This is a genomic window from Streptomyces sp. NPDC042346 (assembly GCF_055581845.1).
Genome location: NZ_JBVJEH010000001.1, coordinates 608,865 through 722,708 on the forward strand (window position 1 = coordinate 608,865; position 113,844 = coordinate 722,708).

A 113,844-nucleotide genomic window follows, 5' to 3' on the forward strand; every position below is an offset into this window, starting at 1 on the left:
CGACCGGGTCGAGGGCCTGATCGGGCGGACGGAGAGCACCTACGAACGGGTCAAGGCCGCCGAGTGCGTGGCGCCGCTGCTCCTGGCGGCCGGTGCGTACGAGCGGGCCGAGCAGATGGTCCGGGCCATGCACGTCGACTTCCGGGACGGCACCGTGCCGGTGCTCGTCGAGGGACTGTGCCGTGCGGGCGAGTGGACGGCCGCGCTCCGTGTCGCGCGCGACGTGGCGGGCGAGGGGACCGGGGGCGAGACGCTGGTCGCCCGCATGACCGTCACGGTGTGCCGGTCCCTCCTTGCGGCGGGGCGCGTGGACGAGGCCGTGAAGGTCGTGACGGAAGGGCCGGGGCACTCCGGCCTCCGTGCGGCGCTCCTCCTGCAGGGCGCGCTCGTCCTGCGGGGCGCCGGCCACGAGGAGCGTGGCGCCGCCCTGCGGGAGGCGGCGCTGCGTGCCGTCGACGCGCTGCACCCGGAGGGCCTCGACGCGCGCGTGGTGGCGGGGGCGCTCGCGGAGGCGGGGGAGTACGAGCGGCTCAGGAGGCTGGGCCTGCGCGTCCACGGTGTGCCCGGCGACGAGCTGTTCGCGGATCTGCTCGCGCGGGCGCACGCCTGGGGCCCGGCCCTGGCCGTACTCGACCGGCTGCCCCCGGAGCCTCAGGGCCGGATCGTGCGGCAGGTGCTCGCCGAGGAGCTCACCGCCGCCGGGCGCACGGCGGAGGCGGAGCCACTGGTGGCGACGCTGCCCGTCGGGACCGCGGAGCCCTACTGGGAGGCCCTGGCCCTGGCGAGGGTCGAGAACGGCGACCCCGAGGGCGCGCTCGCCCTCCTGGACCGGCTGGGCGGGAGCGGCCGGGACCGGGTCCTCGGCGCGTACGCCCGGCGCCTCGTGCGCGAGGGCCGGTCCGACCAGGCCCTGGCCATGACCCGTACGGGCGGACCCCGGGACGCCCCGGTGTCGGTGGCGGTCGCGGACGAGCTGCTGGCGCGTGGGGACAGGGGGACGGCGGTCGGGCTGCTCACCGCCGCCGAGAGGTTCTACCGCGAGCCGGCCCGGGAGGAACTCGTCCGCAGGATCGCGGCGGTCGCCGACGGGCTCGCCCAGGTGCCGGGCCTGCGGGAGACGGCACGCGGGTTCCTGACGGAGGCGGTGCTGCGGGGCGGCCTCGGCGATCCCTCCCGGCTGGTCGACGCGCTGGTGGCGGTCGGCGAGACGGACCGCGCGGAGGCCGTCGCGCTCGCACAGTCGGGCTTCCTCCGCGCCCGCGCGCTGATCGGCGTGGTGCGGCGGCGGGCCGCCGACGGCGCCTACGGCGCCGTGGCCCGCCTCGCGGAAGGCTCCGACGAACTCTTCGACGTGGCGTACCTCGTAGGGCTGCGGGCCCTGGCGGAGGCGGGCGCGGCGGAGGCCGCCCTCTCGCTCGCGCTCACCGCGCCGCGGCGGGCGCTGGAGACCGTGGCGTACGCGCTGGTCGCGGAGGCCCTGGCGCGAGCCGGCCGCACGAGGGAGGCGATGGAGCAGTACAGGGCCTGCGTCCGGACGCCGGTGGAGGCGGACGCCGCGCCGGACGTCGTGCGGGCGCAGCTCGCTCTCGGGCGCCGGGAGGAGGCCGTCGCCCTGGCACGGGCGCTCGTCCCCGTGGTCGGCGGACCGCGGGAGGCCGACGCGGTGGCCCGGGCCATGGTGCTGCTCGGCCGGCACGACGAGGCGATCGCGCTTCTCCACTCCCTGGATCCGGCGGAGGTGCCCGAAGCACTGCTCGGGCTGGTGCGGGATCTGGTGGCGGCGGGGGAGTACGGGCGCGCCCGGGGCGTGCTCGGCGGGCTGCACGGCCTCGGGCGGCGCTGCGCCGAGGCCCTGGGCGTCCTCGCCGTCGCCGATCCGGAGCCCGCCCGGGCCCGGGAGTCCACGGCGGTCGCCCTGCACCTGGGGCTCTGGTACGAGGTGCTGCCGGCCGTCCTGCACTGCGAGCCCGGCGCGGTGCCCCTGGTTCTGGAAGAGGCCGACCGCCTACGCCGAGCGCTGGAGGTCTGACGCCCTGACCTCCTCCGCGAACGGCTCCCCCCTCCCGTACCGTGCCACCTCCTCGATCGCCTGGTCCGCCATGCGGTGGAGTTCGTTGCCGAGGGAGCCGGCGACGTGGGGGGTGAGCAGGACGTTCGGGAGGGTGTAGAGCGGGGAGTCCGGGGGCGGGAGTTCCGGGTCCGTCACGTCGAGGATCGCGTGGAGGCGGCCGGCGAGGAGGTGGGGGAGGAGGGCCGTCTCGTCGATCAGGGAGCCGCGGGCCGTGTTGATCAGGGTGGTGCCGTCGGGCATCGCCGCGAGCTGGGCCGGGCCGATCATCCGGTACGTGGACGGGAGTTGGGGTGCGTGGACCGAGACGACCGTGCTGCGGGCGCACAGGTCGTCGAGGCCGGTGAGCTCCACGCCGGGCGGCGGGGTCGTCACGTACGGGTCGTACAGGAGGATCTCGAAGTCGAAGGGGCGGAGGAGTTCGACGACCCGGCGGCCGATGCGGGACGCGCCGACGATGCCGATCGTGCGGCGGTGGTTCCCCCAGGCCGCGGATTCGGTGAGCCAGGCCTGGTCGGTGCGGAGTTCGGCGTAGCGCTGGGCGGAGCGGAGGACCTGCTTTCCGGCGAAGAGGATCGCGGCGAGGGTGTACTCGGCGACGGGCAGTGCGTTGGCCGCGGCGGCCGTGGTGACGCGGAGGCCGCGCTCCCAGCAGGCGTCGGTGATGTGGTGCTTGACGGAGCCGGCGGCGTGGACGACGGCCCGCAGGCGGGGCGCGCGGTCGAGGATCTCCGCGGTGAGGGGCGTCGCGCCCCAGCCGGTGAGGAGGAGTTCGGCCTCGGCGAGGGCGGCGGCGGTCCGCGCGTCCGGGGCGGTGAGGTCGTGGGCGACGAGGTGCGGGTCGGTGCGGGTGAGGGCCGCGAGGCGCTGCCGGTGGGCGTCGCTGAGCAGGCGTTCCGCGGTGTCCGGGCCCATCGCGAGGAGGAGGGAGGGACGGTTGTCAGTGGCGGGGTGCATCGTGGGACGTGTGCTCCTCACTTGACGCTGCCGGCCGTCAGACCGGCCTTCCAGTGGCGCTGGAGGGAGACGAAGGCGACGACGAGGGGGACGACGGCGAGCAGGGATCCGGTGACGACGAGGGGGTAGAAGTCGGGTTCCGCGTGGGCGTTGCTGTTCCACGCGTACAGGCCGAGGCTCAGGGGGTAGAGCTTCTGGTCGGAGAGCATCACCAGGGGGAGGAAGAAGTTGTTCCAGATGGCGGTGAACTGGAAGAGGAAGACGGTCACGAAGCCGGGCATGACCATGCGCAGGCCGATGGACCAGAAGACGCGCAGCTCGCCGGCCCCGTCGATACGGGCCGCCTCCAGGGCCTCGTCGGGTATGTAGCCCGCGCAGAAGACCCGGGAGAGGTAGACGCCGAAGGGGTTGACGAGGACGGGGATCAGGACGGCCCAGTAGGTGTTGACGATGCCGACCTCGCTGGCGAGGAGGTACATCGGCAGGGCGAGCGCGGTGGTGGGGACCAGCACGCCCAGGAGGACGAGGCCGAAGAGCTTCTCCTTGCCCCGGAAGTCGTAGACGTGGAAGGCGTATCCGGCGGCGACGCTGACGAGCGAGCAGGCGAGGGCGCCGAATCCGGCATAGAGGAGGCTGTTCAGGTACCAGTGGAAGTAGATGCCGTCGTTGTACTCGGCGAGCCGGGAGAGGTTGCCGCCGAGGTCGAAGCCCTCGAAGGAGAAGGCGTCTCCGGCGAGGAGCCCTCCGGCGTCCTTGGTGGCCGCGGTGAGCAGCCAGATCAGGGGGAAGAGCATGTAGACGACGGCGAGGACGAGGGCGCCGTTGACGGCGGCCTTGGAGAGCCAGACGGTGCCGGTGCGGGGCTTGCTCATGCCCTCTTCCCCTTCCGGCCCGTCAGACGCGTCACCGCGAAGGAGAGCAGCGCGGCCGTCAGGGCCAGGAGGACCGAGGCCGCCGCCGCGAGCCCGTAGTCGTTGCGGTCGAAGGCCGCGGTGTAGGCGTACATGTTCGGCGTCCAGGTGGAGGTGACGGCGGAGCCGGTGCCCTTGTTGAGGATCAGCGGCTCGGTGAAGAGCTGGAGGGAGCCGATGATCGTGAAGAGGCCGACCATCGCGAGCGAGGCCTTGACCAGCGGGACCTTGATGGAGAAGGCGATGCGCCAGGCGCCCGCCCCGTCGACGGTGGCCGCTTCGAGGACGGAGCGGTCGATGGCCTGGAGGGCCGCGTAGAAGATGACCATGTTGTAGCCGAGCCACTCCCACAGGGCGATGTTGACGACGGAGGGCAGCGCGCCTTCGGGGGAGAAGAAGTCGAAGCCGATGCCTCCCGCCTCCATCGCCTTCACGACCGGGCTGAGCTGGGGTGTGTAGAGGTAGACCCAGATCAGGGCGGCGATGATGCCGGGGACGGCGTGCGGCAGGAAGAGCGCGAGCTGGAAGAAGCGGCGGGCGCGGGCGAGGGCCGAGTCGAGGAGGAGGGCGAGACCGAGGGCTCCGACGAGCAGCAGCGGAATGTAGAGGAGGCAGTATCCGAGCAGGACTTCGAAGCCCTCGCGGAAGGCCCGGTCACCCAGCGCCGCCGTGTAGTTGTCGAGGCCGCTGAAGACGGTCTCGGTGCCGCCGAAGCCCAGTCCGGACTGCTTCTCGGTGAAGAGGCTGAGCCAGACCGCGTAGCCGATCGGCACCACCATCACCGCGGTGAACAGCAGGAAGAACGGGGTCAGCAGGATCGTGGCGGCGCGGGTGCGGGCCTTCATCCGGTCAGCCCTCGACCTTCAGGCCGCGCTTGGTGAGTTCGGCGACGGTGGCGTCGTGGCCGGCCTTGACGGCCTCCGTGATGGTCGGGCCGCCCTGGGTGATCGTGCCGAAGTGGTCCTTGATCGTGGTGTTGGTGGTGCCGGTGGTCGGGCCCCAGGCCCAGCTGGGGTTGATGGACGCGCCGGAGGCCTCGAAGAGGGTGTAGATGTCCTGGCCGCCGTAGTAGCTCGCGTCGAAGGCCTTCTTGGCGACCGGGCGCAGGCTCGCGGCGGCGGGGAAGGCGGAGGAGGTGCCGGAGGCGATGCGGGCCTTCACGCCCTCCTCTGTGGTGGACATCCACTCGGCGAAGGCGACGGCCGCCGCCTTCTGCTTGCTGTCCTTGGTCACGGCGAAGGAGGTGCCGCCGAGCATGCCGCTCGCGGGCTTGCCGTCCCAGCTGGGCATGGGCGCCACGGCCCACTTGCCGCTCTGCTCGGGCAGCGTGCCCTTGAGGACGCCCGCGCCCCAGGAGGCGCCGAGGTAGCCGATGGTGGTGCCGTTCTTGAGGGAGCCGGTCCACTCGGGGCTGAACGAGGCGTTCTTGTGGACGAGCCCGGCGTCGAGGAGGCCCTGCCAGTAGCCGGCGACCTTGGTGGTGGCCGGGTCGGTGGTGTTCACCTTCCAGGTGTCGTTCTCGGCCTTGAACCACTGGGCGCCGGCCTGCCAGGCCATCGCCTCGAAGGTGGTCGGGTCGTCGGGGAAGAACGTGGCGATGCGGGCCTTGGCGTCGGCCTTCTTGACCTGCTCGGCGGCCTTCCTGAACTCGTCCCAGGTGGTGGGGACCTGGACCTTGTACTTCGCGAAGAGGTCCTTGCGGTAGAAGAAGGCCTGCGGCGCGGCGTCGAAGGGGACGGCCCAGGACTTGCCGCCGAGGGTGGTGAGTTCGACGGTCTGCGGGAGCAGCTTGGCGCGGTCGGCCTCGGTGAACTCGCCGCCGATGTCCTGGAGGGCGCCGGAGCTCACGAACTCGGGGAGCGAGGAGTACTCGATGGAGACGAGGTCGGGGGCGTTGCCCGCCTTCACGGCGTTGGAGATCTTGGCGTAGCCGCCGGCGGTGCCGGAGGGGATCTCCTCGAAGGTCACCTTGATGTCGGTGTGGGAGGCGTTGAAGGCGTCCACGACGTCCTTGGAGCCCTTGGCCCAGCCCCAGAAGGTGAGGGTCACGGGCTCGTTCGGCTTGTTCGCGGTGTCGTCACCGCCGCCGCCGCAGGCCGTGAGAACGGCGAGGGCGGTGGCGGTGCCGGCTATGACGCGGGACGTTCTGCTCCAAGTACGGGTCACGGCACGGCTCCTGGGGGCGGGGCGGCTGGGAGGTTGTGGCCGTGATCCTGTGACCGTTCATGACCGAAGTCAAGAGCGAAAGATTGATTGATCGAAAAAAGATCAGATCGATCGGCTGCCGCTCGTCCCGCACGAGTCCCGCACCCGCAGGCGCGGCAGCAGGCTCAGATGGCGTCGCGCCGCCTCCTCGCCGGACTCCGACTCCCCCTCGGTGAGCCGCTCCACCAGCAGCTCGGCGGCGTACCGCCCCACCTGCCGCTTGGGCGGGGCGACCGCCGTCAGCGGGGTGTCGGCGAGGGCCGCGACCTCGTCGTCGTACGCGATCAGGGCCAGGTCCTGCGGCACCCGCACGCCCAGCTCGGCCAGGCGCTGCACGATCTCGATCGCGTCCACGTCGTTGTGGACGAGCGCCGCGCCCGCCAGGCCCGAGCGGACCGCCTCGTACAGCGCCCGCACGGCCCGCTCGAAGCCCTCCGGGTCCGCCTCTGCGGGCACGGACTCGATGACCGGCCGGGGTTCCTTCAGGCCGAGCGTCCCCAGCGCCTCGGTGTACCCGGCGCGCACCGCGAGCGCGGTCGGGGAGTCCCCGCGGGCCACCAGCAGCGGCGTCGAGTGGCCGAGTCCGAGCAGGTGGCGCAGGGCGAGGAGGACGCCGTGGCCGTGGTCGGAGACGACCCGGTCCAGGCCGTCGAGCGGGCTGCCCGGCTCGGCCCTGCGCTCCAGGAGCACGGCCGGTACGGGCAGTTCGGCCAGCCAGTCCCCGTACGCGAGCCGGTCCTCGGGCCCGCGCCAGCCGGGCGCGACGAGGACGCCCTCGGCGCCCGCCGCGAGCAGGCCCTCGGTGCGGGCGCGGTCCTCCTCCGGCCGGTAGTCCGAGACGCGCAGCACCAGCCGGGCGCCGGCGCGCGCCGCCGCCTCGTGCGCACCCCGGATGACCTCGGCGAAGTAGTACGTGGCGGAGGGGGCGAGCAGGCCGAGGACCAGGCCCTCGCCGGGCCGCCCCGCACCCGGGGCGCCCTGCCCCCGGGGCCAGGACACCTGGCCGTGCACCCGGTCGAGCAGGCCCTGCCCGGCCAGCGCCTCGACGTCCCGGCGGGCGGTGACGGGGGAGACCCCGAGCCGCTCGGCCAGTTCGGCGACGCGGGCGGTGCCGCGCTCGCGGACCAGGGCCAGCAGTCGGTCGTGTCGTTCGGCGGCACTCTCGCGCACGGTGCGGTTCCCCCTCGCGGTGGTGGTGGTCCCTGGACCAGGTCTCTCGACTCTAGTCCAGGAATGATCGAACGACGGGAGTTTCGATCATTCGCTCCGATTCTCTTGACGTTCGATCGAAGCGTGTTCAGGATTCCGGGCGACGCAGCCGTCACAGGGAGCCCTCAGGGAGCATCATGCCCACGCCGCCCGAGAACCGTGAGCTCAGTCCGTACACCGGCTGGACCCGTGCCCACTGGGAGGCCACGGCCGACCGCCTCCTCCTGGCCGTACGCCCGTACGCCTCGCCCCGCGGCGGCCTCATCGACCTCCCCGGACCCCGCCCCAGCTGGTCCGGCGCCCGCTCCGACGGCCTGGAGGGCTGGGCCCGCACCTTCCTCCTCGCGGCCCTCCGCGTCGCGGGCGCCGGGGGCGAGGACCCCCACGGCCACCTCGACCGGTACGCCGAAGGCCTCACCGCAGGGACGGCGCATCCCGGCACCGGCGCCGGCGACCCCGGCGCCGGCGACCCCGGCGCCGGCGACCCCGGCACCGGCGACCCCGACTCCTGGCCCCTCACCACCGACACCCGCCAGGCGGTCGTCGAATCCGCCTCGATCGCCCTCGGCCTCCGCCTCACCCGCCCCTGGCTCTGGGACCGCCTCGACGACCGCACCCGCCAGCGCGTCGTCGACTGGCTCCGCCCCGCCCTCCGGCCCTCCCCCGTCGACAACAACTGGTGGCTCTTCGGCCTCACCGTCGCCGGCTTCCTCCAGGACGCCGGCATCGAGACCGACCGGGCCGCCGCCACGATCGACCGCTCCCTCGCCCGCGTCGAGGACTGGTACCTCGGCGACGGCTGGTACAGCGACGGCGACAACCGCGCCTTCGACCACTACAACGCCTGGGCCCTGCACTTCTACCCCGTCCTCCACGCCCACCTCGCCGGCGACCGGACCCTCCTCGACCGGTACGGCCCCCGCCTCCGCCGCCACCTCGACGACTACGTCCACCTCTTCGACGCGAGCGGCGCCCCCCTCCCGTACGGGCGCTCCCTGATCTACCGGTTCGCCGCGGCCGCCGCCCCCTGGCTCGGCACCCTCACCGGCCACACCCCGCTCACGCCCGGCGCGACCCGCCGCCTCGCCTCCGGCTCCCTGCGGTACTTCCTCGACCGCGGCGCCACCGACGAGCGCGGGCTGCTCACGCTCGGCTGGCACGGCCCGTACCCGCCCCTCGTCCAGGAGTACTCGGGCCCCGGCTCCCCCTACTGGGCCTCCAAGGGTTTCCTCGGCCTCCTCCTGCCCGCCGGACACCCGGCCTGGACCGACCCCGAGGAAGCCCTGCCCGCCGAACGGGCCGACACCGTCCGCCCCTTCGCCCCGGCCGGGCTGCTCGTCCAGACGACCGCCGCCGACGGGCTCGTACGCCTCCACAACCACGGCAGCAACCACGTCCACAGTGCCGGAGCGGACGAGGACGACCCCGGCTACGCCCGCCACGCCTACTCCACCCGCACCGGCCCCACCACCGGATCCGCCCCCGCCGACAACCACTTCGCCCTGATCGTCGGGGGAGAGGCCACCCGGCGCGGCACCGCCTTCCCGGCCGGCACCGGCCACGGCTGGGCGGCCTCCGCCCATCACCCGCTGCCCGGCGTCCGGGTCGTCTCCGCGACCCTCGCCCACGGCCGCGCCGAGGTCCGCGCCCACCTCGTGCTCGGCGCCCCGGAAGGGACTCCCGTACGGCAGACGGGCTGGTCCACCACCCCCGAAGGGCCGCACGCCCAGCTCCACCCGGTCCACGGCTACCCGGACGGCACGGCGGCCACCGAACTCCCCACCGGGGAAACCCTCCAGGGTCCCGGGACCCGCACGCTCGCCCTCCACGGCACGACGGACGGCCCGGCCGCCCTCTTCGTCGCCCTCGCCTCCCTCACCGCCGAACCCGCCCCGGCCCCCGTGGCCGACCTCGCAGACGTCCAGGTCACCGGCCCCCGCACGCTCACCGTGACCTGGCAGCACGGCACCACCACCCGACTGGACCTCGACGCCCTCGTTCCGGAGGATCTGTGACCCAGCGCCGTACCCTCGCCCTCGCCGCCGCCCTCGTACTCCCCCTGCTCGCGAACGTCCCCGCCCAGGCCGCCGCCCCACCCGGCCACCGCCACCACGTCGACTGCTCGGCGCAGGGCACGGGCGACGGCAGCGTCCAGCACCCCTGGACCACCCTCGCCGAGGCCAACGCCCACCCCTACGGGCCCGGCGACCGGCTCCTCTTCAAGCGCGGCACCACCTGCGTCGGCACCCTCCAGCCCCAGGGCTCCGGCTCCGCCGCGCACCCCTTCACCATCGCCGACTACGGAGACGCGACCGGCCGCGCGGTCATCGACGGCGCCGGCGCCCACGACGCCGTACTCCTCGCCAACACCCGGTACCTGCGCCTGACCCGACTGGAGATCACCAACGCCGCCGCCCCCGGAACCGAGCGCAACGGCGTCCGACTCCGCCTGGCCGACTACGGCGCCGCGCAGGGCATCACGCTCGACCACCTGTCGATCCACGACGTCCGCGGCGGCGACTTCAAGACCCTCACCGGCTCCAGCGCGATCCACGTCGCCGTCGAGGGAACGACCGTCCCCAGCTGGTACGACGGCCTCGACATCCACCACAACGACATCCGCGACGTCGACCGCGAGGGCATCTACTTCAAGTCGCGGTTCTCCAAGCGCGACCTGGTCGGCAACCAGCAGGACCCCCACGCCTACCCCGGCGCCTGGACCCCGAGCCTCGGCGTCCGGATCCACCACAACACCCTGACCTCGCTCGCCGGCGACGGCATCAAGCTCGACACCACCAGCGGCGCCCGGATCGACCACAACAGGATCGACGGCTTCCAGCTCCGCTCCCAGGCCGCCAACGCGGGCATCTGGACCTTCAACACCGACGACACCCTCATCGAGTACAACGAGGTCTCGGGCGGCGGCAACACCAAGGACGGCATGTCCTTCGACGCCGACGGAGCCTCGAAGGGCACCGTCTTCCAGTACAACCACAGCCACGACAACGCCGGTGGCTTCCTGCTGATCTGCCCCTACAGCGGAGCCAAGACCCTCGACACGGTGGTCCGTTACAACATCAGCGTCGACGACGGCGCCCGGCTCGTCCAGAACTGCTGGGGTCCCATCCTCAACACCCGTATCTACAACAACACGTTCGTCAACAGGACCACCGTGCCCGCCTACCTCGTCCAGGACGACGCCGGCAGCCCCGCCACCACCCAGCACGAGCTGTCGATCCGCAACAACGTCTTCGTCAACGAGGGCGCGAGCGGCGGCTACGCCTTCAAGAACCCCACCCCCGGGCTCTCCTTCTCCCACAACCTCTTCCACGGCATCGCCATGACCCGCCCCAACCCCGGCGGCATCGACGCCGACCCCCTGCTCCGCCCCGACCTGCGGCTCGGTGCCGGTTCCCCGGCCCTGGCCGCCGGCACGCTGATCGCGGACAACGGCGGCAGGGACTGGTTCGGGAACGCCGTGTCGGCGACGACGGTTCCGAACATCGGGGCGTACGAGGGACCGGGCGTGAACTAGCTCCGGTACGGCACTACCAGCTCCGGTACGGCACTACTTCGGCCCGTACTTGCGGCCCGCCTTGGAGGAGACCCCGCCGAGCAGGCCGCGCGGCGCCAGCTTCACCACACCCATCAGGGCCTTGTAGCGGGGGTCGGGGATCGACAGCGTCTTCCCCCGCTCCAGGTCCGCCAGCGCCGCCGTCACCAGCTTGTCAGCGTCGAGCCACATCCAGCCCGGGATGTTCTCCGTCCCCATCCCGGCCCGCTCGTGGAACTCGGTCCGTACGAAGCCGGGGCAGAGCGCCATCAGCCGCACCCCGCTGCCCGCGAGGTCCCGCGCCGCGCCCTGGGTGAACTGCACGACCCAGGCCTTCGACGCCCCGTACGTCCCGCGGGGCACGAAGGCCGCCACCGAGGCGACGTTCACCACCGCGCCCCGGCGGCGCCCCTTCATCGAGGCGGCCGCCGCCGAGGTCAGCCGCAGCACCGCCTCGCAGTGCACCGTGAGCATCTTCAACTCGTCGGCCATGGAGACTTCCAGGAAGCGGCCCTTGTTGCCGAAGCCCGCGTTGTTCACGAGCATGTCGACCGGCTGCTTCGGGTCCGAGAGCCGCGCCTCGACGGCGGCGATGCCCTTCTCCTCGGCCAGGTCCGCCGAGAGGACCTCGGCCTCCACGCCGTGCCGGTCGTGCAGTTCGGTGGCCTGCTCCCGGAGCCGCTTCACGTCCCGGGCCACCAGCACGACGTCGTGACCGTCCGCCGCCAGTCTCCGTGCGAAGGCGGCCCCGATGCCCGCGGTGGCGCCCGTAATCAGTGCAGTCGTCATACCGGCACGTTAGTGCCCCGCCCGGCGGCTACGCCCCGCCGTCCGCGCGCCCGTACTTCTCCGCGTACTGACGCGCGAGCGCGAGCAGCCCCGACTCCATCCACTCCGCGGCGGCCAAGGTGCCGGGCAGCAGCGTGCGTTCGGTGGTCGCCGCGCGGTGCAGCAGCGCGACGGTGACGTCGTGGTCCGGCCGGTGCACGACCGTGATCGGGTCGCCTGCCCGCACCTCGCCCGGCGAGATCACCCGCAGCAGCGCGCCGGGTCCGGCCGTCGACTGCGTGAACCGCTTGACCCAGCCCTTCTCCTCCACGAAGCCCGCGAACGTCCGGCACGGGATGCGGCCGCCGGTCACTTCGAGGACGACGTCCTCGCCGATCCGCCACCGCTCCCCGATCAGGGCCCCGTTCACGTCGAGGCCGCGGGTCGTGAGGTTCTCGCCGAAGGAGCCGTTGGCCAGCGCGCGGCCGAGCTCCCGCTCCCACGCGTCCATGTCCTCACGGGCGAAGGCGTACGCGGCCCGGTCGTCGCCGCCGTGGAACCGCAGGTCGCAGACCGCGTCCCCGGCGACCCCGCTCCCTCCGACGCCGGGCGCCCCGGGCGCCTCGATCCGTACGGGCCCGTCGACGGGCCGCTTGTCGATGCCCGTCATCCCCGACGCGGAGTCGGTGTACTCCGCCGCCCTGGCCCGGCCCGCATTCACGCTCAACAAGGTCATGCGGGCACTTTACGGGGATATCCCTCAAAGGATCGCCTGGATATTCGCCGCTTCACCCAAGATTCCCTTATGCTTGAACGCATGATCGAGGCCCGCCACCTCCGCGTCCTGCGCGCCGTCGCCGCCACCGGCTCCTTCTCGGCCGCCGCGCGCGAACTCGGCTGCACCCAGCCCGCCGTCAGCCAGCAGATGAAGGCGCTCGAAAGCTCCGCCGGCACCCCGCTGCTGATCCGTACGGGCCGCGAGATGCGCCTCACCCAGGCCGGCGAGGTCCTCGTCCGGCACGCCTCCGGCATCCTCGCGGGGCTCACGGCCGCCGAGGAGGAGGTCGCCGCCATCGCCGGGCTCCGGGCGGGCCGCGTCCGCCTGGTCTCGTTCCCCAGCGGCAGCTCCACCCTCGTCCCCACCGCGCTCGCCGCCCTGCGCGCCAAGCACCCCGGCACCCGGGTCTCCCTCGTCGAGGCGGAACCGCCGCGCTCGATCGACATGCTCCGGGAGGGCGACTGCGACGTGGCCCTCGCCTTCCGGTACGGGGCGGGGCGGGCCGAGTGGGACGACCTCGTCGTCCGCCCGCTGCTCGCGGACCGTCTGGTGGGCCTGGTGCCCGAGGGGCACCGGCTCGCCGGGGCCGGGTCGGTCGGCATCGAGGAGCTCGCGGAGGAGTCCTGGATCGCGGGCTGCCCGCGCTGCCGCCGTCAGCTCGTGGACGTCTGCGAGGAGGCGGGCTTCACCCCGCGCATCGACTTCGCCACCGACGACTACCCGGCCGTGGTGGGCCTGGTCGGCGCGGGTCTCGGCGTCGCCGTCCTGCCCGAGCTGGCCATCGAGTCCGTACGGCCCAAGGGGGCGCGGACCGTGACCGTGGAGCCCGCCGTGGAGCGGGAGATCGTGGCGCTGACCCTGCCGGACCTTGCCCAGGTCCCGGCCGTCGCGGCCACGCTCGACGAACTGACCCGCGCCGCCACGCGCGCGTAGGCGACACCGCCCCGCGCGCGTGGGCGCGACTCGCTCGTGCTCGGTTCAGGCGTCTTCGGTCGTTCAGGAGTTGAGGAAACGTTCCTTCACATGCGCTCCACGATCGGGCGGCCGGCGGCCGCCGCTGTTGTCGTCATGGACGTCACGGATGAAACGGACGTCACGGTAGTGACAGGTGCGGCCGTCGGCGCCGCCGTGATCAGGCGGTTCCGGGCGCGTCCCATGAGCTCTTCGCGTTCGTCCTCGGTGAGGCCGCCCCATACGCCGTAGGGCTCCCGCACGGCGAGTGCGTGTGCCGCGCACTCCGCGCGTACCGGGCACCGCATGCAGACCTCTTTCGCCGAGTTCTCGCGCGCACTCCGTGCCGCGCCGCGCTCTCCCTCGGGGTGGAAGAACAGGGAGCTGTCCACCCCGCGGCAGGCCGCGAGGAGTTGCCAGTCCCACAGATCGGCGTTGGGTCCGGGAAGGCGGGAGAAATCTGCCATTGCGCTAGTCCCCTTGAAACCGTGTCGAACGGATAGGTGGGCGGGTGGATGGCTGATCGGCCGGGGCTCCTCGGGCCCCGACGTGTCGGGGAGGTACAACTACTGTCGAAGTAGATGTAAATATGACTCATTGCGAATCTAGCCACAGACACTGCGAAAAGGGAAGAAAACCCGCTAAATGGGGCATAGCTTTCGATGATGGGCAGAAGGGCCGCGTCGCTCTCCTCCGCTTACGACTCCTCACGTAGAGTGCCGAAGGCTGCCGTCCGACCCGTAACTCTTTCGAGTGACCGTCGTTGAGTGTGCGGAGGCGGTTGAAAGAACAAGCGATCGGGCAGGTGTCCGAGAGCGTCAATCGCACAGGTGACGATACGTACCAGCCCTGGAGGCTCAAGGTGACGCGCAACAGCTGCGAGAGCCACGGAGGTCAGTCATGACATCCGTCCTCGTCTGCGATGACTCCCCGCTTGCCCGAGAGGCGCTCCGGCGCGCGGTCGCGACCGTGCCCGGCGTCGAGCGCGTGACCACCGCGGCCAACGGCGAGGAAGTCCTCCGCCGCTGGGGCGCGGACCGCTCGGACCTGATTCTGATGGACGTACGCATGCCCGGTCTGGGCGGCGTGGAGACCGTCCGCAGGCTGCTCTCCGCGGATCCCGGCGCCCGGATCATCATGCTCACGGTCGCCGAGGACCTCGACGGCGTCGCGCTCGCGGTCGCCGCGGGTGCCCGTGGCTATCTGCACAAGGACGCCTCGCGCGCCGAACTGCGGGCCACCGTCACCCAGGCGCTCGCCGACCCGACCTGGCGGCTCGCCCCGCGCCGGCTCCGTTCGGCCGAGATGGGCGCCGCGCCCACGCTCACCGCGCGCGAGATCCAGGTCCTCGAAGGAATGAGCCACGGCCGGTCCAACGCGGAGATCGGGCGCGAGCTCTTCCTCTCCGAGGACACCGTCAAGACGCACGCCCGGCGCCTCTTCAAGAAGCTCGGCGCCTCGGACCGGGCGCACGCCGTCGCACTGGGTTTCCGCTGGGGCCTGGTGCGCTGAATCGCAGGTCACCGGCCAGATCCCCGTCCGCATCCGCGCCCGCCGCGGGGTGGACGGGGTGGGCTTGTGTCACTTCCCCGCGCGATGCCGCATCCTTGAGATGTGGAGTTCCTCGGGGACGAGTCGGTCGAGCGGGAGGGGAGGGCGCGGGAGATGAGTTCCGGCGCACCTGCTCATAACGCTTCGGTGCACAACTACGGACGCGGTGCCGCGAACGCAGAAGCGTCGAGGCACCATGGAGCGATGCGCGACGACGAGACCGTGGGTTCCCCCATGCCTGCCGGGCAGGGGGAGATCGGCGCGCTCGTACGCCGCGCGGTCGAAGGCGACGCACAGGCCACGCACGACCTTCTGGCGCGTGTGCATCCGCTCGCCCTGCGGTACTGCCGCACCCGGCTGAGCCGGCTGCCCGGCGACGCCCGCCACTTCGTGGAGGACCTCGCACAGGAGGTCTGCGTCGCCGTCCTCATGGCCCTGCCGCGCTACAAGGACACGGGCAGGCCCTTCGAGGCCTTCGTCTTCGCCATCGCCGGACACAAGGTCGCCGACCTCCAGCGGGCCGCCATGCGGCACCCGGGGTCCACGGCCGTGCCCTCCGACGAGATGCCGGAGCGGCCCGACGACTCCCTCGGTCCCGAGGAGCGCGCGCTGCTCAGCGACGACGCCGAGTGGGCCAAGAAGCTGCTCGCCAACCTTCCGGAGAACCAGCGCGAGCTGCTCGTGCTGCGGGTCGCCGTCGGGCTGACCGCCGAGGAGACCGGGCAGATGCTCGGCATGTCCCCGGGGGCCGTCCGGGTCGCGCAGCACCGGGCGCTCAGCCGGCTCCGCGCGCTGGCCGAACAGTGAGTCTGGCCGAACAGTAAGTGTTGCCGGGGCCTGTCAGCCCTTTCGTACACGTACAAACGTCCAAAGCTTCCGGCTGATCTTGATCGTGGAATGAGACACGGCTTCGGCCCGTTAGCATGGACATCCGCACCGATCAAGGCCATTTGGGGAAGGTGTCATGACTGCATACGTCGACGGAGTGCCCGAGAAATTCGCGACACTCGGGCTGACCTACGACGACGTGCTGCTGCTGCCGGGCGCGTCCGAGGTCCTCCCGAACGCGGTCGACACCTCGTCCCGCATCTCCCGCAACGTGCGCGTGAACATTCCGCTGCTGTCGGCGGCGATGGACAAGGTCACCGAGTCCCGCATGGCCATCGCCATGGCGCGACAGGGCGGCGTCGGCGTGCTGCACCGCAACCTGTCGATCGAGGACCAGGTCAACCAGGTCGACCTCGTGAAGCGCTCCGAGTCCGGCATGGTGACCGACCCGATCACCGTGCACCCGGACGCGACGCTGGCCGAGGCCGACGCGCTGTGCGCCAAGTTCCGCATCAGCGGCGTCCCGGTGACCGACCCGGCGGGCAAGCTGCTCGGCATCGTCACCAACCGCGACATGGCCTTCGAGTCGGACCGCAGCCGCCAGGTGCGCGAGGTCATGACCCCGATGCCGCTCGTCACCGGCAAGGTCGGCATCTCCGGCGTCGACGCCATGGAGCTGCTGCGCCGCCACAAGATCGAGAAGCTGCCGCTCGTCGACGAGTCCGGCATCCTCAAGGGCCTCATCACGGTCAAGGACTTCGTCAAGGCCGAGAAGTACCCGCACGCCGCCAAGGACGCCGAGGGCCGGCTGCTCGTCGGCGCGGCCGTCGGCGCCAGCCCCGAGGCGCTGGAGCGCGCGCAGGGCCTGGCCGCGGCGGGCGTCGACTTCCTGATCGTCGACACGTCCCACGGCCACAACAGCAACGCCCTGAACTGGATGGCGAAGATCAAGTCCAGCGTCGGCGTCGACGTCATCGGTGGCAACATCGCGACGCGTGACGGTGCGCAGGCCCTGATCGACGCCGGTGTCGACGGCGTCAAGGTCGGTGTGGGCCCCGGCTCCATCTGCACCACGCGTGTCGTCGCCGGCATCGGCGTCCCGCAGGTCACCGCCATCTACGAGGCGGCGCTCGCCGCCCGCGCGGCCGGCATCCCGGTCATCGGCGACGGCGGTCTGCAGTACTCCGGCGACATCGGCAAGGCGCTCGCCGCCGGTGCCGACACGGTCATGCTGGGCAGCCTGCTCGCCGGGTGCGAGGAGTCCCCGGGCGAGCTGCAGTTCATCAACGGCAAGCAGTTCAAGTCGTACCGCGGCATGGGCTCGCTCGGCGCGATGCAGTCCCGCGGCCAGGGCCGGTCGTACTCGAAGGACCGCTACTTCCAGGCCGAGGTGGCCTCGGACGACAAGCTCGTCCCCGAGGGCATCGAGGGCCAGGTGCCCTACCGCGGCCCCCTGGCCAACGTCCTGCACCAGCTCGTCGGCGGTCTGCGCCAGACGATGGGCTATGTGGGCGCGGCCACCATCGAGGAGATGGAGTCCAAGGGCCGCTTCGTCCGGATCACGTCCGCGGGCCTCAAGGAGAGCCACCCGCACGACATCCAGATGACGGTCGAGGCGCCGAACTACAGCAGGAAGTAACACAGCGCGACGCGTGGGGGCGGTTCCGGCATGTGGCCGGAGCCGCCCCCCACGCTTGTGTCGGGGATACTGGTAGGCGCAGACGTAGAGGGAAAGGCCACACATCGTGACTGAGATCGAGATCGGGCGCGGCAAGCGCGGCCGCAGGGCGTACGCGTTCGACGACATCGCCGTCGTCCCGAGCCGGCGCACCCGGGACCCGAAGGAGGTCTCGATCGCCTGGCAGATCGACGCCTACCGTTTCGAGCTGCCGTTCCTGGCCGCTCCCATGGACTCGGTCGTGTCGCCGCAGACCGCCATCCGCATCGGCGAGCTGGGCGGCCTCGGCGTCCTGAACCTCGAAGGGCTCTGGACCCGGTACGAGGACCCGCAGCCGCTGCTCGACGAGATCGCGGAGCTGGACGAGGCCACCGCGACCCGCCGTCTGCAGGAGATCTACTCCGCCCCCATCAAGGAGGAGCTGATCGGGCAGCGCATCAAGGAGGTGCGCGACTCCGGTGTCGTCACCGCCGCCGCGCTCTCCCCGCAGCGCACCGCGCAGTTCTCCAAGGCCGTCGTCGACGCCGGCGTGGACATCTTCGTCATCCGTGGCACGACGGTCTCCGCCGAGCACGTCTCGGGCGCGGCCGAGCCGCTGAACCTGAAGCAGTTCATCTACGAGCTGGACGTCCCGGTCATCGTCGGCGGCTGCGCCACGTACACCGCGGCCCTGCACCTGATGCGCACCGGCGCGGCGGGTGTCCTCGTCGGCTTCGGCGGCGGCGCGGCGCACACCACGCGCAACGTGCTGGGCATCCAGGTCCCGATGGCGACCGCGGTCGCCGACGTGGCCGCGGCCCGCCGCGACTACATGGACGAGTCCGGCGGCCGGTACGTGCACGTCATCGCCGACGGCGGTGTCGGCTGGTCCGGCGACCTGCCGAAGGCGATCGCCTGTGGCGCCGACTCCGTCATGATCGGCTCCCCGCTGGCCCGCGCCACGGACGCGCCCGGCAAGGGCCACCACTGGGGCATGGAGGCCGTCCACGAGGACGTTCCGCGCGGCAAGCTGGTCGACCTGGGCATCGTCGGCACCACCGAGGAGATCCTCGCGGGTCCGTCGCACATCCCGGACGGTTCGATGAACTTCTTCGGCGCCCTGCGCCGGGCGATGGCGACGACGGGCTACACGGAGCTCAAGGAGTTCCAGCGCGTCGAGGTCACCGTCGCGGACGCGCAGCACAAGCGCTGACCTCCGCCGTACGTGACGAGGGGCCCCGCACCGGGTGGTGCGGGGCCCCTCGCCGTGTGTCCCGTGGCTCAGCGGGCGGCCTTCTTGGCCGCCGAGAAGGCGGCGAAGGCGGCGAGGGCGAAGAACAGGAACGTCATGGCGTCCTTGCCCTCGTTCCAGGCCTCCGTCAGGAGTCCGAACTCCTCGAAGAACAGCTCCGTGGCGGAGACGTTCAGCTCCTTGGCGCCCAGGACCGCGATGCCCACGAGCTGGCCGAGGTAGACGGCGCCGAGGGACAGGACCGCGCTGGCGACGGGCAGGACGGGGTTGCGGCCGCCGACCTTGCCGGCGGCGAGACCGACGAGGAAGCCGACACCGACGGCGGCCCAGCCGATCTCCCGCTCGATGCCGCCGATGACGGCTCCGTACACCCCGCCCGCGACGAGTCCCGCGACCAGGGCGGCCAGCAGGCCGAGCCCCACGTTGTCGCGGACGGGCGCGGGCGGCGGCGCCATCGGGTACGGCTCGGGCGCGGGGCCGTTGGCGAACGGGTTGCCGGGCGGCGGAACGGGCTGGCTCATGCTGCGGATCCCCCCAGGGACGTGGACGCACGGGTGTGCGAACGAGAGGTCCCGGAGATTAGCAGCCCCCTGTGACGGCGCCCCAGGAGTTTCGCGTGCGGTGGTCCGGTCAGAGGCGGTGGGCCGCGCCGCCGGGGGTGGCGCCACGGGTGTCGAGGAGGAGCTGGGCCTTCACCGAGAGGCCCTGGAGGTCGTAGGTGCGGTGGTGCTGGAGCAGGACCGTCAGGTCGGCGTGGGCGGCGGCCTCGTAGAGGGAGTCCGCGCGGGGGACGGGGAGTTCGCGGACGCGCCAGTCGGGGACGTGCGGGTCGTGGTAGCTGACGGCCGCGCCCAGGTCCATGAGGCGGCGGGCGATCTCGTCGGCGGGGGAGCCCTGACGGTCCGCGAGATCGGGTTTGTACGTGATCCCGAGCAGCAGGACGCGGGCTCCGCGGGCCGACTTGCCGTGCTCGTTGAGGAGGGTGGCGGCGCGCTGGACGACGTACTGGGGCATGCGTTCGTTGACCTGGCCGGCGAGTTCGACGAGGCGGAGCGGGCGGTGGGCGCCGACGGTGTCGACGGGGACGCCGTGGCCGCCGACGCCGGGGCCCGGGCGGAAGGCCTGGAAGCCGAACGGCTTGGTCTCGGCGCAGCGGATGACGTCCCACAGGTCGACGCCGAGCTCGTTGCAGAGGACCGCCATCTCGTTGACGAGCGCGATGTTGACGTGCCGGAAGTTGGTCTCCAGGAGCTTGACCGTCTCCGCCTCGCGCGGGCCGCGCGCGCGGACCACCTTGTCGGTGAGCCGGCCGTAGAACGCGGCGGCGGACTCCGTACAGGCCGGGGTGAGGCCGCCGATGACCTTGGGGGTGCCGGCGTAGCCGTGGGTGCGGCTGCCGGGGTCGAGGCGGCCGGGGGAGTACGCGAGGTGGAAGTCGCGGCCGGCGCGGAGGCCCGAGCCCGCTTCGAGGACCTCGCGGAGGAGGCCCTCGGTGGTGCCCGGCGGGACCGGGGACTCGAGGAGGACGGTGGTGTGGGGGCGCAGTCGGGCGGCGAGGGCGCGGGCCGCGTCGGTGACGGCGGTGAGGTCGAGGGTGCGGTCGGGGCCGAGGGGGGTCGGCGCGCAGAGGACGGCGGTGCGGACGCGGCCGAGTTCGGCGGTGTTCGTGGTGGGCCGGAAGCCCCCCGCGAGCATCCGGCGGATCTCCGGGGCGGTGAGCGAGCCGTCGACCGGGGACCGGCCGGCGGCGAGTTCGGCGACGGGGCGGGGGTCGGTGTCGTAGCCGATGGTGGCGATGCCTGCGGCGGTGGCGGCCTGGGCGAGGGGGAGTCCGTGGTGGCCGAGGCCGATGACGGCGAGATCAGCGGGCATGGGGGGGTGGGCCGTCCTTCCCAGTAGCCGGAGGGGACGCGAGGCGCAACCCCGGTGGACAGAACGGGGTGAGCGCAATGTCAGACTAGGCGTAAATATGACCGATATGCGGCATTGTGGGGCCGAAGGTCGCCGAGTGTTATCCACAGGACGGCGGCGAGGCGGTGGCTGAAGTCACCGGACCGGGCCAGAATCGAAACCGGAAAGGCCCGGGGGACGACGGGAGGCTGCAGTGGTGAGGACAGCGACACTGGGACCGGCCGAGCGCGCCGAGGCGCTCACGGCCATGGCGGAGCGCGAGTTGGACGTACTGGTCGTCGGCGCCGGAGTGGTCGGCGCGGGCACGGCCCTCGATGCCGTCACGAGAGGACTCTCCACCGGCATCGTCGAGGCCCGCGACTGGGCCTCCGGTACGTCGAGCAGGTCCAGCAAGCTCATCCACGGCGGCCTGCGCTACCTGGAGATGCTGGACTTCGCCCTGGTGCGGGAGGCGCTCCAGGAGCGCGGGCTGCTCCTGGAGCGGCTCGCCCCCCACCTCGTGAAGCCCGTCCCCTTCCTCTACCCGCTCCAGCACAAGGGCTGGGAGCGGCTCTACGCGGGCTCGGGCGTCGCGCTGTACGACGCGATGTCCCTCTCCTCCGGACACGGCCGCGGCCTGCCCGTGCACCGCCACCTCTCCCGGCGGAACGCCCTGCGGGTCGCGCCCTGCCTCAAGAAGGACGCCCTGGTCGGCGCCCTCCAGTACTACGACGCCCAGATGGACGACGCCCGCTTCGTCACCACCCTCGTGCGCACCGCCGCCGCCTACGGCGCGAAGGCCGCCAGCCGGGCCCGCGTCGTCGGATTCCTCCGCGAGGGCGAGCGGGTCGTCGGCGCGCGCGTCCAGGACGTGGAGTCCGGCGGCTCGTACGAGATCCGGGCCAAGCAGATCGTCAACGCCACCGGGGTGTGGACGGACGACACCCAGGCCCTCATCGCCGAGCGCGGCCAGTTCCACGTCCGCGCCTCCAAGGGCATCCATCTGGTCGTGCCCAAGGACCGCATCCACTCCACCACCGGGCTCATCCTGCGCACCGAGAAGTCCGTGCTGTTCGTCATCCCCTGGGGACGGCACTGGATCGTCGGCACCACCGACACCGACTGGGACCTCGACAAGGCGCACCCGGCCGCGTCCAGCGCCGACATCGACTACCTCCTGGAGCATGTGAACACCGTGCTCGCGACCCCGCTCACCCGGGACGACGTCCAGGGCGTCTACGCGGGCCTGCGGCCCCTGCTCGCGGGCGAGTCGGACGCCACGAGCAAGCTCTCGCGCGAGCACACCGTCGCCCACCCGGTCCCCGGCCTCGTCGTGGTGGCCGGCGGCAAGTACACGACGTACCGCGTCATGGCCAAGGACGCGGTCGACGCGGCGGTCCACGGCCTCGACCAGCGCGTCGCCGCCTGTGTCACCGAGGACGTCCCGCTCCTCGGCGCCGAGGGCTACCGGGCCCTGTGGAACGCCCGGGCCAGAACGGCGGCCAGGACCGGGCTGCACGTCGTCCGGGTCGAGCATCTCCTCAACCGGTACGGCTCCATGACGGAGCAGATCCTCGACCTCGTCGCGCGGGACTCCGGGCTCGGGGAACCGCTCGCGGCGGCCGACGACTACCTGCGCGCCGAAATCGTCTACGCCGCCTCGCACGAGGGCGCGCGCCACCTCGACGACGTCCTCACCCGGCGGACCCGGATCTCCATCGAGACCTTCGACCGGGGCACCCGCAGCGCGCGCGAGTGCGCCGAGCTGATGGCGCCCGTCCTGGGCTGGGACGCCCACCAGATCGACAAGGAGGTCGAGCACTACGAGAAGAGAGTGCAGGCCGAACGCGAGTCGCAGCGGCAGCCGGACGACCTGACGGCGGACGCCGCACGGCTCGGGGCGCCGGACATCGTGCCGATCTGACGGGCCGTCTCCGGCAGGAGGTCCGTGTCGTCCGGAATCCTGCGGGAACCTGAAGGGTGTCCGGGGGCGTCGTCATCCCGGAGTACGGACCCGGGGGCGGCACCGGTCCCGAGGTGAGGGACAATGGCCTCTCTTCCAGGGCGGGTTACCGCATCGCGCGGGAAGCGGCATACGCGGCGGAGATCAGGGATCGCAGAGGGGACGCATGTCGGAGGCGGAGCAGTCGCGGGACACGGCGAAGGACCCTCGGCGGGACGCCGCCGCGGGGGCCGCGACCGACGGCGACCGAGGGGCGGTCCCGGCCGCGCGCGAGGCGGAGCGGGACCCGCGGAACGTGAAGGACGCGCAGGTCACGGACGCTGCGCCGGGCGCGGAGGACGTCGTGGGCGACGCGGGATCCGAGGGCTCGGGCGGCGCCGAGGACGCGGGCGGCGCGAAGGGCGAGGCCGGCGGCGCGAAGGGCGACGCGGGGGCGGGTGAGCCTCGGGACGCCGTCGTCGGTGAGCCTCGCGACGCTGTCGTCGACGGGCCCCGGGACGCCGTTCCTGGCGGGGTGTCCGACGCGCCCTCAGGCGAGCCCGCCGGCGTGTCGGGCCGGCTGCGGGGCACCGAGCCGTCGACCGGCAGCGCCGGCTTCGGCGCGGGGGACGGCGACGGCGGCACCGGACGTGCCGAGCGGGGCAGTGGCTTCGCCGGCGACCGGATGCGCAAGGACCCGGTGACCGAGGGCAGGCTGCTCGCCGGCCGCTACCGGCTCGGCGTGGTCCTCGGGCGCGGCGGCATGGGCACCGTGTGGCGCGCGGTCGACGAGACCCTCGGACGTACCGTCGCCGTCAAGGAGCTCCGCTTCCCCACCAGCATCGACGACGACGAGAAGCGACGCCTCATCACCCGGACCCTGCGCGAGGCCAAGGCCATCGCCCGGATCCGTAACAACGGCGCCGTGACCGTGTACGACGTCGTCGACGAGGACGACCGTCCGTGGATCGTCATGGAGCTCATCGAGGGCAAGTCCCTCGCGGACGCCGTGCGCGAGGACGGCGTGCTCACGCCCCGCCGCGCCGCCGAGGTCGGCCTCGCCATCCTCGACGTCCTGCGCTCCGCGCACCGCGAGGGCATCCTCCACCGCGACGTGAAGCCGTCGAACGTGCTGATCGCCGAGGACGGCCGGGTCGTCCTGACCGACTTCGGCATCGCCCAGGTCGAGGGCGACCCCTCGATCACCTCCACCGGCATGCTCGTCGGCGCCCCCTCCTACATCTCGCCGGAGCGCGCCCGCGGCCACAAGCCCGGACCGGCCGCCGACCTGTGGTCGCTGGGCGGCCTGCTGTACGCGGCGGTCGAGGGCAGCCCGCCGTACGACAAGGGCTCCGCCATCGCGACCCTCACGGCGGTGATGACCGAGCCGGTCGACCCGCCGAAGAACGCGGGACCCGAGCTGGAGCAGGTCATCTACGGCCTGCTCGCCAAGGACCCGGCCCAGCGCCTCGACGACGCCCGCGCGCGGGTCCTGCTGCGGGCCGTGCTCGACGCGCCCGCCGCCGCGCCGGAGATCTCGCCCGAGGTCACCCGGGCCATACTCCTTCCGCCGCGACCCGACCGGGCTCCCGTCGCCCCGGCCGCCGACCGGGACGGGACGCCCGACGCGGGCGTCGCCGCCGACCGGATGCGGGGCGCGCTGAAGTCCGTGCGCAACGCGGCTGCCTCCGCGAAGGCCGAGCCGAAGGCGAAGCCGAGGCCGAAGGCGGCCGAGCCGCTGCAGGGCGGCGGCAGGCAGGCCCCGGCCCGTGCGTCGCTGACCGACGTCGTGCCGCGCCGCACGCTGATCATCATCGCCGCGGTCGCCGTGCTCGCCCTGCTCGGCACGATCCTGACGGTCTCCCTCACCGGGGGCGGCGACAAGGACAAGCAGAGCCAGGGGACCGGCGGCGCCACGGCGTCGGCCGGCGCGTCCGGCGGCGACGCGGACGGGTCCGGCGGATCCGAGGGCTCCGGCGGCAAGGGGCAGACGCCCGGCGGCCCCGGCCAGCAGGGCGGCGCACAGCCCGGGGGCGCCGGCTCCGGCGGCTCGACGGGCGACACGGGCACGACGGGGACCACCACCGGAACGACGACGGGCACGACGACGGGCACGACGGTCGGCACGACGACCGGGCAGGGCGGCACCAAGCCGTCCGGCAAGCCCAGCGGCGGCACCGGCGCGCAGCTGCCCGCCGGGTACGCCCTCGTCACCAACAAGCGGCTCCACTTCTCCATGGCGCTGCCCGGCACCTTCAAGCCCGGCTCGATACCGGGGTACGCCCTCGGCGTGATATTCAGCGAGAGCGGCGGTTTCCCGCGCGTCCAGGTCGACTTCAACGACAGCCCCAAGGACAACGCGCAGAGCGCCTGGGAGCTGGCCAAGGCCGGCGTGGCCGTCACCAGCCAGGACTACGAGCACATCGGCATCAAGCAGGTCTCCTACAAGGGTTACCCGACCGTCGCCGACTGGGAGTTCAAGCGGACGCAGAAGGGCATGACCGTCCGTGTGCTCAACCGCGGCTTCAAGGTGGACGCCTCGCACGGCTACTCCATCATGATCACCTGCAAGGCGGACGAGTGGGACGGCGCGGAGTGCCGGACGCTGCGGGAGACGGCGTTCGCCACGTTCAGCCCCAAGGACTGACCGGTGCCACGTATCGTGAGAGCTCGTGGACCGTACGCAGCCGACAATTGCCGCTAACTGCACGGTGCCGGACCGGAATTGACGGACTCGTGTGATCCGATGGATCCGCGGGTCCACGGGGGACAGCGTGCGCGCGTGGGGAGGCGTCGTGGACGACTACGCGGGAAGGGTGCTGGCGGACCGCTACCGCCTGCCGCTGCCGCCGACCGGCTCGGAGGCGGGCGCGGGCCCGGAGGCGCACGACTTCGCCGAGACGCGCGCCTTCGACACGTACAGCGGGCAGGAGGTCCTGGTCCGCCAGGTGCCCCTGCCGGAGTTCGTCGACGCCGAGGTGCTCGACGGCGCGGACGGCCCCGCCCAGCCCTACGGGAGCTCGGGGCGGGCGACCCGCCGGCCGGCCGAGCCCGTCGTGCGCCGGGCGATCGAGGCGGCCCAGGCCGCCGCGCAGATCCCCGACCATCCGCTGCTCGACCAGGTCTTCGACGTCTTCGCGGAGGCCGGTTCCCTGTGGATAGTGAGCGAGGTCGTGACGGCCAGGCCGCTCGCCGCGCTCCTCGCCGAGCAGCCCCTGAACCCGTACCGGGCGGCCGAGATCGGCGCCGACGTCCTCACCGCCCTGCGCGCGCTCCACGCCCACGGCTGGGTCCACCGGAACATCACCGCCCGGACCGTGCTCGTCTGCGACGACGGCCGGGTCGTCCTCACGGGCCTCGCGGTGGGCGCCGCGGAGGAGGCCCTCTGCGGCTACGCGCCGGTGCCGGAGCCGGGGGACGACGGGCAGGAGTTCGGGGCGAGGTTCGGGGCCGGGGCGGCGGCCGGGGCGGGGTCCGGGTTCGCGTCCCGGGAGTTCGAGCCCGATTTCCCGCTCGCGCCCGAGCCCGAGTTCGCCGAGGTGTACAGCTCCGACCTGTACGAGGCGGAGATCTACGAGGAGATCGAGACCGAGGCCGACGAGGAAGAGGCGGACGAGGAGGTCGACCGGGAGGTCGAGGAGGCTGAGGAGGTCGAGGAGGAGGTCGAGGAGGCCGGGGAGTTCTCGTACGGGACGGACTCGGACGACGAGCTTCTCGGGGAGGCCGACTACGGCTCCGGGCCCGACCCGTACGGGCCCGACCCGTACGGCGGCGAGAGCGACGGCGGTGCGTCCGACCCCAGAGAGGACGACACGCCCGGAGCCGACGCCTACGGTCGTGAGCCCTACGGGGCCGATCCCTACGGGGCCGACCCGTACGGCGCGGGGTCGAGGGCCTCGGCCGAGCCCCGGACCGGGGCGGAGCCCCCGGCCGCCGCCCCGCCGCCCACCGCCGACGTGCGGGCCGCACGGGCCGGGGCCATCGCGGCGTACCGCGCGGGCGCGCGTGCCGCGGCGCGGCTCGGCGAGGCGGGGGCGCTCCCCGGCCAGCGCACCGCGCCGACGGACCCGCCCGCCCCTCCGCCCCCGCCGGCCCCGGTGCCCGCCTCCGGCGCGCCCGAGCCGCAGTGGTGGTCGCAGACGGCGGACGACGACGACGAGGACGACGACGAGGACGACGAGGGCGGTACGGCGTACGGCGGCCCGCAGGCCGGTCCGCCGCCGCGCGTGTACCTGGCCGGCAACTGGAGCGACGGTCCGCACGCCGCGCGCGACGGCTCAGGACCGATCCCCGCCGGCGGCTCCGGACCCGGCCGCGGCCCTGTGCTGCCCGGCTCGGGCCGCCCGGCGCTGCCCGCCGGGTACACGGCCGCGACCCCGGACCCCGCGCGCCTCCCGGTGCCCGCCGGCGCCTCCGGGCCGTCGGGGGATGAGGGGCGCGTCGCCGTACCGGCCCAGGTCCACCGGGGCCCCACCACGCGCCTCGACGCCGAGCGGGCCCGCCAGACCCGGATCGCCGTCGTCGGCGCGGTCACCGAGCGCTGGGCGCCCGAGCAGGCCGGGCCCGTGCACGAGAACTGGCGGCTCGCCCCGCCGATCGGCCCGGCCACCGACCTGTGGGCGCTCGGCGCGCTCCTCTACCGGGCCGTCCAGGGCCACGCGCCCTACCCGGAGGACAGCGCCGCCGAGCTCGTCCAGCTGGTCTGCGCCGAGCCGCCCGCCTTCGCCGAGGAGTGCGGGCCGCTGCGCCCGGTCGTGGAGTCCCTGCTGCGCCAGGACCCCACCGAGCGCCCCGACTTCGAGGAGCTGCGCGGCTGGCTGCGCTCCCTCGTGCGGTCGGCCCCGGAGCCCGAGGCCGGCCTCGGAGTCGTACCGCTGCCGTCCTTCGACGAGACGCGGCTGCCGATCGTGCGCCGCCGCGGCGAACTGGTGCGCCGGCGCCGCAAGGGCGCGGGTGCGGGAGCCGGGGCGGGCCGCCACCGTCACAAGCGGGGCAAGGACCCCCGCCCCGCGCCGGCCGCGCCGCCCGAGGCGGCCCTGCACGAGGCCGGTCCCGAGACCCTGCACGACGGCGGGTACGACGGCGCGTACGAAGGCGGGTACGAGGGCGCGCGCGACGGCGGGTACGGGGCCGGATTCGAGGGCGGGCACGCCGACGCGCGGGTGGAGTTCGCGGAGGAGATCCCCCAGCGCGCGCCCCGCGCTCCGCGAGCCCCCCGCGCGCCCCGGAGTGCTGCCCGTGGCGAGGACTCGCCACGCGCCCTCGGCCGTACGCTGCTGCTCCTCGTCCTGCTCCTGCTCGGCGGGGCCGTGGCGTACGCCGTGTTCTTCCTGCCTGGCGAGGAGGAGCCCGGCGCGGGTGCTCCGCCGGCCGGCCAGTCCCCGCGTACCACCGCGCCGGGCACCGCACCCACGAACGGCCCGTCGGCGACCACGGACCGGCCCGCCGAGCCGTCGGCCGAACCGTCCGCCACTCCCTCCAAGACCCCGCCCGCGGCTGACCCGTCGGCGCCCGCTCTGGCCGCCGGGTACTCCCTGCGCCAGGACCCGGAGGGCTTCCGGATCGGGGTCCCGAGCGGCTGGCGGCGCAGCCCGATCAACGACGCCGGGCAAGTGCGCTACACGGGCGGCGACTTCACGATGATCGTGGTCCCGGGCAGGGACACGGTCGCCGACCACGGGTCCGACCCCTTGGAGTACCAGAACACCAAGGAGCCCGAGCTGGAGCCGTTGCGCGTGTCCAGCTGGTCGGGTACGGACTCGTCCCGCCGGGTCGACATCGGCACGACGGCGACGGCCACGGGCAGTTACTGGTGGCTGGACAGCGCCGGGCGCCAGGTCTCCGTACGGAACCTCGCCCTCATCGCCGGCGGCCGCTACCACCTCGTGCTGGTCATCGGCCCGAACAGCGAGCGCGACAAGGTCTCCGAGATCTACGACGAGGCCACGAAGGGGTTCCGCCCAGGGCGCTGACCCGTTCCGCCCGGGGCGCTGACCCGTCCCGACCGGGGTGCTGATCCGTCTGTCGTACCGGGTCGTCATCGGCCCCTGGTCACAGTGCTGTTCCTATGGCAGCCCCGAGGTTCCGCAGTCCCGGCCCCCCTCCGTAACCTGTCATCCGAAGGAACGGGCGGGGGCAAGTGGAACATTCTCAGAGCACAGGAGCGGGGTTGTTGCTCGCGGGTCGTTACCGGCTCGGCGAGTGCATCGGACGCGGCGGTATGGGCAAGGTCTGGCGCGCGCACGACGAGGTACTCCACCGCGTGGTCGCGGTGAAGGAGCTGACGGCGGGTCGGTTCGTGGCGGAGGCAGACCGGCTCGTGCTGCACGCGCGGACACAGAAGGAGGCCCGGGCCGCCGCGCGGATCACCCACCCGGGCGTGGTCACCGTCCACGACGTCCTGGAGCACGACAGCCGGCCGTGGATCGTGATGCAGTACGTCGACGGGCCGTCGCTCGCCGACGCCGCCAAGGAGTCGGGCGCGCTCGAACCCCGCGAGGCGGCCAGGGTCGGGCTGCACGTCCTCGGCGCGCTGCGGGCCGCCCACGCGGCCGGCGTGCTGCACCGGGACGTCAAGCCGGGCAACGTCCTGCTGGCGCGGGACGGGCGCGTGCTGATCACCGACTTCGGGATCGCGGCGATCGAGGGGGACTCGACGATCACGCGGACGGGGGAGATCGTCGGTTCCATCGACTATCTGGCGCCCGAGCGGGTACGGGGCGGCGATCCCGGTCCCGCCTCCGACCTCTGGTCCCTCGGGGCCACGCTGTACACGGCGGTGGAGGGCACCTCGCCGTTCCGCCGGACCTCTCCCATCAGCACGATGCAGGCCGTGGTGACCGAGGAGCCGCCGTACCCGGAGCAGGCGGGGCCGCTCGCGCCCGTCATCGTGGCGCTGCTGCGCAAGGATCCCGAGCACCGGCCCCGCGCGGACGAGGCCGAGCGGATGCTGCTCGACGCGATGGAGGGGCGGACGCCGCAGGCGGCACAGGCGTACGTGCCGACCCAGCGCGTGGCGAGGGGCGAGGTGCCCCCGGGCATGCTCGGTGGCGATCGGCGCGCCCCGGCCGACGAGGCGGGCCGGGCAGGTCAGGCAGGTCAGACGGGCCGGGCGGGCCAAGCGGGTCAGGCAGGTCAGACGGGCCGGGCGGACGACGTGGCTGCGGGGGACACGGCCGGAAGCACGGCCGGTACGGACGCGGCGGCGCGTCCGGCCGGTGGGTCGCGGACGTCCACGGCGCAGTGGCCCCACCCGGCTCAGGAGCCCCACCAAGCCCACGGACCCCAGCAGGCGCAGTCACCCCCCACCCTGGTGCCCTCCCCTTCCACGTCCACTGCCACATCCCCCTCCGCCTCCGGTCCCGCGCCTTCGGGCCGAGGCCGCTGGCGCACCGTCGCCCTCGCGGCCCTGCTCGCCGGTCTCGTCGCGGGCGGCGCCGTCTTCGCCGCCATGCAGTACGCGGGCGGCGACCGCGACGGGGGCGGCGGACGGCCCACGGCCACCGGCTCCGCCCCCGCCACCCAGGGCGCCGGGACCGACATCCCGGACGGCTGGCACCGCGTCGACGACCCGGCGGGCTTCAGCCTGCTCGTGCCGGACGGCTGGAAGCGGCAGACCGAGGGCGACCAGATCGACTACACCCCGGACAACGGCAATCACCGGATCCGGATCAGCATCGACCCGAAGCCCGACTTCGAGAATCCGTACATGCACGCCCTCGACCTGGAGCGGGTCCTGGAGAAGCGGATGGACTACACCCGGGTCAAGCTCGGTCAGGTCACCTACCGCGACCAGGTGAAGTCCTGCCAGTGGGAGTTCACCTGGACCGAGCGGAAGGACTTCCCCGGGCCGCGGCACGCGATCGACCTCATGTACTACGAGGACGACGGCACGGAGTACGCCCTGTACATGTCCTCGCCGGAGTCGAGCTGGGAGACCACCCGCGAGCAGTTCGACATCATGCTCCAGCACTGGCGGGCGCCGGGCGACTGAATCCGCCGGAAAATCTCCGGGAAGGGCCGTCGCTCAGCCATGAGCCGCTGATCAGGGCTTATGTGCCAGTGATCGCTGGCGCGATGTGCGCAGCCGGTGAAAACGCGTTACCGACGGGTACCCAAAGGGCGGAACGCCGCCTACGCTCGCCCTCATGACGGACTCGCAGGCCCCCGCCGCCCCCTCGGTTCCCGACGCCCCCGCCGCGAAGGACGGAGCGGCCGCGCCCGCCGGCGCCACCAACCCGGTCGCGCCCGCGCCCGCCGGTGCGCGGACCGCCGCCGACGTCGTGACGCCCGAGGTGGTCGCCCGGCTCACCCGGGGCGTCCTCGGCTCCGGCCGGACCGCCAACCACACCCCCTTCACCGGGGAGAAGCTGGCGGAGCTGCCCGAGTCCACCCCCGAGGACGTCGCCGAGGCCTTCGCGCGCGCCCGCGCCGCCCAGCCGGCCTGGGCCGCCACCCCGGTCAAGGCCCGCGCCGCCGTCCTCCTCCGCTTCCACGACCTGGTCCTCCAGCGGCAGTCCGAGGTCCTCGACCTCATCCAGCTGGAGACGGGCAAGGCGCGCCTCCACGCCCACGAGGAGGTCCAGGCGGTGTGCGTCGCCGCCCGCCACTACGGCCGCAAGGCCGCCTCCTACCTGCGCGCCAAGCGCCACACCGGAGTCGTACCGACCCTCACCAAGGTCACCGAGCTGCGCCAGCCGCGCGGGGTCGTCGGCCAGATCGCGCCCTGGAACTACCCGCTGGAGCTCTCCGTCGGCGACGCGCTCCCCGCCTTCGTCTCGGGCAACGCGGTCGTCATGAAGCCCGACACCGAGACCGCGCTCACCGCGCTGTGGGCCCGTGACCTGCTCGTCGAGGCCGGACTGCCCGCCGAGGTCTTCCAGGTCGTCCTGGGCGAGGGCCCGGTCGTCGGCCCCGAGGTCGTCAAGCACGCCGACTACGTCTCCTTCACCGGCTCCACCCGCACCGGCCGCGAGGTCGCCCAGGGCGCGGCGGCCCGGCTCGTCGGCGTCTCCCTCGAACTCGGCGGCAAGAACGCGATGCTCGTCCTGAAGGACGCCGACATCGAGAAGGCCGCCGCCGGAGCGGTCCGCGCCTGCTTCTCCTCCGCCGGACAGCTCTGCATCTCCATCGAGCGGCTGTACGTGCACGAGTCCGTCGCCGACGCCTTCCTCGACCGCTTCGCCGCCCGCACCAAGGCCATGCGGCTCGGCAGCTCCCTCGCGTACGGGGCGGACATGGGCTCCCTCGTCGGCGACCGGCAGCTGGAGACGGTCACGAAGCACGTCGACGAGGCCGTCGCCAAGGGCGCCAGGCTCGTCGCCGGCGGCGTCGCCCGCCCCGACATCGGCCCCCTCTTCTACGAGCCGACCATCCTCGACGGCGTCGAGGCCCCGATGGCCGTCTGCTCCGAGGAGACCTTCGGCCCGGTCGTCTCCGTCTACCGCTTCACGGACGAGGACGAGGTCATCGAGCTCGCCAACGGCACGCCGTACGGCCTCAACTCCTCCGTGTGGACCAAGGACTCGCGCCGCGGCCACGCCGTCGCGGCCCGGCTGCGCACCGGCACCGTCAACATCAACGAGGGGTACGCGCCGGCCTACGGCAGCGTGCAGTCCCCGATGGGCGGCATGAAGGACTCCGGTCTCGGCCGCCGCCACGGCTCGGAGGGCATCCTCAAGTACACCGAGGCCCAGACCGTCGCCCAGCAGCGGCTCATGCCGCTCGCGCCGTCCTTCGGCATGGACGACGAGAAGTACGCCGCGGTGATGAGCCTGTCCCTGAAGGCGATGAAGGCCCTGCGCCTGCGCTGACCCCGGACCTCCGTCCGTTTTCGCCCTTTTCCGTACGAGGAGAGCCATGACCGCGGTACCCCCTACCCAAAATCGGGATCAGGCACAGGACGACGGGCACGACGACGCGTACGACTACGACGTCCTCGTCGTCGGCTCCGGCTTCGGCGGTTCGGTCACCGCCCTCCGGCTCACCGAGAAGGGCTACCGGGTCGGCGTCCTGGAGGCCGGGCGCCGCTTCACCCGCGCGACCCTGCCGAAGAACTCCTGGGACGTGAAGAACTTCCTGTGGGCCCCGGCCCTCGGCCTCTACGGCATCCAGCGCATCCACCTGCTGGGCAACGTGATGGTGCTCGCGGGCGCCGGCGTGGGCGGCGGCTCCCTCAACTACGCCAACACCCTCTACGTACCGCCCAAGCCGTTCTTCGACGACCCGCAGTGGAAGGACATCACGGACTGGCAGGACGAGCTGCGGCCGTACTACGACCAGGCGCAGCGGATGCTCGGCGTCCGGCTCAACCCGACGACGACCCCCTCGGACGTGCACCTCAAGGCGGCCGCGCAGGCGATGGGCATCGGCGACACCTTCCACATGGCGCCGGTCGGGGTCTTCTTCGGGGACGGCGACGATGCCGACGGTACGGCGAAGGCGAAGCCGGGCGCGGAGGTCGCCGACCCGTACTTCGGCGGCGCGGGCCCGGCCCGGCGCGCCTGCACCGAGTGCGGCGAGTGCATGACGGGCTGCCGCCACGGCGCCAAGAACACCCTCAACGAGAACTACCTCCACCTCGCCGAGAAGGCGGGGGCCACCGTCCACCCCATGACCACGGTCGTCACCGTCACCGAGGACTCGCGGGGCGGCTACGCGGTGCAGACCCTCCCCACCGACAACCGGAAGAAGGGGAAGGGCCGGACCTTCCGCGCCCGCCGGGTGGTGATCGCCGCCGGCACGTACGGCACGCAGACCCTGCTGCACCGGATGAAGGACGGCGGGCTGCTGCCCCGGATCTCGCACCGGCTCGGCGAGCTCACCCGCACCAACTCCGAGGGCCTGGTCGGCGCGCAGACCACCGACCGGCGCTACCGCAAGCGGCACGGCAAGGAGAAGGCCGACTTCACCCGCGGCGTCGCCATCACCTCCTCGATCCACCCCGACGCGAACACCCACATCGAGCCGGTGCGGTACGGCAAGGGCTCCAACTCCATGGGCGGTCTGACCGTCCTCCAGGTGCCCTACGGGGCCCACCGGGTGCGCAACTGGTTCCTCAACCTGCTCAGGCACCCCACGCTCGCCGCCCGCTCGCTCTCCAACTGGCACTGGTCGGAGCGGACCATCATCGGCCTGGTCATGCAGTCCCTGGACAACTCCCTGACGACCTACCGCAAGCCCGGCGGGCTCGGAAAGGGCCTGCTCACGGCCCGCCAGGGGCACGGGGCGCCGAACCCGGTCCAGATCCCGGAGGCCACCCGGGCCGCCACCCTCCTCGCCGAGGAGATCAACGGCTTCCCCGGCTCCAACGTCGGCGAGCTGATGGGCACCCCGCTCACGGCCCACTTCCTGGGCGGCTGCCCGATCGGCGCCGACGCCGAGTCCGGCGTCATCGACCCGTACCACCGGCTCTTCGGCCACCCCGGGATCTCCGTCGTCGACGGGGCGGCGGTCTCCGCGAACCTCGGCGTCAACCCGTCCTTGACGATCACGGCGCAGGCGGAGCGGGCGATGTCCTTCTGGCCGAACAAGGGCGAGGAGGACCGGCGGCCGCGGCAGGGGGAGGCGTACGTACGGCTGGCGGCGGTCGAGCCGAAGTCGCCGGCGGTCCCGGCCGAGGCCTTCGGCGCCCTGCGGCTGCCGTTCCTGGGAATCCCGACGGTCCCGCCGAAGCAGGACCTGGAGAAGGACCCGAAGTAGGACCTGGAGATGGGCCTGAAGTAGGGCCCACCCGGCGAAAGGCCGCCCGAGGAAGGGCCTGGAGAGCCAGGCATGAGAAAAGGCGCTGCACCCCCCTCCGAGTGCAGCGCCTTTCCTGCTTTTGGTGATGCTGCATAGATGACCCGCGACCGACGGGATTGGTTGTAGCGGTTGCACAGGATCTTCGTGTGACGCGCGTCACGCTGGAGGTTCAGGGGGCGCGGGCGCGCGAAGAAGGGCCCCGTGCCGCGATTCCGGTCGCGGTACGGGGCCCTGGGCGTCGGCGCCGGGGGGTTGCGCCGAGCGGGGAGAAACGAAGGAGGGGGAGGGGACGGGGTTCGGGGTTTCGTTCTGAGCCGGTTGCGGCCGGCCCCGGGCGTCCCCGGGGCCGACCGCCCTTTCTGGGTGACCGGGCTGCTGTCCCCTGCTGCCCGGTCACACGCGCTGGTGCGAGGTCCCACGGCGCACCTGAGGTACGCCACACGCCCCAGCGAAGCCACGCGTGGTTTCTACAGGCCCGCCCCTGGCTGGCACGGACACCCGGACCAACGAAGCCGGGTCCGGGCCGGTCACGCGCCGTACGGGTGAGAGCGGTCCCGAACTCAGATGCGGGCCTTACCCGGGCGCGGTCGTTCAGATGCGCCCCCGGCACAGCTCCAGCATGGTCATCGCGAGGGCCGTGCCGGGCTTGCCCAGCGCGTCGCGGTACTGGCCGAGGACCTCCATCTCGCGCGCCAGGTTCACCCGGCGGCCGCCGGAGGAGATCCGGGCCTCCTGGATGACGGCCGAGACGGCCATCCGTTCCTGGATGAGCCCGATGATCCGGTCGTCGAGCGAGTCGATGCGGTCGCGGGCGCCACCGATCAGCGTCGCCGCCTCGTCGGTGCGGGCGCCGGTCTTCTCGGTGAGGGTGGTGTTCGTCGTCATGGTGGGGCTCCTCGCGGGTTCACGGTGTCGGATGCCCCGGGGCGACACGGCCCGGAAACGACAGAACGCCCCGGGCCTTGTCGGCCCGGGGCGCCTGGGAAGTCGCTTGTCAGTTGCTCAAGCAGCACGACCATGGCAGCCGGACGGGCCGGTGCCATAGGTAAAGACGAAGGTCGAGAGCTTGCGCATGGCGACAGTATGGACCCCGCCGCGGAGCCGGAGCCAACCCGGGTTCGGATGGTGAGACGAAAAGTGCTACCGGCGCGCCGGTAGAATCGACAAATAGCACCCCCCTTCGGGGGACCCCCTCCTACCGCCGGAAGGCCGCCGTAGTGTCATCAGCGACCCCCGCTGCCGCGCCCGACGTCACCAACCCGGACGTAGTCCTCGTTGTCGACTTCGGCGCCCAGTACGCCCAGCTCATCGCCCGCCGCGTCCGTGAGGCCCGGGTCTACAGCGAGATCGTCCCGTCCACCATGCCGGTGGCCGAGATGCTGGCCAAGAACCCGAAGGCGATCATCCTCTCCGGCGGCCCGTCCTCCGTGTACGCGGAGGGCGCCCCCCGCCTCGACCGCGAGATCTTCGAGGCGGGCGTCCCCGTCTTCGGTATGTGTTACGGCTTCCAGCTGATGGCGACGACCCTCGGTGGCACCGTCGACAACACCGGAGCCCGCGAGTACGGCCGTACGGAGCTGCACGTCTCCAAGGCCGGCTCGACCCTCTTCGAGGGCACCCCGGTCGAGCAGTCCGTGTGGATGTCGCACGGCGACGCCTGCTCCGCCGCCCCCGAGGGCTTCTCCGTCACCGCGTCCACCGACGTCGTGCCGGTCGCCGCCTTCGAGAACGACGAGAAGAAGCTCTACGGCGTCCAGTACCACCCCGAGGTGCTGCACTCCACGCACGGCCAGCAGATCCTGGAGCACTTCCTCTACCGCGGCGCCGGCATCGAGCCCAGCTGGACCACGGGCAACGTGATCGAGGAGCAGGTCGCGGCCATCCGCGCCCAGGTCGGCGACAAGCGCGCCGTCTGCGGTCTCTCCGGCGGCGTCGACTCCGCCGTGGCCGCCGCGCTCGTGCAGAAGGCCATCGGCTCGCAGCTCACCTGCGTCTACGTCGACCACGGCCTCATGCGCAAGGGCGAGACCGAGCAGGTCGAGAAGGACTTCGTCGCCTCCACCGGCGTCAACCTGAAGGTCGTCGACGCGCAGGAGCGCTTCCTCACGGCCCTCGCCGGAGTCTCCGACCCCGAGACCAAGCGGAAGATCATCGGCCGCGAGTTCATCCGGGTCTTCGAGCAGGCACAGCTGGAGATCCTCCAGGAGGAGGGCCCCGAGGTCGCGTTCCTCGTCCAGGGCACGCTGTACCCGGACATCGTCGAGTCCGGCGGCGGCACCGGCACCGCGAACATCAAGTCCCACCACAACGTCGGCGGTCTCCCCGACGACATCGAGTTCGAACTCGTCGAGCCGCTCCGCCAGCTCTTCAAGGACGAGGTCCGGATGGTCGGCCAGGAGCTCGGCCTGCCCGATGAGATCGTCCAGCGCCAGCCCTTCCCCGGCCCCGGCCTCGGCATCCGCATCGTCGGCGAGGTCACCAAGGAGCGCCTGGACCTGCTGCGCGATGCCGACGCCATCGCGCGCGAGGAGCTCACCGCGGCCGGTCTCGACCGCGAGATCTGGCAGTGCCCGGTCGTCCTGCTCGCCGACGTCCGCTCCGTGGGCGTCCAGGGCGACGGCCGCACCTACGGTCACCCGATCGTGCTGCGCCCCGTCTCGTCCGAGGACGCGATGACGGCCGACTGGTCGCGCCTGCCCTACGACGTGCTCGCCAAGATCTCGACCCGCATCACCAACGAGGTCGCCGACGTGAACCGCGTCGTCCTCGACATCACGAGCAAGCCCCCGGGCACCATCGAGTGGGAGTAGTCCCTCCCGTACGTGCCGAGGCCGTAAGCGCCTGAGGCCGTACGTGCCCGAAGCCGCCGCCCCGCGCCCGCCGCGCGGGGCGGCGGCTTCGTCGTGTCCGGGCTCTGGTGAGTTGCCCGGCCGGGCGTTACCTTCCGGCGCATGAGCGTGATACCGGACCCCGTCCCCGTCGACCGGCTCCACTTCGCCATGCCACCCGTCCACGCGACGGCCGAAGAGGAACGCACCCACCGCAGACAGCGGCTCGCGGCTGCGCTCCGGCTCTTCGGACGGCTCGGATACGAAGAGGGCGTCTCGGGCCACATCAGCGCCCGCGACCCGGAGCTCCCCGACTGCTACTGGGTGAACCCCTTCGGGGCGCCCTTCGCGGACCTCACCGCGAGCGACCTCGTCCTCGTCAACGGCGACGGGCAGGTCGTCCGGGGCGGCCAGCACGTGAACCAGGCGGCCTTCACCGTCCACGCCCAGGTCCACCGGGCCCGGCCCGACGTCGTCGCCGTCGCCCACACCCACTCCCTGCACGGGCGGGCACTCGCCGCCCTCGGCGAACTCCTCGACCCGCTCACCCAGGAGGCCTGTGCCTTCTACCAGGACCACGCCCTCTACGACGCGTACACCGGCGTCACCGTCGACGCCGAGGAAGGCCGCCGGATCGCCCTCGCCCTCGGCTCGTTCAAGGCGATCGTGCTGCGCAACCACGGGCTGCTCACCGTCGGCACCTCCGTCGACGCGGCGGCCTGGTGGTTCATCGCCATGGAACGCTGCGCCCAGGTCCAACTGGCCGCGCGGGCCGCCGGGAAGCCGGTGCCGATCGACCACCGGGACGCCGTCGCCACCCGCGAACAGCTGGGCAGCGACCTCGTCGGCTGGATCAACTACCAGCCGCTCTGGCGCAGGATCAGCCGAGCGGAGCCCGAACTCCTGTCGTAACACCATCGCTTCACCCTTCTGTACGTCAATGAGATGGCGCGGCAATCACTCTCCGGCGGGGCGCACACGGCGGCTCCGGGAGCCGCCGGTACGACACAATTCCGGGGAATCAACGGCTGGTTGACCGTTCTGGAAGTGAGCACCGTGGCGGTTCAAGAGGCGAGACAGTACGGCGGACACGCGACGGCCTGCGCCGGCTGCGCCCACTGCGGGAAGGCCGGCCACCGGCGCGCGGTCGCCGCCTTCCTCGCCCGGCGGGACGAGCTGGCCGCCGGGCACGGCGTCCCCGCGGCCGTCGCCCACTCGCCGGTCGCCGCCCGCCAGTGGGTCTCCGACGAACTGGCCCAGTCGGCCCGCGCCGTCGCCGTGCGCGGCCGCGAGGCCGGGGTGGCCTGGCTCGACCGGGTACGCAGCGGGGGCATCGGCGCCGTCTGGGGCGCCGTCCTCGCCCTGCTGCTCGGCCAGGCCCTCACCGCGATCGGCAGCGGCTGGACCGGGGCCCGCACGGCCGGGCTGTGCACCGCCCTCGTTTTTGCCGTCCTCCTCAGTGTCGCCGCGCACGCCCACCGGGCGCGCGGCGGTCTCCTCGCCCCGCTGATCGGCGAGGACAACCGGCTCTCCACCACCCGGGCCGTCGCCACCGCCTGGCTCCTCCTCCTCGGCTTCACCCTCCTCTTCCTGGCCTTCCGGTCGCCGGGCCCGGCCGCCTTCGGCCTGTCCCGGGGCGCCGGCCTGCTCACCGTCTTCGCCCTCGTGTCGGCGGTCACCGTCACCGCCCGCCTCGTCGTCTCCGTCCGGATCGCGGCGCGCCGCCTCCAGAAGGTCCGCGCCGACCGCCCGCGCGCCGCCGACCTGCTCTGCGACGACAGCGGCCGGGCCAGCCTCGCCGACGTCCAGTACCTCCTCGTCTCCTGCGCCGTCCTGGCCCTGACGGCCGTCGGCCTCGCCCGCGACCCCGGCCGGCTCCCCGAGGTGCCCTGGTCGCTCGTGCTGCTCCTCGCCGTCTCGGCGGCCTGGCACCTCGCCGCGAAGTGCACCGAGGGCGTCCGCCCCACGATCCACTCCGTCGTCCGCTCCCGGGAGGCGGGCGACCTCGACGCCCCGATCCGTACGGGCGACGACATCGAGATCCGCGGCTGCGGCTTCGTCCCGCCGGGCGCCGCCGCCCCCGACCCGCTGACCCGGCTGGTCGTGCGCATCGGCGCCGTCCACGCCCACGTCCCCCTGGTCCCGGTCCCCGGCGGCTTCGCCAACCCGACGGACGCGGCCCTCACCGTCCCCCTCCCGGCGGACGTGGAGCCGGGCCGGGTGGAGGTCTCGGTCGTGACGGCGGCGGGCGTCGAGACCAATCGGGTCACGATCGACGTCGTCGACTGAGCGTCCGGCCCCCTCCACGTATCCCCAAGGCGCGGGTCCGAGGAGAATCGTTCCGCGAACAGTCGTACGGGGCGTGGAGAGGTGACCGACGATGGCGGGACAAGCGGACCGGACGAACGGCACGAGCGGCGAACCGGGCGGCCCCGGCGGGACCGACGGAACCGGCCACCGTGCGGACCGGAAGGCGCGCCTCGCCCGGTGGGAGGCCACATTCGCCCCGTGGAAGGCCGTCGCCTCCCGCTACGCCCTCCTTCCGCTGCGGCTCTTCCTCGGGATCACGTTCGTCTACGCCGGGCTCGACAAGCTCACCGACTCCGCCTTCTTCGCCGCCGAGGGCAGCGGGTCCATCGGCGAGACGATGCGCGCGGTGCGGGACAGCTCGGCCATCCCCGGCCTGGTCGACCTCGCCCTCAAGAACCCCGCCGGCTTCGGGTACGCCATCGCCTTCGGAGAGCTCGCCGTCGGGATCGGGACCCTGCTCGGTCTCTACGCCCGCGTGGCGGCGCTCGGCGGCGCGCTGATCTCCCTGAGCCTCTGGCTGACCGTGAGCTGGCAGGTGAACCCGTACTACCTCGGCAACGACCTCGCCTATCTGATGGCCTGGCTCCCGCTGCTGCTGGCCGGGGCGTCCGAGCTGTCGGCGGACAGGTTCCTCGCCGATCGACGGCGCCGTATTCGATAGGCGACCCAGGTCGCGAGGGCGGCCGTGCCCAGGCCGCCGCAGAGCACCGGGATCACCGTGTACCACGGGGTCGTCCAGGCCCCGGCGAGGTCGCCCGCGTAGACGGCGGCCAGAGCGAGGGCCGTGAGGCCGACGAGCAGCCTGCCGGGGCGGAACTCATGAAGCAGCACGGGTGACCTCCACCTGTCCGATTCCGACCTCGAGCGAGAGGTCCAGCGTGCCTGCCGGGACGGTCCCGGCCGGCGGGGCGATCGTGCGGGTCTCGACCCGGTCCGGGGCGATGTCGATGTCGTCCGCGGGCTGTCCGGGAAGCTGCACGTCGCCGAGCCCCACCTCGGCGTGGAGCTTCACGACCACGTCCTTCGGGACGACCACCTTGAGCTGCCCCGCGCCGACCTCGGCCTGGGTGGCGACGGTCGTGCCCGCGGGGACCGGGAGCGCCGACAGGTCGAGCAGACCCACGCCGCTGCCCAGCTCGTAGCGGGGCTGCACCGCGGCGACGGAGGCCGGCTTCCACGTCTCGCGGACCCAGTCCGTGGTGATCCCGTCGGGCAGGGCGACCGCCCCGGCGAGCAGGCAGGCCGTGATCACGGTGTGGACGATCGTCCCGAAGCCGGTGCGGCCGAGGAAGCTGCTGACGACCAGGCCCAGGCCGAACACCGCGAGGGCGGCCACGAGGCCCGTCGCCAGACTCCTGCCCAGCGGCTCGGACTCCCAGGTGAGCGCGGTGCCGACGACGGCCGCGAGCAGTGCGAGCAGATGGACGAGACCGGCAATGGAGAGCGGACTCCGCCGGATGGACGGTATCGGCCGGTCGGCGCGGGAGGGATCAGGCCCCCACTGGCTGCCGGGCTTCGGCACCTCGCCGTCGACCTTGCCGTCCTTGTCGACGATGCCGTGCGGTCCCCACAGGTAGCCGAGCGCCACCGGGCCCGTCGATCCGTCCTTCACGATCGGGTCCTTCCACCAGGACTGGTGCACGAAGCGGGGCGGGGCCTTGGTCTCGGGGGGTGCCTCCGCGACCATGGCGGCGGCCGCCGCCTCGATCCGGGTCTCCTCGCCCACGCCCCTCGCCCGCCGTGACCAGACGGCCGCTCCGCACACGGCGAGCGACAGCAGCATCGTGAATCCCAGCATCGAGCCGCTGCGCAGCATCGACAGGAAGACCCCGCAGCCGATCAGCGCCGTGAACACGGCCGCCAGGCAGGCGCCGGAGACCCGGCCGGTCAGCAGTCTGCGTCCTTCGTTCTCGTCCTCGCCCGCGAGCGGGACGAGCAGCCACGCGAAGCCGTAGAAGATCAGGCCGACGCCGCCCGTCACGGACAGCACGCCGACCGTGATCCGGAAGATCACCGGGTCGAGGTCGAAGTGCCGGCCGAGGCCGGCGCAGACCCCGCCCACGACCTTGCCGCTCCGCGAGCGCTGCAGAGGCAGCGAGGCATCGGCCTCCGCCGGCGGCGGGGCCTCGTGGGTCGAAGGCTTCGAACTCGTCATGCGTCCATGGTGACGGCCCGTGACCCGCCGCGGCACCGGGATCGACCCTGGCCCGACCCTGATATTCGGAGGGGCGTCGCCCCTGAGTCGTTACCAGGGACGATCTCAGGGCCGACCCTGATGTCCGGGGCGGGCCGAACGTGTGACGATCGGTGCATGTCCGCAGCCGCTCGTGTCACCGAGACCGACGAACCACCCGTGCGCAGGCTCTACCGGAGCGCCGACGGGCGGTGGCTCGGCGGTGTCGCACGCGGCCTCGCGGGACACCTCGGACTGCCGGTCGTCTGGGTGCGCGCGCTGTTCGTGGTGCTCTTCCTCACGGACGGCCTCGGCGTCCTGCTCTACGCGGTCTTCTGGATAGTCGTTCCGCTCGGCGTCGGCGGCCGGGCAGCACCCCGCCCCGTTTTCGAGACCACCCCGGACGGCCGCCGCAGACTGCGCAAGCCCGACCGCGGACAGGTCTTCGCCCTGATCGCGCTCGTGATCGGCGGCGCGGCCCTCGTAGGGAACGTCAATGTCGACAACGAGTCCGGACGGTACGTCTGGCCCGTCCTCCTCATAGGCGTCGGTGTCGTCCTCGTCTGGCGCCAGGCGGACAACGCCCGTCGGGCCAGCTGGACCGATGCCGGAAAGCGCAGACGCACCCTCCAGCTCGTCCGCGGACTCGTCGGTGTCGCCCTGGTCGGTACGGGCCTCGCGGTCTTCCTGGTGGTCCGGGGCTCCGTCGCCCAGCTCGGGACGGCGCTCACCGCCTCCGTCGCGGTCCTCACCGGGATAGCCCTGCTCGCCGGCCCCTGGCTGGTCCGGATGTCGCAGGACCTCACGGAGGAGCGGACCATGCGCATCCGCGCGCAGGAGCGCGCCGAGGTCGCGGCCCACGTCCACGACTCGGTGCTCCACACCCTCACACTGATCCAGCGCAACGCCGACGACGCGGGGGAGGTGCGCCGGCTCGCCCGCGCGCAGGAGCGGGAGCTGCGGAACTGGCTCTACAAGCCCGAGGGAACCGGCAGGGACGAGGAGGAGCCCTCGACCCTCGCGGAGGCGGTGAAGAAGGCCGCGGCCGAGGTCGAGGACAAGCACGGAGTCCCGCTGGAGGTGGTCGTCGTCGGCGACTGCCCGCTCGACGACAAACTGACCGCACAGATGCAGGCCGCGCGCGAGGCGATGGTGAACGCCGCCAAGTACGGTGGCGAGGGCGGGGCGGTGCAGGTGTACGCCGAGGTCGAGGGCCGCACGGTCTTCGTCTCGGTGCGGGACCGGGGTCCGGGCTTCGACCTGGACGCGGTGCCCGAGGACCGGATGGGCGTACGGGAGTCGATCATCGGTCGTATGCAGCGCAACGGCGGTTCGGCCCGGCTGCGGTCCGTGCCGGGCGGGGGCACCGAAGTGGAGCTTGAGATGGAGAGGGCGGACGGATGAGCGACGAGACCGGGGCAGCGACCGGGGCCGATGCGGGGGCGGCGGAGCCGGGGACGGAACGCCGGGTGCGGGTCGTGCTCGTCGACGACCACCGCATGTTCCGCACGGGAGTGCAGGCGGAGATCGGCCGGACCGAGATCACCGGGGTCGAGGTGGTCGGCGAGGCCGCCGACGTCGACCAGGCGGTCACGGTCATCACCGCGACCCGACCCGAGGTCGTCCTCCTCGACGTGCACCTGCCGGGAGGCGGCGGCGTCGAGGTGCTGCGCCGCTGCGCGAACCTGATGGCGGCCGCCGAGGACCCGGTCCGCTTCCTGGCCCTGTCCGTCTCGGACGCGGCCGAGGACGTGATCGGGGTGATCCGGGGCGGCGCCCGCGGCTACGTCACGAAGACGATCACCGGCACCGACCTGGTCGATTCGATCTTCCGTGTCCAGGAGGGCGACGCCGTCTTCTCCCCCCGACTGGCCGGCTTCGTCCTCGACGCCTTCGCCTCGACGGACGCGCCGCCGGTCGACGAGGACATGGACCGGCTCACGCAGCGGGAGCGGGAGGTGCTGCGGCTGATCGCCCGCGGCTACGCGTACAAGGAGATCGCCAAGCAGCTCTACATCTCGGTGAAGACGGTCGAGTCGCACGTCTCGGCGGTGCTGCGGAAGCTCCAGCTCTCCAACCGCCACGAGCTGACCCGCTGGGCCACCGCCCGCCGCCTGGTCTGAGCTCACGCCACCGAGCTCACGCCACCGGGCTCACCCGACCCGGGTCGCTCCGGCGAAGGGCATCTCGTCGATCGGGGCGATCCGCACCGGGGCGCCGGGGCGGGGGGCGTGGATCATCCGGCCGCCGCCGATGTAGAGACCGACGTGGCTGATCCCCGAGTAGAAGAAGATCAGGTCACCGGGGGCGAGCTGGGAGCGGGAGACGCGCTGCCCGGCGTTGATCTGGGTGTACGTCGTGCGCGGCAGGGAGACGCCGGCCGCGCGCCAGGCCGCCTGGGTCAGCCCGGAGCAGTCGTACGCGGACGGCCCCGTCGCCCCCCACACGTACGGCTTGCCGAGCTGGGCGTGGGCGAAGGAGACGGCCTCGGCGGCCCGGGTGTTCGGGGCGGTCACGGGACCGCGCTCGCCGCCCGAGGAGCGATCGGCGCGCACCGAAGGCGAGACGCCCGTTCCGGCGGCCGCCCCGGTCGTGCCCGTGCCCCCGTTCGTGCCGCTGGTCGTTCCCGTGGCTTCCGGGGCGCGGGCGCTGTCCCGGGCCGCGACGGCGGCGTCGTACCGGGCGCGCTCCTCCGCGGTCAGCCGGGCGAGCAGGGTCCGGGCCGCCTCCAGCTTGCCGACGACGGCCGCCTTCTGGCGCCGCAGTTCCTCCTCGTGCCCGCGCAGCGTGGTGAGCCGGCCCGCGGCCTCGCCGCGCAGCTGCCGGAGCGCGCCGAGCTCGCGCCGTACGGCGGTGACGGCCGCCGCCTGCCGGTCCCCGGCCTTCTCCGCGAGCGCGGCCCGCTCCAGGTACTCGTCGGGATCGGAGGAGAGGGCGAGCTGCACGGCGGGGTCGAGACCGCCGGAGCGGTACTGCGCGGCGGCCATGGCCCCGAGTCCGTCCCGCGCGGTGTTGAGCCGCTCGGTCCTGCGGGCGGCCTCGTCGCGCAGCCGGTCGAAGGCCGCGCGGGACGCGTCGGCCTGCTCCTTCGCCCCGTTGTACTTCTCCGTCGCGACCTCGGCCTCCTGGTAGAGCCGGTCGACCTTCGCCTTGACCTGGGCGGTGGTGAGTCGCGGGTCCGCGTGCCCGGACCCCTCGAAGAGCGTGGCGGTCGCCGCGGAGGCGAGGGCGAGGGTGGCGGCGGTGCGGACCGCCTGGCCGCCGAGCGGGGACTGCCTGGGTTTTCGGTGCGCTGCCACGAGGGCGGGTCACATCCTCTTCCCTGCGGGGGAACGGTGCCCGCCGGGCCGACGGCGGGCCGCACAGGGGAGACGGACCGCCGCCGGGTCTTCCTGGCGGGGATGGCCGGCAGCCGCCGGGTGACCGGCGGTGGTGGGAGCCGGCCACCTGCTGGAGGACGCTAAACGCCGGGGTCACGCCCCGGCAGTGACTTGACCGCTATTGGCGTCAGGTGACGGACATGGACCGAACTTTTCCGTCCGGGGTGACGGGCCGGGGGACATTGCGGCAGACGACCGACCGAAGCGCCGGAGTGAGTGGACCCGGCCGGCGAGCGGTGCTAGGGCCCCGGTTAGGCTCCGCCCATGGACGTACTCATCAATGTCTTCGTCGCCCTGCACATCATCGGTATCGCCTCCCTCCTGGGCGGATTCCTCACCCAGATGAAGGCGATGGGCGCCGGTACGGCCCGCTTCACCCCCGCGATGCTGCACGGTGCGCTGGTCATGCTGATCACGGGCGTCGCGCTCGTCGGCCTCAACCAGGCAGACGACCAGCCCGTGAACAACCTCAAGATCGGCATCAAGCTGGCGGTGCTCGTCGTCGTCCTCGGCCTGGTCTACGTCAAGCGGGACGAGGAGAAGGTCGACAAGGGCCTCTTCGCCGCCGTCGGCGCCCTGACCACGGCGAACATCTTCATCGCGACCCTCTGGACGTGACCCGTCCAGGGGGCGCGCGACGCGTTCCCGGACGCGTTCCCGGGGGAGCGTGACGAAGGCCGTCCCCAAGGCGGACCCGGATGTCGGTGGGGCGTCCTAGACTCGTGAGGCGATGAGCAGCCTCTTTGACGACAGCTTCCTGGCCGGCCTCCAGAACCACTCCTCGGCGGAGGCCCCGCCCCCGCCCGAGGACGACGAGCACGGCGCCCCGACCCCGGACGAGGTCCCGCACGACCTCTTCGGGGAGCACTTCGACGCGCCCCCGCCCCGCGACGCGTACTACCGCGACGGCGCGGCGCGCCCCGTCGTGGATCCCGCCGCGCTCCTGGACGGGCTGAACGAACAGCAGCGCGCCGCCGTCGTCCACACCGACACCCCGCTGCTCATCGTCGCCGGAGCCGGCTCCGGAAAGACCCGGGTGCTCACCCACCGCATCGCCCACCTCCTGGGCACGCGGCACGTCCACCCCGGCCAGATACTGGCGATCACCTTCACCAACAAGGCCGCCGGCGAGATGAAGGAGCGCGTCGAGCAGCTCGTCGGCCCGCGCGCCAACGCCATGTGGGTCATGACCTTCCACAGCGCGTGCGTCCGCATCCTGCGCCGCGAGTCGAAGCGGCTCGGCTTCACCTCCTCCTTCTCGATCTACGACGCCGCCGACTCCAAGCGGCTGATGTCCCTGGTCTGCCGCGACCTGGACCTCGACCCGAAGAAGTTCCCGCCGAAGTCGTTCAGCGCCAAGATCTCGAACCTCAAGAACGAGCTGATCGACGAGGAGAGCTTCGCCGACCAGGCCGTCGACGGCTTCGAGAAGACGCTCGCCGAGGCGTACCGGATGTACCAGGCGCGGCTGCGCGAGGCCAACGCCCTGGACTTCGACGACATCATCATGACGACGGTCCACCTGCTCCAGGCGTTCCCCGACGTCGCCGAGCACTACCGCCGCCGCTTCCGCCACGTCCTCGTCGACGAGTACCAGGACACCAACCACGCCCAGTACACCCTCGTACGGGAGCTCGTCGGCACCGGCTACGAGGACCTCGGCCCGGCCGAGCTGTGCGTCGTCGGCGACGCCGACCAGTCGATCTACGCCTTCCGCGGCGCGACCATCCGCAACATCCTCCAGTTCGAGGAGGACTACCCGGACGCGACGACGATCCTCCTGGAGCAGAACTACCGCTCCACGCAGACGATCCTCTCCGCGGCCAACGCCGTCATCGAGCGCAACGAGTCCCGCCGCCCCAAGAACCTCTGGACGAACGCGGGCGCGGGCGCGCAGATCACCGGCTACGTCGCCGACACCGAGCACGACGAGGCGCAGTTCGTCGCCGACGAGATCGACCGGCTCACGGACACCGGCGAGGCCAAGGCCGGCGACGTCGCCGTCTTCTACCGCACCAACGCCCAGTCCCGCGTCTTCGAAGAGATCTTCATCCGCGTCGGACTGCCCTACAAGGTCGTCGGCGGCGTGCGCTTCTACGAGCGCAAGGAGGTCCGGGACGTCCTCGCGTACCTCCGCGTCCTCGCCAACCCCGAGGACAACGTCCCGCTGCGCCGCATCCTCAACGTGCCCAAGCGGGGCATCGGCGACCGCGCCGAGGCGATGATCGACGCCCTCTCCCTCCGCGAGAAGATCACCTTCCCGCAGGCCCTCAAGCGGGTCGACGAGGCGTACGGCATGGCCGCGCGTTCGGCGAACGCCGTGAAGCGGTTCAACGCGCTGATGGACGAGCTGCGCACCGTCGTCGAGTCCGGCGCCGGCCCCGCCGTCGTCCTGGAGGCCGTCCTGGAGCGCACGGGCTACCTGGCCGAGCTCCAGGCCTCGACCGACCCGCAGGACGAGACCCGGATCGAGAACCTCCAGGAACTCGCCGCCGTCGCCCTCGAATTCGAGCAGGAGCGCGGCGAGGAGCCCGCGACCCTCGCCGAGTTCCTGGAGAAGGTCGCCCTCGTCGCCGACTCCGACCAGATCCCGGACGAGGACGAGGAGGGCCGGGGCGTCATCACGCTGATGACGCTGCACACCGCCAAGGGCCTGGAGTTCCCGGTCGTGTTCCTCACGGGCATGGAGGACGGCGTCTTCCCGCACATGCGCGCCCTCGGGCAGGCGAAGGAGCTGGAGGAGGAGCGGCGCCTCGCGTACGTCGGCATCACGCGCGCCCGCGAGCGCCTCTACCTCACCCGTTCGTCGATGCGCAGCGCCTGGGGCCAGCCCTCGTACAACCCGGCTTCGCGCTTCCTGGAGGAGATCCCGCCCGCGTACCTGGAGTGGAAGCGGACCGGTCCGATGGCGAAGCCCGCCGGGCCGACCTCGGGCATCATCTCCTCGCTCTCCTCGTCCCGTTCGCGTTCCGGCCCCTCGGGCTTCGCCACGCGGCGCGCCGGTGAGAAGCCGGTGATCTCCCTCCAGATCGGCGACCGCGTCACGCACGACCAGTTCGGTCTGGGCACGGTGACCGCGGTGACGGGAGTCGGCGCGGACGCCCAGGCGACGATCGACTTCGGCGACGAGAAGCCGAAGCGGCTGCTCCTGCGGTACGCGCCGGTCGAGAAGCTGTAGCGCGTGCGTACGCGAGAGGGCCCCGGCTTCGGCCGGGGCCCTCTCGCGTACGGCGGGTGAAGGTCAGCTGGTCGGGTCGAGACCGTGGCTGCGCAGCCAGGCCAGCGGGTCGATGGCGTAGCCGCCGCCCGGCCGGACCTCGAAGTGGAGGTGCGGGCCGGTGGAGTTGCCGGTGTCGCCGGAGTACGCGATGACGTCGCCGGCCTTGACCTGGCCGTAGCGGATCTTGGCGCTGCTGAGGTGGCAGTACCAGGTCTCGGTGCCGTCGGGGGCGGTCACGATCACCATGTTGCCGTAGGCGCTGTTCAGCTGGGTGCGGACGGTGCCGTCCGTGGCGGCCATCACGGGCGTGCCGGTCTGGACGGGGAAGTCGATGCCGGTGTGCACGGACATCCAGTTGACGCCGGACTGGCCGAAGCGCGCGCTGAGGCGGTGGAGTTCCACCGGCAGCATGTACTTGGGGCGCAGCGCCTCCTTGCGGGCCGCTTCCTCCTCGCGCTTCTTCTTGTCGGCCGCCTGGCGGGCCTTGAGGTCGATGCGCTCCTGGGTGCGGCTCGCGCGGTCGCCGAAGTCGCGGGCGTCCTCGCTGAGCGCGGCGAGCTGGGTGTCCAGCGCGCTGTTGGCGGCGACCTGCTTGACGGAGCCGGGGTCGGCCGCGGCGAGGGCGGTGGTGTTGTCCTTCGTGCCGCCGTCGGTGGTGGGGTTGGTGAGCCCGCCGACGGAGGCGGCGGCGATGCCGGCGACGCCCATGACGCAGGCGGAGGGGACGGCGACGGTCAGCAGGGCGGACCGTTTGGCGGGCGTACGACGGCGGCCGCGGCTGCTGCCCGAACCGCGGCGCACGGGGCGGCCCGCGAGCGGGGTCTCCGTACGGAGCTCGGCGGCGGGCTCGTCGGTGTACTCGGTGTACTCGGTGTATTCGGCGTACTCGGCGGGTTCGTCGGCAGGCTCGGCGGCGTACTCGGCGGGGGTGAAGTCCTCGGCGGCGTCGAAGGCGGCGTCGCGGGCCGTGTCGTGGGCCGTGTCGGCGTGGACGGTGACGTCGCCGACGTCCACGAGGTCGTCGGCGTAGGCGTACTCGGCCTGCGCCGCCGGCTCGGCGAAGTCGAACGCGAACTCGGCGGTGTGTTCCGGCTGGGGGGTGTACTGCTGCGGGACGAGCGGCTCGGCCTCCGGGGCCGCCTGGTTCCAGGCGGTCGCGTCGTAGGCGCCGGTCTCGGTCGCGAAGGCGGGGGCCGCCCACTGGCCGGTGGCGTCGTAGGCCTCGTACCCGTACGCGCCCTGGGCGGCGTACGCGCCGGAGTGGACGGTCTCGTACTGGCCGGTCTGCTGGGCGTCGGTCCAGGCGGAGGCGTCCCACTGCCCGGTGGTGTCGTACTGCTGGCCACCGGTGTCGTATGCCGTGTGAGGGGTGGTGCTGCCGTACGTGTCGGCTGCCTGCCACTGGCTCGTGGTGTCCCACTGGCCGGTCGTGTCGTACTGCTGCTGACCCGTGGTGTCGTACTGGCCGGTCATCCCGTACTGGCCGAAATCCCACTGGCCGCTGTGGTCGGCCTGACCCGCGGGGTAGGCGCCGAACAGCGGGTCGACGGCGAAGCTGCCTGTGGTGTGGGCGTCGTCTCCGACGTACCCGGCGTGGGGTTGCTGGTCGTTCACCAACGTCTCTCTCGCCTCGGCAGCAGGACCATTCCGGGGCGGGCCCCATGAGGGGTGTCCCGGGGGAAGCAGTGGCGCGACTGTACCCGGCGGTATGCGCAGCCGACAATCTTCGGAGGGGTTTGGTCCCGCAGGAAACGGGCAATCGGCCGTCTTTCGCCAGCTCAGGGAGAGAGCTTTGGCCTTGTGTTCGAGGAACGTTCGAAGAACGGGGTCTGGCGAGCAGACGTCAGGCGACGGAAGCGGCGCCCGGCTCCCCTTCGTGAGCGCCCCGAGCGCCCCGGGCAACCGGAGCGACCGGTCCGCCGGCGTCCAGGGCGTCGAGGACCCCGGCCGCCACCGTCGGATGGACGGGCAGCGCGAGATGACCGATACCGCTGACGCGGACGTTGTGCACGTCGAGATCGGGGTGGTCGAGGCGCGCGGTCTCGACCGGCACCATCACCTGGTCGAGGTCGCTCCAGAAACTCACGAACCGGGTCCGGCAGCCGGGCGCCGGGCCGGCCAGCTCCCGCAGTACCGCCGAACCGGGGCGCATCTGCCGCACCAGCGGATGCGCGTCGGCGAGCGGGGCCACGGTGGTGCCGGAGTGCGGGGTGCCGAGCATGACCAGGGTGCGCACCCGGGTGTCACCGCCCAGGCGCTGTACGTAATAGCGGGCGATGAGCCCGCCCAGGCTGTGCCCGACGATGTCGACCTCGGCGTGTCCCGTGCGGGCGCGGATCTCCTCCACCCGCCGCCCGAGCAGCTCGGCGGCGCTCCGCAGGTCGCACGTGAGCGGCGAGTAGTTCACCGACTCGACGCAGTCACGGCCGTGCCGGGTGAGCGCGCGGCGCAGCAGGACGAAGACGGAGCGGTTGTCGACGAAGCCGTGCAGGAGGACGACCGGGCGCAGGCCGGAGGCGATCGTCGCTTCGGGGCCGGTGGGCGGGCCGGTGGAGGGGCCGGTGGACGGGTCGGTGGCGCGCGCGGTGGGGGAGAGGCGCTCGGCCGCGATCCCGGAGGGATAGAGGACGAGATGCCCGGTGAGGATCGCGAGCTCCAGGGCAGTGGCCTTCATCAGGGCGGTGACCTTGGAGAGCTCCATCGCCGACCTCCCGAGCGGCACGCGGGGCCGGACGATACGGCGGTACGCCGTACACCCGCGCCGCACGGACGGCGGCGCGGAGGTACGGCGACCTCGTCGCGGCTCCCCTGCGACCGGGCCCCGCTTGCGGCTGGTGGGCCCAGGAGGAGGGCCCGAAGCGGGGAACGGCGCAGAGCGAACATGTCCCACGTGTGATTTCCCCCTCGCTCGCCACCGTGAAACGGCCGGTTGCGGGATGCTGGCGATAACGTTCGTTCACCTCCCCGGCAATCAAGCGCGGGGGTCGCATGTGGAGGCAGTGATGGGTGTGACCGGTCCGATCCGCGTGGTGGTCGCCAAGCCGGGTCTCGACGGCCACGATCGCGGGGCCAAGGTGATCGCGCGGGCACTGCGCGATGCCGGTATGGAGGTCATCTACACCGGTCTCCACCAGACGCCCGAGCAGATCGTCGACACCGCGATCCAGGAGGACGCCGACGCGATCGGTCTCTCCATCCTCTCGGGCGCGCACAACACGCTCTTCGTGAAGGTCCTGGAGCTGCTGAAGGACCGTGACGCGGAGGACATCAAGGTCTTCGGCGGCGGCATCATCCCGGACGCGGACATCGCGCCGCTGAAGGAGAAGGGCGTGGCGGAGATCTTCACGCCGGGCGCGACGACCGCGTCCATCGTCGACTGGGTGAACGCGAACGTCCGCGTGGCGGCCTGACCGCTTCTCGCACCCGCTTGCCAGGGCCCTCCCTTCGGGGAGGGCCCTTCGGCATATCGGCCTGTCGCTGTCAGCTGTTGGCCGTCGGCCGTCAGCCGTCGGTGCCGGGCTCGGTGAGCTCGGCGCGCATCGCCGCGCGGAGCCGGAGCGTGGAGACCAGGCGCTGGAAGGCCTCGGACCAGTAGCCGCCCGCGCCGGGGGCGGTGTCCTCCTCCTCTTCGGGAAGGGCCGTCAGGGAGTCCAGCTGCCGCGCCGCCTCCGGGGCGAGGCAACGCTCCGCGAGGCCCATCACCCCGCTGAAGCTCCACGGGTAACTGCCCGCGTCCCGCGCGATGTCGAGCGCGTCGATCACCGCGGCGCCCAGCGGCTCGGCCCACGGCACGGCGCAGACGCCGAGCAGCTGGAACGCCTCCGACAGGCCGTGCGCGGCGACGAAGGCGGCGACCCAGCGCGCCCGTTCGTCCGCCGGGAGCGTCGCCAGGAGCTGTGCCCGCTCGGCCAGGGACGAGGTTCCGGGGCCCGTCGCGGGCGGGATCGCGGGGGCGCCGAGCAGCGCGCGCGACCAGGACGCGTCCCGCTGCCGTACGGCCGCCCGGCACCAGGCGGCGTGCAGTTCGCCCTGCCAGTCGTCGGCGACGGGCAGCGCCACGATCTCCTCCGGGGTCCGGCCGCCGAACCGGGCGGGCCAGCAGGAGAGGGGCGCCGCCTCGACGAGCTGGCCCAGCCACCAGGAACGCTCGCCCCGCCCCGCCGGCGGGGTCGCCACGACACCGTCCCCCTGCATCGCCGTGTCGCACTCGTGCGGGGCCTCGACGGAGATCGTGGGCGACTCCGCCGTCCGGTCGAGGCCGACGCAGGTGGCGGCCCGGCCGGCCATCCGGCCCGCGAACGCCGAGGCGGGCAGGGCGGAGAGCAGCTCGGCGGCGGTGGCGCGGACGTTGCGACTGCGGTCGGCGAGGGCCGCCTCCAGGAACTCCTCGTCCGCGTCGGAGAGTCCGGCCCGCAGCGAGTCCAGGAACATCAGCCGGTCCTCCGCCCGCTCCGCGGACCAGGTGGACGCGAGGAGGGCGAGCCCGGCCGCCGGGTCCTCGGTCCGTACGGCCGCGAGCAGCGCGACCCGCTCGGCGAACAGGCCCTCGTCCCACAACACCCTGATGCCCTCGGTGTCCCCGGGGGCCGGCAGGCGGCGGGCCGCGCCCGTGCCCCGTAGCGCGAACCGCCACTCGGGGTTGAGGCCGGCCAGCCACAGGCCGCGCGGTCCGGCGAGCCGGAGGGCCTGGGGCCGCAGATCGGTGCGGGCCCTGGCCGCGTCGAGAAGGGCGGGCAGGGTGGCCGGCGGCGCCTTGTATCCGCGCTCGTTGGCGAGGGTCAGCCACTGGGGCAGCAGTTCGGCGAGGTCGGGAGCGGCCCCGCGCCTCCCGGCGGCGGGCGACGGCGCGGCCCGCCCGGCGAGGAGCTGGTCGAGCCGCCGCCGGGCCGCCTCGGGCAGCGGCCGGCGCGGGTCCTCCGGTGCGGGGTCGAGCGGGGGCGCGGCGGGCCCGGGGCGAAGCCCCGCCCTGCGTCGTACGGTGTGCAGCGCGGCGGTGTCGAGCAGCGCGCCCGCCATGGCCGCGCCCGCCGTGCCCGATCCGGGCGTGCCTGAGCCCGCCGTGCCCGCGCCCGGCGTGCCCGCCGTGCCTGAGCCCGGCGCTCCGGTGAGGACCGTGGGCGGCCGTCGGTCCGTGCCGAGCAGCGCGGAGGTGACGAGCTCCTCCCAGACGCGAGCGCCGTCGTCACCGTCACCGTCGGACCCCGCGGCGTACGGGACGGGTGAGGCCGGTGTGGTCGCGCGCGTGTTCATCGGGGTCCTCCGTGTGGTCCGGGGAGGTGGTGGGCCGTCATATGAGGGGGACCGTCTCGGCCGGGGCCTCCGGTGACCAGGCGGCGAGCGGGGTGAATCCCCGGTGGCCGCACTCCCCGAAGACGGTCAAGGGGGCGCCGCCGGAGAGGGCGACGAGGCGCCAGAGTCCGGGCCGGTTCTGCGCGGCGGGCGTCAGCGGCAGGGCCTCGCGGCCGTCCGCGTCGGCGAGCTGCCAGCCGTACTCCGCCCGCGCCGGGACGACCTGGCGCAGCGTCACGGGCCAGGAGTCCAGCCACGGGTCCTCGTGCAGTGCCCGTCCGTACGCGCCGAGGGCCTCGCCCACCGGTCCGCCCGGGGGCGGGGTGACGGGGGCGCCGACCGGGACGAAGTGCTCGCCCGGCTCCGCGCGCAGCCGCCCGGCGCCCGCGTGCGGGGTCAGCTCGCCGTCGAGGAGCGCGCCCACGGGAAGCGCCAGGCCGGGGGCCCGGCCGGCCGCGCCGAAGGAGAGGAGGAGCGCCGTCCGTCCGGTCGAGGTGCCGTAGAGCCAGACGCGCCGGGTGGTCAGCCGGGCGTCGGCCGTGTCGTACTGCGCGAGGACGAGCCAGTGGTCGCGCACCGGGACGCCGTCGGCCGGGGCGGTGAGGCCGACCCGGGTCCGCACGGTCGTGGCGAAGTCGGCGGGGAGCCGGTCGGCGGCGAGCCAGGCCCGGTCGAGGAGGTGGGTCAGCGCGCACTCCTCCAGGAGCCGCACGGGCCAGCCGGGGCCCGAGCCCGGTATCGCGCCCAGCTCCCGGACCCGGCCCGCGAGCCCGGGCGCCTGGGCGTCGACCATGCGGGCCGCGGTCTCCTCCCACAGTCCGTACCCGGCCTGCTCGGCCGTGGCCAGGCCGCCGCGCAGCAGATCGGCGAGCCGCTGCTCCAACTCCTGCGCGCCCGCGGTGATCCGCGCCGCCCTGCGCTCGGCCCTGCGGCGCGCCGCCTCGGGATCCGCCGTGGTCCCGGCGGCGCCGGCCCCGGCCGGCCGGGGCGCGCTCGCGGCACGCTCCCGGCGCTTCGCGAGCCACGGTCCCGCCCACTCCGGCGGGGTGCCCTCCGCCACCGCCGCCGCGTCGGACGCCTGGAGCAGCAGCAGTCCCAGGGCGTGCTTGCAGGGGAGCTTCCGGCTGGGGCAACCGCACAGGTACGCGGGCTCCGTGAGGTCGACGGCCGTCTCGTACGACCGGCCGCCGCTGCCCCCGCACAGGCCCCAGACGGCCCCTTCGCCCCGGCCCGTGCCCGACCACGACCCGGCCGTGCCCAGACTGCTCCCCGCTCTGCGTGAGGCGTCGTCAGGAGCCAGTGCCAGCACCTGATCAGCCGTCCAGCGCACCCCCATGGCATTCATGTCACCGACCGTAGACGCCGCCACTGACAACGCCCCTGGCCTCGGAAAAGGGATTTGACTTTACTCTTTCTTTACGATTCTCTGCGCGTACCGAAGATCAGCACCACATGTCCAGGGGGACCCCCTCATGAAGCGCACCGTCCGTACCGCCGCCTCGGCCCTCGCCGTCGCCGGGCTCGCCCTCGGCCTCGGGGCCTGCTCGGAGGCCGCGGAGAAGGCCGTCGACCAGGTCGACAAGGCCGTCACCGAGGCCTACGAGGTCACGTACGAGGTCAGCGGCAAGAGCATCGAGTCCATCGACTTCCACGCCGGCGACGGCAGCGCCGTGGCGCCGAAGGTCGAGTCGGAGAAGAAGCCCACCACGCCGTGGAAGAAGACGGTGAAGCTGCACGGCATCATGCCGCCGGCCGTCATGCCGATCTCGCTCGACCCCGCGAGCCTCACCTGCAAGGTCGTCTACCAGGGCAAGGTCATCAAGGAGTCCAAGGGCGAGCAGGCGATGGCGGGCGGCTGCGTCGCCGTCTCCCCGATCGTGGGCTGACCCACCCTCGGCCCACCACCGACCCACCCTCGGAACACCACTGACACACTCTCGGCCCGTCCTCGACCCGCCCTCCTCGCAGGGCCGTTGACCAGCGGTGACGGCCGATTGTCAGTGGGATGGTGCACCGTGGATCGCACAACAGGTCGATCGATCTGGAGGGGGATCCATGACCGTGCCCGAAACTGTCGCGCAGCCCGGTTACGGTGTCGAGACGGACACCGGACCGGGCCTGCCCGAGGCCACAGCGGAAGCCCTGAGGCCGCACGCAGAGCACGCCTTCGCCGACGAACTCACCGCACTCGCCGCCGCCGACGACCGGCCGCGGCCCGCCCGCTGGCACCTCTCGCCCTGGGCCGTCGCCACCTATCTCCTCGGCGGCACGCTCCCCGACGGGACGGTGATCACACCCAAGTACGTCGGACCGCGCCGCATCGTCGAGGTCGCCGTCACCACGCTCGCCACCGACCGGGCGCTCCTGCTGCTCGGCGTGCCCGGCACCGCGAAGACCTGGGTCTCCGAGCACCTCGCCGCCGCCGTCAGCGGTGACTCCACGCTCCTCGTCCAGGGCACCGCGGGCACACCGGAGGAAGCCGTCCGGTACGGCTGGAACTACGCGCGGCTCCTCGCCCACGGCCCCAGCCGCGACGCCCTCGTGCCGAGCCCCGTGATGCGGGCGATGGCGCGGGGCATGACCGCCCGCGTCGAGGAACTCACCCGCATCCCCGCCGACGTGCAGGACACGCTCATCACGATCCTGTCCGAGAAGACCCTGCCGATCCCGGAACTGGGCCAGGAGGTGCAGGCCGTCCCCGGCTTCAACCTCATCGCCACGGCCAACGACCGCGACCGGGGCGTCAACGAACTCTCCAGCGCCCTGCGCCGCCGCTTCAACACCGTGGTGCTGCCGCTGCCCGCGACCCCCGAAGCCGAGGTCGACATCGTGGCCCGGCGCGTCGAACAGATCGGCCGCTCCCTCGCCCTGCCCGCCGTGCCGGCCGGCGCGGACGAGATCCGCCGCGTCGTCACCGTCTTCCGCGAACTGCGCGACGGCGTCACCACCGACGGGCGGACGAAGGTCAAATCCCCCTCGGGGACGCTCTCCACGGCCGAGGCCATCTCCGTCGTCACCGGCGGCCTCGCGCTCGCCGCCCACTTCGGCGACGGCGTCCTGCGCCCCGGGGACATCGCCGCCGGGATCCTCGGCGCCGTCGTCCGCGACCCGGCGGCCGACCGGGTCGTCTGGCAGGAGTACCTGGAGACCGTGGTCAGGGAGAGAGACGGCTGGAAGGACTTCTACCGCGCCTGCCGCGAGGTGAGCGCATGACGCCCACCACCACGGCCCCGGGCCCCGGACCCGGCCGTGGCGCGATCAGGGCCGGCGCCGGCGGGCGGCGCGGGCGGCCCCTGCTGCTCGGCGTGCGGCACCACGGACCCGGCTCGGCGCGCGCCGTACGGGCCGCCCTGGAGGCGGAGAAGCCCGCCGTCGTGCTCGTCGAAGGCCCCGCCGAGGCCGACGCGCTCGTCGCCCTCGCCGGGGACGAGGCCATGCGGCCCCCCGTCGCCCTGCTCGCCCACGCCGTGGACGACCCCGGGCGGGCCGCGTTCTGGCCGATGGCCGAGTTCTCACCCGAGTGGGTCGCGATCCGCTGGGCCCTCGACCGGGGCGCCGCCGTCCGCTTCGTCGACCTGCCCGCCGCCCACACCCTCGCCGCCGCCGACCCCACCTGGGCCGACGGCGAGGGGGCCGACGGGGGCACGGACGCCGACGCCGCCGGGCACCGGATCGACCCCCTCGCCGAACTCGCCAGGATCGCCGGGATCGCCGGGACAGCCGGCCACGACAGCGCCGAGCAGTGGTGGGAGGACGTCGTCGAACTGCGCGGCGACGACGACCCCGTCGCACCCTTCGAGGCCCTCGCCGAGGCCATGGGCGCCCTGCGCGAGGCGTACGGACACGGCGGCCACCCCCACGACCTCGTCCGCGAGGCGTACATGCGGCTCCAGCTGCGCGCCGCCCACAAGGAGTTCGGCGACGAGGTCGCCGTCGTCTGCGGAGCCTGGCACGTCCCCGCCCTCACCCGGAAGACCACCGTCGCCGCCGACCGCGCCCTCCTCAAGGGCCTGCCCAAGGTGAAGACCGAGCTCACCTGGGTCCCCTGGACCCACCGCAGGCTCGCCCGGCGCTCCGGCTACGGCGCGGGCATCGAGGCCCCCGGCTGGTACGGCCACCTCTTCACCGCCCCCGACCGGCCCGTCGAACGCTGGATGACCAAGGTCGCCGGACTCCTCAGGGCGGAGGACCACCTCGTCTCCACCGCCCACGTCATCGAGGCCGTCCGCCTCGCCGAGACCCTCGCCGCCCTGCGCGGCCGCCCGCACCCGGGACTCGACGAGACGACGGACGCCGTCCGCGCCGTCCTGTGCGAGGGCTCCGACGTGCCGCTCGACCTCGTCCGCGACCGCCTCGTCGTCGGCGACGTCCTCGGCGAGGTCCCGGCCGGCGCGCCCGCCGTACCCCTCCAGCGCGACCTGAGCCGCCTCCAGCGCTCCCTGCGCCTCAAACCCGAGGCGCAACAGCGCGAGCTCGACCTCGACCTCCGCAAGGAGACCGACGCCGCCCGCAGCCGGCTGCTGCACCGGCTGCGACTCCTCGGCGTCGACTGGGGCACCCCGGCCGCCGGACGGGCCGGCACCGGCACCTTCCGGGAGACCTGGCGGCTGCGCTGGGAGCCCGAACTGCACGTCCATGTCGCCGAGGCCGGAGTCTGGGGCACCACCGTCGAGGCCGCCGCCATCGCCAAGGCCGAGTCCCGGGCCCTGGCCGCGACCGCCCTCGCCGACATCACCGCCCTCGCCGAACAGTGCCTCCTCGCCGGACTCGCCGACGCCCTGCCCGTGGTGATGCGGGCCCTCGCCGACCGGGCCGCGCTCGACACCGACGTCACCCACCTCGCCCAGGCCCTCCCCGCCCTGGCCCGCTCCCTGCGCTACGGCGACGTCCGCGGCACCGACACGGCCGCTCTCGCCGAGGTCGCCGCCGGGCTCGCCGAGCGGATCTGCGTCGGCCTGCCGCCCGCCTGCGCCGGACTCGACGCCGACGCCGCCACCGCCATGCGCGACCGGATCGACGAGGTCCACCAGGCCCTCGTCCTGCTGCCCGACACGGCGCGGCCGGCCGACCGCTGGGCGGGCGTCCTGCACCGGCTCGCCGGACGCGACCGCGTGCCCGGCGTCCTGCGCGGCCGGGCCGCCCGCCTCCTCCTCGACGAGGGACGGCTCACCGAGGACGAGGCCGCACCGCTCATGAGCCGCGCCCTCTCGCCCGGCGCCCCGCCACAGGACGCCGCCGCCTGGATCGAGGGATTCGTCGGCGGGGCGTCCGGCGGCGGACTGCTCCTCGTCCACGACGAGCGCCTGCTCGGCCTGGTCGACACCTGGCTCACGTCCGTACCGCCCGCGGCCTTCACCGACGTCCTGCCGCTGCTGCGCCGCACCTTCTCCGGATACGAGCCGGGTGTCCGCCGCACCCTCGGCGAGCTCGTCGCGCGCGGCCCGAAGCCCGACGGCCCGGGCCGCGCGACGCCCGGCGGCGTACCCGGCTTCGCCGCCGCACTCGACCGGGAACGGGCGGACGGCGTCCTGCCCCTCCTCCACCTCATCCTCGGAATCCCCGGAACGGAGACCGCCGCATGAGCACGAGCACGAGCACGAGCACGAGCACCGGACTCACGGCGGCGGACCCGGACGACGAGCGGCTCCGCCGCTGGCGGCTGGTCCTGGGCGGCGGGGACGCCGACGGCACCGGCCGCGCGCTCACCGGCACCGACGCCGCCATGGACGGCGCCCTCACCGCGCTCTACGGCCGCGAGAGCAGGCCCGACACCAGGGGAAGGGACCGCTCGGGCGGGCTCGGCGCCTCCGCGCCCTCCGTCGCCCGCTGGCTCGGCGACATCCGGACGTACTTCCCCACCTCCGTCGTCCAGGTCATGCAGCGCGACGCGATCGACCGCCTCGGCCTCGCCACGCTCCTCCTGGAGCCGGAGATGCTGGAGGCCGTCGAGGCCGACGTCCACCTCGTCGGCACCCTGCTCTCCCTCGACAAGGCGATGCCGGAGACCACCAGGGAGACCGCCCGGGCCGTCGTACGGAAGGTCGTCGACGACCTGGAGAAGCGCCTCGCGACCCGCACCCGCGCCACGCTCACCGGCGCCCTCGACCGCTCGGCCCGGATCAGCCGCCCCCGGCACCGGGACATCGACTGGGACCGCACGATCCGCGCCAACCTCAAGAACTACCTGCCCGAGCACCGCACCGTCGTCCCGGAGCGGCTCGTCGGCCACGGGCGCTCCTCCCGGGCGGTACGGAAGGAGGTCGTCCTCTGCATCGACCAGTCCGGCTCCATGGCGGCCTCCGTCGTCTACGCGGCGGTCTTCGGCGCGGTGCTCGCCTCCATGCGGTCGATCGCCACCCGCCTCGTCGTCTTCGACACGGCCGTCGTCGACCTGACCGACCGGCTCGACGACCCGGTCGACGTCCTCTTCGGCACCCGGCTCGGAGGCGGCACCGACATCAACCGCGCCCTCGCCCACTGCCAGACGAAGATCGGCCGCCCCGCCGACACCGTGGTCGTCCTCATCAGCGATCTGTACGAGGGGGGCATCCGCGACGAGATGCTGAAGCGGGTCGCGGCGATGAAGGCCTCCGGCGTCCAGTTCGTCGCGCTGCTCGCCCTCTCCGACGAGGGCGCCCCCGCCTACGACCGCGACCACGCGGCGGCGCTCGCCGCGCTCGGCGTCCCCGCCTTCGCCTGCACCCCCGACCTGTTCCCCGAGATCATGGCCGCCGCCCTGGAGACGCGCCCGCTGCCGATACCGACCGCCTGACCGGGTGGTGCGGGCCTGCCCGCCGAGTGCGCGGCCGGCCTGCCCGCCAGGTGCGGCGCCGACTCGTCCGCCAGGTACGGAATCCGCAGCCCCAGGACCACCCGCACGGGTGCTCCGGGGGTGACTGAGGCTCATATCACACCACCCTCCGGGAGGCCCTCACTTCGCTCCCTGGCGCGTCGTGAGGGACCGGGAGCCCAGTCCCCGCCTGCTGCGAAGGGCAGGCACCTCCACTCCGCAACCCCTACGGACCGCCCCGTGCCCCCTACATTCTGTGACCCGTATCACCGCTCCGTTGTGACCTGCGATTTAGGGACCTACGTCCCTCGGGGATAACCTGCGAGACGGACATGCCGCGTCTTCACGGTCACCGTGTACGCCTCCCTTGTGACAGCGCAGTCACGTTGCCCTTCGCGGCACGCCCACGCAGACAACGAACCGCGATCATCAGAAAAGGGACGGACGCGCGTGGACCTGTTCGAGTACCAGGCGAGGGACCTCTTCGCCAAGCACGGTGTACCGGTGCTGGCCGGTGAAGTCATCGACACGCCTGAGGCGGCGCGCGAGGCCACCGAGCGTCTTGGCGGCAAGTCGGTCGTCAAGGCGCAGGTAAAGGTCGGTGGCCGAGGCAAGGCCGGCGGCGTCAAGCTGGCGGCCACGGCCGACGAGGCCGTCGCCCGTGCGACCGACATCCTCGGCATGGACATCAAGGGCCACACGGTCCACAAGGTGATGATCGCCGAGCTGTCCCCGGAGATCGAGGCGGAGTACTACGTCTCGTACCTCCTCGACCGCACCAACCGCACCTTCCTCGCCATGGCGTCGGTGCAGGGCGGCATGGACATCGAGGAGGTCGCGGAGAAGACCCCCGAGGCCCTCGCGAAGGTCCCGGTCAACGCCGTCGAGGGCGTGAGCATCGAGAAGGCCCGCGAGATCGTGGCCCTGGCGAAGTTCCCGGCCGACGTGGCCGAGGGTGTCGCCGAGGCCATGGTGACCCTGTGGGACACCTTCGTCGCCGAGGACGCGCTCCTCGTCGAGGTCAACCCGCTCGTGAAGACCAAGGACGGCCGCATCCTGGCCCTGGACGGCAAGGTGTCTCTCGACGAGAACGCCGAGTTCCGCCAGCCCGACCACGAGGCGCTCGAGGACAAGGCCGCAGCCAACCCGCTCGAGGCTGCCGCCAAGGCCAAGAACCTCAACTACGTCAAGCTGGACGGCGAGGTCGGCATCATCGGCAACGGCGCCGGCCTGGTCATGTCGACCCTGGACGTCGTCGCGTACGCCGGTGAGAACCACGGCGGCGTGAAGCCGGCCAACTTCCTCGACATCGGTGGCGGCGCCTCCGCCGAGGTCATGGCGAACGGCCTGGAGATCATCCTGGGCGACCCGGACGTCAAGTCCGTGTTCGTCAACGTCTTCGGTGGCATCACCGCCTGTGACGAGGTCGCCAACGGCATCGTCCAGGCTCTGGAGCTCCTCGCCTCGAAGGGCGAAGAGGTCACCAAGCCGCTCGTCGTGCGCCTCGACGGCAACAACGCGGAGCTGGGTCGCAAGATCCTGTCGGACGCGAACCACCCGCTCGTGCAGCGTGTGGACACCATGGACGGCGCGGCCGACAAGGCCGCCGAGCTCGCGGCTGCGAAGTAAGGGACGAGGTCAGAACACCATGGCTATCTTCCTGACCAAGGACAGCAAGGTCATCGTCCAGGGCATGACCGGTGCCACGGGCATGAAGCACACCAAGCTCATGCTGGCTGACGGCACCAACATCGTCGGTGGCGTGAACCCGCGCAAGGCCGGCACGACCGTCGACTTCGACGGCACCGAGGTCCCGGTCTTCGGCTCCGTCGCCGAGGCGATGAAGGAGACGGGCGCCGACGTGTCCGTCCTCTTCGTCCCGCCGGCCTTCGCCAAGGCCGCCGTGGTCGAGGCGATCGACGCCGAGATCCCGCTGGCCGTCGTGATCACCGAGGGCATCGCCGTCCACGACTCCGCCGCCTTCTGGGCGTACGCGCAGTCGAAGGGCAACAAGACCCGGATCATCGGCCCGAACTGCCCCGGTCTCATCACCCCGGGCCAGTCCAACGCCGGCATCATCCCGGGCGACATCACGAAGCCGGGCCGCATCGGCCTGGTCTCGAAGTCCGGCACGCTGACGTACCAGATGATGTACGAGCTCCGTGACATCGGCTTCACGTCCGCCGTCGGCATCGGTGGCGACCCGGTCATCGGCACCACGCACATCGACGCCCTCGCGGCGTTCGAGGCGGACCCCGACACCGAGCTGATCGTCATGATCGGTGAGATCGGCGGCGACGCCGAGGAGCGTGCGGCCGACTTCATCAAGGCCAACGTCACCAAGCCGGTCGTCGGCTACGTCGCGGGCTTCACCGCGCCCGAGGGCAAGACCATGGGCCACGCCGGCGCCATCGTCTCCGGCTCCTCCGGCACGGCCCAGGCGAAGAAGGAGGCCCTTGAGGCCGCGGGCGTCAAGGTCGGCAAGACGCCGACCGAGACGGCCAAGCTGGCGCGCGCGATCCTCGCGGGCTGACACCGGCAGCAGGAGCACCAGCAGTACGCGAGTGGGCCCCGCCCCTCCCGGGAAACCGGGCGGGGGCGGGGCCCACTCGCGTACACGGCCTCATCGGCCGACGTGGCCTTCTCGGCCTTCGCGGCTTACGCGGCCTACTCGGCCGACGGGGTCAGCCGCTCCGGTCCCGGGTTCGGCTGGGACCGGAGACTGTCGCGGAGCTCGACGTCCTCGGGGCCGAGCTTCTGCGGGCCGCCGCGCACCGGCACCCCGTTGACGGTCTCGCCGGGGACCTCGACGGGCAGGTAGCTCGTCGGTGCGGTCACCGCCGTGAAGGCCGTCACGCAGATCAGGGCCGCCGTCACCCCGAGGACCGTCCGGGTCCAGGTGCGGGTCCGCCGCTCGCTGCCCGTCCGGACCGTGCGGGCCGCCGGGAGGGTCGCCGTCGGCGCCTCGGAGACCAGCGCGTGCAGCCGTCGGTGCAGGACCTCCGGCTCGGCGAGCTCGGGGATCCGCTGCCCGATGACCGTACGGGCGTGCAGCAGCCGGTTGGCGGCGGCGGGGGTGCTCGCCTCCGTCTCGGCGGCCGTGTCCGGCAGGTCCAGGCCGAGCCCGTCGTAGAGGAGGACGGTACGGCGGTACGGCGGCGGCAGTTCCAGCAGCGCGGCGAGCAGCGCCCGCCGGTTGGCCTCGGTCGGCGGGGAGTCGGGGTGCTTGTGGGCGCGCCGCAGCCGGTGCCAGGGGGAGAGGGCGTACTCGTACGCCGCCGCCCGCACCCAGCCCACCGGGTCCGCGTCGACGGCGACCTCGGGCCAGTGCTCCCAGGCGTGGTGGAAGGCGTACTCGACGGACTCGCGGGAGAGCCGGCGGCGCCCCGTGAGCAGATAGGTCTGGTGGACGAGGCCGGGCGCGGCGTACGCGTACAGCGCGTCGAAGGCCTCCGCGGGGGTGAGGCCGGGCGCGGCGGGCGGCCGCAGGGGCTCCGGCGCCGGAGTGCCTGACTCCGCACCGGCCGGTTTCAGGCGCTCCTGCGGCTTCGGGGCACCTTTGCGGGCCGGTCCGGGCGGAACGGCCCGTACGGGTGACGGGGCCTTCGGCGGCTTGGCCGCCCGCTTGGCGGCGGCCTTGGGCCGGACGTTGGCGGGCTCGCCGGCCATGGACGTGGCGGGCGGGGGCGCGGGTGTGGACGCGGCTGTGGGTGTGGGGGCGGGCTCTGCCTTTGCGGACACCTCCGCATCAGTGGCATCAGAGGCACCAGAGGCACCAGGGGCACTAGAGGCACCAGAGGCATCAGAGGCATCAGAGGCATCAGAGGCATCAGAGGCACCAAAGGCGCCGGAAGCGAGAGCGGCGCGGGTCTCCTCGGCCGCCTCGCCCGCGCCGAGCAGTTTCGCGTACGCCTCGCGCTTGCGGCCCCGTGGCGCCGAGCGCCCGGTCTCCCAGGCCTTGACGGTGGCCTTCGTGACGCCCATGGCCTCGGCGACCTGCTCCTCGCTCAGCGCGAGGGCCTCACGCAACCTGCGCCGCTCCTTCGGTGTCGGCAGGGTGACGGAGGATGCGGAATCCGTGGTGCTCCGGCTCATCGGCGTCGACCTCCCGCAGAGCTGCTATGGGCGGAAAAGTACATAAACGTATCTTGAGCGACACAGCGGAGGTTTGCCTGTTACGCGGCTTAAGCGCGTGTCGTTGGCAGCATGGCCCCGTGACCCATTTGACCGAGCACTCCCTGGTCCAGGGCGGCCGTTCCGCCGCCCTGGCCACCGCCTGCGTCCGCGGCGGGGTCGCCGCCGGGCTCGGTCTCGGCGCCCTCGCCGTCCTGGTGACCGCGGCCTGGATCAGCTCCCCGTACCCCGACAGCGGCCCCGGCGGCGCCCTGCACGTCGCCGCCGGGATCTGGCTCCTCGCGCACGGCGTGGACCTGGTCCGTACGGGCACGCTGTCCGGCCTGCCCGCGCCCCTCGGCATCGTGCCGATGCTCCTCGCCGCCCTTCCCGTCTGGCTCGTCCACCGGGCCGCCCGCGACACCCTCGACCCGGGGGACGGCAACGACCGGCCGCGCCCCTCACCGGGCGGGACGGTGGCCGCGGTGGCCGGGGGATACCTGCTGGTCGCGGCGGTCGTGGTGGTCTACAGCGAGAGCGGCCCGCTGCCCGCCGAACTGATCACCGCCGGGCTCTGGCTGCCCGCCGTCGTCCTCGGCGCGGCGGGGGCGGGCGTCTGGACGGCGCTCGGCCGCCCGCTGCCCGGTCAGCGGCAGGCGGCGGCCGCCCTGCGCGCGACGGGGCTCGGGCTCGTGACGCTGTGCGGCGGCGGCGCGGTGCTCGCCGCGGTCTCGCTGGCCTGGCACGCGGGCGAGGCGCAGGCGGCCTTCACGGGCCTCGCGGGGGAGTGGTCGGGGCGGGCGGCGGTCCTGCTCCTCGTCCTGGCGCTGCTGCCGAACGCGGCCGTGTGGGGAGCGGCGTACGGGCTCGGTCCCGGCTTCACCCTCGGTACGGGCGCGCTGGCGACCCCGCTGGGCCTCGCCGGCGACCCGGCCGTGCCGTCGTTCCCGCTCCTGGCCGCGCTGCCCGCCGAGGGGAGCGGTACGTGGACGCACTGGGCGGCAGCCGCGGTCCCGCTGACGGCGACCCTGGTGCAGGGGTGGCGCGTGGGACGCACGGCGCGGGGCTGGCCGGCCCGGGACGCGGTCCTGACGGCGCTTGCGGCCGCCTGGGGGTGCGGGGCGGCCGTGGCGGTCCTCGCGGCCGCGGCGGGCGGCCCGCTGGGCTCCGGGCGGCTGTCCGCCTTCGGCCCGGTGTGGTGGCAGGCGGGCGCGGCGACGGTGCTGTGGGGCGCCTGCGTCGGGGTTCCGGTGGCCTTGGCGGTACGGGCCTGGGGCCGGCGGGCGCTCCGCCCGAAGCCCCTGCCGCTGCCCGTCCCGGCTTCCGTCCCGGCTTCCGTGCCGGCTCCCGTGCCGGCTCAGGCACCGGAGACCACGACGGCGGGCGCGACGGCGGGATTCGGGGAGCCGTTCGACCTGGAGGCGCAGCCCGAAGCGATGCCCGACGCGCTGCCGGACGCGACACCGGACCCCGCTCCGGGCGGCCGGGCGGCGAAGGCCGCCGGGACCGATCCCGGCACCCCGGCCGCCACCCCGGCCGCCACCCCGGCCGCCACGACGGCCCCGGCCCCGGCCTCCGCCCCGGCCCTCGACCTGGACGACGACCCGGGCTACGAGCCGTACGACTACCTCCCGGCGGCGTGGGAGCCGTCCCCGCCGCCGCCGGACCCCACCAAGCCCTGAGAGGGGACTACTCCCGCACTCCGAAGCCCGCGCGCAGCGGCTTCGGCAGGAGGTCGTTGCAGGCGAGCTGGCCCGCGTGGGTCAGGGCGTCGTCGCGGCACTCGTAGAAGTCCCGGTAGACGAGCTGCATGGTGAAGCCGACCGCGACGATCATCAGGGCCACGCTCGCCGCCACCAGACCGCTGATCGCGGCCGTCCGCATCGAGCGGACGGGCGCGGCGGCGGGGACCGGCGCGGAGCCGGGCGCGACGGGCGGGACGGCGGACGCGTCCGCCGCAGGCGAGGCCGGCGAGGTCGGCGACGTCACGCCGTCGACGGCGGACACCGCCGCCTTCGGCTTCGTCCGGAGGGAGCTGATGGCCCAGTAGAGCCCGAGGGCGCCGAGCAGCAGCGCCAGCTCCGGGATCTCGAAGATCGCGAAGAAGAAGGCCCACATGCCCGCGAGGATCGCGTAACGCGCCCGGCGCTGCGCGGGGTCCGTCGGATCCCACCGCAGCCCCTTCTCGCGCCCGGGTCCGCCCTGCCCGGGCCCGCCCTCCGGGCCTCCCCGGCGCTCGGGACCCCCGCCGAACCCGTCCGACGAACGGCCCGGCTGGCGCGGGCTCCAGCGGCCGTCGGACGCCCCGGACGACCCGGAAGGCCCGGTCGGACCGCCCGGCTCCGATCCCGAACCGTCCGGCGACCCCGAGGAGCCGGACGCGTCGTCGCCCGAGCCCTCCGGTCGCCGGGGCTGCCACGGCTGATCCGGCCGGCCCTCGGGCGGCGGCGCGAACGGGTTGTTGTCGTTCGTGGACTGGCGCTCCGGCATGTGCTGGACGTCTTCCCTCTGTCGTCGCGACCGCGGCCGCACCCGCGGTCTCCGCTGCTGTCTCTTCTGCGTGCCGTGTTCGGCGTCTTGTTCGGCTTCGTCTTCGGTGCCGTGTCGGTGTCGGACCCTGACGCTACCGCCCTGCTCCGCCCCCGTCCCGTGGGGGCCGTCCGGTGTGCCGGTATCGTTGCTGACGGTCGAGCCATTCGTAGGGTTCCCCGTATCGAGCGACACGATTCGTTCGTACGACCGCACAAACACCACGGAAAGAGTGACCCAGTGGCTGCCGCCCGCCTCGTCGTCCTGGTCTCCGGTTCCGGTACCAATCTGCAGGCCCTCCTCGACGCCATCGCCGCCGACCCCGAGGGGTACGGGGCCGAGGTCGTCGCCGTCGGCGCGGACCGTGACGGCATCGTCGGCCTGGAACGCGCCGAGCGCGCCGGGCTGCCCACCTACGTCTGCCGCGTCAAGGACCACGCCACCCGCGAGGAGTGGGACCGCGCCCTGACCGAGGCGACCGCCGCCCACGAGCCGGACCTCGTCGTCTCGGCCGGGTTCATGAAGATCGTCGGCAAGGAGTTCCTCGCCCGCTTCGGCGGCCGGGTCGTCAACACCCACCCGGCGCTGCTGCCCAGTTTTCCCGGTGCCCATGGGGTGCGTGACGCCCTCGCCTACGGGGCGAAGGTCACCGGGTGCACCGTCCACTTCGTCGACGACGGTGTCGACACCGGCCCGATCATCGCCCAGGGCGTCGTCGAGGTCCGGGACGAGGACGATGAAACCGCGCTCCATGAGCGCATCAAGGAAGTCGAGCGCTCGCTGCTCGTCGAGGTCGTGGGGCGTCTGGCCCGGCACGGCTACCGCATTGAGGGACGAAAGGTAACAATCCCGTGACCGCCGAAGGTACGACGCGCCCCATCCGCCGCGCACTCGTCAGCGTCTACGACAAGACCGGCCTTGAGAAGCTGGCCCGTGGCCTGCACGAGGCGGGTGTCTCCCTCGTCTCCACCGGCTCCACCGCCGCGAAGATCGCCGCCGCCGGCATCCCGGTCACCAAGGTCGAGGAGCTCACCGGCTTCCCCGAGTGCCTGGACGGCCGCGTCAAGACGCTGCACCCGCGCGTGCACGCCGGCATCCTCGCCGACCTGCGCCTGGAGGACCACCGCAACCAGCTCGCCGAGCTGGGCGTCGAGCCCTTCGACCTGGTCGTCGTGAACCTGTACCCGTTCCGCGAGACCGTCGCCTCCGGCGCCACCCCCGACGAGTGCGTCGAGCAGATCGACATCGGCGGCCCGTCGATGGTCCGCGCCGCCGCCAAGAACCACCCGTCGGTCCTGGTCGTCACCGACCCGGGCGCGTACGACGCGGTCCTCCTCGCGGTCAAGGAGGGCGGGTCCACGCTGGGCCTGCGCAAGCGGTTCGCCGCCCAGGCCTTCCAGCACACCGCCGCGTACGACGTGGCCGTGGCGTCCTGGTTCGCCGCGGACTACGCCGCCGCCGACGAGTCGGGCTTCCCCGACTTCCTCGGCCACACGTACGAGCGCTCCAACGTGCTGCGCTACGGCGAGAACCCGCACCAGGGCGCCGCGCTCTACGTCGACGGCACGGGCGGCCTCGCCGAGGCCGAGCAGCTGCACGGCAAGGAGATGTCGTACAACAACTTCACGGACACCGACGCCGCGCGCCGGGCCGCGTACGACCACTCCGAGCCCTGCGTCGCGATCATCAAGCACGCCAACCCGTGCGGCATCGCGATCGGCGCCGACGTCGCCGAGGCGCACCGCAAGGCGCACGCCTGTGACCCGCTCTCGGCCTTCGGCGGCGTCATCGCCGTCAACCGTCCGGTGTCGGTCGAGATGGCCGAGCAGGTCGCCGAGATCTTCACCGAGGTCATCGTGGCCCCCGGCTACGAGGACGGGGCCGTCGAGGTCCTGGCCAAGAAGAAGAACATCCGCGTGCTCCGCGCCGACGGCGCCCCGGCCAACCCGGTCGAGGTCAAGCCGATCGACGGCGGTGCGCTGCTCCAGGTCACCGACCGTCTCCAGGCCGAGGGCGACGACCCGGCGAACTGGACCCTGGCGACCGGCGAGGCCCTGTCCGCCGAGGAGCTGGCCGAGCTCGCCTTCGCCTGGAAGGCCTGCCGCGCGGTCAAGTCCAACGCGATCCTGCTCTCCAAGGGCGGCGCCTCGGTCGGCGTCGGCATGGGCCAGGTCAACCGCGTCGACTCCGCGAAGCTGGCCGTCGAGCGGGCGGGCGAGGAGCGGGCGGCCGGCGCGTACGCCGCCTCGGACGCCTTCTTCCCCTTCCCCGACGGCCTGGAGATCCTCACGGCCGCCGGCGTGAAGGCGGTCGTGCAGCCCGGCGGCTCGGTCCGTGACGAGCAGGTCGTCGAGGCGGCGAAGAAGGCGGGCGTGACGATGTACTTCACCGGTACGCGTCACTTCTTCCACTGATCCTTCTTCACCGGATCGCTGCGGATCGCTGCTGATCGATGACGGGCGGGCGGCCCGCCGGTACCTGACTGACAGGTACCGGCGGGCCGCCCCACGTTCTACTTGAACCACTTGTTGCAGCCGCCGGACACCCACTTGTGCGAGCTGATGCTGTTGTGGGCCGGCGAGCCGTCGCTCATCCTGTCGTCCCACAGGGTGTCGGCGTACTTCTCGCCCACGGAGAGGCAGCCGTAGCCGTGCGCGGTGTCGTAGGCCGTGTAGTTGGAGAAGCGGACGATGCTGTAGCCGTCCGAGACGCCCTTGTTCATCACGGACTCGGCGTTGTTGGTGTCGCTGCCTTGGAAGGACCCGCTGGAGTCGCCCCAGTCGTAGTCGTCGTCGACGTCCCCGCCGAGCAGCCCTGAACAGTTGGTCAGGTTCCAGGCGTACACGTACCCGGACTTCGCGTTGTCGTTGTAGAAGTCGTCGCACGCCGCGGATGCCTGCGCCGGTGTTCCGACGAGCACGGATCCGGCAGCCAGGCCCAGCACCGCCGCGGCGCTTCCGATGATTCGCTTCATGGTTCCTCCTTCGTCCGCCCGCGGCCTAGGGGGTGTCTTGTCGATCAGGCCGGGCTCGCGGCGTCTGGCACCGCGCCTCGCCGCGTTGTCGTCACTCGCCGACGCTCCGCGTCGACTCCCTCCTCCGCCTTGCGATCCACGGCACCAGACGCCGCTCCCTGATCCGGCCTGATCGACAAGACACCCCCTAGCGCCGCGGGAGCTCATGTGAGGGAGCGGGCGCGGACCAGCGCCTCGTGCTCCCGTCGTGCGTACGCGTCGAGCTCGTCGCCGTACGTGTCGCGCAGCCCGTCCACGTACCGGCGCTCCAGGGCCGTCCCGGTGCGGGCGAAGCCGGAGGAAGAGGCGCACTCGGCCTCGGCCGTCGCGAGCCGCACCTCGGCCGCGAAGTCCCTGTCCTCGGGCCCGCTCGTGGGGAGCGCGCTCCGAGCGGCCGACGGGGTCGCGTACGGGTGGCCCGCCTCGCGCATGCAGGCCGCCCAGGCCGCCTGCGCGCCGGTGAACTCCGGGTCGCGGCTCAGCTCCGGCACGTACAGCGGGGTCAGGTTCGTCGCGATCCTGCTGACGCGGAACCAGGTCCCGGGATCGCCGTACAGCCGCTTCTGGGCGGTCTCCTGGCAGCCGCCGAGCCGGCGGCTGATCGTGCCTCCGCCAGGCGCCTCGACCGAGAGCGTCCGGGACCCGGGGCCGCCCTCCAGGGCCTTGCGGTAGGCGGTGCGGCGCTCGGGCGACAGCCGGTCGACGTACAGCAGGTTCGGGTTCGTCCTCCGGGCTCCGAGGACCTTCGCGCTGATCCGGCTGCCGTACCCGTTCCTCCGCGCCCAGGCCGCGTCCGTCAGCAGATAGCCGACGGTGAAGCTCTCGTCCGGGGTCGGGCGCGGTCCCGCCCAGTACGAGAAGCCCTTGTCCCGCATGCACCGCTCGATCAGGACCTGTTCCGAGTGGCGGAGCAGCGCGCGGTCGGTGTCCGTGACCTCAGAGACGGGGCCGGGGACGGGGCCGGGGCCGGGGCCGGGGACGGAGCCGGTGGCGGGCCGGTCCGTGCAGCCCGTCGCGGTGGCCACGAGGACCAGGACGGCGGCGCAGGCACGAACGAACGTGGACGTCATGGTGCGGAGCCCCCCGGGGTGACCGGGCCGCACCGGGTGGGCGGCCCGGTCACACCTTCGCGGTGCGGCCCGGCTCGGGGTACCTCGTACCTCCTAGGGAAGCCCCAGGAGGTACGCCCTGGAGAAGCCCCGCGGAATCCCTAGGGGCACTCGCCGCCCCAGGTCACGGCCTTGATCGTCCGGCCGCCGGCGGCGAAGTCGCCCCGGCCGTCCGCCCAGCCGTGGTGGAGGCAGGACGTGCCGCCCTCCGTGAAGGAGACGTACACGTGGTCGCCGCCGGCCTCCGGGTGACCGTTGTTGAAGAAGGACCCGCGCAGGCCGCAGGTGCTCGCCGACACGTTCCTGTCGGTCTTGCAGACCGTGCCCCTGCCGCCCGTCTCGGAGTAGAAGCAGACGGAGCCGTTGGGGCAGTTCCACGGCTGGTACGGGGTGCCCTGGGGCTGTGCGCAGTTGCCGCTCGTGACGCCCGGCCACGCGCCCCCGGACCCGCTGTACTCGACCCCGCCGAAGTGGACGGGCCTGCGGTGGGTCTCGTCCGTGAACGTGCCGGAGGCCAGGTAGCGCTGCTCGTAGTGGAGGTGGGCCCAGCCGTTGGCCGCGCCGGACTTGCCGACGCGGCCGATCTGGGCGGCGCCGGTGACCTGGCTGCCGAGCTTCACGTACGCGTCCGGCGCCTCCTGGAGGTGGTAGTACGCCGTGAACCAGCCGTTGCCGTGGCTGATCTGGAGCGTGTTGCCGGAGCCGTTGTTCCAGTAGACGGCCGAGACCGTGCCCGGGGCGGAGGCGTAGACGGGCAGGCCGTCGGAGCCGGGGTTGCCGTCCTTGACGATGTCGAGCGCCGGGTCGTGGTCCCAGGTGTTGAGCTGCCACTTCGTGCCGCAGGCGAACGGCAGCTGGAAGACCGGCTTCCCGGCGGGCGGGGCGGCGGCGGCCCCGGCCGGGGCGGTGGCCCCGGCGGAGGCGAAGGCCGTGCCGGCGCCGGCGGTGCCGGCGGTGCCGGCCGTGGCGGTGCCGAGTCCGAGGGCCAGGCCCAGAGCCGTCAGGAAGGCCAGGAGTGCGGTGCGCAGTCGTGTGGAGGACACGTTCGTGCTCCCTTCTCGCGATCAGGTGGCTCCACCGTCCGGCAGTCCGAAGCTCCGCCCGTACTCGGACATCAGAGGGCCGCGGTCTCCGCGCATCTCGCGGACCAGGTGTGCGAGGCGACCGGCCGGGCCAGGGCGAGGTCGCGGCGCGCGCCCTGCGGAATGCAGCCCAGGCCGTCCTTGAGGTCCTCCGCCGCGAACACGGAGACGTGGACGAGGCCTTTCGGGTCGGCGGCGCCGTTGTTGAACACCGAGCGCGGGGCCCCCTCCCGCGCCCACTCGCAGACCGTGTCGCCGTCGAACCACTCCCTGTCGTCGTTCTCCCAGTCGCACATCTCGCCCCCGCCGCCCTTCTCGGAGAAGAAGCAGACGTAACCGGGTGCGCACCGCTCGTACCCCGCCGCGGTGTTCAGCCCGTCCTGCCGGTCGAGGAAGGCATTCACCCCGAGGCCCACCGCCGTCAGCCCGGCGAGGGAAGCGGCGAGGAGCGGTACGAGCCGCCGTCCGCGGCGCCGGCGGCTCGGCATCCGTCCGGTCGCCGCCTCCCGGGCGCGCCGGAGCACGGACCGTGCGTCGTGGGCGGCGCGGTCCTCGTGGGTGCGGCTCAGGCAGTCGGTGACGATGTCCCGCCATACGGGCGGGAGGTCGGGGGAGAGGCGGAGCTCCTCCTCGCCGCGGGCGTAGCGGAGGGCGGCGTCCCGGCGGGCGGTCGGCGTGCCGCCGGGGAGGGGGGAGGTGCCGGTCAGGACGGTGTGGGCCAGGACGCCGAAGGCCCAGACGTCGGCGCTGGGGCGGATCCGCGTGCCCCGGTCGCCGACCTCCGACCAGAGGAGCTCGGGCGGCGTGTAGTCGGGTGTGGCGAAGCCGGCGGCGTAGGCGTGGGTGCCCTCCAGTTCGCTCGCCGTGCTGAAGTCGCCGAGCCGGACGCTGCCGTCCTTCATCAGCAGGACGTTGCCCGGCTTGAGGTCGCCGTGCACCCAGCCCGCCGCGTGCAGCTGGTGCAGGCCCTCGCAGACCTGGACGAGCAGCTCGGGGCCGGACGGCGGCGGCGCGGCGGTGTCCGAGAGCAGCGACTGGAGCGGGCGCTCCGCCTCCTCCAGTACGAGGACGGTGGCGCCGTCCAGCTCCGGGTGCGCCGGGTCGTCGACCGTCAGGGTCTCGTACAGCCGGATCAGACGCGGCGAGCGCAGCCGCCGCAGCAGCTCCACCTCGCGGTCGGCGAGGTCGCGCAGGTGGCGCAGCTGGCGGGGGGTGTGGGTCCCGGTCGGGAGGAACTTGAGCGCGGCCCGGGCGGGGAGGCCGTCGTGGTCGGGGAGGCCGTCCCGGGCGGGGAGGCCGTCGTGGTCGGGGAGGCCGTCCCGGGCGGGGAGACCGTCGTGGTCGGGGAGGTCGGCCCGGGTGGGGAGGTCGTCCCGGTCCGGGGGACCGGCCCGGTCCGGGAGGCGGGCGTGGTCGCCGGTGCGGCGGGTCGCCGCGTACACGCTGCCGAACGCGCCGGCGCCCAGGGGGCGTTCGATCGTCCAGTCGCCGACCTCGTATCCGGCCGGCACGGTCAGCGGGAAGCTGGTCACCGCCGCGCCTCCGGCAGGGTGGGCGGGGCGGTCAAGGTGGTGAGGTCGTCCTCGCGGACCAGGTCGAAGCGGAGCGCGAGCGAGACCAGCGACTCCTTCTTGCCGTTGAGGCGCGGGCCCGCGTCGGCCGTGTCGGGGCCGGGCTTGAGCCGTAACTTCACCGCCAGGTAGTCGATGTTCCACTGCACCGAGGCCCGGTTCACCGCGGGCCACAGCGGCCGCAGCCGCTCCACGATCCGGTCGACCGTCGGCAGCGGCGCGTGCGGGGCGCCGCGCAGGCGTGACTCGGAGAGCGCGGCGAGGACGAGGAAGTACCGCTTCGAGCGGTCGAGGGGGAAGGCGAGCGCGGTCGGCTCGCCGCCTTCGGCGGAGGCGGAGGGCGCGCGCTCCACGTAGTCGTGGCGGGGCGCCCAGACGCTGAAGTCGAGCAGGTCGCCGCCGGCGGGCAGCACGACCCGGGAGAACTCGAACGGTACGGGGGCGTCGACCCGCCCCGGCGCGATCTTGATGTGCTCCCCGGCGCCCTCCGGGTTCTCGACGACGTACGTCGAGGCCGCGCTGAAGTTGCTGAGCGTCCAGTAGCTCGCCGTCGCGCCGATCTCGCCGGCGGTGCGGGACACCCCGGGGTGGGGGATGTCCAGATGGCGCGGCGCACCGGCCGTCCGCGGGGCGGTGCGGCCGAAGTGGAGCCTCTCGCCGGGCGCCAGCCTGACCTGGTTCCCGGGGCCGGCGGCCGGGGCCGGCACCACGATGATGCTGTACATGACGCTTCCTTTCCCCGAGGTCTGCGTGCGGGTCAGGGTAGGAAGCGGCGATAAACGAATGCAGAACGTCACCTACCGCTTACGGATCGGCCGATCGGGTGGACTCTGGTCTAATGGGTTGCTCTTTTGTCGGCCGCCGGTAGTGGGGGACGTGGTGTTGGACGTACTGAACAGGCCCGCTGCGGATACCGCGGACACCGACGGCCCGAACACGTCGGAAGGCCTTTCCCCGGCACCGCTGAGGCCCTATCTGATCCTCGCGGTCGTCCTCTGCGGCCTGTACTTCCTCTACTCCTGGGTGCAGTACACGCACTTCCGCACCCCCTCCTGGGACCTCGGGATCTTCGGCCAGGCCGTCAAGGCGTACGCGGAGTTCCGGGCCCCCGTCGTCGACATCAAGGGCCCCGGCTTCCACATACTCGGCGACCACTTCAGCCCGGTCACCGCGCTGCTCGCGCCCCTCTACTGGATCTGGCCCTCGCCCGTCGCCCTGCTCTTCGCGCAGGCCGCGCTCTTCGCCGCCTCCGCGGTCGTCGTCGGCCGCACCACGCAGCAGATCCTCGGCAGCCGGGCCGCCGGCATCGGACTCACCGTCGCGTACGGGCTCTCCTGGGGGCTCCAGGAAGCCGTCAAGTCCGACTTCCACGAGATCGCCTTCGCCGTCCCGATGCTCGCGCTGGCCTGCCGGGCCCTGCTCCTCGGGCGCTGGACCGCGGCCGTCGCCTGGTCCGCCCCGCTCGTCCTCGTCAAGGAGGACATGGGGCTCACCGTCTCCATGGTCGGCGCGGTCCTCTTCGTCAAGGGGCAGAAGCGGCTGGGCGCCGCCCTCGCCGGGTTCGGCGTGGCGGCCTTCGCGCTCACGGTCCTCGTCCTGATCCCGGCGGCGAGCCGCGTCGGCCAGTACGACTACTGGTCCAAGATCGAGAAGACGGGCCAGGGCGCCGAGACCTCCGTCGGACAGGTCATCGGCGACGCGCTCGTCTCCGGCGAGCGCTGGGAGATGGTGTTCTTCCTGCTCGCGATCGTCGGCTTCCTCGCCCTGCGCTCGCCGCTGGTCCTGCTCGTCCTGCCCACCCTGGGCTGGCGCTTCCTCTCCCAGGACCCCAATCACTGGGGCATGCACTGGCACTACAGCGCCATCCTCATGCCGGTGCTCTTCCTGGCCCTCGTGGACGGGGCCCGGTCCGTGCGCACCTCGCCGCGCGCCTGGCTCGCCGCGTACGGGAAGGTCGTCGTGCCCGTCGCGACGGCGGTCGCGCTCGTGCTCGCCATGGACCTGCCGCTGCGGGAGCTGACGAAGTCGGAGACGTACCGCACGGACGCCCGGGTCGAGCAGGCGCGGGCGGCGGTGGACGCGGTGCCGGAGGGGGCGAGCGTGGAGGCGGACGTCCCGCTCCTCGCCCACCTCACGGCGGACCACCGGGTCTACTGGGTCGGCACCGCGAAGGGCGCCACCCCGGACTACCTCGCCTTCGACCTGCGCGGCTGGTCGCAGCAGGTGTCGGACCCGGTGCAGCTGGCTTCGCAACTGCACCCGGAGGCGAAGTACGAGATCACGTACCGCTCGGACGGGTTCGCGGTGCTCAAGCGGGTGTGACGGACGGGGAGACACCGAGGGCCGGGTTCCGTACGGAACCCGGCCCTCACGCGTTCACCGCCGATGCGGTCAGTACTGCTGCTTGTTGCGGTTGAACCAGGCGGAGGCGTCCGACTTCGCGTAGAAGACGATGATCAGGATGCCGAGGACGAGGCTGAGCAGGGCGAAGACGTTGGCGGACGCGAGGCTGATGGCGCTGCCGAGGGTCACGAGCGAGCCGTAGACGATCGCGGAGACCCGGATTCCGTTGCCGCCGGAGGCGCTCTTGACGGCCATCATGATGGCCCAGATGCCGAAGGCGACGAAGACGATGCCGAAGGCGACGAAGACGCCGGTGACGGCGGCGGCGGCGCCGTCCGTGTTGTTGAGCTCGGTGGAGGCGTCCGCGAGCTTGTCGGCGAACCAGCCGCCCGCGAGGCCCATGGCGATGCCGATCAGGACCTGGAGGACGCCGAGGATCCACAGCATCACGCGACCGGCCTTGACGCCGCCCGGCATCACGAGCGCGGGGGCCGGGTAACCGCCGCCGCCGTACGGGGAGACCGGCGGGGCCGCCGGGTAGCCGTAACCCTGCTGCGGCGGTACGCCCTGCGGGGCCTGCTGCGGGTAGCCGTAGCCGGGCTGCTGCGGCTGGCCCTGGGGCTGGCCATAGGGGTTGTTCGAGTCGCCGAAGCTCATCGCGGGATTCCTCCGTGAAGTTTTCTGTGCGGGGACGACGCGGCCCGCGCGGAGGACTTTCACGGCATTTGAGCGGATTCCCCCCGGCACTTTCCGCGGTACTTCGCAGGTCATCGTCGTCGTACCGTCGACTTTTTGTCCAGTCGATACGCGCCGGAGTTGTGCAAGTGCAATCTGTCGTCCCCTATGACGAGCCGCCCGGCGGGAGCGAATTGGAACAAGGCGGGGGTCATCCGGGAGGATGTCTCCATGAGCGCCCAGATTCTCGATGGCAAGGCCACCGCATCCGCGATCAAGTCCGAACTGACCGTCCGCGTGGCGGCCCTCAAGGAGCAGGGCGTCACGCCCGGCCTGGGCACCGTCCTCGTCGGCGACGACCCGGCCAGCCAGAAGTACGTGGCGGGCAAGCACCGTGACTGCGCTCAGGTCGGCATCGCCTCCATCCAGCGCCACCTTCCGGCCACCGCCACGCAGGAGGAGATCGAGGCGGTCGTCCGGGAGCTCAACGAGGACCCGACCTGCACCGGTTACATCGTCCAGCTCCCGCTGCCGAAGGGCATCGACGAGAACCGCATCCTGGAGCTGATGGACCCGGCCAAGGACGCGGACGGCCTGCACCCGACCAACCTCGGCCGTCTCGTGCTCAACGAGCCCGCCCCGCTGCCCTGCACGCCGAACGGCGTCATCACCCTGCTCCGCGCCCACGGCGTGGAGATCGACGGCGCGGAGGTCGTGGTCGTCGGCCGCGGCGTCACCATCGGCCGCCCGATGCCGCTCATCCTGACCCGCCGCTCCGAGAACGCGACCGTGACCCAGTGCCACACCGGCACCCGGGACCTCTCGGCGCACCTGCGCAACGCCGACATCATCGTGGCGGCGGCCGGCGTGCCGCACCTGATCAAGCCCGAGGACGTGAAGCCGGGCGCGGCCGTCCTGGACGTCGGCGTCTCGCGCAACGGCGAGGGCAAGATCCTCGGCGACGTGGACCCCGGCGTCGCCGAGGTGGCCGGCTGGATCTCCCCGAACCCGGGCGGCGTCGGCCCGATGACCCGCGCCCAGCTCCTCGTGAACGTCGTCGAGGCCGCCGAGCGCGCGGCCGCGGCGCTCTGAGCATGGCCTCCGAGGACGGGGCCCCAGGAGGCGGGGCCGGCGAGGGCGAGGCGGCCAAGGACGAGACCGTCACGGGGGAGGCGGTCCAGGCCGAGGCCCCCAAGGGGGGCATCCGGCGGCCGCCGCCGAGCCTCACCACCGACACGGCGCGGCCCGAGGGTGGCGGCCGGGCGGCGCCCCGTGACGCCTCCGCGCCCGCGCGCCAGTGGCCCCTGCTCACCGTGCTCGTCCTCGCCGGCGTCGGCCTCGTCGTGGTGGGCACGGACCCGTTCCCGCAGGCGTTCCGGGTGGGCACGATGGCGGTCGGCGCGGCCCTGCTCCTCGGTGCCGTGATGCGGCGGGTGGTGCCGTCCGTGGGCATGCTGGCCGTGCGGTCGCGCTTCACGGACATGATCACGTACGGGGTCATGGGCGGCCTGATCGTGCTGCTCGCGCTCATGGTGCAGCCGGGTCCCTGGCTGCGGATCCCGTTCCTGGAGGACGTCCTCCATCTCACCGTGACGTAGTCGGGGACGACGATGTGCGTACGGCGCCCGCCCTCTCCCCCGTGGGAGGGCGGGCGCCGCTGCGTTCAAGGGTCATGTACGCGCCAACCTCGATCAAGTTCCGGCCGCTCGCTGTGGCACGGAAGTGACCATTCCGCCACCTCGCCTCCGCATCCGGGGCGCGGATCACCCTCGGAGCTGCCATCCTTCGAGAACGCAGGGGAGGCCGCGGACAAGGGGGGCGTACATGCCTGGCTGGAAGGCGCTGTCGGACGAACTCGACCCGGACGTCCGGGCGTTCACGGAGCGGCTCCGCCGTCTTGTCGACCGCAGCGGCCTCGGCGTCGGCGCCCTGGCCGAGCGCACCGGACACGGACACGACCGGGGTGCGTGGGACGCCTATCTGAGTGCGCGTCGGCCCGTCCCGAGGAGTGCGGTGGCGGCGTTCGCCGAAGTGACCGGGGTCGACCCCGCGGACCTCGTGGCGGAGTGGGAACGCGCCGAACGGGGGTGGTCGAGGAGCGGTCGCCCCGGCGGCCCCGATGGCGGGGGTGACCTCGGTGGCCTCGACGACTCCCGTGACGATGACGACCGGACCATGCAGATCCGCCTCGTCGCGCAGAACCCGGCCCCGGTCTCCGCCTCCCCGCCTTCCGTCTCCCCGCCTTCCGTCTCCCCGCCTTCCGCCTCCCCGCCTTCCGCCTCCCCGCCTTCCGCCTCCCCGCCTTCCCTCTCCCCGCCCCCCAACCCCCCGGCCTCACGGCGCAGATCCCTCCTCCTCTACGCCGTCGGGACCCTCGGCGCCCTGCTCGTCGTCACCGCCGCAATCCTCCTCGTCGACCTCGGCGGCACGGACGGTACGGACGACCGCGCCGCCACCACCCCGCCCCCGACGACCGCCCCGACCGCCGCCCCGAGCGCCAGCCTCCCCGCCGGGGTGAAGTGCGCGGGCGCCGGCTGCACCGGCCGCGACCCGGAGGCCATGGGCTGCGGCGGGCCCCTCGCCGCCACCGTCGCCCGTACCCGCGTCGGCGCCGTCCGGATCGAGGTCCGGCACAGCGCGACCTGCGCGGCGGCCTGGGCCCGGATCACCGGGGCCGAGCCGGGGGACGCCGTGACGGTGAAGGTCGCGGGAGCCACCCGGAGCGCCGAGGTGAGCACCGGCTCCGACCCCGGCTCCGTCCCCGGCGACGGCTCCGACCCCGGCACCGGCGCCGGCTCCGGCGTCGACACCGACGCGTACACCCCGATGCTCGCCGTCGCCGCCGGGACCGACGCGACGGCCTGCGCCACGCTCGCGGACGGAAGCGAGCACTGCACGGCGAACTGACGGCGAACTGACGGACCCCCGCGGTCTCGGACGGGTGGCAGTGAGCCGGACCACAAGGGGGTGGGGGTTCGTGGGGCCCCGGGTCGGATAGCCTGACCGCTGGAAATCTCTTCACGTCGAGACACCGATCGATCACACACCGATCGATCGTCGATCGTCGATCACGAAGGGACGTCCGGAACCCGGGGCAGGGACCCCCACCGCCAGCTGTCTTACGGAGATCGCCATGACCCGCACTCCCGTGAATGTCACCGTCACCGGCGCGGCCGGCCAGATCGGCTACGCGCTGCTCTTCCGCATCGCCTCGGGCCACCTGCTCGGCGCGGACGTGCCGGTCAAGCTGCGCCTCCTCGAGATCCCGCAGGGCGTGAAGGCCGCCGAGGGCACCGCCATGGAGCTCGACGACTGCGCGTTCCCGCTGCTCAAGGGCATCGACATCTTCGACGACCCGAGCAAGGGCTTCGAGGGCGCCAACGTCGCGCTGCTCGTCGGCGCGCGCCCCCGCACCAAGGGCATGGAGCGCGGTGACCTGCTCGCCGCCAACGGCGGCATCTTCAAGCCGCAGGGCAAGGCCATCAACGACCACGCCGCGGACGACATCAAGGTCCTCGTCGTCGGCAACCCGGCCAACACGAACGCCCTGATCGCCCAGGCCGCCGCCCCGGACGTGCCGGCCGAGCGCTTCACCGCGATGACCCGCCTGGACCACAACCGCGCGCTCACGCAGCTGGCCCAGAAGACCGGCTCCTCCGTCGAGGACATCAAGCGCCTCACCATCTGGGGCAACCACTCGGCGACCCAGTACCCGGACATCTTCCACGCGGAGATCGCCGGCAAGAACGCCGCCGAGGTCGTCGGCGACGAGGCGTGGCTGGCCGACACCTTCATCCCGACCGTCGCCAAGCGCGGCGCCGCGATCATCGAGGCCCGTGGCGCGTCCTCCGCCGCCTCCGCCGCGAACGCCGCCATCGACCACGTCCACACGTGGGTCAACGGCACCGCCGCGGGCGACTGGACCTCCATGGGCATCCCGTCGGACGGCTCCTACGGCGTCCCCGCGGGCCTCATCTCCTCCTTCCCGGTCACCTGCACCGACGGAAAGTACGAGATCGTCCAGGGCCTGGACATCAACGAGTTCTCCCGCACCCGCATCGACGCCTCCGTGCAGGAGCTGTCGGAGGAGCGCGACGCGGTCCGCGAGCTCGGTCTCCTCTGAGCCGCGCTCGACTGAGCCGCTGCCCGAGGGCCTGACCGCCTGACGGTACGTCACATACCCGGCGCCCCCGGACCGTACGACCGACCGTACGGCCCGGGGGCGCCGTTTTTTCGCGCCGACAGGGCGCCCCCGCCTCCCCTATGCTGTCCCACCGGTCCCGCTCAAGTGGGCCGTGGACACGAACAGTTCCGCAGCAATCGGGGGAGTCTTGGCGCAATCGTTCGTACCTCAGCAGCCCGGTGAGCCGCCCAGCACGCCACCCGGTACGCCTCCTGGCACGCCACCGGGTACGCCTCCCGGCACGCCACCCGGTGCGCCGACCGCCGTCGATCCGCGCCGTCTGCCTTCCGCGAGCGAGTCGACCCGCCTGCTCTGCGCCGGCACCTACCTCGACGACGGCTTCCGTGACGCCGTCATCGACCAGCTGTACGTCCACGAGGAGCGCTTCGCCGCGCCCTCCCTCGGCTTCGACGCGAGCCGCGTCCTCGCGCACGCGCTGCGCGCCCGCCGCGTCGAACTCGCCTGGGCCGCCGGCATCCTGGCCCTCTGGATCATCGCGATCCCGCTCACCAAGGGCCTGATCACCCTCCTCATCGTGCCGTTCCTCGTGCTGGGCCTCGCCCGCTGGGTCCGCGGCCGGTCAGCCGTCGCACCCGTCTACCGCACCGTCCCCGCCTTCGTCCTGCGCTGGTACGGGCGGATCATGTTCGTCCAGTCGGCGCTGCTCCTCCTCTTCCTCGCCTTCGGCGACGACGAGGCCGGCTGGGAGTTCCTCGGTGACGCCTCGGAGGCGGGCGAGTTCCTCGGCTTCGCGCTCGGTCTGGTCGCGGAGGGGATGTTCGGCATCGGCCCGCTGGAGGTGTGGATCACCATCGCGGTGCCGCTGCTCGTGGCCTGGGCGGTGGCGACGCAGCGCGGCCAGTTCGCCCGCGCGCTCACCCAGGAGCTCTCCAAGGAGCGCTTCCCCGACCTCCGTTCCGACCCGGCCGAGCAGGCCGAGGGCGTCCGCTCCCGCCGCCTGCGCGACCGGATCCGCGTCGAGCAGCACGCCCGCCTCGTCATGTACGGCTCCGACGACCCGTTCTGCGGCGCGGGAGCCCCGTACGAGCCCTGGTCGCTCTCCATCGAGCTGCGCCCCCGCAAGAGCCTCGACGGCAAGGCGCCCGAGCCGCTCGACAACAGCGCGATCATGCGGCACGTCGTCCCGCTCGTGGAGGCGCTGCGCGTGCCCTCCCCGCACGGTTCGCCGCAGATCCAGGCCGCCGTACGGGACCGGCTGCGCGAGCTGGAGATCGACGAGGTCGTCTTCCTGCCCGTCGACGGACTGCCGGCCCGCACCGCCGCCCCGTACACCCCGGAGGGCTTCGAGCAGCACCGCTCGGGCGCGATCGAGGAGGGCGGCGAGACCCGCCGCCACTTCCTCCGCATCCGGGTCGGCGGCTGGGGCGAGGAGATCGTCACCACCGTCTTCGTCCGCGTCCACACGCAGGGCGGCATGCTGATGCTGGAGGTCGCGCCGCACGTCCTGCGGCCGGTGAAGCGGCTCTACCGGGACGCCGACCGGATCGCCCACCGCTACCGGCACAACCACCACTTCGGCAAGGCCGTCTGGGCGCTCGGCCAGACCCCGCGCTCCGCCGGACAGGCCGTCTCCACGCTGTGGCGGGCACTCGGCCACGGCTGGCGGCTGCTCACCGGGGGCCACGCGAACGCGCTGCCCGAGGGCCCCTGGATCTCGGTCCGCGAACACGGCTCCGACGACGTGGCCTCCCTCTTCCAGGAGATGGACGTCAGCCGCTACCTGAAGAGCGTCCAGGACCGCGTCGCGAACGGAGTGACCGTCGCCCTGCGCGAAGCCGGTTACGAGACCGCCGAGTTCGAGCAGAAGATCGTCCACGTCGCCGAGGGCGGCACGTTCATCGAGAACACCAAGGGCAACGTCACCCTCGGCAACCACAACACCGTCACCAACAAGACCTTCACCACCTCGACGACCGGAGGCGACCGTGGCTGACAGCGGCACCGGCAGCGACAGCGACGACAGGGCCCGCGGCGGCATTCACGTCACCAACACCGGCGGCAACGTCACCATCGGCGACAACAACACCGTCACCAACACGGTGAGCGGCGCGCAGCCGGCCCGTGACCCGCGGCAGGAGGAACTCCTCCAGGCCATCCGCAGGTTCCGGGCCGACCTCGGCGGCGTCGTCGCCTCCGAGCAGACGACCGCCCTGGACGAGGAACTCTCCGACGCCGAGGACGAGATCGAGGGCACCGGGCGGGCCGGCACGGGCCGCCTGACCCGGCTGCGGCAGGCGCTCGTGGACGCGGGCGCGGTGTCCGGGATCCTCGCCTCGGGCGTGGCCGTCGGGCAGGCCGTCGGCGCCCTGCTCGGAGGATGAGATGAGCGCCCGCTGGAACGACGAGACGCAGAGCTGGGAGCCGGTCGGGGGCACGCCGGCGCCGGGCCCGGCGCCCACGTCCGGTCCCGTTCCCGGTCCTGGTCCCGTCGCGCCTCCGCCGCCGCTCCCGCCCTCGTACGCCCCTGAGAACGCCCCCGCGTACGCCCCCGAGTACGCCCCCGCCCCCTCGTCCGCCCCGGTGTACGTCCCGGAGACGGGCGAGTGGCAGTACCCCACCGCCCCGGCCCCGGCCGGCGGCGGCCGTGCGCGCGGTGCGGTCGCGGCGGGGGCGGTCGTCGCCGTCCTGGCGGCGGGCTCGGTGGGCGCCTGGCTGGTCTGGGGCAAGAGCGACGGAGGGAAGGACGGGGCGGGCGGCGGTCCCGCGGCCTCGGTCTCGGCCCCGGTGGACACGACGGCCTCGGACGACCCGGCGGACTCCCCGACGGACTCCCCGACGGAAGCGGAATCCCCCTCGGGCACGGACTCGCCGACGCCCTCCGACTCCGCCACCACCACCGCTCCCGGCGACGGCGTCCCTCCGCCCGCCTACAGCGTGCAGAAGGACCTCAAGGGCTTCACGATCGCCGTCCCCGACGGCTGGGACCGTACGGAGTCCGATCAGGGCATCTTCTTCAACGCCCCGGACGGGAAGAGCCTCCTCCAGGTCTTCGTCATCGCCGAGCCCGGCCTGACGCCGTACGAGGCCCTCCGCGGCGCCTCCGACGACGGCAGGGCCAACAAGCCGGGCTACGAGGAGATCGGCCTCGACCGGGTCACCGGCGAACCGGGCGCCCCGGCCGACGCCGCCGAGCTGGTGTACGCGTACGACCGCGAGGGCGGCCGCCGCAAGGTCGTCGACCGCGCCTTCACGGCGGCGGACGGCAACCACTACGCGATCCTCGCCGCGGGCCCGGAGGCCGACTGGCCGAAGCAGCGCGAGGTCCTGAGCGTGGCACTGCGGTTCTTCCGCCCGGGAGCGTACTGACCCACGGGCGGGTGCTCACACACGCGCGGGCGCCGTGCTCAGCTCGTGAGCGCGGCACCGTCCCGGAGCCGCGCCGCCAGGGCCGTGAGGTCGGCCGTGGCGCGCACGAGCAGGCCGTCGCCGAACGTGACACGGGTCGCGCCCAGCAGGCCCAGCTCCGTGAAGGACAGGCCGCCGGGGACGGACAGGGCGTTCAGGGGGAGGTCGCCGAGCGCGGCCCGCAGGGCCGGGAGGTCGGCCGGCGGGGCCGCGATCGGGTAGACGCAGTCCGCGCCCGCCTCCGCGTAGAGCCGGGCGCGGTCCACCGCGGCGTCCCGCGGCACCGTCCCTTCGGCCGTCCGCCGGATGTACACGTCCACGCGCGCGTTGACGAAGAGCTCCGGGCCCGCGGCCGCCCGCACCTCCGCCAGCCACGCGGCATGGGCCTCCGGGTCCTTGAGGCCGCCGACCGGCTCGCTGTCCTCCAGGTTGACCCCGACCGCGCCGGACTCCCTTACGCGCTCCACCAGTTCGGCCGGCGGCAGCCCGTAGCCGCCCTCCAGGTCGGCCGTGACGGGTACGGAGACCGAGCGGGCGATCCGCGCCACGGCGGCGAACATCTCCGCCGCCGGCGTCGCCCCGTCCTCGTACCCGAGGGCGGCGGCGATCCCGGCGCTCGGCGTCGCGAGCGCGGGGAAACCGGCCTCCTCGAAGGCGCGGGCGCTCACGGCGTCCCAGGGGCCGGGCAGCACCAGCGGATCGTCCGCGGCCCGGCGGCGGTGCAGGGCGCGCAGGACGTCGGCGGTCGCGCCGCCTCCGTCCCCGCTCATGAGGAGCGCGGGGTGTAGTGGCCGGGCGTCAGCCGGGTCGTCACGCCGATCCGGTTCCAGGCGTTGATCGTGACGATCGCGGCGATGACCCGGGCCAGCTCGGTCTCGTCGAAGTGCGCGGCGGCCTGCGCGTACACCTCGTCGGGGACGAAACCGTCCGTGAGGACGGTGACGGACTCGGTCAGGGCGAGGGCCGCGAGCTCCCGCTCGGTGTAGAAGTGCCGGGACTCCTCCCAGGCGGCGAGCTGCACGATCCGCTCGACGGTCTCGCCCTCCGCCAGCGCGTCCTTGGTGTGCATGTCGATGCAGAAGGCGCAGTGGTTGACCTGCGAGGCCCGGATCTTGATCAGGTGGTACAGGGTCGGGTCGACGTCCTTGGCGGCCGCCGTCTCCAGCCGGATCATCGCGCGGTAGAACTCGGGGACGCGCTCGGCCATGGCGAGGCGGGGTGCGTGCTCGTGCGCGTACGTGGTCTTGTCCGCTGCTGCGGTGCTCGTCGTCATGCTTCTCACCGTACGAGCGGGATGGCGCAGGAGTATGGTCCATTTCCATGGCAAACGAGTGGGCCACTTTTGGTGCCGACCTCCATCTGGAACTGCGCGGTCCGCACCTGCGCGCCGGGCTCATGGACGCGCTCCGGGAGGCGGTGCGCAGCGGGCGCCTGGAGGCCGGTACGCGGCTGCCGTCCTCCCGGTCGCTCGCCGCCGACCTGGGCATGGCCCGCAACACCGTCGCCGACGCCTACGCCGAGCTGGTCGCCGAGGGCTGGCTGACCGCCCGGCAGGGCTCGGGCACGCGCGTCGCCCGCCGGACCGAGCCGCGCCGGACCGAGGCACGCCGGGCCGAGCCGCGCAGGGCCGAGCCGCGCCGGACCGGGCCCCGCAGGGCCGGGCCCCCTTCCTCCTTCCCTCCCGCGACCTCGACGGCGGTACGGTCCCGGCTCGCCGCCCCGGCGCACAACCTCAAGGCCGGCACCCCCGACCTCGCCTCCTTCCCGCGCGCCGACTGGCTCAAGGCGTACCGGCGGGCGCTCACCGCCGCCCCGAACGAGGCCTTCGGGTACGGCGATCCGCGCGGCCGGATCGAACTGCGCACCGCGCTCGCCGAGTACCTCGCCCGCGCGCGCGGCGTGCACGCCCGGCCCGAGCGGATCGTGATCTGCGCGGGGTTCGTGCACGGCCTGATGCTGATCGGCGAGGTGCTGCGCGGCCGGGGCGTGCGGGACGTGGCGGTCGAGTCGTACGGGCTCGGCCTCCACGCCGACCTCCTCGTCCGGGCCGGCCTCGGCACCCCGCCCCTGCCCTTCGACGAACGCGGGACGCGGGTCGAGGAGCTGACGGGGCCGGGGGAGGCGGGGGACTCGGCGGATCCGGCGGACTCGGGGAAGTACGGAGGCGTCGGGGGTGTCCTCCTGACGGCGGCGCACCAGTTCCCGCTGGGCGGCGCCCTGCCGCCGGACCGGCGGGCGGCCGTCGTCGACTGGGCGCGCGCCTCCGGAGGCTTCGTCCTGGAGGACGACTACGACGGCGAGTTCCGTTTCGACCGGCAGCCGGTGGGCGCGCTCCAGGGACTGGACCCCGAACGGGTCGTCTACCTGGGGACCGCGAGCAAGTCCCTGGCGCCGGGGCTCCGGCTGGCGTGGATGGTGGTGCCGGAGGGGCTGCTGGGCGAGGTGGTCGCCGCGAAGGGGGCCGTGGACTGGGCGTCGAGCGCGCCCGACCAGCTGGCGTTCGCCGAGTTCCTGGGCTCGGGGGCGTACGACCGGCACGTACGGGCCATGCGGCTGCGCTACCGGCGGCGCCGGGACCAGCTGGTGGAGGCGGTGGCCGCGCACTCGCCGCCGACCCGGGTCAGCGGGATCGCGGCCGGCCTCCACGCGGTCCTCGCCCTGCCGCCCGGCACCGAACAGGACGTCCTGCGGTCCGCCGCCTGGCACGGTCTCGCCGTGCAGGGCGTGAACCAGTTCCGCCGCCCGGGCGTGGAGCCGACCCTGGACGGCCTGGTCGTCGGCTACGCCACGCCCCCGGACAGTGGCTGGCAGGGCGCGCTCCAGGCCCTGTGCCAGGTGCTGCCCTGAGAACCCCGCCCGGCGGCGACCACCGAGCCGTACGAGGGCTCGGGGCGTCGGCTCAGTTGCCGTAGCGGCCGGTGTCGACTTCCCAGCGGTGGTAGCCGGCGATCCAGGCGGCGAGGCCGTCGACGTACCGGCGGGCGGCCTCACGTCCGGCCGGGGCGAGGCCGAGGAGATCACAGATCTCGGGGACCTCGGTGGACAACTCCACGAAGCGGTCGACCATCGTCTGGGCCTCGCGCATCACCTCGACCGCCGCCTCCTCGGGGGTGCCGCCGCGCTCTTCGCGGACGATCATCACCATGTTGGCGACATCGCCCCGGGCGAGTTCCTGGGCGTAGGAGTGCACGTCGTTCGTGAACGAAGGTATGTCGGCGGCCAGTTGGCGCATCCGGCGGAAGGCCGGGTGGTGCAGCACCTCCTGCGGCAGCTCGAACCGGTTGAGCCGCTCGACCATGTCGAAGAGGGTCTCCATGGCGGCCGTGCCCCGGCGGAGCGCCAGATAGCCCTCCCGGTCCGGGACCCGGCCGGAGAGCCGGCCGGCGGCCTCGGCGGGGTGGCAGGCGAAGTACCACTCCCAGTTGTATGCGGACCGGGCCCTCCACCGGTCGGACATGCCGCGCAGGCTGCGCTCCCAGAGGTCGGCGAAGGCCCGCTCGACAGGGGTGCGGGCGCCGGGCGTGGGACCGTTCCCGTGCAGGAGGCCCGTCAGGCGGGTGCAGACCTCGGCCACCTGCGCCGGGGACCGGCCGAGAGCCGAGTCGAACCGGTCGTCGAAGAGGAAGTAGAAGGCGAGCAGGTCCGCGGCGAGGACCAGGTCGTCGGTGGCGCAGTCAGGACTGGTGAACGCGGCGAGCCGGGGCACGTCCCACTTGTCGTACGCCGTCCGGCCGAGGGTTCCGGCGAGCCCTTCGTTGCCGAGCAGCCACTCCAGGTGGCGCTGCGTGATGTCCCCCTGGTTCGGATTGCTGCGCAGCGGAAACGGAAGTTCGAGCAATGCGGCGTTGAACACTGGCCCCCCAGGCTTTGATCCCGGGTGATCCCGTACGCTCCCCGGCGCGATCGAAGAGTACTTGAACCGGTCAACAACTGCCAGAATTGGCAAGCTAATCCCTTGACCTGACGGAAAGTCAGTGCTCGGCACGCGTGCTGCCCGGAGTCGGTGCGTGCGGCAGGCCGGGGGTACGAGTCGCAGGCCCTGTGCCGGGCCCTGCCCCGAGACGGCCGCCCCGTCAGGGCGTGCGCGGGCCCCGCTCCGGAGTCGGCCCCACGTCCAGGGTCTCCGTCTCGCCCGCCTCGCCGCCCGCCTCACCGCCCGCCCCGCCGGCCGCTTCCTCCGGCGCGGGCGGTTCGCCGAAGCGGGCCAGGGTCAGGGAGCCCGCCACCGCCACCGCGAAGCCGAGGATCGCCAGCCACTCGAAGCCCTCCCTCGTCGTGTCCCCGAGCCACACCACCCCGACCACCGCCGGCCCGATCGTCTCGCCGAGCACCGCACCCGCCGTCGCCGTGGTCACCGAGCCCCGCTGGAGCGCCGAGGTCAGCAGCAGGAACGCCGCCCCGCCGCCCACCAGCAGCGCGTACCAGACCGGGTCGGTGAAGTCGATGCCGTCGATCAGGCGGACCGCCACCTCCACCACCCCGAAGCCGAAGCCCGCCCCGAGGCCGAGGACGAGGGCGCGCGGCTTCTCGGGCAGTCGACCCGCGGCCACCCCGATCAGCAGCACCCCGAAGGAGACGGCGAGCAGCGCCCACCGCAGCGCCTCCGAACCGTCCCGGTGCCCCTCCCTCCCCGAGGCGAGCGCCAGCATCGCGAGCCCCACGCACACCACGGCCACGGCCGTCCACTCCACCCGGCTCAGCCGCACCCGCAGCAACCGGGAGGCGATGACCGCCGTGACGGCCAGGCTCGCGGCGAGCGACGCGCCCACGACGTAGATGGGCAGCGTCCGCAGCGCCACGATCTGCAGCACGAAGCCCAGGGTGTCCATCCCCAGCCCGGCGAGATAGCGCCACTGCCGCAGCGCCCTCCACATCAGGGCGACGTCGACGCCCCCGCCCGTCCCCGGCTCCGCGGCCCGGGCCGCCATCGCCTGAAAGACAGAGGCCGCGCCGAAGCAGAAGGCCGAAGCAAGCGCACAAATCATCCCAAGGAGCACGAAGCGACTCTATGACTTGAGGCCGGAAAACACCGGCCTACACTGTGCGGTCGCGGCTGTCGTGGCCACGACGGACGCGACCGCGAAGGGGAGGCGACGGACATGCGGAGGCTGAGGTCGAGCACCGTGGTGCTCGGTGGGATGGGAGTGCTCGCGGCGACGATCACCGCGTGCGGTTCCGAGCCGGACCAGCGGTGTGTGGACCCGCTGACCCGGGAGGAGCTGCCCAGCTACCGGTGCGAGAGCGGCGGCGGTGGCGACGACGACGACAGCAACGGCACCACGACCCGCGGCTCGTACTACTACGGCGGTTCCGTCCGGAGCGGCAAGGTGAGCGGCGGCAGCTTCAGCAAGGCGGCCGTCGACACCGGCGGCTTCGGCTGCTCGGGCTCCGGCGGCGGCTGAGGAGGCCCGGCACATGAAGCGGCACACCATCGACCCCCGGCCCGACTGGCAGCGGATCGTGGAGGAGCAGGGGGTCGTCTACCCCCTGACCCGGTACCCGGACGGTTCGCTGCGTCCGTACTGGGACGAGAGCGCGTACTACTCCTTCACCCTCCCCGAGGTCGAGGCCCTGGAGGAGGTCGTCGAGGAGCTGCACGCGATGTGCCTGGCGGCTGCCGCGCACATCGTCGAGCACGACCGCTTCGCCGAGCTCGGCATCACCGACCCGAAGCTCGCCTCCCTGGTCGCCGAGTCCTGGCGGCGACGGGCCGAACTCCCCTCCCTCTACGGTCGGTTCGACCTGCGGTACGACGGCACCGGCCCGGCCAAGATGCTGGAGTACAACGCCGACACCCCCACCTCGCTGGTGGAGGCCGCCAGCCCGCAGTGGTTCTGGATGGAGGAGCGGTTCCCCGGCGCCGACCAGTGGAACTCCCTCCACGAGCGGCTCGTCGACGCCTGGAAGCGCCAGGCGCCCCTGCTGCCGCCCGGCCCCGTCCACTTCGTCCACTCGGACGGCGACGAGCTCGGCGAGGACCTGATGACGGTCGCGTACCTGCGCGAGACCGCGCAGCAGGCCGGGCTCGACACGGAGGCGCTCTCCGTCGAGCGGATCGGCTGGGACCGTCTCTCGCGCCGGTTCGTCGACGACCGGCTCCGCTTCATCCGCAGCTGCTTCAAGCTCTACCCGTGGGAGTGGCTGACCACCGACCGCTTCGGGAAGCACGTCCTCGACACCCTCGACAACGGCGGCGGCACCGGCACCACCTGCTGGATCGAGCCCGCCTGGAAGATGCTCCTCTCCAACAAGGCGCTGCTCGCGATCCTGTGGGAGCTGAACCCCGGCCACCCGAACCTGCTCCCCGCCTACCTCGACGGTCCGCGCGAGCTCGCCTCGACCACCGGATGGGTCGCCAAGCCGCTGCTCGGCCGTGAGGGCGCGGGCGTCACCCTCCACGAGGCCGGTACGGAGCCCTTCGTGCGGGACGGGGAGGCCTGCTGCTACCAGGAGCTCGCCCCGCTGGCCGACTTCGACGGCAACAAGGTGGTGCTCGGCGCGTGGGTCGTCGAGAACGAGGCGGCGGGGCTCGGGATCCGGGAGTCGGCGGGCCTCGTCACCGACGAGTACGCCCGCTTCCTCCCGCACGTGATCCTCTAGGGGCCGTCAGGCCCGCCTACTCGGCGACGTACTCCCTGAGCGGCGCGGGCTTGAGGCCGGCCGCCTCGGCCAGGTCCAGAGCCCGCGTCAGGTCCTGCTCCAGGGTCTCGTTGAAGTGGAGCAGGATGATGTCGCCGGCCTTGAGCGTCGGCGTCGGCGGGGTCCACTGCCCCCAGGTGGTGAGGTCGTACGTCCACGTCACCACGGCCTTCGCCCCGCAGGCGCGCGCGGCGGTCCGGGTGGTCGCGTCGTACGTGCCGTACGGCGGGCGCAGCAGCCGCGGGCCGTCGCCGAACTGGGCGAGGTGCTGGTCGCGGGCCCCGCAGACCTCCGCCTTCTGGCCGGCGGCGTCGAGCGTGGTCAGGTCGGGGTGGTTGACGGTGTGGTTCTCGACGCGGGAGCGGCCCTGGTTCAGCAGGGTGTGGAAGTAGCCGGAGTCGTACGAGTAGGCGCCGGGGAGCAGGAAGAGCGAGGCGGGCACCCGGCGGTCGAGCAGCAGCTTCGCCGCCGCGGCGTCGTGGTACCAGCCGTCGTCGATGGTGATGAAGACGACCGGGTCGGTGGTCTCGACGTGCGACACCACCGGGACGGGCTCGGGCCAGGCCGCCCGGGGGGCGGCGTGCGCGGGTCCCGTGGACGCGCCGAGGAGCGCGAGGGGGACGAGGGCGGCGAGCGCGGCACGCACGGCGTGACGCAGACGGAGTCTCGGCATGGCGGCATCATTGGCCTAGACCAACTACCGTGTCAATGGTCCGAGTTGCCCCGTCCGGCCCGCGGTCGCCGTCCCCTCAAGCGGACTTCGTCACTCCTCCGACAGCACGCCCCTCAGCTGCTCCAGACCCCAGTCCAGATCCTCCTTCGAGATGACCAGCGGCGGCGCGATCCGGATCGTCGACCCGTGGGTGTCCTTCACCAGCACCCCCCGCTCCATCAGCTTCTCCGAGATCTCCCGGCCCGTGCCCCGCGACGGCGCGATGTCCACCCCGGCCCACAGACCGCGCCCGCGCACCGCCTCCACCGCCCCGCCGCCCACGAGCAGCCCCAGCTCGGAGTGGAGGTGCTCGCCCAGCTCCGTCGCCCGCTCCTGGAACTCGCCCGTCCGCAGCATCGCGATCACCTCCAGGGCCACCGCGCAGGCCAGCGGGTTCCCGCCGAAGGTCGACCCGTGCTCGCCCGGCCGGAACACCCCGAGGACCGAACGGTCGGCGACCACCGCCGACACCGGCACGACACCGCCGCCCAGCGCCTTCCCCAGGATGTACACGTCCGGCACCACGCCCTCGTGCTCGCACGCGAACGTCTTGCCCGTCCGGCCCAGACCCGACTGGATCTCGTCCGCCATGAACAGCACGTTCCGCCGGCGCGTCAGCTCCCGCACGCCCGGCAGATAGCCGGCCGGCGGCACCAGGACCCCCGCCTCGCCCTGGATCGGTTCGAGCAGCACCGCCACCGTGTTCTCGGTGACCGCCGCTTCGAGGGCCGTCAGGTCCCCGTACGGCACGATCTCGAACCCCGGCGTGTACGGACCGAAGTGGTCCCGTGCCTCGTGGTCCGTGGAGAAGCTGACGATGGTCGTCGTCCGGCCGTGGAAGTTGTTCCCCGCGACCACGATCTTCGCGTGCCCGTCCGGCACGCCCTTCACCTCGTACCCCCACTTCCGGGCGGTCTTCACGGCCGTCTCGACGGCCTCCGCCCCCGTGTTCATCGGCAGCACCGCCTCCTTGCCGCACAATGCCGCGAGCTGCGTGCAGAACTCGGCGAAGCGGTCGTGGTGGAAGGCGCGCGAGGTCAGCGTCACCCGCTCCAGCTGCGCCTTCGCGGCCTCGATCAGCCGCCGGTTGCCGTGCCCGAAGTTGAGCGCCGAGTACCCGGCGAGCATGTCGAGATAGCGGCGCCCCTCGACATCGGTCATCCAGGCGCCGTCCGCCGAGGCGACGACGACCGGAAGGGGGTGGTAGTTGTGAGCGCTGTGCGCCTCCGCGGAAGCGATCGCGTCTTGCGTCCTCGACACGGGGTCTCCGTTCGTCCTGCGGCCCGGGAGCTCAGGGGTTGTGGCTCCCCTTCTTATCGTCGCTCGCGTGCCGGACGCGGAAACCTCGACGACGGCGCGCCCACCGCTCCGGCAAGCGCCCGCGCGGCCGACCCCGTCACCACGACCGCGTCCGGCGCGCCCAGCGCCTTCGGTATCCGCGGCTCGCCCCCGAGCAGGTCCGCCTCCCGGTCCCCGACGGCCCGCTGCCGACCCGCCGAGCGCACTGTGTTCCTGGTCTCATCGGCGACGATCCGCAGCAGCCACGGCCGGAACGCCGCGCCCTCCTGGAACCGCCCCGGCGACCCGTACGCCTTGGAGAACGCCTGCGGCACCACGTCCTCGGCCTCCGGCCCCGCCCCGCACGCCACGGCCGCCCTCGGCGCCACCGCCGTGTGCGCGCGGAGCGGCTCCGCGTACGCCTCCGGCTCTCCGGCGCGCACGCGAGCGATCACCGCGGCCTCGTCCTCGACCAGGCCCCCCTCCCGCGTCCTCGCACTCTCGGTACACCGGCAGTCGGGGATCGGTTCCCACACCTGAGAGAATGATGTGCATGGCCTCTGATCGTCCTCGCGCGCTCTCCGGAATCCAGCCCACGGCGGGCTCGTTCCACCTCGGCAACTACCTCGGTGCGATCCGTCAGTACGTCGCACTGCAGGAGACCCACGACGCCTTCTACATGGTCGTCGACCTGCACGCCATCACGGTGCCGCAGGACCCCGCGGAGCTGCGGGCGAACACCCGGCTCGCCGCCGCCCAGCTGCTCGCCGCCGGTCTCGACCCGGACCGCTGCACGCTCTTCATCCAGAGCCACGTCCCCGAGCACGCGCAGCTCGGCTGGGTCATGAACTGCCTCACGGGCTTCGGCGAGGCCTCGCGGATGACCCAGTTCAAGGACAAGTCCGCCAAGCAGGGAGCCGACCGCGCCACCGTCGGCCTCTTCACGTACCCGATCCTCCAGGTCGCGGACATCCTGCTCTACCAGGCCAACGAAGTCCCGGTCGGCGAGGACCAGCGCCAGCACATCGAGCTGACCCGCGACCTCGCGGAGCGCTTCAACGGCCGCTTCGGTGACACCTTCACCGTCCCCAAGCCGCACATCGTCAAGGAGACCGGGAAGATCTACGACCTCCAGGACCCGACGATCAAGATGAGCAAGTCGGCGTCCACGCCGAAGGGCCTGATCAACCTCCTGGACGACCCGAAGGTCACCGCCAAGAAGGTCAAGAGCGCCGTCACCGACACCGACACGGTGATCCGCTTCGACCCGGAGAACAAGGCGGGCGTCTCCAACCTGCTCACGATCCTGTCCACGCTCACCTCCACGTCCGTCGCCGACCTGGAGAAGAGCTACGAGGGCAAGATGTACGGCGCGCTGAAGACGGATCTCGCCGAGGTCATGGTGGACTTCGTCACGCCGTTCCGGGCCCGCACCCAGGAATACCTGGACGACCCGGAGACGCTGGACTCGGTCCTGGCCAAGGGCGCGGAGAAGGCCCGCGCGGTCGCCGCGGAGACGCTGGCGCAGACCTACGACCGGATGGGCTTCCTGCCCGCCAAGCACTGAGTCCTAGGACCCTGGCCACGAGGGCGGTGCAGGACGCACACTGGCGGCTGCACCACCCACCGCACACCATTCGACGGACGACGGAGGAGAACGACGTGGGGACCGTAACGCTCGGCGTTTCGATCGCGGTCCCGGAGCCCTACGGCAGCCTGCTCCAGGAGCGGCGCACGGGCTTCGGCGATCCCGCCGCGCACGGCATCCCCACGCACGTCACCCTCGTCCCGCCGACCGAGGTCGCCGAGGAGCGGCTCCCCGAGATCGAGGCGCACCTCGCCGGGGTCGCCGCCGGGTGCCAGCCGTTCCCCGTCCGCCTGAAGGGCACGGGGACCTTCCGCCCGCTCTCCCCGGTCGTCTTCGTGAAGCTCACGGAGGGCGTCCCCCTCTGCAACCGGCTCCAGCACCGGATCCGGGACGAGGAGGGGCCGCTCGCGCGCGAGCTCCAGTTCCCGTACCACCCGCACGTCACCGTGGCGCACGGCATCTCCGAGGAGGGGATGGACCGGGCGTTCGAGGAGCTCGCCGCGTTCGAGGCGGCCTGGACCTGCCGCTCCTTCGCGCTGTACGAGCAGGGCCCGGACGGCGTGTGGCGGAAGCTGTACGACTACGAGTTCGGCAGCGGCCGGCCGATCTCGGCCGTCCCGACGCAGGGCGGCAGCCCGGTCGACACGCCGACCGTCACCCCCGCCGGCTGACCCTCCCGCAGGGCTTCCCGCCGGCCTCTCCCGCCGCCCGTCCTCACACGGGCAGGAGGCGGAAGAGCGGCCGCGGTACGTGCCGTACCGCCGCCATCACCATCCGCAGCGACCCCGGCACCCACACCGTCTCCGAGCCGCGCCGCAGCCCCAGCTCGATCGCGGTCGCGACCGCCTCGGGAGTCGTGGAGGACCGCCGGGACCCGGACCGCCCGGAGCCGGAAGACCGCACCGTCCCGGACCGTACCGACCCGGACCGCACCGCCCCGGACCGCTCTGACCCGGACCGCGCCGTCCCGGACCGTACCGTCCCGGGCCGGACGACCATCACGTGCACGCCCGTGCCGTACAGCGCGTCTCCCAGGCCCTGGGCGAAGACGTCGAGCCCCGCCTTCGACGAGCCGTAGAGGAAGTCGGCGCGCCGGGCCCGCTCGCCCGCCACCGAGGAGAGCACCACCAGCGAGCCGTGCCCCTGCGCCTGGAGCGCGCCCGCGCACACCAGACCGGCCGATACGGCGCCCGTGTAGTTGGTCTGCGCGACCCGGACGGCGGCGACGGGATCGGCCTCGTCGTGCGCCTGGTCGCCGTGGACCCCGAAGGCGAGCAGCACGACGTCGACGGCGCCCTCCGTGAAGATCTTGCCGAGCCGCTCCGGGTGCGACTCGGTGTCGAGCGCGTCGAAGGGGACGGTGCGCACGTCCGTGCCGAGCGCGCGGAGCGAGTCCGCGGCGGCGGTGAGCGCGGGGGAGGGGCGGCCCGCGAGCCAGACCGTGCGGACGCCGCGGGTGATCATCCGGCGCGCGGTGGCGAGCCCGATCTCGGAGGTGCCGCCGAGGACGAGCAGGGACTGCGGGGTGCCGAAGGCGTCCTTCATGGTGGGGTACTCCTCAGAGGGCGGTGGGTCTCGACAGCCATCAGGGTGACCGTATAGCCGTGTCTGTCGCTTATGCCGCCATTGCCTCCGGGATGTCGGTCACCGTCCCACGCGCTCCGGCGAGGGATTCTCGTACTCCGGCCATCGCTCGAAGCAACGGATCAAGGGGTACGCGTACGACATGGACTGGCTGACCAAGCTCCCCGTCATCGGCCCCGTGGTCACCCGCCTCATGCGGACCCACGCCTGGCGCTCGTACGAGACCCTCGAAGGGGTCCACTGGACTCGGCTCGCCGCCGCGATCACCTTCCTCTCGTTCCTCGCCCTCTTCCCGCTGATCACCGTCGCCGCCGCGATCGGCGCCGCGCTCCTCTCCCAGAAGCAGCTCGACAAGATCGAGGACAAGGTCTCCGACCAGGTGCCCGGCATCTCCGACCAGCTCGACATCAACGGGCTCGTCGCCAACGCCGGCACCGTCGGACTCATCGCCGGCGCCCTGCTGCTCCTCACCGGCATCAGCTGGATCGGCGCGATGCGGGACTGTCTGCGCGTCGTGTGGGGGCTCGACGACGTCGAGGAGGGCAACGCGATCGTCCGCAAGGGCAAGGACGCGCTGGTGCTCTTCGGGCTCGGCGGCGTCGCGCTCTGCTCGCTCGCCGCGTCCTGGCTGGGCTCCACCGCCGTCGGCTGGACCGCCGACAAGGCCGGCATCTCCGGCGAGGGCGCGGGCGGCTACCTGCTCCAGGCGGCCGCCGTCCTCGTCGCCGCCGCCGCGGACTTCCTGATGCTGCTCTACCTGCTGACGCTGCTGCCCGGCGTCCAGCCGCCCCGCCGCCGGCTCCTGGTGGCGGCGGTCATCGGAGCGATCGGCTTCGAGCTGCTGAAGCTGCTGCTCGGCGGCTATATGAAGGGGGTCGCGGGGAAGTCGATGTACGGGGCGTTCGGCACCCCGATCGCCCTGATGCTGTGGATCAACTTCACCGCGAAGCTCCTGCTGTTCTGCGCGGCCTGGACGGCTACGGGTTCACGTCGGGATCCAGCGGAGCCCGCGAGCGCCGCCGTCGCGACCCCGAACCGGTCGTCGGCCAGCGACGGTTGACGAGGAAGACGGCGGCGGCGAGCAGGACGAACGCCCCGCCGGCCACGCTCAGCGCGATCCCGATCCCGCCGGACTTCTCCGCGGAGGCGGCGGAGGCCGCGGACCCGTCAGGAGCGTGCTTCCCGGGCGCGGGCGCCGAACCGCTGTCCGACCCCTCGGTCCCGGTGCCGGTCCCGGCGCTCGTCCCCGAGCCCGAGCCCGTCCCCGAGCCCGGGCGGGCCGAAGCGGGCGGCACCAGCTCGCCCACGGGCGTCACCTTCCCGGCTGCCGCGAAGCCCCAGTCGAGCAGCCGGGCGGTCTCCTTGTAGACCGCGTGCTGCTCCTTCGAGGACGGGTTCATCACGGTGACCAGCAGCACCTTCCCGCCGCGCTCCGCGACACCCGTGAAGGTGGATCCCGCGTGCGTGGTGTTGCCGTTCTTCACCCCGGCGATCCCCTGGTACGGGGCGACGCCGAGGTCGCCGGTGAGGAGCCGGTTGGTGTTCTGGATCTCGAAGGTCTCGCGCTTCTTGCCCGCCTTCTGCTCGCCGGGGAAGGCGGCGCGGGACGTGGCGGCGTACTCCCGGAAGTCCGCGTTCTGCATGCCGCTGCGGGCGATGAGCGTGAGGTCGTACGCGGACGAGACCTGGCGCGGGGCGTCGTAACCGTCCGGGGAGACCACGTAGGTGTCGAGCGCCTGGAGCTCGGCCGCGCGGGCGTTCATGTCCTTCACGGTCTGCGGGACGCCGCCGTTCATGGCCGACAGGACGTGGACGGCGTCGTTGCCGGAGCGCAGGAAGACGCCGAGCCACAGGTCGTGGACGCTGTAGGTCTGCTTCTCCTTGATGCCGACCAGGCTGGAGCCGGAGCCCATCCCGGCCAGGTCCTGGCTGGTGACCAGATGGTTCTGCGTCTTGGGGAACTTCGGCAGCACGGTGTCCGCGAAGAGCATCTTGAGCGTCGACGCCGGGGCGAGCCGCCAGTGCGCGTTGTGCGAGGCGAGGATCTGCCCGCTCTCCGCGTCCGCGACGATCCAGGACCGGGCGGACAGCTCCTTCGGCAGCACGGGGGCGCCGGGGCCCAGCTGGACCTGCGTACCGGGCTTGCCGAGCAGTGCGCCGCCGACCGCGGACATGGTGGCGGGCGGTTTGGGCTGCTTGTCCTTCGTGTCCTTCCCTTCGTCCGCGTGGGCCGCGGGCGCGGCGATGACGAGCGGTAGGAGTACGGCAGTGGCGACCGCCCAAGCGGTCCTCTTCGAAGCAGACACGGTCGAGAACGTACAGGTACGGAACACGTATCCGAACCCCGCCGGGCGGTTCGTCCGGGCTCGTCCACCCGGACGCGGGTCCTGAGGGCGGGATGGCGGGGTCGGGAGCTGGTTCATCGGGAAAACCTTTCGCGCATAAGTGACCACTCGTGCCGTATGGCCGTAAAAGAGCAGGTGAGAGCCTCCGCCGAGGCTTCCCCGGAGGCACGGTCGGCGGTCGGCCGGGGGCGGGAGGTCGTGTTCACGCCTTCGAAGACGTCGATATCTCCGGCGGGGATCCACAAGCCGTCGGATCGCGGTGTGCGAAGCGGCAGAGGTCCCCGGTTCACGTCCGGCGGGCATGAAGAAGCCCCGGGGTCACCGAACCAGCGCGGTGTCCCCGAGGCGGCATGGGTCTGGAGCCGGCGGCTACAGGAGCGCCCCCAGGAGACCCTGCGACCCCACGCCGCCGAGGAAGGCGTTGAGGCTGCCGAGGATCCCCGTGTTGCTGTCCGAGGCACCGGTGGTGGTGGTGGGGGTCGTGGTCGTAGTCGTGGTCGTGGTCGTGGTGGTGGAAGCGGCGGGGGTGGGGGTGGGCGTGGAGGCGGCGGTGGCCGGGGTGGAGGCGAGGACGAGAACGGCGGCGGTGAGGCCCAGGAGGGCCGTGATCTTCTTCATGGCTGCCTCAACGAGAGGCCTGTGGCCCGGTCACCAGCGTTACGTCATCCGGCCCTCGCCGACCGGCCCGCCCGGGCGGGGCCCTACTTCCTGCCCGCTCGGACGCCCCGGAAGCCGATCACGCCGACGGCCGTCCCTAGGATGAACGACGTGACCGCGAGCGCGAGATGGACCCACAGGTATGCCGTCGGGTTTCCCGCGTCGTCGAAGGCGAGCCCGCTCGCGTCCTTGAACAGGTTCTTCGCGAAGGTCACCCAGATCACCCAGGACCAGACGCCGAACGCGAGCAGGAACCAGGAGACGCGGCGGCTGAGCTTCATGGGGAGTCCTTCGGGGTGGGCGGGGCGTTCCCTGCCAGTATCGAACCGCCTCCGCCGCGGGCTGCGGGTGGGGCCCCGTACGCCGGCCCGCCGCGACGCCGGTCACCGCTCGTAGTCCGCAAGAGAAAGAGGGGGTTCGGGGCGTGCTCGCCTTCCTGCTGGTCCTGGTCGTGGTTCTCGCCGTGCTCGGTGGGGTCCACTGGTACGTGTGGCGGCGTCTCGTGCGGGACGTGACGGTGCCCGGCGGGCTGCCGCGCCGGCTGGGCACGGCCGCCGTCGTCGCCCTGCCGCTGTGCTCGATCGCCGCCCTGGTCTCCTCGCGCGCCGGTGCGCCCTTCTGGTTCCAGCAGGTCGTCGCCTGGCCGGGGTTCCTGTGGCTCGCCCTGCTCCTGTACGTGACCCTGGCGCTGGTCGTCGGCGAGGCCGTGCGGCCCGTCCTGCGCGCCCGGCTCGACCGCCGTGCGAGGGCCGCGGCCCCCGCCCCGGCGCCCGAGCCCGTGTCCGTATCCGGAGCCGCAGCCGGAGGCGCAGCCGTATCCGGAGCCGCAGCCACAGCCGCCGCGCCCGCCGCTGAGGCCTCCGCGGCCCCGGCCGCCGAGGCTCCCGTCTCCGGCGACGACGTCTCCCGGCGGCTCTTCGTCTCGCGCGTCGTCGGCGGTTCCGCCGCGGCCGTGGCCCTCGGGACCGTCGGCTACGGCACGTACGGCGTGCTCCGCGGTCCCCGGGTCAAGCGCGTCACCGTGCCGCTCGCCAAGCTGCCGCGCGCCGCGCACGGCTACCGGATCGCCGTCGTGTCCGACATCCACCTCGGGCCGATCCTGGGCCGCGCCCACAGCCAGCGGATCGTGGACACGATCAACTCCACCCAGCCCGACCTGATCGCGATCGTCGGCGACCTCGTCGACGGCACCGTCGAGAACCTCGGCCCCGCCGCCGAACCGCTCGCCCGGCTGCGCGCCCGCCACGGCTCCTTCTTCGTGACGGGCAACCACGAGTACTTCTCGGGCGCCGACGCCTGGGTCGACCACGTACGCGAACTCGGCCTGCGCCCCCTGCGCAACGAGCGCGTGGAGATCGCGGCCGGCTTCGACCTCGCCGGCGTCGACGACGTCGCGGGGGAGAGCGAGGGCCAGGGCCCCGACTTCGGCCGCGCCCTCGGCGACCGCGACCGGGCCCGCGCCGCCGTCCTCCTCGCGCACCAGCCGATCGTCATCCACGACGCCGTACGCCACGGCGTGGACCTCCAGCTCTCCGGCCACACCCACGGCGGTCAGCTCTGGCCGGGCAACTACCTCGCCGAGCTCGCCAACCCGACGGTCGCGGGGCTCGAACGGTACGGCGACACCCAGCTGTACGTCTCGCGGGGCGCGGGCGCCTGGGGACCCCCGGTCCGGGTCGGCGCGCCCTCCGACATCACCGTCGTCGAACTCGCCTCGAAGCAGGCGTAATAGGGCGTCGGCGGGGAGCGGTGACTCCCTGCTCCGAGAGCGATACGTGCCGCTCATCGACTTAAAGTCTCATATCCCGGACATATACCTGCCGTATGAAAGTTTTCCCTTCCACTTGTGAAAGTCGTGTGATTGGCTGACGGTAATGCGGCGTTTTCGGGGGGCGTCGTGCCTGGGGTGGTACGAAAAAAGGAAGCACGGCAAAAATGCGGTCGACGGTCCGTCTGCGGATCCTCATCACTTGTGGAGTACTGGTGGCGGCCGGAGTCGGGGGCTGGCAACTCCTGCCCTCCGACGAACTCCGGACCGAACCCATCAGCGTCGGCACGACCGACGAAGTCACTTCACTCGACCCGGCCGGCGCCTACGACGCCGGATCCTGGGCCATGTACAGCAATGTCTTCCAGTCGCTGCTGACGTTCAAGCCGGGGTTCACGACTCCCGTGCCGGACGCCGCCGAGAGCTGCAAGTTCGTGGGGGCCAAGCTCACCACGTACGAGTGCACGCTCCGCGACGACCTCACCTTCGCCAGCGGGCGCAAGGTGACGGCCGAGGACGTCAAGTACTCCTTCGAGCGGATGCTGCGCATCAAGACGGACGTCGGTCCGCAGCCGCTCTTCCCGACGCTGAAGAACGTCGTGGCCGACGGCCGCACCGTCACCTTCAACCTCAGCGGCCGGGACGCCACCTTCCCGCTGAAGGTCGCCACGGGTGCCGGATCGATCGTCGACAAGGACCAGTACCCGGCGAACACGCTGCGCGGCGGCCTGGGCGTCGACGGCTCCGGCCCGTACGTCCTCAAGGAGTACAAGCCGGGCGAGTCCGCGCTCCTGGAGCCCAACCCGAAGTACAAGGGCGCCATCACCAAGGCCGGCGGCCCGGTCCTCGTGAAGTACTTCGGCAAGTCCGAGGACCTCGCCACCGCGTGGAAGTCGCAGCAGGTCGACGTCACGCACCGGCAGCTGCCGCCGGACTTCCTGGCCTCCGTGGAGACCCAGGGCGGGACCCGCCTCACCGAGGCCGAGAGCGCGGAGATCCGCAACCTCAACTTCAACGTCCGGCCCGGCTCGCCGATGGCGGAGAAGGCCGTACGCCAGGCCGTCGCCGCCGTCATCGACCGCCCGGAGATCACCACCGGCGCCTACAAGGGCACGGTCGAGCCGCTGTACTCCCTCATCCCGCAGGGCTTCGTGGGGCACAGCACGGCCTTCTACGACACCACGCCCGCGCCGAGCGCGAAGAAGGCGAAGAAGCTCCTGAAGGAAGCCGGGGTGGCGACGCCGGTCAAGTTCACCTTCGGCTTCCGCGCGGACGCCACCTACGCCGCCGAGACCGCCGAGATCAAGAAGCAGCTGGAGAAGACCGGCCTCTTCGAGGTGAAGGTCGTCGAGTCCGACTGGAAGAACTTCCAGAAGGCGTACGCCCGGGGCGCCTACGACGCGTACACCGTCGGCTGGCTGCCCGACTTCCCCGACTCCGACAGCTTCACCGCGCCCCTCGTCGGCACGGCGAACACCCTGCACAACGGCTTCTCCAGCAAGCGGATCGACTCGCTGGTCTCCTCGACGCAGCAGTACAGCGACCGGTCCCGCGCGACCGGGGACTTCCGGGAGATCCAGGCCGAGGTCGCCGACGAGGTCCCGCTCGTCCCGCTGTGGCAGAAGAAGGACTACGTCCTCGCCTCGGAGGCCGTGGGCGGCTCCCAGTACCTCACGGACGGCACCGGCATCTGGCGCCTCTGGGAGCTCAACTGGATCTAGGACCTTTTCGGCCCTGATCCGCCGGACCGGCCCTAGCTCTCCTCGGACGGCGGCTTCGGGGTGGCCCGCTTGGGCTTGCCCGAGGCCGCCATCCCGGCCGCCGTCGGCATGAAGTCGGAGAGCAGCTCGTGCGTCTCCCTGACGAGCGGCCGGAGGACCCGGAAGCGGGAGAGCGCGATCGCGCGGGCCGTGACCGGCGCGAGCCGCTCGACGAGCCGCCGGCTGTTCGCGGCGCTCTCCGATCGGTCGTACACCCAGAACAGCACGAGGCCCATCTGCTGGAGCCACAGCAACCGCGGGAGCGCCTCGGCGAGCTCCGGGTCGACCTTCACCGAAGCGCCGGAGATGACCCGCCGGTGGACCTCGATCGCGGCCTCGCGCGGGCCCTCCGACTCCGGTGAGAAGGGGCTGAGCGGGCTGTCCGGGTCGGCGGCGTTCTTGAAGAACTGCGCCGCGAACTCGTGGTACGGCTCCGCGATGTCGAGCCAGCCGAGGTAGACGCCCCGGATCCGGGCCGTCAGGTCCTTCTCGCCGCCGGTCAGGATGGGCTCGACGGCCGCCTGGTGCTCCTCGGCGATCCGGTCGTAGAAGCCCTGGACGAGGTGCTCCTTGGACGAGAAGTAGTAGTACGCGTTGCCGACGGAGACCCCGGCCTCCTGGGCGATGGCCCGCATCGTCGTCTTGTCGTAACCGCGCTCCTGGAACAGCCGGAGCGCGGTTTCGAGGATGAGCGTGCGGGTCTGCTCGCTCTTCGGGGCCTTCTTCTCGGCGGTCGCCTTGACTTCGGTCGACTTGGCTTCGGTCGACTTGCCGTCGGTCGACTTCGCGCCGGTCGACGTGCCTTCGGCCGACTTCTCTTCCTTCACGTCCTTCACGCGCCCGAGCCTAGCCGGGCGAACCCGGCACCTCGCAGCGCCCGTCCTCGCAGTCCGGCCCCTTGAGGGCCTCCCGCCACTTCGCGGCGGCCAGGACGGTCACCCGGGCGAAGGGCTGCCCGGCGGGGGTGGCCAGCCAGTGGGCCTTCGCGCGGTGGTCGGCGAGGGCCCAGAGGCAGACGATCCAGGCACCGGTCTCCCGGTAGACCTGCCCCCGGTCCCCGACCACGGTGATCTCCCGCAGGGTGGCGGCGTGGTCGAGGTCGGGGAAGCGGCGCCTGGCCTCGTGCGATCCGGCCGGTACGAGATCCAGCGGGACGAGCTGCCGCTGGCGCAGCAGCCAGTGCCTGAGGTGCACGCAGAGCGGGCAGTCGGCGTCGTACAGCACGGTCAGACGTCCCACGGGGGTCGGCACGGCCTTGCCCTCAGCCCTGGGGGGCGGGCGGGGCCCAGGGGCCGGCCTTGGGGGCCGCGGTCCAGCCCTGCGGGGGGACCGGCGGCACCTGTTCGCGCTCCATCACGCCCCGGCGGCGGATCTTGTTGAGGACGTAGACGTTGCCGAGGTGCATCACGCCGAGGACGAGCAGGACGACTCCGAGCTTGACGGAGAGGGCCTCGAAGAGCGCCCGGGCGTCGAGGACGGCCGCTTCCTGGCTCAGGTAGAGGGCGACGAAGCCGAAGTTCACGAGGTAGAAGCCGACCACGAGGAGGTGGTTGACGGCGTCCGCGAGCTTCTCGTTCCCGTGCAGGACGTCGGCGAGGAAGATCCTTCCGTTGCGGCTGAGCGTGCGGGCGACCCAGACGGTCAGCGCCACGCTGATCAGCAGGTAGACGATGTACGCGACGACAGTGAGGTCCATGCCCCACCCTCCCTTGAACGCGTTCAAAAGGCTGTTGGGCATGACTGTAGACCTCCTCTTGAACGTGTTCAAGTCGCTTCGTGGTGGCTGTTCAAATCGGTGGCCGTCCGCATCCGCCCCGCCTAGGGTCGGCGGGTGACGCTCTCTCATGACCTGGCCGGCCACGGCCCCTCGACCGTCGTCCTGCTGCACTCCGGGGTCTGCGACCGCCGGATGTGGGACGGGCAGTTCCCCGTACTCGCCGAGGCGGGCCACCGTGTCGTCCGCTGCGACCTCCGCGGCTTCGGCGAGACCCCCGTCGACGCCCCGCACACCCACGCCGACGACGTCCGGGACCTCCTCGACCACCTCGGCGTCGACCGCGCCGCCGTCGTCGGCTCCTCCTTCGGCGGCCAAGTCGCGCTGGAGCTCGCCGTCCGCCACCCCGGCCGCGTCACCGCCCTCGCCCTGCTCGGCTCCGCCAGCCCCTGCATGGAGCCGAGCGAGGAGCTGCGGGCCTGGGGCGACCGCGAGGACGCGCTGCTCGAAGCCGGACACCTCGACGCCGCCGTCGAGCTCAACGTCGCCACCTGGCTCGGCCCCGAGGCCGACGCCGCCGCCCGCGCCCTCGTACGGGAGATGCAGCGCCGCGCCTTCGACGTCCAGCTCGCCGCCCCCGACGCGTTCTCCCCGATCCGCCCCGAGGTCACCCGGGACGACCTCGCCCGGATCGAGGCCCCCGCCCTCGTCGCCGTCGGCGCCCACGACCTGCCCGACTTCCGGGCCGTCGCCGACGACCTCACCCGCCTCCTGCCCGCCGCCCGCCGGCTCGACCTCGACTGGGCCGGACACCTCCCCGCCCTGGAGCGCCCGGACGAGACCGCCCGGGTGCTCACCGCCTTCCTGGCGGAGCTCCCCGGGCGGCCGTGACGGAAGGGTCGACGGAAGTTCAGCGGAAGCGGCGCACCCCCGGGACGAGCGCCGTGCCGAGGCAGCAGCCGCCCACCACGACCGCGGCGGCGATCAGCGGCACCTCGGGGCCCCAGGCGGAGGCGGCGAGCGGCGCCAGGGCGTAGCCCAGCGGCATCGCGGCCAGCGAGAGCAGCCAGTCGTACGAGGTGACCCGGGCGAGCGCGTGATCGGGGATCGCCCGCTGGACGGCGGTGTCCCACACGGGGGAGAGGAAGCCGAGCCCCGCCTGCGCGAGCCCGTAGGCCGCGATCGTCAGCGGCGCGGGCGCGGCCACGGCGAGCAGAATCAGCGGCAGGGCGTACGTGGCGAGCCCGAGGTTCGCCGTCAGGACCGGGCGCCGGGGGCGGGCCCGGTCGGCGAGCAGCGCCCCGAGGAGGAAGCCGACGGCACCGACCTGGAGCAGGACGACCCAGGTGGCCTCGCCGCCGAGCCGGTGCACGGCGACGGCGGGCCCGAGGGTCATCAGGACGGCCGCGGCGCCGTTCCAGGCGCTGTGGCCGACCAGGCTGGTCCAGTACCAGTCCCGGGAGCGGACCTCCTGCCAGCCCTCCGCCAGGTCGGCGCGGAGCGAGCGGCGCGGGATCCGCACCCTTTCGACCCGTACGGCCGTCAGGAGCAGGGCGCTGACGGCGAAGGTGGCCGCGTCGAGGACGAACGCCCAGCCCGCCCCCACGGTCAGCACGAGGGAGCCCGCGAGCGCCGGTCCGGCGAGCCGGGAGGCGCTCTTGGCGACCCCCGTCGCCGCGTTGGCGCGCTGCAGCGCCTCGGGCGCCACGGTCCCCTTCACGAGCGGCGAGACGGTCGGCATCGCGAAGGCCCCGGCGGCCCCGCCGAGCGCCTCGGCGACCGCGAGGACGGCGAGGCTCGGGGCGCCGCCGAGCAGCTGGATGCCGACGAGGAGCTGGGTGGCGCAGCGTACGACGTCGGTGACGAGGGCGACGGTACGGGCGTCGAAGCGGTCGCCGACGACCCCGCCCAGCGGCAGCAGGAGCAGCTTGGGGACCATCGCGCAGCCGAGGACCAGGGCGAGCGCCGAGGTGGAGCCGGTGGCCTCCAGGACGGCGAGCGCGAGGGCGGCGGGGATCGCGGCGTCGCCCAGGAGGGAGAGCGCGCGGCCGGTGAAGAGGAGGCGGAAGGAGCGGGTGCGCAGGGGGTGGGGGACGGAGGCGGGCGCGTCGGCGCGCACGGGGGCGACAGGCATGTACCGCAGAGTATTTCGGTACCGAATAATTCGTCAACGAAATACTTTCCCCGGGAGGGGGACCGTCCGCCGACGTACGATCACTTCATGGCGCTCCCCGACGAACCGCGTGCCCCCCAGGGCGAACCCGGTGAACCCGGAGACCCCGGCGAACCCCACGAGCCGCGCGAACCGCAGGACTGGACCGACGGGCACGTCGCCCGCTGGCAGCCCGTCCTGCCCGGCCTCGACCCCGTCGTCGAGGGCGCCGTCACCCGCATGAAGAAGCTCTCCGTCCACCTCCGCCGGGTCAGGGAGCAGTCCCTCGTCGACTTCGACCTGGAGCGCCACGAGTTCGACACCCTCCACAAGCTCGCCGGCCGCGGCGGCAGCGCCGCCCCCTCCGAGCTCGCCCAGGACCTCGACCTCGCCCCCGCCTCCGTCTCCGGCCGCCTCGACGCCCTGGAGAAGCGCGGATTCGTCCGCCGTACGCAGTCCACGACCGACCGGCGCCGGGTCGTCGTCGAACTCACCGAATCCGGCCACCAGACCTGGCTCGGCGCGATGGACGTCCTCGGCCACGAGGAGTACCGCCTCCTCGGCGTGCTCTCCGCCGAGGAGCGGAACCGGCTCAACGACCTGCTGCGCCGGATCATGGTCGAGGCGGAGAGCGCGGAGCACACCCGCCACTGGGACTGACCGCGTCCCCGGGGAGGACGGATCAGACGCTCAGCGAGCGCGCGTAGTTCAGCTGCGACATCACCCAGTGGATGGTGTCCGGACGCACCGCCGGGATCATCGTGGAGTGGTGCTTGCCCCCGCTGTTCACCGTGATCTGGACGAAGCCCGACGTCGTCTGCTCCTTCATCAGCAGGAACAGCAGCCCCAGGCCGCAGGCCGCGACGAAGAGACAGGCCAGCACGATGCCGACCGTCGAGATCTTCTCCTCGGTCCGCGACAGGTCCATCGCGTTCCACACCGCGCCCCGGAGCGGCATCGGACCGGACGGGGTGAGGATCTGGTCGCCGACCACGCTGATGTCCCCGAGGGCGAAGGCCGGTGCCCCGCCCGTCGGGTACTGCGGCGGCACGACCACCCCGCCCGGCAGCGTCGGCTGGTAGGCAGGCGCCTGGTACGGCCCCGGCCCCGGCCCCGGTCCCGGCGTCGCGTCCTGCGGGTAGCCGTACCCCGGCGTCCCGGCGCCCTGGCCGGGCCCCCACTGGTACTCCCCGTCCGCGTAAGGGTTCGGCTCGCTCATCAGTCCCCGCTCTCGATCACGCTGTCCGCAACGGCAAAAGCCCGCTCCTGCACGCGCAGCGTACAGAAGCGGGCTTCACGGCCGAATGCCCGGCCGACGGGATGTCAGAAGCGGCGCGTGATCAGCGCACGCTTGACTTCCTGGATCGCCTTCGTGACCTCGATGCCACGGGGGCACGCGTCGGTGCAGTTGAAGGTCGTGCGGCAACGCCACACGCCGTCCTTGTCGTTCAGGATCTCCAGGCGCTGCTCGCCCGCCTCGTCACGCGAGTCGAAGATGAAGCGGTGCGCGTTGACGATCGCGGCCGGACCGAAGTACTGGCCGTCGTTCCAGAAGACCGGGCAGGACGACGTGCACGCGGCGCACAGGATGCACTTGGTGGTGTCGTCGAACCGCTCGCGGTCCTCGGCGGTCTGCAGGCGCTCGCGCGTCGGCTCGTTGCCCTTGGTGACCAGGAACGGCATGACGTCCCGGTACGCCTGGAAGAAGGGCTCCATGTCGACGACAAGGTCCTTCAGCACCGTCAGGCCCTTGATGGCCTCGACCGTGATCGGCTTGTCGGGGTTGAGGTCCTTGATCAGCGTCTTGCAGGCGAGCCTGTTCTTGCCGTTGATCCGCATCGCGTCCGAGCCGCAGATGCCGTGCGCGCACGACCGGCGGAAGGTCAGCGTGCCGTCGACGTCCCACTTGATCTTGTGGAGGGCGTCGAGGACGCGCTCCTTCGGGTCGATCTCGATCTGGAAGTCTTCCCAGACCGAGGCGTCCGAGATCTCGGGGTTGAAGCGGCGGATCCGCATCGTGACCGTGATGTACGGGGAGGCGGCGGACTCCGCCTCGACCTTGTCCAGTACGGGGGTAGCCATCAGTACTTACGCTCCATCGGCTGGTAGCGGGTCTGGACGACCGGCTTGTAGTCGAGACGGACGGTCTCGGAGCCGTCCTCGCCGACCTCGCGGTACGCCATGGTGTGGCGCATGAAGTTGACGTCGTCGCGGTTCGGGTAGTCCTCGCGGTAGTGACCGCCGCGGGACTCCTTGCGCGCGAGGGCCGAGACGGCCATGACCTCGGCCAGTTCGAGCAGGTTGCCCAGCTCGATGGCCTCCAGGAGGTCCGTGTTGAAGCGCTTGCCCTTGTCCTGGATGGACACGTTCTCGTAGCGCTCGCGCAGCTCGGCGATCTTCTCGACGGCCGTCTTGATCGTCTGCTCGGTGCGGAACACCATGACGTTGGCGTCCATGGTCTCCTGCAGCTCGCGGCGGATGTCCGCCACGCGCTCGTGACCCGTGGAGTTGCGCAGCTTCTCGATCGTCGCGACGACGAGGGACTCCGGGTTCTCCGGCAGCTCGACGTAGTCGTGCTTGGCGGAGTACTCGGCCGCGGCGATGCCGGAGCGCTTGCCGAAGACGTTGATGTCGAGCAGCGAGTTGGTGCCGAGGCGGTTGGCGCCGTGCACCGACACGCAGGCGACCTCGCCGGCCGCGTACAGGCCCGGGACGACGGTGGTGTTGTCCGAGAGGACCTCACCCTCGACGTTGGTCGGGATGCCGCCCATGGCGTAGTGCGCGGTGGGCTGGATCGGGATCGGGTCCGTGTACGGCTCGATGCCGAGGTACGTACGGGCGAACTCGGTGATGTCCGGGAGCTTGGCGTCGAGCTGCTCCGGCGGGAGGTGCGTCAGGTCCAGGTAGACGTGGTCGCCCTCGGGACCGCAGCCGCGGCCCTCGCGGATCTCCGTGTAGATGGAGCGGGAGACGACGTCACGGGACGCGAGGTCCTTCATGACCGGCGCGTACTTCTCCATGAAGCGCTCGCCGTCCTTGTTGCGGAGGATGCCGCCCTCACCGCGGGCGCCCTCCGTCAGCAGGATGCCCATGCGCCAGATGCCCGTCGGGTGGAACTGGAAGAACTCCATGTCCTCCAGGGGCAGACCGCGGCGGTAGCACGCGGCCTGGCCGTCACCGGTCAGGGTGTGCGCGTTGGAGGTCACCTTGAAGAACTTGCCGGTGCCGCCGGACGCGTAGATCACGGCCTTGGCCTGGAAGATGTGGATCTCGCCAGTGGCAAGCTCGTAGGCGACGACGCCCGCGGAGTGCTTCACACCGTCGACCTCGACGATGAGCTGGTCCAGGACGTAGAACTCGTTGAAGAACTCCACACCCTCCTTGACGCAGTTCTGGTACAGCGTCTGGAGGATCATGTGGCCGGTGCGGTCCGCGGCGTAGCAGGACCGGCGGACCGGGGCCTCGCCGTGGTTGCGGGAGTGACCGCCGAAGCGGCGCTGGTCGATGGTGCCGTTCGGGGTCCGGTTGAACGGCAGGCCCATCTTCTCCAGGTCGAGGACGGCGTCGATGGCCTCCTTCGCCAGGATCTCGGCGGCGTCCTGGTCGACCAGGTAGTCACCGCCCTTGACCGTGTCGAAGGTGTGCCATTCCCAGTTGTCCTCCTCCACGTTGGCGAGCGCGGCGGCCATGCCGCCCTGCGCCGCGCCCGTGTGGGAGCGGGTGGGGTAGAGCTTCGTCAGGACGGCGGTGCGGCTGCGCTTCGTCGACTCGATGGCGGCGCGCATGCCGGCGCCGCCGGCGCCGACGATGACGGTGTCGTACTTGTGGATCTTCATGACGTGGATTACCTCAGCCCCGTGCCTAGCGGATGTTCGGGTCGAAGGTGAAGATCACCAGCGTGCCCAGAAGGATGGTGAACACCGTGGCGGTGTACAGCAGGCCCTTGAGCCACAGGCGCGTGTTGGCCCGCTCCGCGTAGTCGTTGATGACCGTACGGAGGCCGTTGGCGCCGTGCAGCATGGCGAGCCAGAGCATCAGCAGGTCCCAGACCTGCCAGAACGGGGACGCCCAGCGGCCGGCCACGAAGGCGAAGCCGATCTTGGAGACGCCGCCGTCGAGGAAGAGCTGGATCAGCAGGTGGCCAAGGACCAGGACCACGAGGACCACGCCGGAGAGGCGCATGAAGAGCCACGCGGCCATCTCGAAGTTGCCGCGGGTCGCCTTCGGCGTCTTGCCGGTGCGCTTGCGCGGGGCCTCGATGTACGGCGCGGGGTTGTCCACGTCGTACACGGCGCCCTCGACGGGGCCGATGGCGGCGGAGGAGGTGGTGTCAGCAGACATATCTGGCGTCAGCTCCCGAACAGTTCACGTGCGGCGTGGCCGAGGACGGGGTACAGCGAGCCCGCCATCAGCACGACCCAGATGCCCACGACGGTCCAGAGCATCTGCTTCTGGTAGCGCGGGCCCTTGGACCAGAAGTCCACGGCGATGACACGGAGACCGTTCAGCGCGTGGAAAAGGATGGCGGCGACGAGGCCGTACTCCAGAAGAGCGACGATCGGCGTCTTGTAGGTCGCGACGACCTCGTCGTACGCCTCGGGGGAGACGCGGACGAGAGCGGTGTCCAGCACGTGTACGAACAGGAAGAAGAAGATGAGGACGCCGGTGACTCGATGAGCCACCCAGCTCCACATTCCTTCCCGGCCGCGGTACAGCGTTCCAGCCGGCACGGAAAAACCCTCCGGGAGCGGGGATCAGGGTCGGCCGGCTTCTCTGTCGGTCTGACCCGGCCGGGTACGGTCCACCGGCCCCGGTCATCGTAGCGACGACTTGTCGGTTCGCTCGCGCGGGGTCCATCGGTGTGATCAAACAGGCACGGACGGGCTATCCCACAAGCCGAAATCGCCCTGTTCCGGTCGAATTCACGCTCCGGAGTGTCGGCGTGTGAGCCCCTCGGCGAGCCGGAAGGCCAGCCGGGCGCGGGCGAGCCGCCTCAGTTCGTCGGCGGCGATCACGCGCTCTTCCTCCGGTTCGTTGCCGAGACGTGACCGAATGCCTGCCAATACCTGGTCGAGACGCTCTCCGGGCCGCACTCCTTCGAGGCTGATGACGAACGCGTGTCCGAAGCTGCTCTCGTACGCGGCGTGGGCGGCCCGCAGCGCGGTCCGCGCCGCCGGCGGGGCGTCGGGGTGCGGCGGAGCGGAGGACTCGGCGGCCAGCGCCCCGTCGAGATCGGCGCGGGACAGGTCGTAACCGGCCTCGTCGGCGGCGGCGAGCAAGGCGTCGACCGTCGGGTACGGGCGGTGCGCGGCCACCCGTTCGGCCCAGCGGGCGCTGCGGCAGCAGGAGAGGAGCAGGGCCTCGGCCTCGGCGGGCGAGGCGGCGTTGAAGCGCGTGAGCCCGTGGATCGAGGGGTGGGTCGGGGCCTGCGGGGAGAGGCCCTTGTTCTGGGCGGGTATGGCAGGCGTGTCCGTGGAGCCCGGCTTCCGGCAGGGGGCGTGGGTGTCGCTGGTCAGCGTGGGCTCCGGTACTCCGGGACGGGTGGGGTGGACGTGACTCAACGTTATCGACGGGATGGGGGAAGTGTCCGACGGATGCGCGAATTTCACCCGGAAGGGAGAGTTTCGGAACATGTGATGGACCATCCGGTTCCGTTCCCCCGATTGGCCGGAGCGCCATCCGTACGGGAGGATTCCGAATGATGCGGTACTCCATACGGGTGCCCGGCCGGGGCCCCGCACTGATGGCGACCGCGGTGGCACTGGCCACCGTGGCGGCCTGTTCGAGCGGCTCTCCCTCCGGAGCGCCGTCCCCTTCCGTACCCCCCGGCTCCGGCGGTACGTCCACGAGCGCCGCGCCCACCGGCGCGCCGCCCTCCCCGACGCCCACCCCGACACCGACGCGGACGTACCCCCTCTCCACCGCGCCCCGGACCGTCCCCGCCGTCCGCGACCACGAGGCCGCCCGCGGCCCCGGCTGGAAGCCCGCGCCCACGGCCGGGATCGTCGTCGCCCCCGGCAGCGAGGGCCTCGCCGACGAGGCGCGGCTGCTCGCGGGGGAGCTCAAGATCGTCTACCGGGGCGCCGTCGCGGCCCGCGCGGGCGACGTCGAGCTGGCCCTCGGCGGCAAGGGCGCCCCCGAGTCGTACACGCTCACCACGCGCGACGACCGGGTCAGGATCACCGGCCCCGACCAGGCGGGCGTCTTCTACGGGACCCGCACCCTCAAGCAGTCGGTGAAGGGCTCGGGCGCGATGCCCGAGGGCACCGTCACCGACGCCCCCGCGAAGCCCCAGCGCGGGCTGAACCTGGACATCGCCCGCAAGTTCTTCACCGCGGAGTGGATCGAGGCCCGGCTCCGCGAGATGGCCGACCTCAAGCTCAACCAGTTCGGTCTGCACTTCTCCGACGACCAGGGCTTCCGGATCGCCTCGGACACCCACCCCGAGATCGTCTCGGCCCAGCACCTCACCAAGGCCGAGGTGCGCCGCATCCTCGCCCTCGCCGAGTCCCTGCACATCACCGTGGTGCCCGAGATCGACTCGCCCGGACACCTCGGCGCCGTCCTGCGCGCCTACCCCGACCTGCGGTTGCTCAATGTCCAGGGCGTCCCGCGCCAGGGTGCGATCGACATCTCCAAGCCCGCCTCGGCGCGGCTCGTGGACGAGCTGCTGCGCGAGTACGCCGACCTCTTCCCCGGCGGCTGGTTCCACGTCGGCGCCGACGAGTACCAGGCGCTGACCGTCCGCTCCCCGGAGGCCTCCTATCCGCAGCTGGCCGCGGCGGCCCGCCAGAAGTACGGCCCCCAGGCGCGCGTCCAGGACCTCGCGGAGGGCTGGCTGAACGACCGCGCGGCGGTGGTGCGCGACACGGGCAAGGTGGCGAAGGCCTGGAACGACGGTTTCTTCCGGGGCGGGGTCGTCCACGCCGACCAGGGCATCGAGGTCGAGTACTGGACCGGCAAGGAGATCGGGGCCCGGCCGCCGGCCGAGTACCTGGCCGAGGGCCGCAAGGTCATGAACCTGAACGACGAGTACCTCTACTACGTCCTCGGCCAGCCCAACGACTTCACGTACCCCACGGGCCGCCGCATCTACGAGCAGTGGACACCGCTGGTCCTGCGGGGCACCACGCCGGTGCCGGCCCGCTACGACCCCCAGATCCTCGGCGCCCGCTTCGCCGTCTGGTGCGACCTGTCCCGCTCGCAGACGCAGGCACAGGTGGCCGACGGGATCCGGCTGCCGCTGACGGCCCTGGCCCAGAAGGTCTGGGACGAGCGGAAGCCGGCCCTGACCTGGGACCAGTTCCGGGCATTGGCGGCGAAGGTGCGCTGAGGATCACCGTGGACGGGTCCCGTCCGGATCGCGTACGTTCCCCCGGCGGCGGCCGCCCGGCCGCCGCCGGGCCCCGGG

At 72.7% G+C, this 113,844-nt stretch carries 95 protein-coding genes and 3 pseudogenes (1 of these 98 cut by a window edge); 51 read left to right on the forward strand and 47 right to left on the reverse strand.

Going from position 1 to position 113,844, the window contains the following annotated elements:
• Positions 1-2,029, forward strand: partial view of a thioesterase domain-containing protein gene (locus ACZ6K0_RS03045; RefSeq protein WP_469229449.1) — the 3' portion only. Its footprint begins 1,451 nt before the window's first position; only the last 2,029 of its 3,480 coding nucleotides appear in the window; its start codon lies beyond the left edge, outside the window; the stop codon is at positions 2,027-2,029.
• Here the strand turns inward: ACZ6K0_RS03045 and ACZ6K0_RS03050 are convergent.
• The 5 genes from ACZ6K0_RS03050 to ACZ6K0_RS03070 all read right to left on the reverse strand — a co-directional run bounded on the left by ACZ6K0_RS03050 (position 2,006) and on the right by ACZ6K0_RS03070 (position 7,311).
• Positions 2,006-3,025 (reverse strand): hydroxyacid dehydrogenase, encoded by a 1,020-nt coding sequence (locus ACZ6K0_RS03050; RefSeq protein WP_469229451.1) that lies wholly within the window; start codon positions 3,023-3,025, stop codon positions 2,006-2,008. The genes ACZ6K0_RS03045 and ACZ6K0_RS03050 overlap by 24 nt on opposite strands.
• A gap of 17 nt (positions 3,026-3,042) precedes the next feature.
• On the reverse strand, positions 3,043-3,897 hold the full coding sequence (locus ACZ6K0_RS03055) for a carbohydrate ABC transporter permease (protein ID WP_469229453.1): 855 nt from the start codon (positions 3,895-3,897) through the stop codon (positions 3,043-3,045).
• On the reverse strand, positions 3,894-4,781 hold the full coding sequence (locus tag ACZ6K0_RS03060) for a carbohydrate ABC transporter permease (RefSeq protein WP_469229458.1): 888 nt from the start codon (positions 4,779-4,781) through the stop codon (positions 3,894-3,896). The genes ACZ6K0_RS03055 and ACZ6K0_RS03060 overlap by 4 nt, the downstream gene beginning before the upstream one ends.
• Before the next feature lie 4 nt (positions 4,782-4,785).
• Positions 4,786-6,102 carry an ABC transporter substrate-binding protein gene (locus tag ACZ6K0_RS03065; RefSeq protein WP_469229460.1) on the reverse strand — a complete coding sequence of 439 codons (1,317 nt, stop codon included), beginning with the start codon at positions 6,100-6,102 and terminating at the stop codon, positions 4,786-4,788.
• Between the two features lie 102 nt (positions 6,103-6,204).
• Positions 6,205-7,311 (reverse strand): substrate-binding domain-containing protein, encoded by a 1,107-nt coding sequence (locus ACZ6K0_RS03070; RefSeq protein WP_469229462.1) that lies wholly within the window; start codon positions 7,309-7,311, stop codon positions 6,205-6,207.
• 176 nt (positions 7,312-7,487) lie between these two features.
• Between ACZ6K0_RS03070 and ACZ6K0_RS03075 the strand changes: the two genes are divergently transcribed.
• The gene (locus tag ACZ6K0_RS03075; RefSeq protein WP_469229464.1) at positions 7,488-9,365 is read left to right on the forward strand and encodes a DUF2264 domain-containing protein; all 1,878 of its coding nucleotides are present in this window, start codon (positions 7,488-7,490) and stop codon (positions 9,363-9,365) included.
• On the forward strand, positions 9,362-10,885 hold the full coding sequence (locus tag ACZ6K0_RS03080; RefSeq protein WP_469229466.1) for a right-handed parallel beta-helix repeat-containing protein: 1,524 nt from the start codon (positions 9,362-9,364) through the stop codon (positions 10,883-10,885). The genes ACZ6K0_RS03075 and ACZ6K0_RS03080 overlap by 4 nt, the downstream gene beginning before the upstream one ends.
• 33 nt (positions 10,886-10,918) lie before the next feature.
• Here ACZ6K0_RS03080 and ACZ6K0_RS03085 read toward each other — a convergent pair whose 3' ends face one another.
• Together ACZ6K0_RS03085 and ACZ6K0_RS03090 are read right to left on the reverse strand one after the other, a co-directional pair.
• Positions 10,919-11,692, reverse strand: a complete 774-nt coding sequence (locus ACZ6K0_RS03085) for an SDR family NAD(P)-dependent oxidoreductase (protein ID WP_376412756.1) — start codon at positions 11,690-11,692, stop codon at positions 10,919-10,921.
• A gap of 28 nt (positions 11,693-11,720) precedes the next feature.
• A complete protein-coding gene (locus ACZ6K0_RS03090; RefSeq protein WP_376412753.1) occupies positions 11,721-12,407 on the reverse strand; it encodes an MOSC domain-containing protein in 687 nt (228 codons plus the stop codon).
• A gap of 81 nt (positions 12,408-12,488) precedes the next feature.
• Between ACZ6K0_RS03090 and ACZ6K0_RS03095 the strand changes: the two genes are divergently transcribed.
• Positions 12,489-13,382 (forward strand): LysR family transcriptional regulator, encoded by an 894-nt coding sequence (locus tag ACZ6K0_RS03095; RefSeq protein WP_376412750.1) that lies wholly within the window; start codon positions 12,489-12,491, stop codon positions 13,380-13,382.
• Positions 13,383-13,468: 86 nt separating this feature from the next.
• Here the strand turns inward: ACZ6K0_RS03095 and ACZ6K0_RS03100 are convergent, their stop codons facing one another.
• Complete coding sequence (locus tag ACZ6K0_RS03100) at positions 13,469-13,867, reverse strand: WhiB family transcriptional regulator (RefSeq protein ID WP_376412747.1); 399 nt, start codon at positions 13,865-13,867, stop codon at positions 13,469-13,471.
• Between the two features lie 433 nt (positions 13,868-14,300).
• Between ACZ6K0_RS03100 and ACZ6K0_RS03105 the strand changes: the two genes are divergently transcribed.
• The 4 genes from ACZ6K0_RS03105 (at position 14,301) to ACZ6K0_RS03120 (ending at position 18,649) form a co-directional block, all read left to right on the forward strand.
• The gene (locus ACZ6K0_RS03105) at positions 14,301-14,912 is read left to right on the forward strand and encodes a response regulator transcription factor (RefSeq protein ID WP_003948568.1); all 612 of its coding nucleotides are present in this window, start codon (positions 14,301-14,303) and stop codon (positions 14,910-14,912) included.
• A 243-nt stretch (positions 14,913-15,155) separates the two neighbouring features.
• Positions 15,156-15,758, forward strand: a complete 603-nt coding sequence (locus ACZ6K0_RS03110) for a sigma-70 family RNA polymerase sigma factor (RefSeq protein ID WP_376412744.1) — start codon at positions 15,156-15,158, stop codon at positions 15,756-15,758.
• Between the two features lie 157 nt (positions 15,759-15,915).
• Entirely contained in the window at positions 15,916-17,418 is a 1,503-nt protein-coding gene (guaB, locus tag ACZ6K0_RS03115) for an IMP dehydrogenase (protein ID WP_376412741.1), read from the forward strand.
• Positions 17,419-17,524: 106 nt separating this feature from the next.
• Positions 17,525-18,649, forward strand: a complete 1,125-nt coding sequence (locus ACZ6K0_RS03120) for a GuaB3 family IMP dehydrogenase-related protein (RefSeq protein ID WP_024756695.1) — start codon at positions 17,525-17,527, stop codon at positions 18,647-18,649.
• 68 nt (positions 18,650-18,717) lie between these two features.
• Here ACZ6K0_RS03120 and ACZ6K0_RS03125 read toward each other — a convergent pair whose 3' ends face one another.
• Positions 18,718-19,209, reverse strand: a complete 492-nt coding sequence (locus ACZ6K0_RS03125) for a hypothetical protein (RefSeq protein ID WP_376412738.1) — start codon at positions 19,207-19,209, stop codon at positions 18,718-18,720.
• 109 nt (positions 19,210-19,318) lie between these two features.
• Positions 19,319-20,560: a nucleotide sugar dehydrogenase gene (locus ACZ6K0_RS03130; protein ID WP_376412735.1), complete on the reverse strand. Its 1,242-nt coding sequence runs from the start codon at positions 20,558-20,560 to the stop codon at positions 19,319-19,321.
• A 235-nt stretch (positions 20,561-20,795) separates the two neighbouring features.
• Between ACZ6K0_RS03130 and ACZ6K0_RS03135 the strand changes: the two genes are divergently transcribed.
• From ACZ6K0_RS03135 to ACZ6K0_RS03160, 6 genes are all read left to right on the forward strand, one after another.
• Positions 20,796-22,502 carry a glycerol-3-phosphate dehydrogenase/oxidase gene (locus ACZ6K0_RS03135; protein ID WP_469229471.1) on the forward strand — a complete coding sequence of 569 codons (1,707 nt, stop codon included), beginning with the start codon at positions 20,796-20,798 and terminating at the stop codon, positions 22,500-22,502.
• Positions 22,503-22,707: 205 nt separating this feature from the next.
• Entirely contained in the window at positions 22,708-25,167 is a 2,460-nt protein-coding gene (locus ACZ6K0_RS03140) for a serine/threonine-protein kinase (protein ID WP_469229473.1), read from the forward strand.
• Positions 25,168-25,315: 148 nt separating this feature from the next.
• Positions 25,316-28,492 carry a protein kinase gene (locus ACZ6K0_RS03145; protein ID WP_469229475.1) on the forward strand — a complete coding sequence of 1,059 codons (3,177 nt, stop codon included), beginning with the start codon at positions 25,316-25,318 and terminating at the stop codon, positions 28,490-28,492.
• 167 nt (positions 28,493-28,659) lie between these two features.
• Entirely contained in the window at positions 28,660-30,513 is a 1,854-nt protein-coding gene (locus ACZ6K0_RS03150) for a serine/threonine-protein kinase (protein WP_469229477.1), read from the forward strand.
• 154 nt (positions 30,514-30,667) lie between these two features.
• A complete protein-coding gene (locus ACZ6K0_RS03155; RefSeq protein WP_469229479.1) occupies positions 30,668-32,332 on the forward strand; it encodes a succinic semialdehyde dehydrogenase in 1,665 nt (554 codons plus the stop codon).
• A gap of 46 nt (positions 32,333-32,378) precedes the next feature.
• On the forward strand, positions 32,379-34,220 hold the full coding sequence (locus ACZ6K0_RS03160; RefSeq protein WP_469229481.1) for a GMC family oxidoreductase N-terminal domain-containing protein: 1,842 nt from the start codon (positions 32,379-32,381) through the stop codon (positions 34,218-34,220).
• A gap of 633 nt (positions 34,221-34,853) precedes the next feature.
• Here the strand turns inward: ACZ6K0_RS03160 and ACZ6K0_RS03165 are convergent.
• A complete protein-coding gene (locus ACZ6K0_RS03165; RefSeq protein WP_469229483.1) occupies positions 34,854-35,147 on the reverse strand; it encodes a chorismate mutase in 294 nt (97 codons plus the stop codon).
• 332 nt (positions 35,148-35,479) lie between these two features.
• On the opposite strand from ACZ6K0_RS03165, the gene guaA reads away from it, so the two are divergent.
• The 4 genes from guaA (at position 35,480) to ACZ6K0_RS03185 (ending at position 40,061) form a co-directional block, all read left to right on the forward strand.
• A complete protein-coding gene (guaA, locus tag ACZ6K0_RS03170) occupies positions 35,480-37,072 on the forward strand; it encodes a glutamine-hydrolyzing GMP synthase (RefSeq protein WP_376412710.1) in 1,593 nt (530 codons plus the stop codon).
• 141 nt (positions 37,073-37,213) lie between these two features.
• Complete coding sequence (locus ACZ6K0_RS03175; RefSeq protein ID WP_376412707.1) at positions 37,214-38,002, forward strand: class II aldolase/adducin family protein; 789 nt, start codon at positions 37,214-37,216, stop codon at positions 38,000-38,002.
• A 144-nt stretch (positions 38,003-38,146) separates the two neighbouring features.
• A complete protein-coding gene (locus ACZ6K0_RS03180; RefSeq protein WP_376412805.1) occupies positions 38,147-39,379 on the forward strand; it encodes a hypothetical protein in 1,233 nt (410 codons plus the stop codon).
• A gap of 91 nt (positions 39,380-39,470) precedes the next feature.
• Complete coding sequence (locus tag ACZ6K0_RS03185; RefSeq protein ID WP_376412704.1) at positions 39,471-40,061, forward strand: DoxX family protein; 591 nt, start codon at positions 39,471-39,473, stop codon at positions 40,059-40,061.
• A gap of 156 nt (positions 40,062-40,217) precedes the next feature.
• Here the strand turns inward: ACZ6K0_RS03185 and ACZ6K0_RS03190 are convergent, their stop codons facing one another.
• Entirely contained in the window at positions 40,218-41,555 is a 1,338-nt protein-coding gene (locus tag ACZ6K0_RS03190) for a PspC domain-containing protein (protein ID WP_469229486.1), read from the reverse strand.
• Positions 41,556-41,711: 156 nt separating this feature from the next.
• Between ACZ6K0_RS03190 and ACZ6K0_RS03195 the strand changes: the two genes are divergently transcribed.
• Complete coding sequence (locus ACZ6K0_RS03195) at positions 41,712-42,977, forward strand: PspC domain-containing protein (protein ID WP_376412698.1); 1,266 nt, start codon at positions 41,712-41,714, stop codon at positions 42,975-42,977.
• On the forward strand, positions 42,974-43,696 hold the full coding sequence (locus tag ACZ6K0_RS03200; protein WP_376412694.1) for a LuxR C-terminal-related transcriptional regulator: 723 nt from the start codon (positions 42,974-42,976) through the stop codon (positions 43,694-43,696). Before ACZ6K0_RS03195 ends, ACZ6K0_RS03200 begins: the two co-directional genes overlap by 4 nt.
• A gap of 30 nt (positions 43,697-43,726) precedes the next feature.
• Here ACZ6K0_RS03200 and ACZ6K0_RS03205 read toward each other — a convergent pair whose 3' ends face one another.
• Positions 43,727-44,872, reverse strand: coding sequence for a C40 family peptidase (locus ACZ6K0_RS03205; RefSeq protein WP_469229489.1), 1,146 nt, complete (start codon positions 44,870-44,872; stop codon positions 43,727-43,729).
• A gap of 345 nt (positions 44,873-45,217) precedes the next feature.
• Between ACZ6K0_RS03205 and ACZ6K0_RS03210 the strand changes: the two genes are divergently transcribed.
• Entirely contained in the window at positions 45,218-45,571 is a 354-nt protein-coding gene (locus ACZ6K0_RS03210) for a hypothetical protein (protein ID WP_376412688.1), read from the forward strand.
• A 112-nt stretch (positions 45,572-45,683) separates the two neighbouring features.
• Positions 45,684-48,131, forward strand: a complete 2,448-nt coding sequence (gene pcrA / locus ACZ6K0_RS03215; protein ID WP_376413567.1) for a DNA helicase PcrA — start codon at positions 45,684-45,686, stop codon at positions 48,129-48,131.
• Between the two features lie 63 nt (positions 48,132-48,194).
• Here pcrA and ACZ6K0_RS03220 read toward each other — a convergent pair whose 3' ends face one another.
• Together ACZ6K0_RS03220 and ACZ6K0_RS03225 are read right to left on the reverse strand one after the other, a co-directional pair.
• Positions 48,195-49,787 (reverse strand): M23 family metallopeptidase, encoded by a 1,593-nt coding sequence (locus ACZ6K0_RS03220; protein WP_469229491.1) that lies wholly within the window; start codon positions 49,785-49,787, stop codon positions 48,195-48,197.
• Between the two features lie 229 nt (positions 49,788-50,016).
• Positions 50,017-50,874 (reverse strand): esterase/lipase family protein, encoded by an 858-nt coding sequence (locus tag ACZ6K0_RS03225; RefSeq protein WP_469229493.1) that lies wholly within the window; start codon positions 50,872-50,874, stop codon positions 50,017-50,019.
• 301 nt (positions 50,875-51,175) lie between these two features.
• Between ACZ6K0_RS03225 and ACZ6K0_RS03230 the strand changes: the two genes are divergently transcribed.
• Positions 51,176-51,583 (forward strand): cobalamin B12-binding domain-containing protein, encoded by a 408-nt coding sequence (locus tag ACZ6K0_RS03230; protein ID WP_024758053.1) that lies wholly within the window; start codon positions 51,176-51,178, stop codon positions 51,581-51,583.
• Between the two features lie 91 nt (positions 51,584-51,674).
• Here the strand turns inward: ACZ6K0_RS03230 and ACZ6K0_RS03235 are convergent, their stop codons facing one another.
• Positions 51,675-53,423, reverse strand: a complete 1,749-nt coding sequence (locus tag ACZ6K0_RS03235) for a DUF5691 domain-containing protein (RefSeq protein WP_469229494.1) — start codon at positions 53,421-53,423, stop codon at positions 51,675-51,677.
• A gap of 37 nt (positions 53,424-53,460) precedes the next feature.
• On the reverse strand, positions 53,461-54,807 hold the full coding sequence (locus ACZ6K0_RS03240) for an SWIM zinc finger family protein (RefSeq protein WP_469229496.1): 1,347 nt from the start codon (positions 54,805-54,807) through the stop codon (positions 53,461-53,463).
• Between the two features lie 127 nt (positions 54,808-54,934).
• Here ACZ6K0_RS03240 and ACZ6K0_RS03245 point away from each other — a divergent pair, with 127 nt between their 5' ends.
• From ACZ6K0_RS03245 to sucD, 6 genes are all read left to right on the forward strand, one after another.
• The gene (locus tag ACZ6K0_RS03245) at positions 54,935-55,348 is read left to right on the forward strand and encodes a hypothetical protein (protein ID WP_376413558.1); all 414 of its coding nucleotides are present in this window, start codon (positions 54,935-54,937) and stop codon (positions 55,346-55,348) included.
• Positions 55,349-55,517: 169 nt separating this feature from the next.
• Positions 55,518-56,675, forward strand: a complete 1,158-nt coding sequence (locus ACZ6K0_RS03250) for an ATP-binding protein (protein WP_376413556.1) — start codon at positions 55,518-55,520, stop codon at positions 56,673-56,675.
• Positions 56,672-59,044, forward strand: a complete 2,373-nt coding sequence (locus ACZ6K0_RS03255; protein ID WP_469229499.1) for a DUF5682 family protein — start codon at positions 56,672-56,674, stop codon at positions 59,042-59,044. Before ACZ6K0_RS03250 ends, ACZ6K0_RS03255 begins: the two co-directional genes overlap by 4 nt.
• The gene (locus ACZ6K0_RS03260) at positions 59,041-60,234 is read left to right on the forward strand and encodes a VWA domain-containing protein (protein WP_376401509.1); all 1,194 of its coding nucleotides are present in this window, start codon (positions 59,041-59,043) and stop codon (positions 60,232-60,234) included. The genes ACZ6K0_RS03255 and ACZ6K0_RS03260 overlap by 4 nt, the downstream gene beginning before the upstream one ends.
• Before the next feature lie 468 nt (positions 60,235-60,702).
• On the forward strand, positions 60,703-61,881 hold the full coding sequence (gene sucC, locus ACZ6K0_RS03265; protein ID WP_376401512.1) for an ADP-forming succinate--CoA ligase subunit beta: 1,179 nt from the start codon (positions 60,703-60,705) through the stop codon (positions 61,879-61,881).
• 19 nt (positions 61,882-61,900) lie between these two features.
• Positions 61,901-62,785, forward strand: coding sequence for a succinate--CoA ligase subunit alpha (gene sucD / locus ACZ6K0_RS03270; protein ID WP_376401514.1), 885 nt, complete (start codon positions 61,901-61,903; stop codon positions 62,783-62,785).
• A gap of 134 nt (positions 62,786-62,919) precedes the next feature.
• Here the strand turns inward: sucD and ACZ6K0_RS03275 are convergent, their stop codons facing one another.
• Positions 62,920-64,347 carry a sigma factor-like helix-turn-helix DNA-binding protein gene (locus tag ACZ6K0_RS03275; protein WP_469229502.1) on the reverse strand — a complete coding sequence of 476 codons (1,428 nt, stop codon included), beginning with the start codon at positions 64,345-64,347 and terminating at the stop codon, positions 62,920-62,922.
• A 119-nt stretch (positions 64,348-64,466) separates the two neighbouring features.
• Between ACZ6K0_RS03275 and ACZ6K0_RS03280 the strand changes: the two genes are divergently transcribed.
• Positions 64,467-66,047: a cell division protein PerM gene (locus ACZ6K0_RS03280; RefSeq protein ID WP_469229504.1), complete on the forward strand. Its 1,581-nt coding sequence runs from the start codon at positions 64,467-64,469 to the stop codon at positions 66,045-66,047.
• A 7-nt stretch (positions 66,048-66,054) separates the two neighbouring features.
• Here the strand turns inward: ACZ6K0_RS03280 and ACZ6K0_RS03285 are convergent, their stop codons facing one another.
• Positions 66,055-66,855 (reverse strand): hypothetical protein, encoded by an 801-nt coding sequence (locus ACZ6K0_RS03285; RefSeq protein WP_376401523.1) that lies wholly within the window; start codon positions 66,853-66,855, stop codon positions 66,055-66,057.
• 279 nt (positions 66,856-67,134) lie between these two features.
• On the opposite strand from ACZ6K0_RS03285, the gene purN reads away from it, so the two are divergent.
• Both purN and purH read left to right on the forward strand, forming a co-directional pair.
• On the forward strand, positions 67,135-67,749 hold the full coding sequence (purN, locus tag ACZ6K0_RS03290; protein ID WP_376401526.1) for a phosphoribosylglycinamide formyltransferase: 615 nt from the start codon (positions 67,135-67,137) through the stop codon (positions 67,747-67,749).
• Positions 67,746-69,308, forward strand: coding sequence for a bifunctional phosphoribosylaminoimidazolecarboxamide formyltransferase/IMP cyclohydrolase (purH, locus tag ACZ6K0_RS03295; RefSeq protein WP_469229507.1), 1,563 nt, complete (start codon positions 67,746-67,748; stop codon positions 69,306-69,308). The genes purN and purH overlap by 4 nt, the downstream gene beginning before the upstream one ends.
• A 98-nt stretch (positions 69,309-69,406) precedes the next feature.
• Here the strand turns inward: purH and ACZ6K0_RS03300 are convergent, their stop codons facing one another.
• The 5 genes from ACZ6K0_RS03300 to ACZ6K0_RS03320 form a co-directional block, all read right to left on the reverse strand.
• Positions 69,407-69,868: a hypothetical protein gene (locus ACZ6K0_RS03300; protein WP_376401532.1), complete on the reverse strand. Its 462-nt coding sequence runs from the start codon at positions 69,866-69,868 to the stop codon at positions 69,407-69,409.
• A 203-nt stretch (positions 69,869-70,071) separates the two neighbouring features.
• Complete coding sequence (locus tag ACZ6K0_RS03305) at positions 70,072-70,977, reverse strand: hypothetical protein (protein WP_469229509.1); 906 nt, start codon at positions 70,975-70,977, stop codon at positions 70,072-70,074.
• A gap of 140 nt (positions 70,978-71,117) precedes the next feature.
• Positions 71,118-72,059, reverse strand: a complete 942-nt coding sequence (locus ACZ6K0_RS03310; protein ID WP_469229510.1) for a peptidoglycan DD-metalloendopeptidase family protein — start codon at positions 72,057-72,059, stop codon at positions 71,118-71,120.
• Positions 72,060-72,130: 71 nt separating this feature from the next.
• A complete protein-coding gene (locus ACZ6K0_RS03315) occupies positions 72,131-73,630 on the reverse strand; it encodes a protein kinase domain-containing protein (RefSeq protein WP_469229512.1) in 1,500 nt (499 codons plus the stop codon).
• Positions 73,627-74,394, reverse strand: coding sequence for an FHA domain-containing protein (locus ACZ6K0_RS03320; protein WP_469229514.1), 768 nt, complete (start codon positions 74,392-74,394; stop codon positions 73,627-73,629). Before ACZ6K0_RS03320 ends, ACZ6K0_RS03315 begins: the two co-directional genes overlap by 4 nt.
• A gap of 154 nt (positions 74,395-74,548) precedes the next feature.
• Here ACZ6K0_RS03320 and ACZ6K0_RS03325 point away from each other — a divergent pair, with 154 nt between their 5' ends.
• Positions 74,549-75,991, forward strand: coding sequence for a DUF2079 domain-containing protein (locus ACZ6K0_RS03325; RefSeq protein ID WP_469229516.1), 1,443 nt, complete (start codon positions 74,549-74,551; stop codon positions 75,989-75,991).
• Between the two features lie 69 nt (positions 75,992-76,060).
• Here ACZ6K0_RS03325 and ACZ6K0_RS03330 read toward each other — a convergent pair whose 3' ends face one another.
• Complete coding sequence (locus tag ACZ6K0_RS03330; RefSeq protein WP_376401549.1) at positions 76,061-76,669, reverse strand: hypothetical protein; 609 nt, start codon at positions 76,667-76,669, stop codon at positions 76,061-76,063.
• 249 nt (positions 76,670-76,918) lie between these two features.
• Between ACZ6K0_RS03330 and ACZ6K0_RS03335 the strand changes: the two genes are divergently transcribed.
• The 7 genes from ACZ6K0_RS03335 to ACZ6K0_RS03365 all read left to right on the forward strand — a co-directional run bounded on the left by ACZ6K0_RS03335 (position 76,919) and on the right by ACZ6K0_RS03365 (position 84,197).
• Positions 76,919-77,779: a bifunctional methylenetetrahydrofolate dehydrogenase/methenyltetrahydrofolate cyclohydrolase gene (locus ACZ6K0_RS03335; protein WP_376401552.1), complete on the forward strand. Its 861-nt coding sequence runs from the start codon at positions 76,919-76,921 to the stop codon at positions 77,777-77,779.
• Positions 77,680-78,285 (forward strand): DUF3017 domain-containing protein, encoded by a 606-nt coding sequence (locus tag ACZ6K0_RS03340; RefSeq protein WP_469229677.1) that lies wholly within the window; start codon positions 77,680-77,682, stop codon positions 78,283-78,285. The genes ACZ6K0_RS03335 and ACZ6K0_RS03340 overlap by 100 nt, the downstream gene beginning before the upstream one ends.
• Positions 78,286-78,511: 226 nt before the next feature.
• Positions 78,512-79,594, forward strand: a complete 1,083-nt coding sequence (locus ACZ6K0_RS03345) for a helix-turn-helix domain-containing protein (RefSeq protein WP_469229519.1) — start codon at positions 78,512-78,514, stop codon at positions 79,592-79,594.
• Positions 79,595-79,820: 226 nt separating this feature from the next.
• The gene (locus tag ACZ6K0_RS03350; RefSeq protein WP_376401558.1) at positions 79,821-80,810 is read left to right on the forward strand and encodes a malate dehydrogenase; all 990 of its coding nucleotides are present in this window, start codon (positions 79,821-79,823) and stop codon (positions 80,808-80,810) included.
• Positions 80,811-81,018: 208 nt separating this feature from the next.
• Positions 81,019-82,824 (forward strand): hypothetical protein, encoded by a 1,806-nt coding sequence (locus ACZ6K0_RS03355; RefSeq protein ID WP_469229521.1) that lies wholly within the window; start codon positions 81,019-81,021, stop codon positions 82,822-82,824.
• Positions 82,817-83,212, forward strand: coding sequence for a hypothetical protein (locus tag ACZ6K0_RS03360; protein ID WP_376401564.1), 396 nt, complete (start codon positions 82,817-82,819; stop codon positions 83,210-83,212). Before ACZ6K0_RS03355 ends, ACZ6K0_RS03360 begins: the two co-directional genes overlap by 8 nt.
• 1 nt (position 83,213) lies before the next feature.
• The gene (locus tag ACZ6K0_RS03365; RefSeq protein WP_469229523.1) at positions 83,214-84,197 is read left to right on the forward strand and encodes a serine/arginine repetitive matrix protein 2; all 984 of its coding nucleotides are present in this window, start codon (positions 83,214-83,216) and stop codon (positions 84,195-84,197) included.
• A gap of 38 nt (positions 84,198-84,235) precedes the next feature.
• On the opposite strand, the gene ACZ6K0_RS03370 is transcribed toward ACZ6K0_RS03365, so the two are convergent.
• On the reverse strand, positions 84,236-85,006 hold the full coding sequence (locus ACZ6K0_RS03370) for an isocitrate lyase/PEP mutase family protein (protein WP_469229524.1): 771 nt from the start codon (positions 85,004-85,006) through the stop codon (positions 84,236-84,238).
• Positions 85,003-85,509, reverse strand: coding sequence for a carboxymuconolactone decarboxylase family protein (locus ACZ6K0_RS03375; protein WP_376401572.1), 507 nt, complete (start codon positions 85,507-85,509; stop codon positions 85,003-85,005). Before ACZ6K0_RS03375 ends, ACZ6K0_RS03370 begins: the two co-directional genes overlap by 4 nt.
• Before the next feature lie 47 nt (positions 85,510-85,556).
• Between ACZ6K0_RS03375 and pdxR the strand changes: the two genes are divergently transcribed.
• The gene (gene pdxR, locus ACZ6K0_RS03380; RefSeq protein ID WP_469229526.1) at positions 85,557-87,083 is read left to right on the forward strand and encodes a MocR-like pyridoxine biosynthesis transcription factor PdxR; all 1,527 of its coding nucleotides are present in this window, start codon (positions 85,557-85,559) and stop codon (positions 87,081-87,083) included.
• Between the two features lie 52 nt (positions 87,084-87,135).
• Here pdxR and ACZ6K0_RS03385 read toward each other — a convergent pair whose 3' ends face one another.
• Complete coding sequence (locus ACZ6K0_RS03385) at positions 87,136-88,074, reverse strand: terpene synthase family protein (RefSeq protein WP_376401578.1); 939 nt, start codon at positions 88,072-88,074, stop codon at positions 87,136-87,138.
• Between the two features lie 235 nt (positions 88,075-88,309).
• On the reverse strand, positions 88,310-89,221 hold the full coding sequence (locus tag ACZ6K0_RS03390; protein ID WP_469229679.1) for a hypothetical protein: 912 nt from the start codon (positions 89,219-89,221) through the stop codon (positions 88,310-88,312).
• A gap of 114 nt (positions 89,222-89,335) precedes the next feature.
• Between ACZ6K0_RS03390 and ACZ6K0_RS03395 the strand changes: the two genes are divergently transcribed.
• Together ACZ6K0_RS03395 and ACZ6K0_RS03400 are read left to right on the forward strand one after the other, a co-directional pair.
• Positions 89,336-89,638, forward strand: a complete 303-nt coding sequence (locus ACZ6K0_RS03395; protein WP_376401581.1) for a hypothetical protein — start codon at positions 89,336-89,338, stop codon at positions 89,636-89,638.
• A gap of 13 nt (positions 89,639-89,651) precedes the next feature.
• Positions 89,652-90,836: a glutathionylspermidine synthase family protein gene (locus ACZ6K0_RS03400; RefSeq protein WP_376401583.1), complete on the forward strand. Its 1,185-nt coding sequence runs from the start codon at positions 89,652-89,654 to the stop codon at positions 90,834-90,836.
• Between the two features lie 16 nt (positions 90,837-90,852).
• Here ACZ6K0_RS03400 and ACZ6K0_RS03405 read toward each other — a convergent pair whose 3' ends face one another.
• From ACZ6K0_RS03405 to ACZ6K0_RS03415, 3 genes and pseudogenes are all read right to left on the reverse strand, one after another.
• Positions 90,853-91,548: a polysaccharide deacetylase family protein gene (locus tag ACZ6K0_RS03405; protein ID WP_376401586.1), complete on the reverse strand. Its 696-nt coding sequence runs from the start codon at positions 91,546-91,548 to the stop codon at positions 90,853-90,855.
• 90 nt (positions 91,549-91,638) lie between these two features.
• Complete coding sequence (gene rocD / locus ACZ6K0_RS03410; protein WP_376401589.1) at positions 91,639-92,847, reverse strand: ornithine--oxo-acid transaminase; 1,209 nt, start codon at positions 92,845-92,847, stop codon at positions 91,639-91,641.
• 140 nt (positions 92,848-92,987) lie between these two features.
• Positions 92,988-93,401, reverse strand: a pseudogene (locus tag ACZ6K0_RS03415) (RNA polymerase sigma factor); the annotation flags it as partial.
• Positions 93,402-93,418: 17 nt separating this feature from the next.
• Between ACZ6K0_RS03415 and trpS the strand changes: the two are divergent.
• Together trpS and ACZ6K0_RS03425 are read left to right on the forward strand one after the other, a co-directional pair.
• A complete protein-coding gene (trpS, locus tag ACZ6K0_RS03420; protein WP_469229530.1) occupies positions 93,419-94,432 on the forward strand; it encodes a tryptophan--tRNA ligase in 1,014 nt (337 codons plus the stop codon).
• Between the two features lie 95 nt (positions 94,433-94,527).
• The gene (locus ACZ6K0_RS03425) at positions 94,528-95,124 is read left to right on the forward strand and encodes a 2'-5' RNA ligase family protein (RefSeq protein ID WP_376401595.1); all 597 of its coding nucleotides are present in this window, start codon (positions 94,528-94,530) and stop codon (positions 95,122-95,124) included.
• Positions 95,125-95,167: 43 nt separating this feature from the next.
• Here ACZ6K0_RS03425 and ACZ6K0_RS03430 read toward each other — a convergent pair.
• Positions 95,168-95,311 (reverse strand): annotated as a pseudogene (locus tag ACZ6K0_RS03430) (decaprenylphospho-beta-D-erythro-pentofuranosid-2-ulose 2-reductase); the annotation flags it as partial.
• Between the two features lie 113 nt (positions 95,312-95,424).
• Positions 95,425-95,998: pseudogene (locus ACZ6K0_RS03435) on the reverse strand (SDR family NAD(P)-dependent oxidoreductase); the annotation flags it as partial.
• 181 nt (positions 95,999-96,179) lie between these two features.
• On the opposite strand from ACZ6K0_RS03435, the gene ACZ6K0_RS03440 reads away from it, so the two are divergent.
• Positions 96,180-97,097, forward strand: a complete 918-nt coding sequence (locus tag ACZ6K0_RS03440; RefSeq protein WP_469229532.1) for a YihY/virulence factor BrkB family protein — start codon at positions 96,180-96,182, stop codon at positions 97,095-97,097.
• Here ACZ6K0_RS03440 and ACZ6K0_RS03445 read toward each other — a convergent pair.
• From ACZ6K0_RS03445 to ACZ6K0_RS03455, 3 genes are all read right to left on the reverse strand, one after another.
• Entirely contained in the window at positions 97,015-98,343 is a 1,329-nt protein-coding gene (locus ACZ6K0_RS03445; protein ID WP_469229534.1) for a D-alanyl-D-alanine carboxypeptidase family protein, read from the reverse strand. The two genes, ACZ6K0_RS03440 and ACZ6K0_RS03445, sit on opposite strands and share 83 nt — an antisense overlap.
• Positions 98,344-98,751: 408 nt before the next feature.
• Positions 98,752-99,000: a hypothetical protein gene (locus tag ACZ6K0_RS03450; protein ID WP_376401603.1), complete on the reverse strand. Its 249-nt coding sequence runs from the start codon at positions 98,998-99,000 to the stop codon at positions 98,752-98,754.
• Positions 99,001-99,083: 83 nt separating this feature from the next.
• Positions 99,084-99,320 carry an SCO4848 family membrane protein gene (locus tag ACZ6K0_RS03455; protein ID WP_469229537.1) on the reverse strand — a complete coding sequence of 79 codons (237 nt, stop codon included), beginning with the start codon at positions 99,318-99,320 and terminating at the stop codon, positions 99,084-99,086.
• Between the two features lie 143 nt (positions 99,321-99,463).
• Here ACZ6K0_RS03455 and ACZ6K0_RS03460 point away from each other — a divergent pair, with 143 nt between their 5' ends.
• Together ACZ6K0_RS03460 and ACZ6K0_RS03465 are read left to right on the forward strand one after the other, a co-directional pair.
• Entirely contained in the window at positions 99,464-100,768 is a 1,305-nt protein-coding gene (locus tag ACZ6K0_RS03460) for a metallophosphoesterase (protein WP_469229539.1), read from the forward strand.
• A 206-nt stretch (positions 100,769-100,974) separates the two neighbouring features.
• Positions 100,975-102,528 carry an ABC transporter substrate-binding protein gene (locus ACZ6K0_RS03465; protein ID WP_376401612.1) on the forward strand — a complete coding sequence of 518 codons (1,554 nt, stop codon included), beginning with the start codon at positions 100,975-100,977 and terminating at the stop codon, positions 102,526-102,528.
• A gap of 32 nt (positions 102,529-102,560) precedes the next feature.
• Here the strand turns inward: ACZ6K0_RS03465 and ACZ6K0_RS03470 are convergent, their stop codons facing one another.
• The 3 genes from ACZ6K0_RS03470 to ACZ6K0_RS03480 all read right to left on the reverse strand — a co-directional run bounded on the left by ACZ6K0_RS03470 (position 102,561) and on the right by ACZ6K0_RS03480 (position 104,263).
• Complete coding sequence (locus ACZ6K0_RS03470) at positions 102,561-103,256, reverse strand: TetR/AcrR family transcriptional regulator (protein WP_469229680.1); 696 nt, start codon at positions 103,254-103,256, stop codon at positions 102,561-102,563.
• A gap of 157 nt (positions 103,257-103,413) precedes the next feature.
• Positions 103,414-103,818, reverse strand: coding sequence for a thiol-disulfide oxidoreductase DCC family protein (locus ACZ6K0_RS03475; protein ID WP_376401615.1), 405 nt, complete (start codon positions 103,816-103,818; stop codon positions 103,414-103,416).
• Between the two features lie 10 nt (positions 103,819-103,828).
• The gene (locus tag ACZ6K0_RS03480) at positions 103,829-104,263 is read right to left on the reverse strand and encodes a hypothetical protein (protein ID WP_376401618.1); all 435 of its coding nucleotides are present in this window, start codon (positions 104,261-104,263) and stop codon (positions 103,829-103,831) included.
• A gap of 135 nt (positions 104,264-104,398) precedes the next feature.
• On the opposite strand from ACZ6K0_RS03480, the gene ACZ6K0_RS03485 reads away from it, so the two are divergent.
• Positions 104,399-105,172: an alpha/beta fold hydrolase gene (locus tag ACZ6K0_RS03485; RefSeq protein WP_376401621.1), complete on the forward strand. Its 774-nt coding sequence runs from the start codon at positions 104,399-104,401 to the stop codon at positions 105,170-105,172.
• 19 nt (positions 105,173-105,191) lie between these two features.
• On the opposite strand, the gene ACZ6K0_RS03490 is transcribed toward ACZ6K0_RS03485, so the two are convergent.
• The gene (locus tag ACZ6K0_RS03490; protein WP_376401624.1) at positions 105,192-106,415 is read right to left on the reverse strand and encodes an MFS transporter; all 1,224 of its coding nucleotides are present in this window, start codon (positions 106,413-106,415) and stop codon (positions 105,192-105,194) included.
• A gap of 87 nt (positions 106,416-106,502) precedes the next feature.
• On the opposite strand from ACZ6K0_RS03490, the gene ACZ6K0_RS03495 reads away from it, so the two are divergent.
• Positions 106,503-107,093, forward strand: a complete 591-nt coding sequence (locus tag ACZ6K0_RS03495; protein ID WP_376401627.1) for a MarR family winged helix-turn-helix transcriptional regulator — start codon at positions 106,503-106,505, stop codon at positions 107,091-107,093.
• 22 nt (positions 107,094-107,115) lie between these two features.
• Here ACZ6K0_RS03495 and ACZ6K0_RS03500 read toward each other — a convergent pair whose 3' ends face one another.
• The 6 genes from ACZ6K0_RS03500 to ACZ6K0_RS03525 form a co-directional block, all read right to left on the reverse strand.
• On the reverse strand, positions 107,116-107,652 hold the full coding sequence (locus tag ACZ6K0_RS03500; protein ID WP_469229543.1) for a hypothetical protein: 537 nt from the start codon (positions 107,650-107,652) through the stop codon (positions 107,116-107,118).
• 104 nt (positions 107,653-107,756) lie between these two features.
• Positions 107,757-108,515: a succinate dehydrogenase iron-sulfur subunit gene (locus ACZ6K0_RS03505; RefSeq protein ID WP_267045435.1), complete on the reverse strand. Its 759-nt coding sequence runs from the start codon at positions 108,513-108,515 to the stop codon at positions 107,757-107,759.
• Positions 108,515-110,269: a succinate dehydrogenase flavoprotein subunit gene (gene sdhA / locus ACZ6K0_RS03510; protein WP_125744985.1), complete on the reverse strand. Its 1,755-nt coding sequence runs from the start codon at positions 110,267-110,269 to the stop codon at positions 108,515-108,517. The genes ACZ6K0_RS03505 and sdhA overlap by 1 nt, the downstream gene beginning before the upstream one ends.
• A gap of 25 nt (positions 110,270-110,294) precedes the next feature.
• The gene (locus tag ACZ6K0_RS03515; protein WP_141295397.1) at positions 110,295-110,774 is read right to left on the reverse strand and encodes a succinate dehydrogenase hydrophobic membrane anchor subunit; all 480 of its coding nucleotides are present in this window, start codon (positions 110,772-110,774) and stop codon (positions 110,295-110,297) included.
• 8 nt (positions 110,775-110,782) lie between these two features.
• On the reverse strand, positions 110,783-111,163 hold the full coding sequence (gene sdhC, locus ACZ6K0_RS03520) for a succinate dehydrogenase, cytochrome b556 subunit (protein ID WP_015035721.1): 381 nt from the start codon (positions 111,161-111,163) through the stop codon (positions 110,783-110,785).
• Between the two features lie 192 nt (positions 111,164-111,355).
• A complete protein-coding gene (locus ACZ6K0_RS03525) occupies positions 111,356-111,994 on the reverse strand; it encodes a 2-oxo-4-hydroxy-4-carboxy-5-ureidoimidazoline decarboxylase (protein ID WP_469229546.1) in 639 nt (212 codons plus the stop codon).
• A 137-nt stretch (positions 111,995-112,131) separates the two neighbouring features.
• Here ACZ6K0_RS03525 and ACZ6K0_RS03530 point away from each other — a divergent pair, with 137 nt between their 5' ends.
• Positions 112,132-113,766: a beta-N-acetylhexosaminidase gene (locus tag ACZ6K0_RS03530; protein WP_469229547.1), complete on the forward strand. Its 1,635-nt coding sequence runs from the start codon at positions 112,132-112,134 to the stop codon at positions 113,764-113,766.
• The last annotated feature ends 78 nt before the right edge of the window (positions 113,767-113,844 follow it).

Bases quoted from the DNA above. Each gene is read 5' to 3' on its own strand.
- ACZ6K0_RS03050 (WP_469229451.1), bottom strand. From the start codon at position 3,025: ATGCACCCCGCCACTGACAACCGTCCCTCCCTCCTCCTCGCGATGGGC.
- ACZ6K0_RS03055 (WP_469229453.1), bottom strand. From the start codon at position 3,897: ATGAGCAAGCCCCGCACCGGCACCGTCTGGCTCTCCAAGGCCGCCGTC.
- ACZ6K0_RS03060 (WP_469229458.1), bottom strand. From the start codon at position 4,781: ATGAAGGCCCGCACCCGCGCCGCCACGATCCTGCTGACCCCGTTCTTC.
- ACZ6K0_RS03075 (WP_469229464.1), top strand. From the start codon at position 7,488: ATGCCCACGCCGCCCGAGAACCGTGAGCTCAGTCCGTACACCGGCTGG.
- ACZ6K0_RS03085 (WP_376412756.1), bottom strand. From the start codon at position 11,692: ATGACGACTGCACTGATTACGGGCGCCACCGCGGGCATCGGGGCCGCC.
- ACZ6K0_RS03090 (WP_376412753.1), bottom strand. From the start codon at position 12,407: ATGACCTTGTTGAGCGTGAATGCGGGCCGGGCCAGGGCGGCGGAGTAC.
- ACZ6K0_RS03095 (WP_376412750.1), top strand. From the start codon at position 12,489: ATGATCGAGGCCCGCCACCTCCGCGTCCTGCGCGCCGTCGCCGCCACC.
- ACZ6K0_RS03100 (WP_376412747.1), bottom strand. From the start codon at position 13,867: ATGGCAGATTTCTCCCGCCTTCCCGGACCCAACGCCGATCTGTGGGAC.
- ACZ6K0_RS03105 (WP_003948568.1), top strand. From the start codon at position 14,301: ATGACATCCGTCCTCGTCTGCGATGACTCCCCGCTTGCCCGAGAGGCG.
- ACZ6K0_RS03110 (WP_376412744.1), top strand. From the start codon at position 15,156: ATGCGCGACGACGAGACCGTGGGTTCCCCCATGCCTGCCGGGCAGGGG.
- guaB (WP_376412741.1), top strand. From the start codon at position 15,916: ATGACTGCATACGTCGACGGAGTGCCCGAGAAATTCGCGACACTCGGG.
- ACZ6K0_RS03125 (WP_376412738.1), bottom strand. From the start codon at position 19,209: ATGAGCCAGCCCGTTCCGCCGCCCGGCAACCCGTTCGCCAACGGCCCC.
- ACZ6K0_RS03130 (WP_376412735.1), bottom strand. From the start codon at position 20,560: ATGCCCGCTGATCTCGCCGTCATCGGCCTCGGCCACCACGGACTCCCC.
- ACZ6K0_RS03140 (WP_469229473.1), top strand. From the start codon at position 22,708: ATGTCGGAGGCGGAGCAGTCGCGGGACACGGCGAAGGACCCTCGGCGG.
- ACZ6K0_RS03155 (WP_469229479.1), top strand. From the start codon at position 30,668: ATGACGGACTCGCAGGCCCCCGCCGCCCCCTCGGTTCCCGACGCCCCC.
- ACZ6K0_RS03160 (WP_469229481.1), top strand. From the start codon at position 32,379: ATGACCGCGGTACCCCCTACCCAAAATCGGGATCAGGCACAGGACGAC.
- ACZ6K0_RS03165 (WP_469229483.1), bottom strand. From the start codon at position 35,147: ATGACGACGAACACCACCCTCACCGAGAAGACCGGCGCCCGCACCGAC.
- ACZ6K0_RS03175 (WP_376412707.1), top strand. From the start codon at position 37,214: ATGAGCGTGATACCGGACCCCGTCCCCGTCGACCGGCTCCACTTCGCC.
- ACZ6K0_RS03185 (WP_376412704.1), top strand. From the start codon at position 39,471: ATGGCGGGACAAGCGGACCGGACGAACGGCACGAGCGGCGAACCGGGC.
- ACZ6K0_RS03190 (WP_469229486.1), bottom strand. From the start codon at position 41,555: ATGACGAGTTCGAAGCCTTCGACCCACGAGGCCCCGCCGCCGGCGGAG.
- ACZ6K0_RS03195 (WP_376412698.1), top strand. From the start codon at position 41,712: ATGTCCGCAGCCGCTCGTGTCACCGAGACCGACGAACCACCCGTGCGC.
- ACZ6K0_RS03200 (WP_376412694.1), top strand. From the start codon at position 42,974: ATGAGCGACGAGACCGGGGCAGCGACCGGGGCCGATGCGGGGGCGGCG.
- ACZ6K0_RS03210 (WP_376412688.1), top strand. From the start codon at position 45,218: ATGGACGTACTCATCAATGTCTTCGTCGCCCTGCACATCATCGGTATC.
- pcrA (WP_376413567.1), top strand. From the start codon at position 45,684: ATGAGCAGCCTCTTTGACGACAGCTTCCTGGCCGGCCTCCAGAACCAC.
- ACZ6K0_RS03225 (WP_469229493.1), bottom strand. From the start codon at position 50,874: ATGGAGCTCTCCAAGGTCACCGCCCTGATGAAGGCCACTGCCCTGGAG.
- ACZ6K0_RS03230 (WP_024758053.1), top strand. From the start codon at position 51,176: ATGGGTGTGACCGGTCCGATCCGCGTGGTGGTCGCCAAGCCGGGTCTC.
- ACZ6K0_RS03235 (WP_469229494.1), bottom strand. From the start codon at position 53,423: ATGAACACGCGCGCGACCACACCGGCCTCACCCGTCCCGTACGCCGCG.
- ACZ6K0_RS03240 (WP_469229496.1), bottom strand. From the start codon at position 54,807: ATGAATGCCATGGGGGTGCGCTGGACGGCTGATCAGGTGCTGGCACTG.
- ACZ6K0_RS03245 (WP_376413558.1), top strand. From the start codon at position 54,935: ATGAAGCGCACCGTCCGTACCGCCGCCTCGGCCCTCGCCGTCGCCGGG.
- ACZ6K0_RS03250 (WP_376413556.1), top strand. From the start codon at position 55,518: ATGACCGTGCCCGAAACTGTCGCGCAGCCCGGTTACGGTGTCGAGACG.
- ACZ6K0_RS03255 (WP_469229499.1), top strand. From the start codon at position 56,672: ATGACGCCCACCACCACGGCCCCGGGCCCCGGACCCGGCCGTGGCGCG.
- ACZ6K0_RS03260 (WP_376401509.1), top strand. From the start codon at position 59,041: ATGAGCACGAGCACGAGCACGAGCACGAGCACCGGACTCACGGCGGCG.
- sucD (WP_376401514.1), top strand. From the start codon at position 61,901: ATGGCTATCTTCCTGACCAAGGACAGCAAGGTCATCGTCCAGGGCATG.
- ACZ6K0_RS03275 (WP_469229502.1), bottom strand. From the start codon at position 64,347: ATGAGCCGGAGCACCACGGATTCCGCATCCTCCGTCACCCTGCCGACA.
- ACZ6K0_RS03285 (WP_376401523.1), bottom strand. From the start codon at position 66,855: ATGCCGGAGCGCCAGTCCACGAACGACAACAACCCGTTCGCGCCGCCG.
- ACZ6K0_RS03300 (WP_376401532.1), bottom strand. From the start codon at position 69,868: ATGAAGCGAATCATCGGAAGCGCCGCGGCGGTGCTGGGCCTGGCTGCC.
- ACZ6K0_RS03305 (WP_469229509.1), bottom strand. From the start codon at position 70,977: ATGACGTCCACGTTCGTTCGTGCCTGCGCCGCCGTCCTGGTCCTCGTG.
- ACZ6K0_RS03320 (WP_469229514.1), bottom strand. From the start codon at position 74,394: ATGTACAGCATCATCGTGGTGCCGGCCCCGGCCGCCGGCCCCGGGAAC.
- ACZ6K0_RS03330 (WP_376401549.1), bottom strand. From the start codon at position 76,669: ATGAGCTTCGGCGACTCGAACAACCCCTATGGCCAGCCCCAGGGCCAG.
- ACZ6K0_RS03335 (WP_376401552.1), top strand. From the start codon at position 76,919: ATGAGCGCCCAGATTCTCGATGGCAAGGCCACCGCATCCGCGATCAAG.
- ACZ6K0_RS03345 (WP_469229519.1), top strand. From the start codon at position 78,512: ATGCCTGGCTGGAAGGCGCTGTCGGACGAACTCGACCCGGACGTCCGG.
- ACZ6K0_RS03350 (WP_376401558.1), top strand. From the start codon at position 79,821: ATGACCCGCACTCCCGTGAATGTCACCGTCACCGGCGCGGCCGGCCAG.
- ACZ6K0_RS03365 (WP_469229523.1), top strand. From the start codon at position 83,214: ATGAGCGCCCGCTGGAACGACGAGACGCAGAGCTGGGAGCCGGTCGGG.
- ACZ6K0_RS03370 (WP_469229524.1), bottom strand. From the start codon at position 85,006: ATGAGCGGGGACGGAGGCGGCGCGACCGCCGACGTCCTGCGCGCCCTG.
- ACZ6K0_RS03375 (WP_376401572.1), bottom strand. From the start codon at position 85,509: ATGACGACGAGCACCGCAGCAGCGGACAAGACCACGTACGCGCACGAG.
- pdxR (WP_469229526.1), top strand. From the start codon at position 85,557: ATGGCAAACGAGTGGGCCACTTTTGGTGCCGACCTCCATCTGGAACTG.
- ACZ6K0_RS03390 (WP_469229679.1), bottom strand. From the start codon at position 89,221: ATGATTTGTGCGCTTGCTTCGGCCTTCTGCTTCGGCGCGGCCTCTGTC.
- ACZ6K0_RS03395 (WP_376401581.1), top strand. From the start codon at position 89,336: ATGCGGAGGCTGAGGTCGAGCACCGTGGTGCTCGGTGGGATGGGAGTG.
- ACZ6K0_RS03400 (WP_376401583.1), top strand. From the start codon at position 89,652: ATGAAGCGGCACACCATCGACCCCCGGCCCGACTGGCAGCGGATCGTG.
- ACZ6K0_RS03405 (WP_376401586.1), bottom strand. From the start codon at position 91,548: ATGCCGAGACTCCGTCTGCGTCACGCCGTGCGTGCCGCGCTCGCCGCC.
- trpS (WP_469229530.1), top strand. From the start codon at position 93,419: ATGGCCTCTGATCGTCCTCGCGCGCTCTCCGGAATCCAGCCCACGGCG.
- ACZ6K0_RS03440 (WP_469229532.1), top strand. From the start codon at position 96,180: ATGGACTGGCTGACCAAGCTCCCCGTCATCGGCCCCGTGGTCACCCGC.
- ACZ6K0_RS03450 (WP_376401603.1), bottom strand. From the start codon at position 99,000: ATGAAGAAGATCACGGCCCTCCTGGGCCTCACCGCCGCCGTTCTCGTC.
- ACZ6K0_RS03455 (WP_469229537.1), bottom strand. From the start codon at position 99,320: ATGAAGCTCAGCCGCCGCGTCTCCTGGTTCCTGCTCGCGTTCGGCGTC.
- ACZ6K0_RS03465 (WP_376401612.1), top strand. From the start codon at position 100,975: ATGCGGTCGACGGTCCGTCTGCGGATCCTCATCACTTGTGGAGTACTG.
- ACZ6K0_RS03480 (WP_376401618.1), bottom strand. From the start codon at position 104,263: ATGGACCTCACTGTCGTCGCGTACATCGTCTACCTGCTGATCAGCGTG.
- ACZ6K0_RS03490 (WP_376401624.1), bottom strand. From the start codon at position 106,415: ATGCCTGTCGCCCCCGTGCGCGCCGACGCGCCCGCCTCCGTCCCCCAC.
- ACZ6K0_RS03495 (WP_376401627.1), top strand. From the start codon at position 106,503: ATGGCGCTCCCCGACGAACCGCGTGCCCCCCAGGGCGAACCCGGTGAA.
- ACZ6K0_RS03500 (WP_469229543.1), bottom strand. From the start codon at position 107,652: ATGAGCGAGCCGAACCCTTACGCGGACGGGGAGTACCAGTGGGGGCCC.
- ACZ6K0_RS03505 (WP_267045435.1), bottom strand. From the start codon at position 108,515: ATGGCTACCCCCGTACTGGACAAGGTCGAGGCGGAGTCCGCCGCCTCC.
- sdhA (WP_125744985.1), bottom strand. From the start codon at position 110,269: ATGAAGATCCACAAGTACGACACCGTCATCGTCGGCGCCGGCGGCGCC.
- ACZ6K0_RS03515 (WP_141295397.1), bottom strand. From the start codon at position 110,774: ATGTCTGCTGACACCACCTCCTCCGCCGCCATCGGCCCCGTCGAGGGC.
- ACZ6K0_RS03530 (WP_469229547.1), top strand. From the start codon at position 112,132: ATGATGCGGTACTCCATACGGGTGCCCGGCCGGGGCCCCGCACTGATG.